Origin of the sequence: Pseudomonas sp. SBT1-2 (genome assembly GCF_028640875.1) — a bacterium.
Lineage (GTDB): Bacteria > Pseudomonadota > Gammaproteobacteria > Pseudomonadales > Pseudomonadaceae > Aquipseudomonas > Aquipseudomonas chlororaphis_I.
In genome coordinates this window covers 1-99960 of record NZ_JAQZAA010000045.1, presented here as the reverse complement: position 1 = coordinate 99960, position 99960 = coordinate 1, and the positions used below count along the sequence as shown (strand labels likewise).

The following is a 99960-nucleotide window of genomic DNA, read 5'->3' as shown; positions in this document are numbered from 1 at the left end:
CGATGGGGTGGCCGGCGCGCTGCAACTCAGCGTCGGAAACTCCTGTGGCCGTCGCTGCGGCAGGCTCAACTGCACGGTGAACTTGAACACCGCGCCCTGCCCCGGCTTGCTGTGCACCCAGATGTCGCCCTGCATCATCTGCACGATTTTCTTCGAGATGGTCAGCCCCAGGCCGCTGCCGCCGTAACGCCGGCTGATGGACAGGTCGGCCTGGACAAAGGCATTGAACAGCCGCGCCTGCTGCTCCTCGCTGATACCCACCCCGGTGTCGGTGACGCTGAAGCACAGCAGCGCCTTGTCGTTCCACTGGCGCACCAGGCACACGCCGATGCACACATGGCCGGCCTCGGTGAACTTGATCGAGTTGTCCACCAGGTTGGTCAGCACCTGGGCCAGGCGCAGCGGATCGCCGACATAGCTGCGCGGCAACATGGCGGGAATGTCCAGGCGCAGTTGCAGCGCCTGTTCTTCCGCGCGCTGGCGCACCAGCAGCAACACATCGTCCACCAGCTCCCGCAGGTCGAAGCAGACCTGCTCCATGCTCAGCTTGCCGGCTTCGATCTTCGACAGGTCGAGCACGCCATTGATCGTACCCACCAGGTTCCTCGCCGCACGGTCGATCTTCTCGATGTAGTCGCGTTGCGCCTGTTCCAGGGGCATGTCCTGCACCAGGTGGGCCATGCCAATGATCGCGTTCAGCGGCGTGCGGATCTCATGGGACATGCTGTCGAGAAATTCCGACTTGGCCTGGGTCGCCAGCTCGGCGTCGCGCCGCGATTGCTGGATCTGCGCTTCCACCGCCTTGCGCTCGCTGATGTCGAAGATCACCCCGTCCAGGTACTGCGGCACCCCGTCCACGACAATGGTCTGGCCCTTGTCGTAGACCCAGCGCACCTCCTGAGTGGCGGTGATGATCCGGTATTCGAGCATGTAGCTGGCGCTGCTCAGGCAGCCTGCGAAAATCTCCAGGTCATCGGGGTGGACCCGGTCGCGATAGCTGTGCCCGGCGAGGAAATGCGCCGCCGGAAAACCGCTCAGGCCCTCGATGGCATCGCTGACGAAGACCATGGTCCGCGCGGCGTCCGGCAGGCTGCGAAACACCACCCCGGGAATGTTGGCGATCATCGACTGCAGCTTGGTCTGGCTGTCGACGATCGATTGCTGCACCTCGACCGCCTGCGTGATGTCCTGCAGCACGCCGGTGACCCGCGTCGGCGCGCCCTGGGCATCGCGCTGCATGACCCGGCCGATGTCCAGCACCCACAACCAGCGCCCGCTTTTGCTGCGCATGCGGTACTCGGCGCGGTACTCCTCGACCTCATTGTCCAGGTGCGCCCTGAGCCTGGCCATGACCGGCTCGTGGTCCTGCGGATGGACCAGGCAGGCCCAGCGGTCCAGGCCATTGCCAAAGGTCTGGTCCAGTTCCTCCTTGCTGTAGCCGAGGATCCGCAGCCAGACATCGTTGTTGATGACGATCCCCAGGCTGACGTTCCAGTCCCACAAGCCCAGCGCCCCGCTTTGCAGGGCCATGTCCAGGCGTCGCTCGCTTTGCTCGATCCGCGCCACGTCGGCCTTGTGCCGCCGGGCATCGGCCAGGCGTCGCAGGCCGCCCCACAGCAACAGCAGGAACACCACGGCGCTCAGGCCCTTGATCAGCAGCACCTGCTCGGCCGGCAGCACCGCATCCAGGTCGCCCAGGGTGACCAGGCTCCAGGGACCGCTGGGGTCGTTCCAGTCGAAGTCGGCCCGGGACAGGCTGTAGCGCCGGCCGTCCAGCTTGACCTGCGGCTGATGGGTATCGAAGGGCAAGCGTTCGGGAACGCCGTGGGCGAACGGGTAGTCGCCGAACTGGCGGCGGATCTCGCCGCTGAAGTCGCGCAGCGACCAGGCGCGGTCGGCCTTGAGCAGAAACTCCGGATTGCTGGCGGCCAGCACCACGCCGCTGGGCGACAGGATCATTTTCAGGTCGTCGCCATACTGCTTGTTCAGGTTGGTATCGAGCATCTTGCCGTCGAAACGCGCCACCAGTACCCCGATCACCTTGTCCTGGCGCGTGCGCGACTCGTAGACCGGGACCGCCATGTAGAACATGCGGGTGCCGGTGGTGACGCTGATCGCACCATAGACGCTGCTGCCGCCGTTGAGCGCCACCTTGAAGTAGGGCCGGAAGGCCACGTTCAGCCCCAGCGGCGCCTGGCCCTGGTGATCATGGGCCGCCACCACCACCCCGTCGCGATTGAGGACAAAGGCATGATTGGCGCCCACCACCATGGACAGCGTCTTCAACGGGATCGCCGCCTGCTCCATCAATTGCGCGGAGGGCTCGCGCTCCAGGATCACCCGTTTCAGCGAGGGGTTGTGGCGCCCCAGGATCGACAGCGCGCCAATGGCAAAACCGTCGGACTTCCACTGCTGCAGATCCGCCGCGTACTCCTGGGTCTGCATCTCGATACTGGCCTGGTAGACGTCCTCGACCTGCAGGCGGTAGTAGTTGCCCAGCGCCACCGCGGCACCGACCGCGATCACCACGCCCAGGGCGTAACAACACCGTCTGTGGCTGTCGAAGAAGTTCGTTAACCTGTGCAACACCTCGCCCCTTTACCTGATGAATCCGTACCTGCCGCCCTGACAAACAGCCTCAACGCGCCGCCAGCCGGCGTGGAAACTCCGGCGGCAGGAAATCGCGGTCGGGATCGTAGTCGGCCTTGAGGTAATCACAAAGCGCCTTGAGGTCCTGGGGCGACAAGGTTCCCACCGACTGCTTGAGCCGCAGGGTGTCGAGAATGTAGTCATAGCGGCTGTCGTTGTACTGGCGCACCGCGTTGTAGAGCTGGCGCTGGGCCTCCAGCACATCGACGATATTGCGGGTGCCGACCTGGAAGCCCAACTGCGAGGCCAGCACCGCGCCCTGGTTGGAAATGATCGACTGGCGCCGCGCCTTGACCTGGTCGACCCCACTGTTGAGGCCGCGATGCAGGTTGCGGGTCTGCTCCACCACCTGGCGCCGCAGGTTGTCGTTGAGGTATTCGCGCTGATTCATCCGCTGGTGGGCCTCGCGCACCTGGGAAGAGGTCTGGCCGCCACTGAACAGCGGAATGTTCAACTGCAGGCCGATGGAGCGCTGCTCGACATTGCCGCCGTAGCCACTGCCGCGGATATCGCTGTTGCCGTACCCCAGGTTGTCGTTGTCGCCGGTCTGGTAACGCAGCACCGCGTCCAGGGTCGGCGCGTGCCCGGCCTTGCGCGCACTGAGGGTCTGCTGCGTCGCGTCCAGGGCTTGCTGGCTGGCCAGCAGGGTCAGGTTCTGCCGCACCGCGGTGTCGACCCAGCGCCGGGCATCGTTGGGTTCCGGCAACACTATCGGCATGTCATGCCGCACGCCCTGGATCGCGGCGTATTGCTGGTGCGTCAGGGTGTCCAGGGCCTCGAAGGCATCGTCGGTGCGCTTCTGCGCGACGATCCGGTTGGCCCGCGCGGTGTCATGCCCGGCCTCGGCCTGGAGCACATCGGTACGGTCCGACAGGCCCAGCTGCAAGCCCTTCTCGGCCAGTTCCAGCTGGCGCTTGAGCGCGGCTTCTTCAGCCTTGGCCGCCGCCAGGGCGTCCTGGGCCTTGAGCAGGCCGAAATAGGCCTGGGCGCTGTCGAGCATCAGTTTCTGTTCGGCCGCCGCCAGCTCCAGCTGGGCCTGCTGGTCCTCGGCTTCGGCGGCCTTGAGGCTGAACCAGCGATCGGCGCGGAAGATCGGCTGGTTCAGCACCGCCTGGTAGCTGGTGCCACTGCGCCGGGTGTCCTGCTTTGGCTGTTGCAGGGAGGTGCTGGTGCCGTTCAGCTCGGCACTGGCCGACAGCGTGGGCAGCAGCCCGGCCCGCGCCTGGGGCACCGCCTCGGCCCGCGCGGCCTGGTCGGCACGGGCCGCCGCCAGCTCGCTGTTGTTCTGCTGGGCATCCAGGTACACCCGCCAGAGGTCGCTGGGCATGGCCTGGCGCGGGTGTTCGGCCGCCTGCGCCAGGGAGGCGACCGGCAACGTGGCAAGCAACAGAGGGACAAGCAACCAGCCGGCAAGGGCTCGCTGCCGCGAAATCATGGGTTTGATCATGGTTTGCTGTTCTACATAAAGAAGTGATTCGGCCGGAGACAGGAGAGGCTTTGCGCCCCTCCTGTGCTTGCTCCTGCGTGGTCAGGTCAGTGAAGGCACCAGCACCGCCTGGGCGGCCTGACGGTTTTGCGGCACCTGTTCACGAGCGCCGCCGGTGTCGGCGAAGGCCGCCATGGCCCCGCTCAACTTGGCCAGGCTGGGCCCCTCGGCCTGCGTCACCGAGGCGATGTCGTTCGCCGTCGGCACGCTCTGGCGCTCGCGCGAGGACAGCTCGAACAAAGCATCCCTGGTCGAGCCCGCCTGGGCAAAACCCTTCACCAGATGATCGACACTGATCACCGATGAGTCGCCTTGCAGCTCGATCTGCAGATGCCGATGCGCCGAGGCCTGGCTACCCAACACCTGGCGCAGCACCAGGGCCGTGCCGGTGCCGGCGTCGGTCAGCAGCACGTTCTCGCCCTGACGGCTGACGAGGATGTTCTTGCCATCGGCCACCGGCAGGATCAGGCGGTCGAGGGCCTGGCCCGGGTCATCGTTGTCGATCACCACCGTGCGGTAGTGCGCCCACATCGCCGGGCTGAAGCGGTAGGTGTCGTTGGCACCGCCGCCATGCAGCACCACGCTGTCGACCCCGGCGATCAACGGCGGCGCCAGTTCGTCCTGACGACCGCCGCCGCCCCCACCCTGCAGCAGCAGCGAGGAGCCGATACGCTCGACATTGCCGTAGTGCCCGAGCTTCTGCGCAGCCCCCTGCTTGACCTTGTACAGCGCCTGCTCCGTCGGGCTGTAGACGTAGGCCGAGCGCTGCGATTCGGCGGCCACCCCGATAAAGCGCAGGTCGCTCGCGGCGGGAATGCCGGTGCTGGCGAACATCTGCCCGCTGGCGACATCGAACCAGCCCTGGCTGTCGGCGCCTTGCAAGGTCAACACGCCTTTGGCTCCCCACTGCCCTGTCACTTTGGCCAGCGCCTGGGGCAGATTACCCAGGTGTTGCTGCTGCCAGCCCTTGTCGACCGCCACCAGCTGCACATCGCCGCTGTTGGTGCGCAGCAGGATTTCGCCCTGCGCCGTCGTCAACCGCAGCCCGGCATCCACCTGGACCGCCGAGCGCAGCTGCACCTGGGGCATCAGCAGCGTGGCGGCGGGCAATTGCGCCGAGGCCTCAAGCACCTCGTCGCCGCCGAACGCGGTCGCCAACGCCTCGGACGTCATCGGTGCCTGGAGGTAGAGCTTGCCGCTCTCGGGCTCGAACAGCCGCGCGCTGGAGCTGGCGCTGTCGAAGCCGAGAAACTGCAGCGGCTTGCCTTGCAACGAGGACGCCGCCACGATCACCTGGCCGTTGTGGTACCACACCGGCAGCGCACTCTTGCCATCGGCGGCCTTGGCCCCGAATACCGCCAGGGTGGCGTTGCTGCCGTTGACACTGGCCAGGTCCTTCCACCAGGTGCCGTGTTTCTTGAGCCAATGCTCGTTGACCGCTTCATAGCTCAGGCGCCCGGTCGCCTCGATCCGCGCGACACGCCCGTCCTCGGTCACGGCCACCAGATGGCCGTTGAGTTCGAGCACATTGGCCAGGGTCGGCGTGGCCAGGCGCAAGGCGCTCGGCTGGCTACCGTCGAGGACTTTCTGCCCCGGCCCTTCCTGGCGGAACAGCACCTTCTCCTTCTGGCTGTAGAAGAAAAACACTTCCTGGCCGGCGGGCTGCGGCATGCTGCCGGCGAACACCAGGTCCGCCGGAATCGGCCAGGCGCTCTGGGGTTTGCCCTGGGCATCCAGCGGCGGCTGCTGGCCCGCCGGGGGTGCCAGGTTCGGCTTGATCACCGTGCCGTCGCTGGTGCGCACCCAGTAGCGGTGCGCCACTTTGGCGTTATCCAGACCAAACACCGTCACCAGCGCCGCGGCGCTCGGCTCCATCATCGGCGCGCCCAGGCTGTACACCGGGGTGGCGCGCTGCGTGGCCTGGCTCTGGTAGCCCTGGAGCAGGGCCTTGAGCGCATCGCCATGCTGGCCGGTGCGTGCCGACAGTTGCAGCAATGCGTCATCGCCGACCACCCCGACCAGTTCCATCCGGTCACCGATGATGCGGAAGTTCAGCTCGGCCTCGCGCTCCTTGAGCTGATAACGACGGGCCAGGTAGACCGCATCGCCCTCTTGCCAGAACCGGCTGATCCGGCCCGCGCTCTGGTTGAACGACGGGGCGAACTGCGCGTCGACCTTGCCGGTGGCGATCTCGACCCGCCATGCCGCGGAATTCTCGGCGTCGACGAAGTAGGCGTGCTCGCCGATGACCGCCCCCAACTGGGCGTTCCTGGCCTGCTCCACCTGGGTGTCGGTGAACAGCATGCGCTCCTTGGCGACGTCGTAGAACGCCCGGCCGACATTGCGCCCCTCGTGGCTGTAGTTATCGACGACCACATACTGACCGTGCAGCTGATGGGCCTTGGCCAGCTCGCTCAGGTGCTGTTCGATACGCTGGCCAGGCAGCTGCCATTTGCTCGCGTCTTCCTCCACCACCCGGGCGCTCATGCCGGCGAAATCGACTTCGCGCACCTCGCCCTTGGCGTTGACCACCAGCACCTGGCCGTTGCTCGCCGGGTCGAGCTTGACCACCACGCCGCCGACCACCAACTGGCCCTTCGACACGCTGATGCTCTCGCTCGCCAGCTGGCTGCTGTCGATGATCCAACGCGACGGCGTGCCTGCCTCGCTGGACAGATCGACCCGGGTGCCTTCATTGAGGCCGACCAGATAGCGCCCGCCCGCACCCTTGATCTGGTAGTTCAGATAGCCGTACAGCTCCTTGGGCAGTTCGGGTATCACCAGTTGCCGGTCGCGCGAATCGAGCAGCACCTCGATCGGGGTGTCGACATACTCCTGGCGAATCCGCCGGATCGTCTCCTCGCTCGGGAAGATGTAGAAGTCGTAGTCGAAGCGCCGGTCTTCCTCGAGCCTGCGGATCACGTCGAAACCGGTGTCATGCCGGGTGGTGGACCCAGGCAGGATCATGTACTCGTAGCTGATGTAGGACTTGGGCGTGCCCGGCAGGATCACCGCCGTGCTGTCGCCATGCTCGAGCGTGCGCGTGGCGTCCTTGTAGCCGATGCCGCTGCGCACCTCGATCGCCTGGCCACGGTCGTGGATCATCCGCGGGAAATCCCCGGCCCAGAAGAAGTAGTTGATCGCCCCGGAACCGGTGGAGCCGTGGTGGGTGCGGTAAATGTACTGGCTGTCGAAACCGATCTGGTTGTTGCGCAGGTCCAGGCGCTTGACCACCGCGCCGGCCAGCGGCACCAGCACTTTCTTGTCCGCGTCGTAGCGGTAGCCGTTGCCTTTGTAGGCCTTGTCGACCGTATCGAAATAGCGTCCGACCGCCTTGGCGTCTTCGGCCACCGCGCCAAAGGCCTGGGCCAGCGCGGTGAAGCCCACCGCCAGGCCGCCGAGGATCACCCCCGCGCCGCCGAGCACCGCGGCCGCCGTCGAGGCACCGAGCAGCCCGGCGCCGACCCCGGCCGCGCCGGTGACGAAGCTGGCCGAATCGAACGCCAGCTGGGTGCCGAACACTGCCTTCTGCACATCGTTCTCGGCATGGGCCAGCTCATAGGCATCCAGGCCGACCATGGCCCCGCCAAACAGCACGCCCGCGCCTTCGTTGACGGTGTGGCCCAGGGTCGAGGCAAAGTCCTTGAGCGAGGTCTCGGCAGCCATGGCTTCGCCGCGCAACGCGGTCTGCACCAGTTCGGTGACCTTGACCACATCCTGCAAAGTGCCATGGCCAATCTGCGCCAGGCCCAGGTAGCTGTGGATCTTCAGCGCGGTGGCCAGGTCCGGCGAGACCGTGCCCTGGGCCGTGTCCTTGCGGTTCTTGTCGGCAAACCACTGGATCAGCGTCTGTACCGCAAAGCCGGCGTTCAGGCCGTCCACCGGCGATGCTTCGCTAACGCCGGCACGGGGCCGTATCTGGCCATGCTCCAGGGTGAAGTGCTCGTTGAACACCCGCATGTGCTCATCGACGAAACGCCGGAACTCGACAAAGGTGCCGTCGTCGGTGGCCAGCCAGCGGGTCTGCTCGGGTTGGTCACGGTTGATGAACTGGACCCGATAGCCGCCCTCCTTCTGCTCCTCGATGTTGGCAATGATCGGTATCCATTGGCTGCCCAACTGATGTTCCCGGGCCAGCCGGGTGCTGGCGACTTCGAAGCGCGCGCCCCACTGCTCGGCGTCGAAGGTGGTCAACGCCGCCCCCAGGCGCAGGTCTTCGCTGACCCGCTGCTGGGCGTCCACCGCCTGCTCCACCTGGCGACGCTGGCCGATGACTCCGGCCAGTTCCTCGGGCCGCGACAGATCGGCCACATTCAACCCGTTGCCCACCGGCACCTCGGCCATCTTGCCGGTGTCGATCTCGATCAGGTTGAAGGCCGGCAGCGACTTGGTGCCGAACGAGCCATAGTGCGCGGCCAGGTTGCGCGTCACCAGGTGCTGTTGCATGGCCTTGGCCAAGCCCTTGGTGGAGTCGAAGGCGAAGATCCCCACGTTCGGGTCATAGAAGTAGTAGCGACGGCCCTCGGCGGTCTGTGTGCTGCCCACCATCATCGAGTGGTTCTGGGTGTTGAGGGCAAACATCGAGGTGCCGGTGCTGGCGGCCAGCCGCGACACCACCTCGGACAACTTGACCTGCCCCAGCTCCCTGGAAGCCTGGACCGCTTCGACATTGGAATGCAGGCGGATCAGGCTGTTCTTGAGCAGCGTCGAGCTGCCCGCCTGAGGGTCGGCGGAGGCCAGGAACAGCTTCTGCACCAGGCTGTTGACGCCCGCCTCGCCGCCACTGGCCAGGGCCACGGCCATCGCCCGGACCAGGGGGTAGCAACGGCCGCCGGAACGGTCGCCCACCAGCGACAGGTAGAAGTCCTGCGGCGCCAGCTGGCCGAAGACACTGCCGGCGTTGTGGAAGTCTTCACTGAACACCGCGGTCTGGCGCAGCACCTTGTCGATGTACTCGGCCTGGGCGGTTTCCGTGATGCGCCCGCTCAGGGCACCCCGCTCACGAGGGCTGAGCGTACCCTCGAGAAACAGCCGCTTCATCTCCAGGGCCGACATCCTGTCGTCCACCCCGGGGATCTTGATCTCGCGAAAATCGCGCAAGCCATCGCTGAACGCCGTGCCGCGCGCGCCGCGCTGATAGGCTTCGGCAATCGCATAACGCTCGCCAACGCTGCTGGCGCGCTCCTCGCCTGCGCCCTGGATCGCCGTATCGTCGGTGCGCACCACCGCGGCGCTGCCCTCCTTGGCCTTGATCTGCTGCCAGAGCCAGGTCTTTTCCACCGAGCCGGCTTCGCGCAACACCGGGTCGTACTGCGCCCGGTAGTAGTCCTGGGTGAGGTTGAGCTGCTTGATCTGCTGGTCGATCAGGCCCTTGTCGCTGGCCCCGCGCCGGTCTTGCTGGAGTTGGTAGCGCTGGTCGGCCAGCTGTTGGATATCGGCATTGACCTTGGCCTGGACCGCTTCGCGCAGCTGGTTCCAACTGGCGATCGCCGGATGCTCGGGAGAAAAGGCGCCCTCGCTGTAGACGCCGTCGGCCACGCCTTCGACCGACACGCCGAACTGGGCCGCGACTTTCTTCAGGTTCTGGTGCACCTGCTCGCGGTAGGCGGCGAACCCGGCCCGGTTGCGTTCCACCACCTGCGGGTCGGCGGTCTGGATCGCCAGGGGCTGGACGCCGTCGCGCAGCTTCGGCCAGACCATCTGGCCTTCGCGCTGGTACTCCTGGCGCTGGAACACCAGCTGCCACTGGCCATCGACGTACTGCATGTAGGCCGCGGCCAGGCCCTCGGCGGTGCCGGCGACCTGATAGTCCTTGTAGTCCACCGCCATCACCACGTTGTCGTACAGCAGCGAGCTGTTGACCCGACCGTCGTGGTAGACCCGGAAGGTGTTGGCATCCAGGCTGGTCACCACCAGCGAGCAGCCCGACAAGGTCCCGGTGAACAGGAAGCTGCCGGCGGCCGCGTGCTTGGGAATGTCCACATAGGCCGGCGCGGCATTGGCCTGGTTCGGGCCGTTGTAGCCGAGGAAATACGCCGGCACGCTGTCGACGCCGCTGCCGGCAATGTCATTGGCGCTGTGCTCGGTGTATTCGAGCTCGTACAGGTTCGGCGCGACCTTGACCAATTGCACGTTGCCCTGGGCCGGCAAGCGTCCCGACTTGACCAGGGCCTCGGCGCTCAGGGTGTGGGTCTTGGCGAACTGCACGGGGTCGGCGGCGAACTGCCGGATGTCGGCGCTGCCCTGGCGCGGTTCGAACCCGGCTCCCAGCGGGGCCAGCCCGGTCTTGAGCTGCTGGTCCTTCGCCGCCTGCCCCAGCAGCGCGGGCAGCGGGCCAACGCTGGTGAAGCGCGGCGGATGGAACTCCTCGGCCGCCGGCACGCCTTGGTTGACGATCGGCAGCACGCGGGCCATCACCCCGTCGTACAGCTCGCCGTGCAACGCCTCCCTGCTGCCTTCGGCACGGTAGCGGTCGAACATCTGCAGCAGGTCCTGGCCGATACTGCCCGGCCCCTGGGGCTCATAACGGGCGGCGACGTACAGGGTCTCGAAGAACGAGTGATAGCCGTTGCGGATCATGAAGGCCGCGTTGGCCATCTGGAACTGCCAGTACTGCTTGACGCTCAGGGCGCCACCGAACAACTCCGGCAAGGCATTGCTGACGGTCTGGGTGGTCCCGGAAATGCCGCCCACGAATGGCGTGTCCAGGTCGTTCATGTAGCGGGTGGCGGCATTGCCCGGGTCGGGACGGAACTGGCTGTAGCTGCGGTACTTGTCGTCGGCGATCAGGAACGAGGTATCGGCCTGGGCCTGCTCCGGGTGGGTATTGAGGATCAGGTAGGGGTCGGGCTGATTCAGCCGGTTGTTGATCATGACCTTGTCGGCGCCACTCTGCGGCGCCAGCGCGGCATGGGCATTGACCGGCACCGCAGCCTTGGAAAAGCTGTCGGCCACCGGGCGCAGGGCATGGAACAGCGCCTGCTTGCGCAGGCTGCGGCCCTGGTCGCTCGACAGCAGCGCCTCGACAGTCGGGCGCAGTTTGCCATCGGCCGGCTCCAGCCCTTCGGGGCCGCGCAACAACAGGGTCAGCAGCTTGCTGTCCAGGGAGCGCTCGACCGCCACCTGGTCGAACACATGCACTTTCGGATTATCCGGATGCTGCGCCGCGTTGGCCGCCGCGACCCGTTGGTTTTCCGCATCGATCGCCTGCACCCGCCATGGCTCGTACAGCGGCGCCAGCAGCAACTTGGCCTGGGCAATGTCGCTTTGCACATAACCGCCTTGCAGGACCTTGGCCAGCGCCTGGTTCTGTACCAGCTTGTCGGCCAGGCCGAACAGCAGCGCGTCGTTGTCGCGGCTCTGCCAGACCGACGCGGCGAAGGCCTGTTCCCACAGCACCTTGTTCAGGTTGTTGCCCTTGATATCGCGCAGGCTGGCGCGGCTGTGTTCCGGCATCAGCACCCCGGCCGGGGTGATGTGGTTGCGCTCGAGCAAGCGGGTCAGTTGCTGCACGAAGGTCGCGCGCTCGCTGCTGCCTTCGAACAGGCGGCTGGCCTTGATGCCACCGTCGCGCAGTTGTTCCAGCTTGTCGAAAAACGCCGCGTTGTATTGATACAGGGCGTCGGTCTGCGCCTTGCTCAGGTGGCTGCTGCTGACCTTGTCGCCGTCGACGGTCATCAGCGCAAACGGCGTCGCAGCGCGGTAATCGCCGCCCTGAGGCATTTCCAGCAGGTACTGGCGCTCGGCAAAGCCCACCGAGCGTTCGAGCTCGTGGATATTGACGAAGACCCCGTCACGGTCGGGGTGGTAGCTGTTCTGGCGAAAACCTTCGAGGCCGATGGTCTGGAAGCTGGCGATGTCGGCGTTCTGGTTGATCAGCTCGCTCAAGGCGCCGGCCAGGGGCACTTCGCGGGTGACGGTGGTGTTGGGCGACTGGCCGGAAACCTGGACGCCGACCTGGTTCGGCACCTTGCGATCAACGCTGGTCAACAGCAGCTTGTGGCCGTTGCCCAGCACCTGGGCCTTGAAGCCTTCGCGCAAGGAGCTTTCCGACACCAGGTGATTGGCGAAGTACTGCTCGACAAAGGACGTCTTGACCAGCACCGAGCGGATCGGCGCGTAGGTCGGCGAGCGGAAGGACGGCGGCTCGTTCTTCAGCCGGTACTGTTGCTGCCAGGCCAGGGAGCGGGCCGCGGTGCCGAAGGAGAAGTTCAGCACCCCGTCGGTGGGCACCACCAGCCTGCCGTTCTCCAGGAAGAAGTCCTTGAAGCGCCCGTCGGTGCTGGCATTGACCAGCGCCACGTTCATGCGGATGTAGCCGGGGCGCTCTTCCATCATCAGCAGGGAAATGTTCACCGGCAGATCGTCGGAGGCCCGGGGCGCCTTGGCCAGCGCGCCGAGGCTCGCGGCTTGCTGCTCGGGCGCGGCCTTGAGCAGGGTGTTGTAGCGGGCGCTGACTTCCTTGTAGGCCTGCAGTTCGGAGAACAGCGTCACGTAGGCCTGGCTGAAGGTGGAGTCGGCCACCTGAATGGTCAGCTGCTGCTCCAGGCGCTTGATCCGCCCCTTGAGCTTGTCCTGCTTGGCCAGGGCATCGGCCTTCAGGCCCTTGATTTCCAGCTGCTTGGCGCCACCGGGGCTGAGCATGCCCAGGGCCTTGTTCCAGGTGCTGTCATAGTGGCTGATCGCCGTCTGCTGGCGGCTGTACAGCAGGATGTCGCGATCCAGTTGCAGCTTGTAGGCGCTGGTCGCCGGGGTGTCGGGGATGGCGTTCATCTGCTGGCGGCGTTGCTGCAGCATCTGCAACTGGTCGCCGACCGAGACCGGGTTGTCCTGCATCTGATAGTGCTGGGCGGCCAGCACGCTCAGGGTGCTCTGCTGCATTTCCAGCAGGCGGTCGCCGACCTGGGCGATGTACTCGGCGCGCTCCTCGGCGCTCATGTTGAACCATTCGGTTTGCCGGCCTGCCGCCTTGACCTGTTGATCGATCAGGGTATTGAGCAGGCGCGTGAAGTCCTTGGACATGGAAGCCATTGCAGTGATCCTTTGTCTGTTTTGAGCGAAGCCCTTCGCGCCGCGAAAGGCTGCCTATCGGGATGAGTCCCCGGGATGAATCTCCGGGGTAGATATCCGGGGTGGGGAGGCATGCCTGGTTCGTGCGTACTCCTGTCAGTGGGTTCAATCCTTCATCTGCAAGGCCCACTGCCGGGCATACAGCCCGTCCAGGGCGAGCAGCTGTTCGTGGGTGCCCTGTTCGAGCACCCGGCCCTGGTCGATGACCAGGATCCGGTCGGCGTGGCGCAGGGTATTGAGCCGGTGGGCCACGCTGATCACCGTGCGGCCCTGGGCGATGCCTTGCAGGTTGGCCATCACCGCCGCTTCCGACTCGTAGTCCAGGGCGCTGGTGGCTTCGTCCAGGAGCAGGATCCCGGGGTTGCTCAGCAGGGCCCGGGCCAGGGCGATGCGCTGGCGCTGGCCGCCGGAAAGCTGGCCGCCGCGCTCGCCGACCTGGGTCTCGTAGCCCTGGGCCAGGGCCTCGATAAAGGTCGCCGCCCCCGCCAGGCTGGCGGCGTGCTGCACCTCGGCATCGCTGGCCTGGGGCCGGCACAGGCGGATGTTCTCGGCCACGCTGCCGGCGAACAGCACGCTTTCCTGCAGCACCACGCTCATGTTGCGGCGCAGGGCCACCGGGTCGGCGATGGCCAGGTCGATGCCGTCCACCAGCACCCGGCCGTGCTGCGGCACATAGAGGCGCTGCAACAGGCGCGTCAGGGTCGACTTGCCGGAACCGGAAGGCCCGGTGATGCCGACGAACTCCCCCGGCTGGATCTCCAGGTCGAGGCTGCGCAGGATCTCCTGGCCGTCCTCCTCATAACGAAAGCGCACGCCCTGGAAACTCACCCCGCCCTGCAGCGCCGGCACCGAGGCCAGGCCGCCGCTGCCGCTTTCGCACTCGGTGTCGAGAATGTCGCCCAGGCGCCGCAGGGAAATCAGGGTGTGCTGGAAGTCCTGCCAGACCTGGGCCAGGCGCAGGATCGGCTCCACCACATGGCCGGCCAGCATGTTGAAGGCCACCAGTTGGCCGGGGCTCAACTGGCCGTCCAGCACCAGCATCACCCCCCACCACAGCAACAGCGCCGCGGTGAGTTTCTGGATCACGCCAATGCCCTGCCCGGCCCAGATGCCGACGATGCGGGTGTGGAACGCCGCGCGCACATAGGCCGCCAGCTGGCGTTGCCACTGCTGCTGGAAGCCGCCTTCGATGGCCCCGGTCTTGATGGTCTCGATGCCGGTCACGGCCTCGGTGAGAAAGGCGGTGTTGGCCGCGTTCAACTCGTATTCGCGCAAGGCCCGGCTGCGCAGCAAGGGCCCCACGCACAGCCAGAACAGGAAGTACAAGGCCAGGGAGCCGACCACCACCCAGGTCAGCAGCGGTGCGTAGGCATACATCACGGCGATGAACAGCCCGCAGAAGGCCAGGTCCAGCACCAGGGTCAGGGCCGAGCCGGTGAGGAACTGGCGGATCTGCTGCATCTCGCCGACCCGGGCGATGATCTCGCCGGTCTGCCGGCCCTGGAAGTAACCCAGCGGCAGCTGGATCAGATGCTGGTACAGGCGCGCGGACAATTCGGCGTTGATCCGGCTCGCCACGTTGCTGAACAGCCAGGAACGCAGCAGGCCGAACAGCGGTTCGAACAGCGCCAGGGCCAGCATGGCGATGCCCAGCACCTGCAGGCTGGACAAGCCGCGGCTGACCAGGACCCGGTCGATGATGTTCTCGAACAGCAGCGGCGTGACCAGCGCCACCAGTTGCAGCATCAGCGACACCAGCAGCACGCTGCGAAACTGCCGCCCGTGCTTGAGGATCGAGGGCAGGAACCAGCCGATGCCAAAACCGCGCGCCTTGGGCTCGACATGCCGCTCGGCGAGCAGCAGCACCTGGCCCTGCCAGAGCGCTGCCAGCTCCTCGCGAGACAAGCTCTGGCACTGCCCCTGCAACGGCCAGAACAGCCGCACCTGGTCGCCATCCACCGCGTCCAGCACCGCCCAGCCCTGGCTGGTTTCCAGCAGCGCCGGCAACGGCAGGTGCTGCAAGCGCTGCACCTGGCTTTGCACCGCCCGCGCCCGCAGGCCGATCCAGCCGGCGCAGCGCCGCAGGTCGAGGCTGTCGGCCAGGCCCTCGACCCGCCCCAGGCGGTGGTTCAGTTGCGCCGCGCTGATGCTCAGGTCGAACCGCCGGGCGGCCCAGGCCAGGGCGTGCAGGCCGGTATCAAGGACAGTCGGCGACTGTTCGGCCGCGGGATTGAAGGCGGTGGTCATGCTCAACGCTCCCGCAACGCTTCGGACTGATACTCGCGAATCGGGCTCAGCAGGTAATTGATCACCCGCCGTTCGCCCGTGCGGATCTCGCCGGTCACGCTCATCCCGGCCTGCAAGGGCATCCACCCCTGCCCCGCGGCGATCGCGGCGCGCTCCAGGCGGATCCGCGTCGGGAACACCAGGCCCAGCTGTTCATCCTTGATGGCGTCGCCGGAGACATGCTCGACCGTGCCGCGCAAGGTGCCGTAGCGGGTGTAGGGAAAGGCGTCGACCTTGATCTCCACCGGCTGGCCGGCCCTGACGAAACCGACGTCCTTGTTCAACACCATGACCTCGGCATCCAGCTCGGCCCCCTCGGGCACGATCACCAGCAGTTGCTGCGCCGGTTGCACCGCGCCGCCCAGGGTATGCACCGCCAGTTGCTGGACCACCCCGTCCACCGGCGCCAGCAGGGTTTGCAGGCGCTGCCGGTCGCGGCCGCGGATCAGTTGCTGTTCAAGCACGGCGACATCCTGGTGGCTGCGGTTGAGCAGGTCGTGCTGCTCGCGCTGGGTCCTGGCCAGGAAGCTGTCGCGCTGCTCCCGGCGGTTCTGCGCCTGGGCCTTGAGCACCTGCAGCTCGGCATGTTGCTGGGCCAGGGAACGCTCGACCTCCAGTTGCTCCTTTTCCTGCTCGAGCAATTCGACCCGGGGCATCAACTGTTCGGCCGCCATCGCCCGCCGCGCATCGAGGCGCCGGCGGACGTTGCTGGCCAGCTTGCCCAGGGCGGCGATCTCGCTGTTGCGGGCCTGCTGGCTGGCCTGGTTGATGGCGATCTCGGCATTGAGGCTGTCGAGGTTGGCGCGGATCTCCTTCCAGGTGCTCGCCAACTGCTCCCGCGCCGCCGCGAGCTGTTCCGCGTCCAGGCCGTCCGGCGCCTGGTAGCTGCCCAGCGGGTCCGGGGTCAGCAGCGCGCGCGCCCGGGCCAACTCCAGGCGCTTGAACGCCAGTTGCGCACGCAACTCGCTCAACTCGGCGTCGATGCCGATCGGGTTCAGCGCCACCAGCACGTCGCCAGCCTTGACCCGCTGCCCGTCACGCACGTGGATGGCCCGCACTTCGCCGGCCTCATGGGCCTGGATCACCTTGGTGTAGCTGGAGACCATCAGGCGCCCGGCCGCGCTGGCGTGAATGTCGAGGAAACCGAGGATCGCCCAGCCCAGGGCCAACAGGATCGACAGGATCAACAGCAGTGCCGTACCCCGGGCCCACGGCGCGGGCGGGCGCTCGACGATCTCCAGGTAACCGGGCTGGAACTCGTATTCGTCGCGGCTGCGTTTGAGCAGCGCCGGCGCCTCGCGCAGCTGCTGCCAGGCGCGTCGCAAGGGGATCAATAAGCCACGCATCATTCGGCCTCCGTGCGCAGCGCCTGTTGCAGCGCCCACAAGCGCGCATAACAGCCGCCGTTGGCCAGCAGTTCATGATGGCTGCCCGACTCGCTGATACGCCCCTGCTCCAGGGCGATGATGCGTTGGCAATGGCGTACCGCGGACAGGCGGTGGGCGATGATGATCACCGTGCGGCCTTCGGCGATGCGCGCCATGTTGTCCTGGATCAGCGCCTGGGATTCGTCGTCCAGGGCGCTGGTGGCCTCGTCGAAAATCAGGATCCGCGGGTCGCCCATCAACGCGCGGGCAATGGCGATGCGTTGCCGCTGGCCACCGGACAGCGAGCTGCCGGCCTCGGCCAGCACCGTGTCGTAGCCCAGCGGCAGGCGCAGGATGAAATCATGGGCGCCGGCCAGGCGCGCCGCGGCGATCACGCTTTCCAGGGAGGCCGTGGGATGGCGCAAGGCGATGTTGTGCCGCACGCTGCGGTTGAACAGGTAGTTTTCCTGCAGCACCACGCCGATCTGGCTGCGCAACCAGGCCGGTTGCAGCTGTTGCAGCGGCATGCCGTCAATCAGGATGCGCCCGGCATCCGGGGTGTAGAGTTTTTGCAGCAGGCGGGTCAGCGTGCTCTTGCCCGACCCCGACGGCCCGACGATGCCCAGGGTCTGGCCGGCGGCGATATGCAGGTCCAGGCCACGCAGCACCAGCTCCAGTTCCGGGCGGTAGCGGAACCTCACCTGCTCGATGCGCACCTCGCCGCGCAAGGCCTGCGCCGGGCGCTGGTCACCCTCGGCCTGCTCCACCGGCAGGTTGAGCATGTCGCCCAGCTTGTCCACCGACACCCGCACCCGGACGAACTGCTGCCAGACCTCGATCAGCTTGGCCAGGGGCTGGCTGACGTGGGACAGCATCATGTTGAAGGCGATCAATTGGCCAATGCTCATCTGCAGGTCGATGACCTTGCTCGCCCCCCAGCAGATCACCGCCACCGCCGTGACTTTCTGCAACAGCGTGACCATCTGGCTGATCGCGCTGCCCAGGGTCTGGCTGGCAAAACCGGCCTCGACCATCTCCGCCGTCTGCGCCTCCCAGCGCCGCTGCATGCGCGGCTCCACCGCCAGGCTCTTGATGGTTTCGCTGCTGCTCACGCTTTCATTGAGAAAGGCCGTGTTGCGCGCGGCGCTGTAGAACTGCCGCTCGATGCGTTTCTCCAGCGGGCCGCTGCTGGCCCAGGCCAGCAGCACATACAGCGGCAGGGTCAGCAGCACCAGCAGCGTCAGCGGCCAGGAGATCCAGGCCATGACCGCGAAAAACACCAGGGTGAAGGCCACATCCACACAGAGGGTCAGCAGGGAGCCGGTGAGGAACTCACGGATGCTGTCCAGTTCCTGCACCCGAGTGATGATCGCGCCTACCTGGCGCTGCTTGAAGTACAGCAGCGGCAGGCCGAGCAGGTGGCGGAACAGCTTGACCCCAAGGCCGATATCGATGCGATTGGCGGTGTGCGCCGAGAGGTATTCGCGCAAGCCCTTGAGCAGCACCTCGAACAGGCCGACCACCACCAGGGTCATCACCAGCACGTCGAGGGTCGACAGCGCCCGGTGCACCATGACCTTGTCCATCACCGCCTGGAAGAACAACGGCGTTGCCAGGGCCAGCACTTGCAGCAGCAACGAGCACAGCAGCACTTCGCCGAGTATCCGCCGGTGGCGCAGCAGCTCCGGAACGAACCAGGACAGATCAAAACGCAGGCCGCCCTGGCGCAGGCGAATCACCTCGCCGCTCCACTCTTCGGCCAACTGCGTGCGATCGAGCACATCCGGGGTATGGGCTGCAGGTCGCTGCACCAGGGCCTGCGCGTCGGACAGCCGGGCCAGCAGGATGAAAGCGCCGCTGCGGTCGCGCCAGACCAGGGGCAGCATCTTCGGGCTCAGCCGGGCCAGCGCCAGACGCTCCAGGCGCAGATCGACGCCGGCGCCCCGGGCGTAGTCCTTGAGCGCCCGGCGCAGGTCGCGCTCGTTTCCCGGGTCGGCGGCCTGTGGCGCCCGCTCCTGGGTCAGTTGCAGCAGCAGGTGGCAACAGGCCAGGGCCGAATGGACGGCAGCCGTGGCGGAGAGCTCCGCCATGGCGGGGCATTCGACAGGGACTGGCTGCGGGGGTATTGCGGGATTGACTGACATAGACCACTCGTTTCAAGACCCTCGCGGCAAGAACAAGGGTGCATGGAGATACGAAACCAGTCTGCGGCAGCTGTCCGGGAATGATAATCAGCCACGGGGTTGAAAGCTTTTAAGCAAAACTTAATCAACCGCAACGCCGCCTTGGGCCCGGGCGGCCGGTCATGTTCCGGGCAAAAAAAAGCCGGACTCGCGTCCGGCTTTCTGTCAGCTCATGGCTCAGGCGGCGTCCGGCCTGTGCATCAGCACCCGGGTCACCCGCCGCTCTTCCACCGTCACCACCTGCAGCGTCCAGTCCTGCCATTGCAGCCGGTCGCCAATCACCGGCAAGCGGTCCAGCAGGCTCATCACCAGCCCGGCCAGGGTCTGGTAGTCCTCGGTGGCTTCGGCGTTGAAGCCGGTGCGCTGGCGAATCTGCGCCAGGTTCAAGGCACCGCTGACCATGAAACCGCCCTGCTCTTCGACAATGTCCGGGCCTTCGATTTCGCTGGCGTCGGGCAGCTCGCCGGCGATGGATTCGAGGATGTCGGTCATGCTCAGCACGCCGACGAAATCGCCGAATTCGTTGATCACGAACGCGATGTGGGTCGAGGCCTTGCGCATCTGTTCCAGGGCGTTGAGGATCGAGAAGCTGTCCAGCAGGTTGATCGCCGTGCGCGCCAGGTGCTCCAGGTTCGGCTCGTTACCGGCCAGGTATTCCTTGAGCAGTTCCTTCTTGTGCACGAAGCCCAGCGGCTCTTCCACCGCGCCGTCGCGAATCAGCGGCAGGCGCGAGTAGGACGAATGCATCAGCTTGTTGCGGATGGCTTCGGCATCGTCGGCCAGGTCGATGTAGTCGACGTCGGCGCGCACGGTCATCAGGCTGCGGATCGGCCGTTCGGCCAGTTGCAGCACGCCACTGATCATCACCCGCTCGCGGCGGTCGAACAGCTCGGCGCTCGGCGCTTGGCCATTGTCCAGCAGGTCGACGATCTCCTCGCCCACCTCCTCCACCGCCAGCTGGCGACCGCCCAGCAGGCGCATCACCGCATGGGCCGTGCGCTCACGCATCGGCCGCAGGCCCTGCATGGATTTCTTGCGACGGGCACGGGCGATCTGGTTGAACAGCTCGATCAGGATCGAGAAGCCGATGGCCGCGTACAGGTAGCCTTTGGGAATGTGGAAACCCAGGCCTTCGGCAGTCAGGGCAAAACCGATCATCATCAAGAAGCCCAGGCACAGCATGATCACCGTCGGATGGGCGTTGACGAAGCGGGTCAGCGGCTTGCTGGCGACAATCATCAAGCCGATGGAAATGATCACCGCGATCATCATCACCGCCAGTTCGTCGACCATGCCCACGGCGGTGATCACCGCGTCCAGGGAGAACACCGCATCGAGCACCACGATCTGCGCCACGATCGGCCAGAACAGCGCGTAAGCGGCGTTGCCGGCGCGCTGGCTGACATGGCCTTCCAGGCGTTCATGCAACTCCATGGTGGCCTTGAACAACAGAAACACACCGCCGAACAGCATGATCAGGTCACGGCCGGAGAAGCTCTTGCCGAACACCTCGAACAGCGGCGCGGTCAGGGTCACCAACCAGGAAATGCTCGCCAGCAGGCCCAGGCGCATGATCAGCGCCAGGGACAGGCCGATGATCCGCGCGCGGTCACGCTGATGGGGCGGCAACTTGTCCGCAAGGATCGCGATAAACACCAGGTTGTCGATACCCAGCACCAGCTCCAGCACGATCAGGGTCAACAGGCCAAGCCAGGCCGTGGGGTCCATTATCCATTCCATAAAAACGACTCTATCTCTCCAGTGAAATCAGACAGCCGGGCACGGCAAGGCAAGGCCACAAGGCCTTGGAACGGCGAACGCAGGCCAGCGCCCAACGGTTGCGACAACCGGCGGCGAGCAGCGCAAAACAGCAGGTTCGGGGTAACGGCTGCGCCTTATGACGGGCGAAAGGCGCCGTAAGGCGGATCGAGCGGGGAAAGAATGAGGCGTCCGGGAACAGGGACGACTGGGAGGCTCCGAGAGGGTGTTCATGCAAGTCCTGTGAAGAAAAACGGACTTGAATCCTACAACCTCAAGGGAGATTTCCTATCGGGAAATCATTTCAAGATCTTATCGGGCACTGCCTGGGCCAGCGTTATCGCGAACCGGCCCACGCCTGCAAAGGCCATCTTTTGCAGGAGCAGGCTGGCCCGTGAAGCGCTCTGGCGACCTCAGCCCTTACGGGTCGCATCGTCCAACGCGAGGATGGTATGGGCATTGGTCACGGTGGTCGCCAGGGTGTTGATCACTCCGGAACGCAAGGCGCCCAGAGTCGCGGCGGCCTTGGTGTTCTCACTGGCGATGGCCACCACATCGGGAATGCGCACCAACTCCTGCACGGTCAGGCCGATCACCCGGCCCTGGATGGCGTTGACCGCCGGCTGGCCATGAATGTCGATGAAGTCGTAGCCCATCATGTCGCCCACGGTTCCGGACAGCCGCGCCTGGGCGATTTCCTGGGGCGAGAACCAGCCCATGCGCACCATGTTGCTGTTCTCGCTCATGTCGCCGATGCCGATCAGCGCGATGTCGGCGCGCCGGGCGCGGTCCAGGGTCGAACGCACGGTGTCGTTGCTGATCAGCACGCTGCGCAGTTCCGGGTTGGCCACCAGCGCCGGGGCGTACAGGGTTTCGCTTTCCGCGCCGAAACGCAGGGCCAGGCGCCGGCAGATATGGTCGGGGTTCATGTACTCGCCAGCGCGCAACGAGCCGCCGATGGCGCAGACGAAGGTGCAGTTGCGGGTCACCGGCAGGAACACGTTGTCGGCCACCGCGCCGACATTGCGGCCCATGCCGACGGCGACGATCATGCCGTCGCTCAGGGTCTTGTTCAGGTAGTTGGCCACCAGGCTGGCCACCGCCGAGCGCTGGGTGTCGGGGTCGCTGTGGTCGACCGCGATCAGCGCCCGGTCCAGCTGGAAGCGCTCCACCAGCGCCTGCTCCAGCTCGTTGTTCATCGCCGGATGCTGCAACACCCGGACCTCGACTATGCCTTCGTCCCGCGCGCGCTTGAGCAGGCGGCTGACCTTGGCCCGGGACAGGTCGAAGCGCTTGGCGATGGCCTCCTGAGTGACGTTCTCAAGGTAATAGAGCATCGCCACCTCGGTCATCAGATCGATGTCGCTGGCTCCGCGCGGGGTACTGTCACTCATGTGGACTGGCTTCCGTATGGGCATCAAAGGCGCATTCTCTCTAGTCGATGCAGGTCGCGTCTACAGCCGGTTCTGCCCCATGGGCAGCGGGCTCCACGGCAGCCGGCGCCTACCGGTGGCCGTCGCGCTCGATGGCGTTGATCCGCTCGACCTTGGCCCCCGAGCGCGCGGACTCGAACTCCGACTCGAGGAACGACTTGACGATGCTCTTGGCCAGCTCGGCCCCCACCACCCGCGCGCCGATGGAGAGAATCTGTGCATCGTTGCTCTTGCGTGCGCGCTCGGCCGAATAGGTGTCGTGGGCCTGGGCCGCGCGGATGCCCGGCACCTTGTTGGCCGAGATGGCCATGCCGATGCCCGTGCCGCAGACCAGCACCCCCAGGCGGTGATGCCCGGCGCCGATGGCCGTGGCCACCGCCAGGGCAATGTCCGGATAGAGCACCGGTTCCAGGGAATGGGTGCCGAAGTCCTCCACCGGATGGCCCAGGGTCTCGATATGGCGCTTGAGCAACTCCTTGAGCTCGAAACCCGCTTCATCACATCCGATGGCCACTGAAAAGGCTGTGTTCATGGCATTTCGCTCCGCTGTCTGGGTGAGAGCAAGACTGATCATATGATCACTATATGAAACTTTGTTCAGCCATTTCTCAGGCATTCACCCCCTGACTGTCAAGCAGGATTTACCTGACAGCCGAGTCAAAGCCCTACACAAAGGGTTACGAATGCACGAGTGACCGCCGATACAGATTTACCGTGAAAGAGATTGACTGATCAGAATTTCATTTGATACACATATGATCACAGCGAAACATGACTCTGCGACCTAATAAGAATTCACAGCACGAGGACACGCCGATGGCCACGCCATTACTGCTCCAGGCTGAACATGTCGCCAAGGCCTATGCCGGGATCCCTGCCCTGCGCGATGGCCGCCTCGCCCTGCGTGCCGGCAGCGTGCATGCCCTGTGCGGCGGCAACGGCGCCGGCAAATCCACCTTCCTCAGCATCCTGATGGGCATCACCCAGCGTGACGCCGGCAGCATTGCGCTCAACGGTCGCCCGGTGCAGTTCAATCGCCCCGGCGAGGCGCTGGCCGCCGGGGTGGCGATGATCACCCAGGAGCTGGAACCGATTCCCTACATGAGCGTCGCCGAGAACATCTGGCTCGGCCGTGAACCGCGCCGCGCCGGCTGCATCGTCGACCGCAAGGCCCTCAACCGGCGCACCCGCGAGCTGCTGGAAAGCCTGGAGTTCGAGGTCGACCCCGACAGCCCCATGCACCGCTTGAGCGTGGCCCAGGTGCAACTGGTGGAAATCGCCAAGGCCTTCAGCCATGACTGCCAGGTGATGATCATGGACGAGCCGACCTCGGCCATCGGCGAGCGCGAAGCCGAGACCCTGTTCAAGGCCATCCGCCGCCTCACCGCCCGCGGCGCCGGGATCGTCTATGTCTCGCACCGCTTGAGCGAGCTGGCGCAGATCGCCGACGACTACAGCATCTTCCGCGACGGCGCCTTCGTCGAAAGCGGGCGCATGGCCGACATCGATCGCGCCCACCTGGTGCGCGGCATCGTCGGCCAGGAACTGCAACGCATCGACCACAAGGTCGGGCGCGAATGCGCGGCGCACAATTGCCTGGAAGTCCAGGGACTGAGCCGCGACGGCGAGTTCCAGGACATCAGCCTGCAACTGCGCCAGGGCGAGATCCTCGGCATCTACGGCTTGATGGGCTCGGGCCGCAGCGAATTCCTCAACTGCCTCTATGGCCTCACCGAACCCGACGCCGGCACGGTCAGCCTGCAAGGCCGGCCGCTGCCGGTCGGCGTACCGGCGGCGACCATTCGCGCCGGCCTGTCGCTGGTCACCGAAGACCGCAAGGACAGCGGCCTGGTGCTCAGTAGCAGCATCCTGTCCAACATTGCCCTGTCGGCCTACCGGCAGCTGTCGAGCTGGTCGCTGATCAACGCCCGCAAGGAACAGGCGCTGGCCCGGGACATGGTCAAGCGCCTGCAGATCAAGATCTCCTCCCTGGATCTGCCGGTGGCCTCCATGAGCGGCGGCAACCAGCAGAAGGTGGTGCTCGCCAAGTGCCTGTCGACCCAGCCGGTGTGCCTGCTGTGCGACGAACCGACCCGAGGCATCGACGAAGGCGCCAAGCAGGAGATCTACCACCTGCTGGACGAGTTCGTGCGGGCTGGCGGCGCGGCCATAGTGGTCTCGTCCGAAGCCCCGGAACTGCTCCACCTGAGCGATCGCATCGCGGTGTTCAAGGGTGGCCGCCTGGTCACCATCAGCACCGATACCGCTCTTTCCCAGGAAGCCCTGCTGAGTCTCGCCTCATGAACGCCAAGACCCTTGTCCCCCCTGCCGCCACACCCGCCGCCACCGCCTCCACCGCCGTCGGCCCGGCACCCCGCAGCCGCCTGCGCCTGGCCCTCGACCGCTTCGGCCTGCCGCTGGTTTTCATCCTGCTGTGCGTGGTCATGGCCTTTGCCAGCGAGTACTTCATGACCTGGCGCAACTGGATGGACATCCTGCGCCAGACCTCGATCAACGGCATTCTCGCGGTGGGCATGACCTACGTGATCCTGACCAAGGGCATCGACCTCTCGGTGGGTTCGATCCTCGCCTTCGCCGGCCTGTGCAGCGCCCTGGTGGCCACCCAGGGCTATGGGTTGCTGGCCGCGGTCAGCGCCGGGATGTTCGCCGGGGCGATGCTCGGGGTGGTCAACGGCTTCATGGTCGCCAACCTGTCGATCCCGCCCTTTGTCGCCACCCTCGGCATGCTCAGCATCGCCCGTGGCATGACCTTCATTCTCAATGACGGCAGCCCGGTCACCGACCTGCCGGACAACTACCTGGCCCTGGGCATCGGCAAGATCGGCCCGGTGGGCGTGCCGGTCGTGATCTTCGCCGTGGTCGCGCTGATCTTCTGGATGGTCCTGCGCTACACCACCTACGGCCGCTACGTGTACGCGGTGGGCGGCAACGAAAAGAGCGCCCGCACCTCAGGGATCGGCGTACGCAAGGTGATGTTCTCGGTGTACGTGGTCTCGGGCCTGCTGGCGGGCCTGGCCGGCGTGGTGCTCTCGGCCCGCACCACCTCCGCCCTGCCCCAGGCCGGCACTTCCTATGAACTGGACGCCATCGCCGCGGTGGTGATCGGCGGTACCAGCCTCTCCGGCGGCACCGGCAGCATTGTCGGCACCCTGTTCGGCGCGTTGTTGATCGGTGTGATCAACAACGGCCTGAACCTGCTCGGGGTGTCTTCCTATTACCAGCAAGTCGCCAAGGGTTTGATCATCGTGTTCGCGGTGCTCATCGATGTCTGGCGCAAGAAGAAACGTTGACTCCCCCCGTCCTTTCCATGGCACGACTACAACAATAACGGAGCTCCCCATGAAGCTTTCCTCCACCCCCTTTGGCACCTCCCTGTTCGCCCTGGCCACGGCCTCCCTGCTCGCCAGCGGCATGGCCCTGGCCGAGGGCAAGCCCTACAAGATCGGCGCCGCGGTCTACGGCCTCAAGGGCCAGTTCATGCAGAACTGGGTACGCGAGTTGAAGCAGCATCCGGCGGTCAAGGACGGCACGGTGCAGATCACCGTGTTCGACGGCAACTACGACGCGCTGACCCAGAACAACCAGATCGAAACCATGGTCACCCAGCGCTACGACGCGATCATCTTCGTGCCGATCGACACCAAGGCCGGCGTCGGCGCCGTGGCCCGCGCCCAGGAAAACGACATTCCGGTGATCGCCTCCAATACCAAGGTCGCCAGCGCCAGCGTGCCCTATGTCGGCAACGATGACGTCGAGGGCGGCCGCCTGCAGGCCCAGGCCATGGTCGACAAGCTCCAGGGCAAGGGCAACGTGGTGATCATCCAGGGCCCGATCGGCCAGTCGGCACAGATCGACCGCGAGAAAGGCGAGATGGAAGTGCTGAAGAAGAACCCCGGGATCAAGGTCATCGAAATGAAGACCGCCAACTGGTCGCGCGCCGAGGCCCTGTCGCTGACCGAGGACTGGCTCAATGCCCACCCCAACGGCGGCATCTCCGGGATCATCGCGCAAAACGACGACATGGCCCTCGGCGCCCTGCAGGCCGTGAAGTCCCGCGGCCTGTCGCCGAGCGACGTGCCGGTGACCTCCATCGACGGCATGCCGGATGCGATCCAGGCGGCGAAAAAAGGCGAAGTCACCACCTTCCTGCAAGACGCCCAGGCCCAGTCCCAGGGCGCCCTGGACGTGGCCCTGCGCACCCTGGCCGGCAAGGACTACAAGCCGCAGTCGGTGATCTGGGAGCGTTATGCCCAGGACGTGAAATGGGAAGACGGCACCGACAAGCTGTACATCCTGCCGTGGGTGCCGGTAACCAATAGCAATGCCGACAGCCTGTACCAGCAGGTCGCCGGCAGCAAATAACCCCCTCTGTAGGAGCGAGGCTTGCCCGCGATAGCGTCCTTGCAATCGACGCATGCGTGGCTATGAGTCCGCCATCGCGGGCAAGCCTCGCTCCTACGAGACAGCGGTATTTTCAGCCATTCGTTTGCCATACAGGAGTCAACATCATGTCCGGATTCTGGGATCAGGCCTTCGACCTCAGCGGTCGCTGCGCGGTGATCACCGGTGGCGCCGCCGGGATCGGCCTGGCCTGCGCCACGCTGCTGGTGGAGCGCGGCGCCAAGGTAGCGCTGCTGGATCGCGACCCGGAGGTCGTCGAGATCGCCGCCCGCCTCGGCGCCGGGCACCTGGGGCTGGCCCTCGACCTGCGCCAGCTGGACCAGGTGCAGCATGCCGTGGACCGGGTCGCCGAGTACTTCGGGCGCCTGGATTTCCTGGTCAACAGCGCCGGCGTCGCCCTGCTGGACAAGGCCCTGGAAGTCAACGAAAACGCCTGGGACACCACCCTGGATATCAACCTCAAGGCCAGCTTTTTCGTTGCCCAGGCCTGCGCCCGGCACATGCTCGAACGAGGCAGCGGACGCATCGTCAACCTCGCCTCCCAGGCCGCCGTCATCGGCCTGGACCGGCACGTGGCCTATTGCGCGAGCAAGGCCGCGGTGGTGGGCATGACCAAGGTCCTGGCCATGGAATGGGCCGCCCACGGCATCAACGTCAACGCCGTCTCGCCGACCATAGTCGAGACCGCCCTGGGCAAGAAGGCCTGGGCCGGCGAACTGGGCGAGCGGGCCAAATCGCAGATCCCGGTCGGCCGTTTCGCCCAGCCCGAGGAAATCGCCGGGCTGGTGCTGTACCTGCTCAGCGACGCCGCGCAGATGATCACCGGAGAGAACGTGGTGATCGATGGCGGCTACAGCATCCAGTAATCGAGCGTTACTCCCATTCATGCAGTGAGGCCCGTCGCCATGTCCACCTTGTCCGCCGAACACCTGTCACCCGAGATTCCCAGCACCATGCAGGCCGTGGTCTGCCACGGCCCCGAAGACTACCGCCTGGAACAGGTGCCGGTGCCGACACCCGGCCCGGACGAAATCCTGACCAAGGTCGAGCTGTGCGGCATCTGCATGGGCGACATCAAGACCTACCGTGGCGCCCCCTCCTTCTGGGGCGACGCCGAGCAGCCGCGCTACGTCAAGCCGCCGATGATCCCCGGCCATGAGTTCGTCTGCCGCGTGGTGGCCCTGGGGCCGGGCGCGGAAAAACGCGGGGTGCAGGTCGGCGACCGGGTGATCTCCGAACAGATAGTGCCATGCTGGGGCTGCCGCTTCTGCAACCACGGCCAGTACTGGATGTGCCAGAAGCACGACCTGTACGGTTTCCAGAACAATGTCCAGGGCGCCATGGCGCAGTACATGATCTTCACCAGGGAAGGCATCGTGCACAAAGTGCCGGATGAGATTCCGCCGGACGAAGCCATCCTCATCGAACCCCTGGCCTGCTCGCTGCACGCCGCCGAGCGCGCCGACGTCGGTTTCGACGACATAGTGGTAGTGGCCGGCGCCGGCACCCTGGGGCTGGGCATCATCGGCGCGGTGCGGATGCGCAACCCCAAGCGCCTGATCGTCCTCGACATGAAGCCCGAGCGCGCCGAGCTGGCCCTGCGCCTGGGTGCCGATGAAGTCTGGAACCCGGCCCAGGAGAACGTGCTGGAAAAGATACGCGCGATCACCGACGGCTATGGTTGCGACATCTATATCGAAGCCACCGGCCACCACAAGGCTGTCAACCAGGGCCTGGCGATGCTGCGCAAGCTCGGGCGTTTCGTCGAGTTCAGCGTGTTCAACGACGAAGCCACGGTGGACTGGTCGATCATTGGCGACCGCAAGGAACTGGACGTGCTCGGTTCGCACCTGGGGCCCTACATGTACCCACGGGCCATCGACTTTATCGGCAAGCGCAAGATCGACATGCGCGACGTGGTCACCCACACCTTTGCCCTGGCCGACTTCAAGCAGGCCTTCGCGGTGATGGAGCGCGGCGACCGATCATTGAAGGTGGTGCTCAAGCCCTGAGGCCCCACTGCCTTCCAACCGGTTCGCCGACAAGCCCGCACCCGCGGACTCTCCCACTCCCTCCACGGGAGGCGAGCTTGCCGGCGATTCACTGCACAGCCGTGCAGCTAACAGGAACAAGGAAACCGCGTCATGAATCGAGTGATCAACGATCCGGACCAGGTGGTCGAGGACATGCTGCAAGGCATCCTCCTGGCCCACCCCGAACTGGCCCAATACGAGGCCAACCCACGGGTCATCCGCAAGCGCCGCCTCTCTCCGATCGGCCAGGTGGGCATCGTCACTGGCGGCGGCTCCGGCCATGAGCCGGCCTTTCTCGGCTATGTCGGCCCTGGCCTGGTGGACGCCGTGGCGGTCGGCGAAATCTTCTCCTCGCCCACCGCCAAGAGCTTCTTCGACGCCTTCCGCGCCGCCGACCAGGGCGCGGGCGTGGCCTGCCTGTACGGCAACTACGCCGGCGACAACATGAACGTCAAGCTGGCGATGAAGATGGCCGCCAGCAAGGACATGCGGATCCGCACCGTGGTGGCCAACGACGACGTGGCCTCCGCGCCCCGTGAAGAGATCGGCAAACGCCGCGGCGTGGCGGGCGAGATCTTCATGTGGAAAGTCGGCGGCGCGGCGGCCGCCAAAGGTTATGACCTGGACGGGGTGATCGGCGTCGCGCAAAAGGCCGTCGACCAGTGCCGTTCCATCGGGGTCGGTCTCACGCCCTGCACCATTGCCGCGGTGGGCAAGCCGAACTTCCAGATCGCCGACGGCATGATGGAACTGGGCATCGGCCACCATGGCGAACCTGGCATCCAGGTTGTACCGGTCGAGTCCGCCGCCGCCATGGCCGAGCGCATGCTCGCGCCGATCCTCGCCGATCGCGACTTCAGCCGCGACGACAGCGTGGTGGTGCTGGTCTCCGGCCTCGGCGCCACGCCGGTGATGGAGCTGTATATCTTCTACGCCGAAGTCGAGCGCAAACTCAGGGCCAGGGGCCTGAAGATCCATCGTTGCTATGTCGGCAATTACTTCACCTCCCTGGAAATGATGGGCGTGACCCTGACCCTGCTGGGCCTGGACGCCGAACTGAAAACCCTGATCGACCACCCCTGCCGCTCCATCGGCATGACCCAGGCGGAGTGAACCATGAGCCAGCATTTTTCCAGCCTCGACGGCAGCGCCATCGTCAACGACCTGGTGACGGTGATAGTCGCCAACCGTGAATACCTCAGCGAAGTGGATGGCGCCATCGGCGATGGCGACCACGGCATCAACATGGCCAAGGGTTTCGCCCACTGCGGCCGGGCCATCGCCGGCCGCCAGCTGGACCTGGCCGGCGCCCTCGACGAATTGACCCTGAGCCTGATGGAAGGCATCGGCGGCTCCATGGGCCCGCTTTACGGCAGCCTGTTTATCGGCATGGCCGACGAAGTGCGTGGCAGCCAGCAGATTGATGCTGCCCGCTTCGCCCGGCTATTGCGCGGCGGACTGACCTCATTGCAGGACATCACCGACGCCGGAGTAGGCGACAAGTGCCTGATGGATACGCTGATTCCCGCCGTGGAGGCATTCGAACAGGCCGAGGCCGGCGGCGCCTCGTTCAAGGAGGCCCTGCAGCGGATGAAAAGCGCGGCCTCCCAAGGCCGGGATTCGACCCGCGACCTGGTGGCGAAGATCGGCCGCGCCAGTCGCCTGGGCGAACGCTCGCTGGGGGTACTGGATGCCGGCGCCGTGTCCTGCTGCCTGATCCTCACGCAACTGGCGGACTCGATAGAGACGCGCCTGATCTGAAGCCCTGCGCGAGCAGGCTCGCTCCTGCAAAAGCGAGCCTGCCCGGGCACTCAATAGCGTCCGGGCAAAAGCCCGAGCTCCACCAGCTTGATATCGGTGTCACCCACTACCTGCACATGCTGGACGTTCTTCTCGTCCATGATGCCGGGACAGGAAACGACGATGGTTCCCCGGGATGGGATGGGACGCAGTTCAGCGACCTCCGGAAAGTCCGCCGCCGACAGCGGGTGCGGACAATAGCCGATCCAGCCGATGGTCTGCCGGTCCTGGAACACCCGCTGCTTGCGAAAATATTCGTTGGGGGCGACCACGCCCCAGGAAATTTCCGGCCAGAGACCGACCGCCGTGTTCATTAATTCGACAATGCCCTGCCGAGGATCCTGCAGGCAACGGACCAATGTCCCGGCTTCGGAAAACTCGATACCCGCGGGCAACGAGCCGCCGCTTCGTGCGTGATAGGTGATCGAAAGCCCGCCCTTGAGTGGATCGGATATCCCGTTCCACAGCACAAAACTCATGTCGTTGACGTCGAAGTCCGAGTCTTTCCAGGAGGCTATTTCCCGCCGCAGACTGTTCGGGTCGAGGAGCACATTGTGCGTCAGGCCATCATCCTTGCCTTCGGCGCATAAGAACCAGTTCTTGAGGATCGGGTCGATCTCGCCTATCGCCTTGAGAAAGGCCAGGCTCCTGTCGATTTGTTCCTGCTCGGTGACCTGGGCAATCTTCTGCTTATCGAAGCTCAGCTTGAAATTGAAACGTTTGAACGTATCCATGAGCACTCCATCCGGTCTCAGGCCATTAAGTCTGGGTTTTGCTTGTAGAACTCTTCCAGCTCCTTTTCCTCCTGGCGACGCACTTTCTGGTACTCCTCATGCTCCTTGGTGCCGGGCATCGGGTTCCAATAAGCCTTCAGGTTGGTGAGCCCACCCTCCTCGTATTTCTCGGAGCAATACTCGTAAACCACCCGCTGAAGAAAATGCCACTCGAGCATCACCGGCGGGCTGGGCTTGGCCTTGTCTGCCTGCTTGAACGCCTTCACGATCAGGTCCTTCTCAACGTTCTTGGCAGCCTTCGGATACTTGAAACCGAGGAAGATGAAGAATTCGTAGTTGGCCTTGGCTTCTTGCAAGGTACAGCGGTTTTTCACAAAACCATCCCAATCGGTACCACTCCACAGCCACTCCCAGGGAAACGGGAAGTTGGTCACCCACTGCTGGTAGCGGCTCGACAGGTCGCTCATGCTGTGCCCCTTGCCATTGACGGGAATGTACATATGCCCGTCTTCGGGAGGGCATTTCACGCAGTCCTTCTTCTGCCGTTTGCAGTCCCGTTCGGCCTCCTGGGTCCGGTCCCGGGTCCTGGCCGGCGCATCCGTCTTGGGCAAGGCCTCGGGCTTGGGCAACGGCATCGGTTGCGGCATGGGCCTTGGGGGCGGTAGCGGCCGGGGCACCACTTCCGGCGGTGGCGGTGGCACCGGCGACGGCCGGGGCGGCGGCATCGGTAACCGGGTCGGCGCGGGCATGGGTATATCGAAGGGCAGCCTCGGCCCGGTGCGAGGCAACGGCATACGCAACCCGCCGCTGATGGGAGGCGCCAGTTGGGCGACGGATCCGGAAATAAAACTGGTCATTCAGGCATCCCTGTCTTGAGTGCGGCCCGCCAGGCCCGTTGCCCCTGGACGAAATCCATGACGCTTTCATAATCGTGAAAACGCTGCTCCGGGGTGTCGTTTACCGGCCTTTTCATCCACCGGATAAATCCGGGTGTTTCTTCGAAACCGGGAAATTGCAGGCCAAAGCGCATGAAGCTCTCAACCGTATCAGGCTCTTCGATTTGCAGGGCCCAGGCTTTTTCCCGGTAGTCCTTGAGGTACTGGATGGTCTGCCACTGCCCTTTCTGCTCAAGCCACTGAGGATTGTACTGGCGTATCTCGAGCATGATCTTCTCGATCACCTCATTTTGCCGAACCTGTTCCAGCGCTTTCAGCTGGTCTGCCGTCAACTCAAGCATGGCGAGCCTCCTGCCCGACCCGATAGTACGTCTGGTACGCCAGCACCAGTGGCTGCCAGATCTGCCAGCGATCGAGCGGCAACATCAGGGCCATTCGCTGCTCACTGTCCAGGACAGCCTCCAGGCCACGCCGGACGATCGGGTTGTAATAACGAAACAGCGCCCTCCGGCCATCCGGCAGGCGGGTGAACAAATGGGATTTGAGGTGGTTGCTCAATGCCTCGAAAGAGCGCTCGCTCCACAGCCACGAAACCAGCGGCGACTTCTGGTCCCGCTCGATCAGCCAGTCGAGCAGTTGCGTGGCCTCTGCGCTATCCCCTACGAACTCCACCAGTGCCGGCCCGCCACGGCTGATTTCGTCCAGTTCGGTAGCGGCCAGCAACCACTCGACGCGGATCGCCGCCCCGGCCGCGTCCAGGCGATTCTCCAGGGTCATGTAACGGGCGCCATCCACCAGCACATAGAGCCGGGTTTCAGGATGCTGTTCCAGGCAATGACGGATATGGGTGCGAAATTGCAGAACATTCGGATCAGGTCGGCGTCCATTGCCTGAAGCACTCATGGTCAGTTCCCCAGGCTCTGCAGCGGGACAAAGGTTTCATTGCGCTGTGCCGCCGCCAACAGGCACGGCAGGCAAAGCCCGGGAATCTTGACCACTGAAGCGACCGCAGCAGCGCTGACCTGCTGCCCGATGATCACGCTTCCCGATCCGCTCACCACCACATTCCCGTGGTTGCCCGTCGTCCCCAGGGTCGCGACCGGCAATCCATTGATCAGCACATTGGCAACCACGCCACTGACCAGGGCACTGCCACAGGCCGTGGTGTCCGTCATCCGCGCTGCACTGAGCCCATCGAACAATACGTCAGGCGAACCCGAGACAATCGGGTTGCTGGCGTGCCCGGGCAATGGGCAAGCGGTCATATCCGTGACACGGGCCGCAGGTTTTCCACTCATTGGCAATCTCCTTCATCCGTTAGGTATTGCATGTTGTCCCTACGCCATCGATCTGGAAGAGGCCAAAGCGCCAACAGGCATCCTCCACATCGAATAATGCAAGCTGGCTGGCCATCGAACCGGGAGCCTTGACGGGGGGCGACATCTGAAGCGCATCAGCAACAATCCGCTCCATGGCGGCTGGCGCCCAGTCATCCAGTTCGTTGAGCTGCCGGTTGTAGTCCGGTACGCCAACACTTTTATAGGCATTCAGCAGGTACTCGGGTAATTCCGTATCCGACCATTGCAGGTAGTAACCCTGGTCATCCAGGAAGGGCCGGGTCCAGGCAGTCAGCCCGACCGGAATCATTTCCTGTTGATCGGTGCTGAGGAGGCAGTCGCCCTGAGCCGCGAAACCCAGGCAGATATTGAGTTTCAGCCAGCCATCGGCGTGGCTGAGAAGCTGGGTAGGATCGAACAGCCGAAGTGGCACCACACGATAGTGGCGCAGATGGGAAGAACGCAGGTAGATCTCCGCATCCAACCGGGAAATGAACACTCGAACGATGGGTGCATCAGGGTCGCCGACACAGTTTATCTGCACCGGATCCAGGGCAAGATGATCGTGAATGCCTGTGACGGTGACCAAGCCATAAAGACGAATTGAGGATCTCAGTCCTTGAAATCGAACCATCCTGCTTCCTCCAAGCAGCGCGATCTGTCGGTCGCTCCATTGAGTCCGCCACTCTAGCAACGATGAATTGCGCAAGAAGTTGCGCAGTTGCGCTCAAAGCCTTGTGCCCACGGGCCCCGACGAATTCTTTACAAAAAATTTCAAGAGCATTGGCCTCTGACCTGCTCGATATACCGCGCCACCGCGGGCGCCTTTTCGAAGCGGCGGTGGATCAGCGACAGCCAGGACGACGCCGCGCTGCCCTGGATCGGCCGGTACAACACATTGGGCAACCCCACGTGCCCGACCACCGACTCCGGCACCACGGCCACGCCCTGACCCAGGGAGACCAGGGCCAGCACCGCCACCAGGCCGCCGGGCTGCGGCCCCAGTTTCGGCGCATAGCCGCCCTCGGCCGCGACCTGCAAGGTGCCGCTGATCTGCTCCGGAAGCACGAAAGTCTCGTTGTGCAGATGGGCCGGGGCGATCTCCGGCAAGCGTCCCAGCCAGGACTCGGCGGGCAGCGCCAGGACAAAACCTTCGGCATCCAGGCGGACCGCCTCGACCCCTTCGGGCAGGGTCATGGGCGAGCGGATGTAGCCGATGTCGAAGCGTCCCTCGGCCACCAGGGCCGGCAACGCCGCCATCGGGCTTTCGCGCACGCTCAGGCTGACGTCCGGGCAGTCCTGGCTGAAGCGCTGCACCTGTTTTTGCAACAGCCCCGAATACACCGCCGAGGCCACGTAGCCCAACTCGATATGGCCGATCTCGCCGCGCCCGGCGCGCTGGGCGTTACGTTGCGCAAACTCGAACTGGCGCACCGTGGCTTCGGCCTCGCGCACCAGGGCGGCGCCAGCCTCGGTCAGGCTGACCTCGCGCTGCTGGCGCACGAACAAACGGGCGCCCAGGGCCTGCTCCATGTCCTGGATCTGCCGGCTCAGGGTCGGCGGCGCGATGCCCAGCTGTTCGGCGGCGCGGGTGAAATTGCGTTGCCGGGCCACCGCCAGGAAATAGCGGAAATGACGGATTTCCATAAGTGCGTTAGCTCAAAGGTAATGAAGTGCTCCAGCGCGCCTAACAGAGCGGGCGAAAGCCCGGGATAAGCTGGCTGGACCTTTACAGTAGAGAGCCTAAGCCATGCACGTCAAACCTCTGTTTCTGGCCCTGATCACTTGCTGCAGCGTGCCCGCGACTTTCGCCGCCGAGAAAAACGCCGACGTTGCCCAGAAGGCAATCCTCAATTTCGCCACCGCCCAGCAACTGCTCAACGCCGCCCAGGAAACCGCCACGGCCAAGGGCTGGCCCTGCGCCGTGGCAATCGTCGACGACGGCGGCTGGCCGATCCTCAGCGCGCGCATGGACGGGGCGCCGGTGGTGGCCGGCATCGAGCTGGCCCAGGGCAAGGCGCGGACTTCGGCATTGTTCAAGCGCCCTTCCGGCGACCTGGAAAACGCCATCAACGGCGGGCGCCAGGCGGCCATCACTTCGGGCCTGCTGATGATGAAAGGCGCGCAGCCGATCCGCGTCGACGGCCAGGTGATCGGCGCCATCGGCATCAGCGCCGACACCCCGGCCCACGACGATGAAATCGCCCAGGCCGCCCTCGCCGCGCTGGATCAACGGGTGCAGCCATGAGGCCAGCCAGCCCGCGCCTGACCCTGCTTACCGCGTCCGGGGTGTGTTCGCTAATCGTGCTCGACACCAACATAGTCGCGGTGACCCTTCCGAGCATCGCCCGCGACCTGGGGGCCAACTTCGCCGATATCGAGTGGGTGGTCAGCGCCTACATGCTGGCCTTCGCCGCCCTGCTGCTGCCGGCCGGCAGCCTGGCCGACCGCTTCGGGCGCAAGCGCACCCTGCTCTGTGGCCTCGGGCTGTTCATCCTCGCCTCGCTCGGCTGTGGCGCCGCGCCCAACGTGCTGTTGCTCGACATCGCCCGGGCGATCAAGGGCGTCGGCGCGGCGCTGCTGCTGACCTCGGCCCTGGCCACCATCGGCCACACCTTCCATGACGAGGTCGAACGGGCCAAGGCCTGGGCGTTCTGGGGGGCCTGCATGGGCGTGGCGATGACCGCCGCGCCAACCGTTGGCGGCCTGATCACCGAGTCCATCGGCTGGCGCTGGATTTTCTACCTCAACCTGCCGGTGGGCGGGCTGCTGGTGCTGATGGTGTGGCGCGCGATACCGGAGTCCCGCGATACCCAGGCCGCGCGCCTCGATCCCTGGGGCAGCCTGGCCTTCAGCGCCAGCCTGCTGTGCCTGATCTGGGGCCTGATCGAAGCCAATCGCATCGGCTGGAACCACCCGCTGACCTACACCCGGCTGTTGGCCGGCGTGGCGCTGCTCGGATTGTTCGTGCTGATCGAACGGGTGCAGCGCCGGCCCATGGTCGACCTGCAGCTGTTCCGCCATCCGCGCTTTATCGGTGCCCTGCTGGGGATGTTCGCCTACGCCGGCTGCGCCCAGGTGATGATGACCCTGCTGCCCTTCTACCTGCAGAACGGCCTGGGCTTCTCGGCCATCGCCTCGGGGCTGGGCATGCTGCCATTTGCCCTGACCATGCTGATCTGTCCGCGCATCGGCGTGCGCCTGGCGACGCGTTATGCCCCGGCGACCCTGATGGCCGCCGGCCTGACCCTGGTCGGCTGCGGCAACCTGCTCGCGGCCTGGGCCGTGCAGGCTGGCGGCTACCTGAACTTTGCCCTGGCCATCGCGGTGACCGGCGCCGGTGCCGGCCTGCTCAATGGCGACACGCAGAAAAACATCATGGCCTGTGTGCCCCGCGACCGCGCCGGCATGGCCTCGGGCCTGAGCACCACCATGCGCTTCAGCGCCATCATGCTGGCCATCGGCGTGTTCGGCGCCCTGCTCGGCAGCCATACCCAGCAACGCCTGCACGTCAGCCTGGGCAAGAGCGCCACGCCATGGCTCGACCAGGCCCAGGCCATCGCCTCACGGGTGGTGGCCGGCGACATGCCCGCGGCCCTGGCACTGCTGCCCGACTCCGCGAAAGGGCTGGTAGAGCCACTGGCCCGCCAGGCCTTCGTCGACGGCTTCGGCGTAGTGCTCTGGGTCGCCGGGCTCCTGGCGCTGCTCGCGGCGGTAACGGTCGGTACGTTGATGCGCAACCCCATCCCGCAGCCGCGGCCGTTGACGCTGAGCGTGGAGTGAAATCAGGTGGGACTCGTCATATGGCCACTGAAATCGTTCGGTGGCCATGACCAGGCCCCATAACCATCGTCCGCCTGCAAATGCATCGCCTGAGTCGCGGGCGGGCGCGCAAACTTCAAGTACGCCCCTGGCAGGTGTTGCTGCTCGACCAGTTGAACAGCAGCGGGCGCACGCGCCAGTACCGACAGGAAATGGCCTGGTAATAGCCGATGCAAGGGCGCAAGCGAGGGGACGCTCTCGAGTGAAAGGACGGGGCACCCGAGCAAACGCATCCGTCCGTCGGCTGGTAATGCTCAATTCGCGCAGCGGATCGCAAAAAACCAGCAGCGCAGCCAGCAAAAAAATACGCCGCTGCTAGGATTCTTGGCGGACCTCCCCCCTAATAATAAGGAGTAACACATGAGAGTCGTCCCCCTTGCCCTGGCTTGCGCCCTCACCCTCGGACTCGCCGGTTGCAACTCCATTGCCGGCAAGACCAATACCCTGAGCGATGAACAGATCAAATCCCAGACCAGCGGCGCCCTGGGTTATGCGCCCTCGGACGTCAGCATCGTCAGCCGTCGCACCGAAGGCACCAACACCTACGTGGCCTTGAAAACCAACGACAACAAGGAGTTCAACTGCATCATCAACGGCGGCAACCTGCTCACACTGGGCATGACCAACCCGCCTTCCTGCGCCAGGAAAGGCGAAGCCATCCGTTCCGCTCCTTTCGGCGGCTGAAGCGCTGATCCGGGGGCAGTCGTCGACCGGCTCATGGCCGGACTGCCCTCACCCCCATCACACCCCATCGATATGCCGGTACTGCGCATCCAGTTGCTGCGCCAGCTCGCGAGCGCGGCCGAGGCGGATCGGCCCGCGTTCGATATCGATCAACAGGGTTGGGCAACCGAGGTGCGCCAAGGGCGGCAGGGTCTTGAGCCGGCCGTCGGTGAGCAACAGTACCCGCTGCTGTTCGGCCGGATAGCGCTTCTGCCGCGAAACCAGCCATTGCCCCGCCTCGGCCAAGGCCGCCAGCAACGGTGTGCCGCCGCCCGCGCCCAGCCCGTCGAGCCAGTCGCGCAAATCCTTCGAGGCCTTCAGCCCCTGCACCTGCCAGTTCGGCGCGCGGCCGCTGGCGGTCAGCAAGGCCAGGCGTGCGCGCTGTCGGTAGGCATCGTCGAACAGCTGGGCCAGCAGGCCCTTGGCATCGCTCAGCGCCTGGTGGCGGCGGGTCGAGGCCGATGCATCGACGATTACCAGCCACAGTTCATGGGGCGAACGGCCGCGCAGGTGCCACAACAGGTCGTCGCGCTGGCGGGGCCGGCCGTTGAGCAAGGTGCCTGGCCAGTTGATCGAACCCTGGACGGCCGCCCGCGCGCGGCCTTGCCTGCCCTGGTCCAACCGCCCGGCGCGGGGTTTGGCATTCGTCCCCGCGTCGGACCGGGGGCGAATGCCTAGGGCTTTTTTGGCCAGCTCGGCACTTCACGGCGAGCGCCGGTGGCCAGCGCCTGGGCCGGCAGCTCGCCCCATTGGCCCTGGCCCTCGGCGGGGCTGGATTGGGCCGGGGCTGGTGCTTGAGAGGGCTGCGGCTGATGGGCCGCGCTCGGCGGGTTGTCACGACGGCGGTGGCGCAGGGCGAATTCGGCCACCGCGTCTATGTCCTGCTCCTCGATGGCCCGGGCACCGCGCCAGGCCGCATGGGCGCGGGCGGCACGCAGCCAGACCAGGTCCGCGCGCAGGCCGTCGACGCCCGCGGCGAAACAGCGTTCGGTGATCCGCTCCAGCGCCTGATCGTCCAGGGCAATCTCCGCCAGCAACCCCCGCGCCTGCTGGCAGCGCTGGCGCAGGGCCTCCTGCTCGGCAGCCCACTGCTGGCAGAAGCCCTGGGGATCACTGTCGAAATCCAGCCGCCGGCGAATGATCTGGCCCCGTTCAATGGGCAGCGTCTGGCCGCTCAGGGCCACATTCAGGCCAAAGCGGTCCAGCAGTTGTGGACGCAGTTCGCCCTCTTCCGGGTTCATGGTGCCGATCAGCACGAACCTGGCCGAATGCCGGTGGGAAATACCGTCGCGCTCGATCAGGTTGGTGCCGCTGGCGGCCACGTCCAGCAGCAGGTCCACCAGATGGTCCGGCAGCAGGTTCACCTCGTCGACATAGAGCACCCCGCCATCGGCCTTTGCCAGCACCCCCGGGGAAAACTGCGCCCGGCCTTCGCCCAGGGCCGCGTCCAGGTCCAGGGTGCCGACCAGGCGTTCCTCGGTCGCGCCCAGGGGCAAGGTGACGAACTGCCCGCTCGCCAGCAGGTCCGCCAGGCCGCGGGCCAGGGTCGACTTGGCCATGCCCCGCGGCCCCTCGATCAACACCCCGCCGATTTTCGGGTCGATGGCCGTCAGGCACAGCGCCAGTTTCAGGTCATCGGCGCCGACCACGGCGGACAGCGGGAAATGTGGGGTATCGCTCATGTCGGTTCTCGGTTGGGTCGAGTCGGGTGTCGTTGGCCAGATCGTTATCGCGAGCAAGCTCGCTCCTACAGGTAATCACGCTTCTGTAGGAGCGAGGCTTGCCCGCGATCGAGGACGCAGTCCTCGGGCACGTCAGCCATCTTCTTCTATATCCAGCAGCAGGTTTTCCAGGGCCTCGCGGTACTCACCGGGCTCCTGCCACATCCCGCGCTGCTGGGCCTCGAGCAGGCGCTCGGTCATATCGCGTAACGCATGGGGGTTGTGCTGCTGGATGAATTCGCGGGTCGCCGGGTCCAGCAGATAGGCGTCGGCCAGCAAGGCGTACTGGTGATCGTCGATCAACTGGGTGGTGGCGTCGAAGGCGAACAGATTATCCAGGGTGGCGGCCATTTCAAAGGCACCCTTGTAGCCGTGGCGCTTCACCCCTGCGATCCATTTCGGGTTGGCCGCGCGGGAGCGGATCACCCGATTCAGCTCTTCCTTGAGGCTGCGGATTTTCGGCAGGTCCGGCTGGCTGTGGTCGCCATGGTAGCTGGCGGCCTTTTCGCCACTGAGGCTTTCCACGGCGGCGAGCATGCCGCCCTGGAACTGGTAGTAGTCGTTGGAATCCAGCAGATCGTGTTCGCGATTGTCCTGGTTCTGCAGCACCGCCTGCACCTGGCTCAGGCGCTGGGCAAACTGGCCACGGGCCGCGGTGCCTTCATCGGCGCCGCCATAGGCGTAGCCGCCCCAGTTCAGGTAGACCTCGGCCAGGTCCTCGCGGCTCTGCCACAGGCGACCGTCGATAGCCCCCTGCACGCCCGCGCCATAGGCCCCGGGCTTGGCGCCGAAGATCCGCCAGCCGGCCTGGCGCTGCGCGGCCTCGGCATCCAGGCCGGACTGCAGCAGCGCTTCGCGCTCGGCGCGGACCTTGGCCGCCAGCGGGTTGAGGTCGTCCGGCTCGTCCAGCGCGGCCACCGCCTGCACGGCGGCGTCGAACAGGCGGATCAGGTTGGCGAAGGCATCGCGGAAGAACCCGGACACCCGCAGGGTCACGTCCACCCGCGGGCGGTCCAGCAGACTCAGCGGCAGGATCTCGAAGTCATCGACCCGCTGGCTGCCGGTGGCCCACACCGGACGCACGCCCATCAGCGCCATGGCCTGGGCGATATCGTCGCCGCCGGTGCGCATGGTCGCCGTGCCCCACACCGACAGGCCGAGCTGGCGCAGGTGGTCGCCATGGTCCTGCAAGTGCCGTTCGAGGATCAGGTTGGCCGACTGGAAACCGATGCGCCAGGCGGTGGTGGTCGGCAGGTTACGCACGTCCACCGAATAGAAATTGCGCCCGGTGGGCAGCACGTCCAGGCGTCCGCGACTCGGTGCGCCGCTGGGCCCGGCCGGTACGAAACGCCCGCCCAGGGCATCCAGCAAGCCGCGCATTTCCGCCGGGCCGCAGGCATCCAGGCGCGGCGCCACCACCTCGCGCAGGCTGTCGATGATCGCCTTGACCTCGCTCCAGCCGGGCTCGTTCAGTTGCTCGACTTCGTCCGACAACGCGGCTTCGATCAACTGCCCGGCGAACAGCTCCAGGCGTTCGCGGGTATCGCCGGCAGTGCGCCACAGCTGCTCGCTGATATCCTGCAAGACCTGTGGCCGGCGACCGCTCCAGGGTTCGGCCAGGGCGCAATCCAGTGGATCGAACCCCAGCTCGAAGGCCTTGGCCAGGGCCCGCAACAGGCTCGACTGCGCGCCCCGGCCATCGCCACGAGGAATGCGCAGCAAGGCCAGCAAGGTGTCGATGCGCAGGCGGCCCACCGGCGATTCGCCGAACACATGCAGGCCGTCGCGGATCTGCGATTCCTTCAGGTCGCACAGGTAGGTATCCAGCCGTGGCAGCCAGAGCGCGGCGTCAGCCTCGCTATCGAGCGGCCCGTCCAGTTGCAGTTCGCGGTCGATCCGGGTCACCCGCACCAGCTTGAGAATGTCCTTCTGCAACTCGCGGGCGCGGCGCGGATCGAGCAGTTGCGCTTCGTAGTACTCGTCGGCCAGCAGTTCCAGGTCGCGCAGCGGGCCGTAGGTTTCGGCGCGGGTCAGCGGCGGCATCAGGTGATCGATGATCACCGCCTGGGTCCGGCGCTTGGCCTGGGCACCCTCGCCCGGGTCGTTGACGATAAACGGATAGATATTCGGCAGCGGCCCCAGCAGCACATCCGGCCAGCAGCTTTCGGACAGGCCGACGCCCTTGCCCGGCAGCCATTCCAGGTTGCCGTGCTTGCCGACATGGATCAGCCCGTGGGCGCCGTAGGTCTGGCGCAGCCAGAAGTAGAACGCCAGGTACGCGTGGGGCGGCACCAGGTCCGGGTCGTGATAGACCGCGCTCGGGTCGACCTGATAGCCACGTGCCGGCTGGATGCCGACGAAGGTCAGGCCAAAACGCAGGCCGGCGATCATCAGCCGCCCGCTGCGGAACATCGGATCATTTTGTGGCCCGCCCCAGCGTTCGAGCACCGCCAGGCGATTGGCTTCGGGCAGCACGTTAAACATGGCCTGGTACTCGTCCAGCGCCAGGCTTTGCTGGCACGGACGCAGGTCGAGGCTGTCCAGGTCGTTGCTGACCCCGCCGAGCAATTGCTGGATCAGCGCCGTACCGCTGTCCGGCAACTCGGCCGGCAGTGGGTAACCCTCGGCTTGCAGGGCACGCAGGATATTCAGCGCCGCCGCCGGCGTGTCCAGGCCCACGCCGTTGCCGATGCGGCCGTCGCGGGTCGGGTAGTTGGCAAGAATCAGCGCGATGCGTTTTTCGCCATTGGGCAGCCGGGCCAGATCGACCCAACGCCGCGCCAGTTCGGCGACAAAATCCATGCGCTCGGGGGCCGAGCGGTAGCAGACCACATCCGACTGGCTGCGCTCGCTGCGCCAGGCCAGGTCCTTGAAGCTGATGGGGCGGCTGATGATGCGCCCGTCCAGTTCCGGCAAGGCAATGTGCATCGCCAGGTCCCGCGGGCCCAGGCCCTGCTCGCTGGCGCGCCAGCCGGGCTCGTTGTCCTGGGCGCAGATGGCCTGGATCACCGGGATATTGCGGCGGAACGGCCGCAGGTGCGGCGCCTCCGGGCTGGACTGGGCAAAACCGGTGGTGTTGAGAATCACCGCCGCCTGCACCTCATCCAGCAGCTCCTCGACCACCGTCAGGCAACCGGGTTCTTTCAGGCTGGCCAGGGCGATCGGCAGCGGGTTCAGGCCGGCCGCCTGCAAGCGCCGGCAGAACTCATCGATAAAGGCGGTGTTGGCCGCCTGCAAATGCGAACGGTAGAACAGCAGCGCCGCCACCGGCTGGCCGGCCCGCCAGTCGGCTTGCCAGTCGCTGAGGGCAGCGCTGCTTCTGTTCGGGTGGTAGATCGCCGTGCGCGGCAGGGTCTGCGGCTCGGACCAAGGGTAATCGCGCCCCAGCCAGCCACTGGCCAGGCAGCGGTACAGGTTCAGCGCATTGCCCATGCCGCCCTGGCGCAGGAAGTGCCAGAGGCGCTCGCGGTCGGCGGCGGGCACCGTGCTCAGGTCGCTCAGCTCCGGGTCCGGGCGATCGTCGCCCGGCACCAGGATCAGCTGCACGCCGCGTTGCGCCAGCTGCACCAGTTGCTCGATGCCATAACGCCAATAGGCGATGCCACCGTGCAGGGAAATCAGGATCACCTTGGCGTGGCGCAGCACCTGGTCGACATACAGGTCGACCGAGGCATGGTTCTGCACCTGCATCGGGTTGGCCAGGCGAAAGCTCGGGTAGTCGTCCGGCAGCTGCTGCGCCGCTTCGGCCAGCAGCGCCAGGCTGGAGTCGCCGCTGCACAGGATCACCAGCTCGGCGGGGGTTTGTCCCAGGTCGGCAATATTGTCATCCGACACGAAACCGCCGGGCTGGGTCCTGAGCAGGTGCATGGCTTACACGCTGAGCGCGGCGCGCAATTGCGCTTCGAGCAGGGTCGCGTCCAGTTCCTGGCCGATCAGCACCAGGCGCGTGGTGCGGGCTTCATTGGCGCCCCACTGGCGGTCGAAGTGCTTGTCGAAGCGCGTGCCCACACCCTGGATCAACAGGCGCATCGGCTTGTTGGGGATCGCCGCGAAACCCTTGACCCGCAGGATGCCGTGCTGCACCACCAGTTGGGTCAGGGCGTCCAGCAGCAGGCTTTCGTCGGCCTGTGGCAGCTCGATGGAGATGGAATCGAAGGCGTCGTGATCGTGGTCGTCATGCTCTCCCTCAACAGCAGCGTCACCGTTATGGTGGTGATCGTGGTGGCTGTGGCGGCCGTCGATGTGTTCTTCCGAACCCTTGCCCAGGCCCAGCAGCACGTCCAGCGGCAGGCGACCGCTGCTGGCTTCGATGACTTTCACCGCCGGCGGCAGTTCCTCGGCGACTTCCAGGCGCACCTTGGCCAGGTCTTCCGGGCTGATCAGGTCGGCCTTGTTGAGGATCACCAGGTCGGCGCTGGACAGTTGGTCGGCGAACAGCTCGTGCAGCGGCGACTCGTGGTCGAGGTTTGGGTCGAGCTTGCGCTGGGCGTCCACCTGGTCCGGGAAGGCAGCGAAGGTGCCGGCGGCCACGGCCGGGCTGTCGACCACGGTGATCACTGCGTCGACGGTGCAGGCGCTGCGGATTTCCGGCCACTGGAAAGCCTGGACCAAAGGTTTGGGCAGGGCCAGGCCGGAGGTTTCGATGAGGATATGGTCGAGGTCGCCGCGACGGGCCACCAACTCGCGCATCACCGGGAAGAACTCTTCCTGCACGGTGCAGCACAGGCAGCCGTTGGCCAGCTCGTAGACGCGGCCGCTGGCCTCTTCCTCGGTACAACCGATGGCGCACTGCTTGAGGATCTCGCCGTCAATGCCCAGCTCGCCGAACTCGTTGACGATCACCGCGATGCGGCGGCCCTGGGCGTTGTCCAGCATATGCCGCAGCAAAGTGGTTTTGCCCGAGCCGAGGAAGCCGGTAACGATGGTGACGGGAAGTTTGGCCAGTGTTTTCATCGGATGCCCTTTGGCAAGGTGGCGGGCATACGGGACGAGAACCGCGCAGGCAGGTGCACGGAAGAGTTCGCCACCGGATCACCCCGCCCGGTTGTAGTGAGAATCGAGTCCGAGGCAGGTCTCCTGGCTGGCGGTGCGCCGGTCGTTGGACTGGCGAACGATGCGCCTTCCCGCCGCCTGGCAGTGGCCTTGCATCGTTCATCACCGGTTACAGTTGCGGGGGCAGCCGCGGCTTGGACCGCGTTCCCTTCTTAGGTTCTGTACGACAAGTGGCTGCGCTCGGCCATGCTGCGTTAAAAACAGGCTCGGAATGCTCATGTAGGCCCCTACACTCCGCTTCCTCGCCTGTTTTTGCCTTGCCTGACCTTCGCTCGCCGACTTTTCGTACAGAACCTAGCTTCGGCAGACGCCGAAGAACCTCGAAAGCGCAAGGCTACGCAGAGCTTGGGGGGCGGTCAATGTTCATGCGGCGCGAAGACAGGCCAATCGCGATCGAAAACGAGAACCCTTGCCAATTGACGCCCCTCCCTCGCCCATGCTCTCCTACACAACTTGTTACGGGTGCCCTTCACAGGGTGAAACGGGAAACCGGTGCGTCACAGGCCAACAGCCTTGATCAGTCCGGTGCTGCCCCCGCAACGGTAAGCGAGCGAAGAATCAGATCCACTGTGCCAGCAGTCCGGCATGGGAAGGCGATTCTTGCAGGTGTGGCGCAAGCCCAGCCCCTCGCGAGCCCGGAGACCGGCCCGCTACACAGTCATAACAAACCCGCGGTGGGCGGGCGCTGTTAATTCCCCGCGAGCCCGCCTCGCGGGGTTTTGCTGCGCTCGATTCACCCGCTGACACACCAGAGGGAAGCGCCATGTCGATCATCAGCAGCACCAGCCATTCCAGCAGCAGCACCGCCACCCTGAGCCAACGCCTGGTCGCCGCCATCGGCGCCTCGATCCTCGGTGCGTGCCTTGTGTATTTCGCCGGTTTCTCCCATATCGAAGCGGTGCACAACGCCGCCCACGATACCCGTCACAGCGCCGCCTTCCCTTGCCACTGAGACCTGCCGAGATGATCAAGCGTATCGCGCAAACCGCGGGTTTCACCGGGTTGCTGGCGGCCCTGTTGCTGACCCTGCTGCAAAGCTTCTGGGTCGCGCCGCTGATCCTGGAGGCGGAAACCTACGAGAAGGCCCCGGCCGCCCAGCACGAAGACGTGCATGAACACGCCGCCGGCACCGCCGCCCACAGCCATGACGCCGAAGCCTGGGAGCCGGAGGACGGCTGGCAGCGCGTGCTGTCCACCACTGGCGGCAACCTAGTGGTCGCAGTGGGCTTCGCCCTGATGCTCGCCGGCCTCTACACCCTGCGTGCGCCGAACCGTACTTCCCAGGGCCTGCTCTGGGGCCTGGCCGGTTACGCGACCTTCTGCCTGGCGCCGACCCTCGGCCTGCCGCCCGAACTGCCGGGCACCGCCGCCGCGGACCTGGGGCAACGGCAGATCTGGTGGGTCGGCACCGCCGCCTCCACCGCGGTCGGCATTGCCCTGGTCGTCTTCGCGCGCCACTGGTTGCTGAAAGTGCTGGGCGTGGCCATCCTCGCCGTGCCGCACCTCATCGGCGCGCCACAGCCGGAAGTGCATTCGATGCTCGCGCCGCAAGCACTGGAAGCGCAGTTCAAGATCGCTTCGCAACTGACCAACGCCGCGTTCTGGCTGGCCCTGGGCCTGATCAGCGCCTGGCTGTTCCGCCGCAAGAGCGACGATCAGTACTCGGCATGACGGCTGCCAGCACAGCGCCGACCCTGGTGGTCGGCCTGGGCTGCCAGCGGGGCTGCCCGGTGGAGACCTTGCGCGCCCTGCTCGACCAGACCCTGAGCGCCCACCGTATCGACCTCGGGCAGATCAAGGCGCTGGCCAGCATCGACCTGAAACGCGAGGAACCCGGGCTGCTAGCCCTGGCCGCGCAACTGGGCCTGCCCCTGACCTGTTTCAGCAGCCGCCAGCTGACGCCTTATGCGCCGCAACTCAGCCATCGTTCAGAGATCGCCTACGAGCACACCGGCTGCTACGGCGTCGCCGAAAGCGCCGCCCTGGCCCTGGCCGAACAGCTGGCCCGAGGCCCGGCAAAGCTGCTGGTCCCGCGGCAGAAATATGCCCAGGCGACCCTCGCCTTGGCCTGCTCCGGGTAAATCTTCGATAATCCCCGCCGCTGATCATGAGCAATCTTCATCTGTGAGGTTGCCTCGCCCCTTTTTTCACAGGAGAACGCCATGACCGTCTTTTTTATCGGCGCAGGTCCCGGCGACCCGGAACTGATCACCGTCAAGGGCCAACGGCTGATCCACAGCTGCCCGGTCATCATCTATGCCGGCTCCCTGGTGCCCGAAGCCGTGCTCCAGGGTCATAGTGCCGAACAGCTGGTCAACAGCGCCGAATTGCATCTGGAACAGATCATCGAATTGATCAAGGACGCCCATGCCAAAGGCCAGGACGTGGCCCGGGTGCATTCCGGCGACCCGAGCCTGTACGGCGCCATCGGCGAACAGATTCGCTGCCTGCGCGAGCTGGGCATCCCCTTCGAAATCATCCCCGGCGTGACCGCCACCGCGGCCTGCGCGGCCTTGCTGGGGGCCGAACTGACCCTGCCGGACGTCGCCCAGAGCGTGATCCTGACCCGTTATGCCGACAAGACCTCGATGCCCGCCGGTGAGTCATTCGCCAGCCTGGCCGCCCACGGCACCACCATGGCAGTACACCTGGGGGTCAACCATCTGCAGAAAATCGTCGCCGAGCTGCTGCCCCATTACGGCGCCGACTGCCCGATTGCCGTGGTACACCGGGCGACCTGGCCGGATCAGGACTGGGTGCTGGGCACGCTGGCGGACATTGCCGAAAAGGTCCAGGCCAAGGGGTTTCGGCGCACGGCGCTGATCCTGGTGGGCCGGGTGCTGGCCACGGACAGTTTCAGCGAGTCGTCGCTGTATCGCGCGGGGCATGCGCATTTGTATCGGCCTTGAGGCCTTATCGCGAGCAAGCTCGCTCCTACAAAAGCATGCGCATTCCTCTGTAGGAGCGAAGCTTGCCCGCGATCCAGGCGCCGCGGAGCAACTGGGGCCACATACATCCGGGCATAAAAAAACGGCGCTCACGGGGCGCCGTTTTTTTGTTCGCAGCGAACGCCTTAGTAGTAGGCGTTTTCTTTCTGCGTGTGGTCGGTGACGTCACGTACACCCTTGAGCTCGGGAATGCGCTCGAGCAGGGTGCGCTCGATGCCTTCCTTCAAGGTCACGTCGGCCTGGCCGCAGCCTTGGCAACCACCACCGAACTGCAGCACGGCGATGCCGTCCTCGACCACATCGATCAGGCTGACCTGGCCGCCGTGGCTGGCCAGCCCCGGGTTGATCTCGGTTTGCAGGTAGTAGTTGATGCGCTCGTTGATCGGGCTGTCGGCGTTGACCATCGGTACCTTGGCGTTGGGCGCCTTGATGGTCAGCTGGCCGCCCATGCGGTCGGTGGCGTAGTCGACGACCGCGTCATCGAGGAAACCTTCGCTGAAGGCGTCGATGTAGGCGGTGAAGCTCTTCAGCCCCAGGGCTTTGTCTTCGGGTTTTTCTTCACCCGGCTTGCAATAGGCGATGCAGGTCTCGGCGTACTGAGTCCCTGGCTGGGTGATAAAGATGCGGATGCCAATGCCCGGGGTGTTCTGCTTGGAGAGCAGATCAGCCAGATAATCGTGGGCGGCGTCGGTAATGGTAATAGCGGTCATGGAAATTCCTCGCAGGCGTGGGCGCAGTTTACGCCAATCGGCGTGCCGGACAAAGTCCTAGTATTTTTGTCGGGATAGACCTTGGTCGATAGGCCCGCGCTGCGTGGTCAACGCAACGCCTGGGATTTTTTTGCAAGGCTCTTGCGGGATGGGCCGGGCCGGAACCTGAGGGCTCCGGCCCGGAATTTCAAGGGTTTGGCGCCGTCAGAGGTTCTCGTAGCGGTTCATGTCCAGTACGCCCGCCTCTTTCGGATCGGTTTCCAGGATGTATTGGGTCTGGTCATGGAAGTACTGCCAGAACTGCGGATGGCTGCGACGGATCCCCCAGCGCTCGACGATTTTCTCGAAACGATGGGCGTCCTTGGCGTTTTCCATCTCGGCGACGAACGCCGGCACTTGCTCGGCAGGAATATTGAACATGAAGTTCGGGTAGCTGCTGAGCACGCCCGGGTAGATGGTCAGGGTGTCCAGGCCCGGCTGGTAGCGCAGCGACTCGCCCAGCAGGAACGCCACGTTACTGTGGGCACGGTTGCGCAGCATGCTGTAGAACACCCGCTTGCCGCTCGGCGCCTGGATGCGCAGCATGGTGGCCTCCGGCAACAGGTCGATGACCCGCATGCCGGCCGCCGGCCGCGAAACCAGGCCGCTGAGGGCCTGTTCGGCATTCTGCAGCGCCGGGTCGATGTTCGGCCGGGAGCAGTAGGCGCCGTCGCAGCGGTTGATCGGATCGGGCCGCGCATTGAGGTCGCCGTAACGACTCAGCAACTGATTGGCGAAGTCGCGTTTCGGGTCCTTCTCGTCCAGGACCAGGGCACTGGCCTTGTCGTCGTCGATGGACTCGTAGTCCAGCCACATCTTGAATTTGCCGCTGTTCTGGTACCAATCGTCGAGGAAGTCCTCGCGGGTGCCGGCGGGCATCAGGCGCAGGAAGTTCTGCTCGGCGCCGTTGCGGATCAGGTCGAAGTACAGCCGGGTCTGCGCCTGGTGCGAGACATTGCCGAACACGTCGAAGTTGACCGCCAGCTGGTAGTAGGTGCGCTCCAGCAGCGGGTAGTCGAACAGCCACATGGTCTGCGGCACCTCGCCGATCAGGCCCTTGGTCACCGAGGCGCTGTCGAAGTGACGGAAGATGCTCAGCAGCGCGTTGTCGTTGCCCGCCCACAGGGTCGACCAGCTCGGCGCCGGGGCATTGGCGTAGGAGTCGCGGCGCAGGATCTCGTATTCGTTGCGTTTGTCGCGATAGGCCAGCCACAGGCTCAGCACGCTGCCGACGTCATCGTTCTGCCCAGGCATGGCCAGCAGCGGCGTGGCCTGGCCGCGGTAGGCCGGGTCGGTGATGTAGAGGTCGTGTTCCGGGGCCTGGAACAGCGCCCAGAAGTTGTCGCGGATCACATCGGTGGCGATCTGCCCGCGGCACACCGGGCCGCGGATAAAGGTGCGCACGAAGTACTCGGCGTTATCCAGCATGAACTGGTAGCGGGCCTTGGCCGGAATCGCCTCGAAGGTCTCGAACGGGTTGGCGCGGCGGCCCGGGCCATAACCCGGCAGCGCGCTGACCTGATAATCGCCGCTGTAGAACAGGGTCTTGACCCGCGCCATCTTCGCCGCGCTCAGCGGGTAGGTGATGTGGGTCTTGTGCACGATCACCCCTTGCACCGGCCACAGGCGGTAATACACCTGGGTGCCCGGGTCGTCGTTGGGTCGGCGGGTGTTGATCAGGTCGATCGGCTGGCCACTCGGCGTGCGCGAGCGCACCCACTGGAAGAAATGCCCCGGCTCGCCGCCCTCGAAATAGATGTGGGCGAGGAACCAGTGCTCGAACAGCCAGCGGGCCACCAGGCTTTCCCGGGCGCCCGGGGCATTGAGCAGGTTTTCCCACTGCAGCACCTGCATCGCTTCCTTGGCGCTCGGCGCCAGGCCCTGTTCGTCGATCGGCGCCCCGGAGGCCAGCCAGCGTTGCAGGGTCTGGTATTGCTGATCGGTCAGACCGGTCACCGCCAGCGGCATGCCTTCGCGCGGATGGGCCTTGGCATAACCATCGAATTCGGCCGGTTGCGCGCACATGTTCTCGCGGTTCAGGCCCAGGACAATGTCCTCCGGCAGCTTGGCGTTGGGTTGCAACGGCGTCTTGTGGCCCAGCTCGAGCATGCGCGCCATCAGCGCCGCCTGGCTGCCCTGGGCATCGAGCACCGAGTAGAAGCCCATACCCTGCCAGGCGTGCTTGCCGGAAGCGTCATAGAACAAGCGGGTCGGCGTCTGTGCCTTGCTGCGTTCGCCGTCGTACACCGGGATCTTCGAGGCGCCGCGGGCCGCGCCCTCGCCGCTGCCCAGGTTGAGCTGGCAGGCCGAGTCGTAGCAGGCATGGCAGGCCACGCATTTCTCGGTGAAGATCGGCTGGATATCGCGGGTGTAGGAGATCGCTGGCGCGGGACCCTGGGCGCTGGCGAACGAACTTAAAAGCAGCAGCACACTGCCGATGACAACGCGGTAAGACATATCCCTGGTCCAATCCATAAGAAAATCCGGCGATTCTACCGGGCCAGCACCGCCACCAACATGAGCGATATTCATGCAAAACCGCCGCATGCTCTAAAAGCGCACAGGTTTGCTATGATCCTCGCCCTTCGTAATGGCCCTTCCAGGTAGTCTTTCATGTCCGATCGCAGCACGCGCCTCCAAGCCCTTCAGCAAGCCCTCAAAGAGCGCATCCTGATTCTCGACGGCGGCATGGGCACCATGATCCAGAGCTACAAGCTCGAGGAGCAGGACTACCGTGGCAAACGCTTCGCCGACTGGCCGAGCGACGTCAAGGGCAACAACGACCTGCTGGTGCTGACCCGTCCGGACGTGATCGGCGGCATCGAGAAGGCCTATCTGGATGCCGGTGCCGACATCCTCGAAACCAACACCTTCAACGCCACGCAGATTTCCATGGCCGACTACGGCATGGAAGCGCTGGTCTACGAGCTCAACGTCGAAGGCGCGCGCCTGGCACGCAAGGTCGCCGATGCCAAGACCCTGGAAACCCCGGACAAGCCGCGCTTCGTCGCCGGCGTCCTGGGCCCGACCAGCCGCACCTGCTCGCTGTCGCCGGACGTCAACAACCCCGGCTACCGCAACGTCACCTTCGACGAACTGGTGGAGAACTATACCGAGGCCACCAAGGGCCTGATCGAGGGCGGCGCCGACCTGATCCTGATCGAGACCATCTTCGACACTCTCAACGCCAAGGCGGCGATCTTCGCCGTGCAGGGCGTGTTCGAAGAGCTGGGCCTGGAACTGCCGATCATGATCTCCGGCACCATCACCGACGCCTCGGGCCGCACCCTGTCCGGGCAGACCACCGAAGCCTTCTGGAACTCGGTGGCCCACGCCAAGCCGATCTCGGTGGGCCTGAACTGCGCCCTCGGCGCCAGCGAACTGCGCCCCTACCTGGAAGAGCTGTCGAACAAGGCCAGCACCCACGTCTCCGCGCACCCCAACGCCGGCCTGCCCAACGAATTCGGCGAATACGACGAACTGCCGGCGCAAACCGCCAAGGTCATCGAAGAGTTCGCCCAGAGCGGCTTCCTGAACATCGTCGGCGGCTGCTGCGGCACCACCCCGGGGCACATCGAGGCCATCGCCAAGGCCGTCGCCGGCTATGCGCCGCGGCAGATCCCGGACATCCCCAAGGCCTGCCGCCTGTCGGGCCTGGAGCCGTTCACCATCGACCGCCAGTCGTTGTTCGTCAACGTCGGCGAGCGGACCAACATCACCGGTTCCGCCAAGTTCGCCCGCCTGATCCGTGAAGAGAACTACACCGAGGCCCTGGAAGTCGCCCTGCAGCAGGTCGAAGCCGGCGCCCAGGTGATCGACATCAACATGGACGAAGGCATGCTGGACTCGAAGAAGGCCATGGTGACCTTCCTCAACCTGATCGCCGGCGAGCCGGACATCTCGCGCGTGCCGATCATGATCGACTCCTCCAAGTGGGAAGTGATCGAAGCCGGCCTCAAGTGCATCCAGGGCAAGGGCATCGTCAACTCCATCAGCATGAAGGAAGGCGTCGAGCAGTTCATTCATCACGCCAAGCTGTGCAAGCGCTACGGCGCCGCCGTGGTGGTGATGGCCTTCGACGAAGCCGGCCAGGCCGACACCGAGGCGCGCAAGAAGGAAATCTGCAAACGCTCCTACGACATCCTGGTCAACGACGTCGGCTTCCCGCCGGAAGACATCATCTTCGACCCGAACATCTTCGCCGTGGCCACCGGCATCGAGGAACACAACAACTACGCGGTGGACTTCATCCACGCCTGCGCCTACATCCGCGACGAGCTGCCCTATGCGCTGAGTTCCGGTGGGGTGTCCAACGTGTCGTTCTCCTTCCGCGGCAACAACCCGGTGCGCGAGGCGATCCACTCGGTGTTCCTGCTGTATGCGATCCGCAACGGCCTGACCATGGGCATCGTCAACGCCGGCCAGCTGGAGATCTACGACCAGATCCCGCAGGAGTTGCGCGACGCCGTGGAGGACGTGATCCTCAACCGCACCCCGGAAGGCACCGACGCCCTCCTCGCCATAGCCGACAAATACAAGGGCGACGGCAGCGTCAAGGAAGCCGAGACCGAAGAGTGGCGCAACTGGGACGTCAACAAGCGCCTGGAGCACGCACTGGTCAAGGGCATCACCACGCACATTGTCGAAGACACCGAGGAGTCGCGGCTGTCCTTCGCCCGCCCGATCGAAGTGATCGAAGGCCCGCTGATGGCCGGCATGAACATCGTCGGCGACCTGTTCGGCGCCGGCAAAATGTTCCTGCCCCAGGTGGTGAAGTCCGCCCGGGTGATGAAGCAGGCGGTGGCCCACCTGATTCCCTTTATCGAGCTGGAAAAAGGCGACAAGCCGCAAGCCAAGGGCAAGATCCTCATGGCCACGGTCAAGGGCGACGTGCACGACATCGGCAAGAACATCGTCGGCGTGGTCCTGGGCTGTAACGGCTACGACATCGTCGACCTCGGCGTGATGGTGCCGGCGGAGAAGATCCTGCAGGTGGCCAAGGAACAGAAGTGCGACATCATCGGCCTGTCCGGCCTGATCACCCCGTCGCTGGACGAGATGGTCCACGTCGCCCGGGAAATGCAGCGCCAGGACTTCCACCTGCCGCTGATGATCGGTGGCGCCACCACCTCCAAGGCGCACACGGCGGTGAAGATCGAGCCCAAGTACAGCAATGACGCGGTGGTCTACGTCACCGACGCCTCGCGCGCCGTGGGCGTGGCCACCCAACTGCTGTCCAAGGAACTCAAGGCCGGTTTCGTCGAACGCACCCGCGAAGAGTACGTGGAAGTCCGCGAGCGCACCGCCAATCGCAGCGCCCGCACCGAGCGCCTGAGCTACCCGGCGGCCGTGGCCAAGAAGCCGCAGTTCGACTGGAGCAGCTACCAGCCGACCGTGCCGACCTTCACCGGCGCCAAGGTGTTGGACAATATCGACCTGCGGGTCCTGGCCGAATACATCGACTGGACGCCGTTCTTCATCTCCTGGGACCTGGCCGGCAAGTTCCCGCGCATCCTCCAGGACGAAGTGGTGGGTGAAGCCGCCACCGCGCTGTACAAGGACGCCCGGGAAATGCTCGACAAGCTGATCGACGAGAAGCTGATCAGCGCCCGCGCGGTGTTCGGCTTCTGGCCGGCCAACCAGGTGCAGGACGACGACCTGGAAGTCTATGGCGACGACGGCCAGCCCTTGGCCAGGCTGCACCACCTGCGCCAGCAGACCATCAAGACCGACGGCAAGCCGAACTTCTCCCTGGCCGACTTCGTCGCGCCCAAGGACAGCGGCGTGACCGACTACGTCGGTGGTTTCATCACCACCGCCGGCATCGGCGCCGAAGAAGTGGCCAAGGCCTATCAGGACAAGGGCGACGACTACAACTCGATCATGGTCAAGGCCCTGGCCGACCGTCTGGCCGAGGCCTGCGCCGAGTGGCTGCACCAGCAAGTGCGTAAAGACTACTGGGGCTACGCCAAGGACGAGCAACTGGACAACGAGGCGCTGATCAAGGAGCAGTACAGCGGCATCCGCCCTGCCCCGGGTTATCCGGCCTGCCCGGACCATACCGAGAAGAGCACCCTGTTCGCCCTGCTCGACCCCGAGGCATCCGAAGGCAAGGCCGGGCGCAGCGGCGTTTTCCTCACCGAACACTTCGCCATGTTCCCGGCGGCGGCGGTCAGCGGCTGGTACTTCGCCCATCCGCAGGCGCAGTACTTCGCCGTGGGCAAGATCGACAAGGACCAGGTCAACAGCTACAGCGCGCGCAAAGGCCAGGACCTGGCCGTGACCGAGCGCTGGCTGGCGCCGAACCTGGGCTACGACAACTAACAGCTACGCGCCCCCACTGTAGGAGCGAGCTTGCTCGCGATGAACGCCAACGATAACGCGGTGAATCTGAAGAATCGCGTTGTCTTGACGTTTTGATCGCGAGCAAGCTCGCTCCTACAGGGTGTATGGGCAGGAGCTACGCGAAAATTGTCTATGCTTTCCCTACACTCACTTGTGTCGAGGGATTTATGGACGACCCCATCAACAACAAGCCGCCGACCCTTTGGCAGATGCTGCAAAGCGTCGCCGCTGCCGCCTTTGGCGTACAGAGCGGCAAGAACCGCAAGCGCGACTTTACCCACGGCAAGCCCAGCCATTTCGTGATCCTGGGCATTCTGTTCACTGCGGTGTTTGCCTTGACCCTGTTCGGTATCGTCAAGCTGGTCGTGCACCTGGCGGGGCTTTGAACGCCTGTCAGTGCAACAACAGATTCAGCGAGAAGGGATAACGGTAGCCGGCCGGCTTGCCCTCGGCCGACAACCCGCGAAAGTCCACACCGTATTGCTGCGAACCCTGTAGATCCAGCAAGCGCTGCGCCTGGACCTTGTCCAATAGCTGGAACACATCAAGCTGCCAGCTCGGGCCACCATAGGCCGCAGGGTTCAGCCCGCGGGCATCATCGTTGAGCACCACCATCGCCCAGCCCCCCAGGGTGAAATGCCCGGCGATCAGCGCCGTCAGGCGTCCGTCGATCAACGCCTGCAAGGCCTGCGGCGAGCTGTTCAGGGCACTGAACAGCACCTCCTTGCCCGGTCGCCGCCCCTGCTGTTCCAGCGCCTCCATCGCCCCCAGGGCCATCTCGTCGTTGGCCGACCAGATCAATTGCGTCTGCGGATAGCGCTTGAGCAACTGCTGGGCCTGCTCAAAGGCGCGCTGGCGATTCCACTCGCCATACACCAGTTGCCGTAGCCGCACCTCGGGATGCTCGGCCAGCGCTCGTTGCAGGCCCTGCTCACGGGATTGCGCCACCGGGGTGTTCTTCACTCCCGAGAACGCCAGCAGGTCGATGTACTGCCCTGGGGCTAACGGACCGTGACGACGGATCAGCTCCTTGAGCATCAGGTAGCCAGCTTCCTCGTCGTTGGCGATCATGCTGCCGATCCAGTCGGGATAACGACTCTGGCGATCGCCCAGCAAGCGTTGCTGATCGCTGGTCAGCGCGTTATTGACGACGAACAGCTTCACCCCGCTGCCCTGGGACAAGCGCAGGATCTCCGGTGCGACATATTGCTCGTTGACCACCACCAGGTAATCCGGCCGGTCCGGGCCCTGCAGGGCTTCCCGGGCCTGGCGGATGGTGGTTTGCGAATCGCGCTGCGAATAACGCACGCGCAGATCCAGGCCGAGGTCGTTGGCCGCGGCCTGCATGAACTGTGAATAACCGACCCAGAAGGTTTCAGTGGAATGGCCCGGGTTCAAAAACACCACCGAGGTGGCATGGGCCATGGCCCAGAACGCTGGACTCAGTACAAGCAGCACCAGCAGCAGACACTTATCAAACGCCTTGAACATTGCGACCAGAGTCCCGGAATATTGCCCCGCAGTATAACTGGCAAAATACTGGCCAATGTCGGCAAATCGTCATTTCCCACAGACAATTCGGACTCTGTTCGTCGCTCGACCGCAACTATTGATGACTGACCCAGAACACCGCCGTTCCCACGACCAGAATGATCAGAAAGAGAATGGCCCAAGCATCGACAGCGCTGTCGCTTTTCCTTGCCTTGGTTGGATTGCTCATAGCATCGCCTCTTGTCGGTTTTATCGGTGACTGCACAAAGACTCGAGCACAGTTAAGTCGAGGATTGCCCTCACCACAAATGTGGGTTTGAGCCGGCCGGATACCGTTAGTCGTTTTGGTTCTTTGCATATACTCAAACATCACTTTTGCGCATAACTGCAAACTGGTATCTTCGCCCGGCTCCGTTGGGAGTGCGCGGCCGTGCGCGCAGAATTTCTTGGGTGACATCCGCCTCTGCGTCACCTGATAAGCCTGAGAACAGGATCTATATGTACGTATACGACGAGTACGATCAGCGGATCATCGAGGACCGCGTCAAGCAGTTCCGTGATCAGACCCGGCGCTATCTGGCAGGCGAGCTGAGCGAAGAAGAATTCCGCCCTCTGCGCCTGCAGAATGGCCTCTATATCCAACGTTTTGCCCCGATGCTGCGGGTGGCGGTGCCTTATGGCCAGCTGACTTCGCGCCAAGCACGGATGATGGCCAGGATCGCTCGCGACTACGACAAGGGCTACGCCCACATCAGTACCCGGCAGAACGTGCAGTTCAACTGGCCGGCGCTGGAAGACATCCCGGACATCCTGGCTGAGCTGGCGACCGTGCAGATGCACGCCATCCAGACCAGCGGCAACTGCCTGCGCAACGTCACCACCGACCAGTTCGCCGGCGTCGCCGCCGATGAGCTGATCGACCCGCGCCCCTGGTGTGAAATCGTCCGTCAGTGGACCACCTTCCACCCTGAGTTCGCCTACCTGCCGCGCAAGTTCAAGATCGCCATCAACGGTTCGACCTCGGACCGCGCGGCCATCGAAGTCCACGACATCGGCCTGGAGCCGGTGCACAACGCCGCTGGCGAGCTGGGCTTCCGGGTCCTGGTCGGTGGCGGCCTGGGCCGGACCCCGGTGGTTGGCGCCTTCATCAACGAGTTCCTGCCGTGGCAGGACCTGTTGAGCTACCTCGACGCCATCCTGCGGGTCTACAACCGCTACGGCCGGCGCGACAACAAGTACAAGGCGCGGATCAAGATCCTGGTCAAGGCCCTGACCCCAGAGGTGTTCGCCGAGAAAGTCGAAGCGGAAATGACCTTCCTGCGCGGCGGCCAGACCACCCTGACCGAAGCCGAAGTGCATCGGGTGGCCAAGCACTTCGTCGATCCGGACTACAAGGCACTGGTCAACCAGGACGCCGAACTGGCCGAGCTCGACAAACAATATCCAGGCTTCGCCCGCTGGCGCACGCGCAACACCCTGGCCCACAAGAAGCCGGGTTATGTCGCCGTGACCCTGTCGCTGAAACCCACCGGCGTAGCCCCGGGCGACGTCACCGACAAGCAGCTGGACGGCATCGCCGACCTGGCCGACCGCTACAGCTTCGGCCAGCTGCGCACCTCCCACGAGCAGAACGTGATTCTCGCCGACGTCGAGCAGAGCCAGCTGTTCACCCTGTGGGGCGAGCTGCGCGAGCAAGGTTTCGCCACGCCGAACATCGGCCTGCTGACCGACATCATCTGCTGCCCGGGCGGTGATTTCTGCTCCCTGGCCAACGCCAAGTCGATCCCGATCGCCGAATCCATCCAGCGCCGTTTCGACGACCTGGACTACCTGTTCGACATCGGCGAGCTGGACCTGAACATTTCCGGCTGCATGAACGCCTGCGGCCACCACCACGTGGGCCACATCGGCATCCTCGGCGTGGACAAGAAAGGTGAAGAGTTCTATCAGGTTTCCCTCGGTGGCAGCGCCAGCCGCGACGCCAGCCTGGGCAAGATCCTCGGCCCGTCCTTCGCCCAGGACGACATGCCCGACGTGATCTCGAAGCTGATCGACGTGTACGTGGAACAACGTACCGAAGACGAGCGCTTCATCGACACCTACCAACGTATCGGCATCGACCTCTTCAAGGAGCGCGTCTATGCAGCGAATAATTAAGAACAACGAGGTCATCGACGAAACCTGGCACCTGCTGCCCAAGGACGCGACCCTCGACGGCATTTCCAACTGCGACGACCTGATCGTGCCGCTGGCCCTGTGGCGCGAGCACGCTCATGCCCTCAAGGCCCGCGACGGCGGCCTGGGCGTGTGGCTGGACAGCGATGAAGAAGCCGAAGAGATCGGCGATGACGTGCAGCACTTCCAGGTCATCGCCCTGAACTTCCCGGCCTTCACCGACGGCCGCAACTACTCCAACGCCCGCCTGCTGCGTGACCGTTACGGCTTCAAGGGCGAGCTGCGGGCAATCGGCGACATCTTGCGCGACCAGCTGTTCTACCTGCGCCGCTGCGGGTTCGACGCCTACGCCCTGCGCGCCGACAAGGATCCGTACGAAGCCCTGGAAAGCCTCAAGGACTTCTCCGTGACCTACCAGGCCGCCACCGACGAACCGCTACCGCTGTTCCGTCGCCGCTAAACGCCGCGCCAACAAAAAGCCCTGGACCGGGAAACCGGTTCAGGGCTTTTTTGTGTCTGCCATCTTTAACGCGCTGCCCGCCCCTGTAGGAGCGAGCTTGCTCGCGATAAACCTCAAGACAACACGAACTCCAGAGAAACGTGGTGCTGCAACCTCCATCGCGAGCAAGCTCGCTCCTACAGGAGGCCGCAACGGCCTTACCAGAAACGCTGCTGGGTCAGGCGGCTCCACCAGGTCAGCAGCACACGGTCGATAGAACCGCTGGCCGCCAGCCCGACCCGCTCCTGCAGGCTCTTGCGCTCGGCGTAATGCAGGTGGAACAGCTCGGCGCTCTTGGCGCGTTCGGCCAGGTATTCGTCACTGGTCTTCAGCTCGTCGACCAGCTTTTTCTCCTGCGCCGCGACACCCAGCCAAACTTCACCGGTGGCCACCTCGTCGATGACCAGTTGCGGCCGATAACGGGAAACGAAGTTCTTGAACAACTGATGGGTGACGTCCAGGTCTTCCTGGAATTTCTCCCGGCCCTTTTCGGTGTTTTCGCCAAACACGGTCAGGGTGCGTTTGTATTCGCCGGCGGTCAGCACTTCAAAGTCAATGTCGTGCTTTTTCAGCAGGCGGTTGACGTTCGGCAGCTGCGCCACCACGCCAATCGAGCCGAGGATGGCGAACGGCGCGCTGATGATCTTCTCGCCGATACACGCCATCATGTAGCCGCCGCTGGCCGCGACCTTGTCGATGCACACCGTCAGCGGCACGCCGGCCTGGCGAATCCGCGCCAGTTGCGATGAAGCCAGCCCGTAGCTGTGCACCATGCCACCGGCGCTTTCCAGGCGCAGCACCACTTCGTCCTTGGGCGTGGCCAGGCTCAGCAGCGCGGTGATTTCGTGGCGCAGCCCCTCGGTGGCCGAAGCCTTGATGTCGCCGCTGAAATCCAGCACGAACACCCGCGGCTTTTCCTCGTGCTGCTTCTTGTGTTTTTTCTCGGCCTTGGCCTCGGACTTGCGCAGCGCCTTGAGCTGGTCCTTGTCGAGCAGGCTCTGCTCCAGACGCTCGCGCAGGCCTTTGTAGAAATCGTTGAGCTTGCTCACATGCAACTGCCCGGCGCCCTTGCGCCGGCCTTTGCTGCGCAGCGAGGCAGCGGTGATCAGCACCACCAGGATGGCGATGACCAGGGTGACGGTTTTGGCCAGGAAACTGGCGTACTCGGAGAGAAACTCCACAGGGACTCCTTAAAGACGTGCATCACTGCCAACACGTGGCGGAATGGCTCCAGCATACCGGCGCAGCCAGGCGTCGGCCAGTCGCGAAACCTCCTGTTACCGTGCTCTAACGGGCATTTCAAACAAGCGTATGTTTTTTCATTGACAGCTCACCGGCATCCTCATAACCTCGCAAAACTTTCAACGTACCGGGATGACGCGGACGTGGGCAGCATCTATCTGATTCGACATGGCCAGGCCTCCTTCGGTGCGGACGACTACGACGTCCTCTCGACCACGGGTGTGCGCCAGGCCGAAGTGCTCGGTCAACATCTGGTCGAACTGGGGGTGAACTTCGACCGCTGCCTGGCTGGCGACCTGCGCCGCCAGCAACACACCGCCAACTCCACCCTGCAACAGTTCAGCGCCGCGGGCCTGCCCACGCCGATCCTGGAAACCGATTCGGCGTTCAACGAATTCGATGCCGACGCGGTGATCCGCGCCTTGCTGCCCGCCATGTTGTCCGAGGAGCCCGACGCCCTGGACATCCTGCGCAACGCCGCGCAGAACCGCGCCGAATTCCAAAGAATCTTCGCCCTGATCATCGACCGCTGGCTGGCCGGCACCTACGATCCACCGGGGCTGGAAAGCTGGCTGGGATTCGTCGAGCGGGTGCAGGCCGGCCTGCAGCGGATTCTGGAACAGGCCGACAACACCCAGAAAATCGCCGTGTTCACCTCCGGCGGCACCATCACTGCCCTGCTCCACCTGATTACCCGGATGCCTGCCGCCCAGGCCTTCGAACTGAATTGGCAAATCGTCAATACCTCGCTCAACCTGCTGAAGTTTCGCGGTCGCGAGGTCGCCCTGGCTTCCTTCAACAGCCATGCCCACCTGCAGCTGCTGAAGGCCCCGGAACTCATCACTTTCCGCTGAGTCCGGATCACTGTGACCCTTGCTGTAACAACCCATAAAAGGATCGAACCATGACCTCCGTAGCCGACGCCGTACAAGCCATGAAAGCCAAGTTCAACCCAGCTGCCGCTGCCGGCCTGGACCTGGTTTTCGGTTTCCGCATCGATGACACCAAGAACTTCTCGCTGATCGTCAAAGACAGCACCTGCGAGCTCAAGGAAGGCGAGAACCCGGACGCCCAGGTCACGCTGGTAATGGACGGCGAAACCCTGCAAGGCATCGTCAGCGGCGAAACCGACGGCATGCAGGCCTTCATGGGCGGAAAGCTGCGCGCCGAAGGCGACATGATGCTGGCGATGAAGCTCAGCGAACTGTTCCCGGCCTAAGCCAGCGCTTCCCCAGGGAAGCCCTTGTTTGCCCACGAATCCCGCCTTCTGGCGGGATTCGTCGTTTCAGCAGTACCGCTCCAGCACATCGAAGATGTGCAACAGGCCTGAATCCATTTGGAAGCAATTAAAAATCTACCAAAACTAACTAACGAATATATGTAATCCGGCGCCTCGCCGCGCCGCACGACGCACTTGATTGATCTCGGTCAGCAGTCCCCCCAAAGCTCCTCTCTACTCTGGCGCCTCCATCGGCCAGGGACGGCTTTCGGAACGGCCGGCCCCGCTTCACCTTCAAGGAAGAGTCGTTATGCAATCGCTGAAGATCATTCTGCTGTCCACCGCCTTCAACGGTCTCACCCAGCGCGCCTGGCTGGACCTGCGCCAGTCCGGCCATCGCCCCAGCGTGGTGCTGTTCACCCATGAAGACGAAGTCTGCCAGCAGATCGAACAGGCCGATGCCGACCTGGTGATCTGCCCCTTCCTCAAGGACCGGGTGCCCGAGCAACTGTGGCGCCACCCGACGCGTCCGGTGATCATCATTCACCCGGGTATCGTCGGCGACCGCGGCGCCAGCGCCCTGGACTGGGCCATCAGCAACAACCTCGAGCGCTGGGGCGTCACCGCCCTGCAGGCGGTGGAAGAAATGGACGCCGGGCCGGTCTGGTCCACCTGGGAATTCAAGATGCCGGCGCAGGTGCGCAAGTCCGAGCTGTACAACGGGCCGGTGGCCGACGCGGCGATCTACTGCATCCGCGATGTGGTGGAAAAATTCGGCAGCGACTTCGTCCCGGTACCCCTGGACTACAGCAAGCCGCAAGTGCGCGGCCGCCTGCAACCGAACATGAAACAGGACGACCGCAGCTTCAGCTGGCACGACAGCGCCATCTTCATCAAGCGTTGCATCGACGCCGCCGACGGCCAGCCCGGAGTCCTGGCCAGCCTCGCCGGCGGGCAGTACTACCTGTATGACGCGCACCTGGATAGCCGCAGCGGCATCCCCGGCGAACTGCTGGCGGTGCACGACGATGCGGTGCTGGTGGCCTGCGGCGACCGTAGCCTGTGGATCGGCTCCCTCAAGCGCAAAGCCCGGCCGGGCACCGAACACTTCAAGCTGCCGGCCCGCCATGTGCTGGCCGGCCAACTGGATGGCGTGCCTCATCTGGACTGGTCGGTCGCCAGCGAACCGTTCAGCGACGAGGCCTACCAGCCGATCCGCTACCGCGAGTCGGGCCACGTCGGCGAGCTGACCTTCGAGTTCTACAACGGCGCCATGAGCACCGAGCACTGCCAGCGCCTGGTCAGCGCGCTGCAATGGGCCAAGGCCCGGGACACCAAAGTGCTGCTGTTCAAGGGCGGGCGTGGCGCGTTCTGCAACGGCGTGCACCTCAACGTGATCCAGGCCGCGCCGGTGCCGGGGCTGGAGGCCTGGAACAACATCCAGGCCATCGACGACGTCTGCAAGGAGCTGCTCAGCGCCCGCCAACTGGTGGTCAGCGGCCTGACCGGCAATGCCGGGGCCGGCGGCCTGATGCTGGCACTGGCGGCCGATGTGGTGCTGGCCCGGGCCAATACCGTCTACAACCCGCACTACAAGAGCATGGGCCTGTACGGCTCGGAGTACTGGACCTACAGCCTGCCCCGCGCCGTCGGCCACGCCATGGCCCACAAGCTCACCGAGGAATGCCTGCCGATCAGCGCCTTCCAGGCCCTGCAGATGGGCATGGTCCAGGAAGTCGGCCCGCGCTGCCCCGACGAATTCGGCCTGTGGCTGCTGCAACGGGCCAACGCCGTACTGACCGAGCCGAAGTACCAGGCCCTGCGCGAGCGCAAGGCCAATGCCGACCCGCAACTGATGCAGCACTGCCGCAACGCCGAGCTGGAACAGATGCACCTGGACATGGTGCAGAACCGCCACGGCTTCGCCGAGAAATGCGCCGGTTTCGTCTACAAGCGCAAGACCTGCTGCACCCCGCAGCGGTTGATCGAGGATTGGGCCGTGCCGCAACCGGATACCTTGAGTGCCTGATCGGCTGATCGTGGTCGCCGCTGGCGCAGCCTGCGATCGGGCGCGCAGCGGCCGTAAAACAGTCACCACGATGTTGCACAAGAACAGGCTGCCGTAACCCAGGCAGCGCCCCCTCCCCCGTTGCCGCTAAGGCTGCAACAACAACGCCACCAGCGCCGTCCAGCCGGTCTGGTGGCTGGCTCCCAGGCCGCGGCCGGTGTCGCCGTGGAAGTACTCATGGAACAGCAGCAGGTCCCAGTCCCGGGGATCGGCCTGCAACTGCGCGTAGGCGCACATCGACGGGCGGCGCCCGTCCTCGTCGCGCAGGAACAGGCGGCTCAGGCGCTGGCTCAGGCTGTCGGCGACTTCCTCCAGGGACGCCAGGTAGCCGGAGCCGCTGGGGTATTCCACCGAGAAGTTGTCGGCGTAGTAGCGATGAAACTCGCGCAGCGATTCGATCAGCATGTAGTTGATCGGCATCCACAGCGGCCCGCGCCAGTTGGAGTTGCCGCCGTACAGCCGTGAGTCGGAATCGGCCGGCGCATAACGGGCGCACAGTTGGTGACCGTCGACCTGCAGGGCGAAGGGTTGTTCGGCGAAGTTTCTGGACAGTGAGCGAATGCCGAAGTCACAGAGAAACTCGGCCTCGTCGAGCATGCGCTTGAGCAGGTCCTTGGTGCGCTCGCCGCGCAACAGCGCGAGCAACAGGCGATTGCCCTGCCCCGGTTCGTTCCAGCGCGATACCAGGCGGGCCAGGTCCGGCCGATGGTGCATGAACCCCAGCAAGCGCTCGCGCAGCCCCGGCAGGCATTCGTGTTCATGCTGTTCCAGCACCTGCACGGCGAACAGCGGCATCAGGCCGACGATGGAGCGCAGGCGCAGCGGTTCGTTGCCGCCGTCGGGACGATGCAGCACGTCGTAGAAGAACCGGTCCTGATCGTCCCACAGCCCTGCGTCGCCGTCGTCCAGCCGGTTGATGGCCCCGGCGATGTACAGGAAGTGCTCGAAGAACTTCACCGCGATATCCACGTACACCGGGTTGCGCCTGGCCAGTTCCAGGGCGATGCGCATCAGGTCCAGGGCATAGGCCGCGACCCAGGCGGTGCCGTCGGCCTGGTCCAGGGTGTAGCCCGGCGGCAAGGGCGCCGAGCGGTCGAACAGGCCGATATTGTCGAGGCCGAGGAAACCGCCCTGGAACAGGTTGCGCCCTTCGGCATCCTTGCGGTTGACCCACCAGGAGAAGTTCAGCAACAGCTTGTGGAAGACCCGTTCGAGAAAATCCATGTCGCCCTGGCCGGTCAGGGCTTTTTCCCGCTGGTACACCCGCCAGCTGGCCCAGGCGTGCACCGGCGGGTTGGCGTCGTCGAAGCGCCATTCGTAGGCCGGCAACTGCCCATTGGGGTGCATGAAGCGGTCCTTGACCAGCAGCAACAGTTGGTGCTTGGCGAACCCCGGATCGATCAAGGCCAGGGCCACCGCCTGGAAACCCAGGTCCCAGGAGGCATACCAGGGGTATTCCCAGGTGTCGGGCATGGCCACGATGTCGAAGTTCGCCAGGTGCCGCCAATGGCTGTTGCGCAAATGGGCGTGGGATGCCGGTGGCGGGGGCTGGCCGGGGTCGCCGTCGAGCCAGCGGTTGACGTCGAAATCGTAGAGTTGCTTGGACCACAGCAGCCCGGCCAGGGCCTGGCGCTGGACATTGCGCGCGTCGGCATCGGCGATGCCCTGTTGCAGCGCGGCGTAGAACTCGTCGGCCTCGGCCCGCCGCTGTTCGAACAGGGTTCGGGCGCTGACCTGGGCCGAACCGGCCGGGGCGAAACGCAGGTACAGGCTTTTGCTCTCCAGCCCGGCCAGCTCCAGGGTGAAGTGGGCGGCAGCACGGGTTCCGCTGTCGCGGGCAATGGCGGTGCTGGCGCCTCCCAGCAGGTAGTCGTTGATCCCGTCCTTGAACGGGCCGGGCGTGGCGAGGCCATCGAGCTTCGGGAAGTTGGTTTCGTTGTTGCAGAACAGCCACTCGCAAGGCTCCGGCCCCCAGGCCGTGACCTGCATCGGCGAACAGCGCGGATGCCGGGCCAGCAGTTGTTCGCCCAGCAGGCGCAGGCTCGGTTTGCGCGAATCACCGCCCCAGCTCCAGGTGTTGCGCGCCCAGACCTGGGGCAAGACCCGCAGGCGCGCCGGCTGATGAAAACGGTTGTGCACGGTGACCCGCATGAAGATGTCGTCGACTGCGTGCTTGGCGTATTCCACCGTCACGTCGAAGTAGCGATCGTCCTCGAACACCCCGGTGTCGAGGATCTCGTACTCGGTGTCGTCCAGGCCGCGCCGGGCGTTCTCCCGCAGCAGGTCTTCATAGGGAAAGGCCACCTGCGGGTATTTGTAGAGCATGCGCATATAGGCATGGCTGGGCACGCCATCGAGGTAGAAATACAGTTCCTTGACGTCTTCACCGTGATTGCCTTCGGCGTTGTTCAGGCCGAACAGGCGCTCCTTGAGAATGCTGTCGCGCTCGTTCCACAGGGCCAGCCCCAGGCACCAGTGCTGGGCCTTGTCGGAGAACCCCGCCAGCCCGTCCTCACCCCAGCGGTAGGCCCGGCTGCGGGCATGGTCGTGGGGCAAGTAGGCCCAGGCATCGCCATCGGCGCTGTAGTCCTCGCGCACCGTGCCCCATTGCCGCTCGCTCAGGTACGGCCCCCACTCGCGCCAGGGTTCGCCCGCCGGGCCATTGAGGCGCTGGCCTTCGATCGTTTCGAGGATGCTTGCCGCCGCTGCTGCCGTCATGGGGGTGTCCGTGAGCCATGGAGGTGAAAGCCAGTGTAGGGGCTGGCGACGCCGGCGGCCCATGGCAAATGTTTCATGGTGCGAGGCGCCAACCGCGACCCGTTGCCGCACAAGGCCCGTGATAGAGCCTTCGGCTTAAATTTCCGGGGAGGCGTTCGTTATACTCGGCAACCCTTTTGTGCAAACGCGGTACCCATGATGTCCAGCGACAACACTCTCCTGGCGAGCCTTGTGCTCTGTGTATTGGCCCTGCCGGTACAGGCCGAAGGCCTGGACCTGAGCTACCCGGCGCCCGCCCTGACAGAGGCAACGGCCACCCCGGCGGCGGAGCCGGAACCCAGCAAGTTCCAGTTCAAGGCGCCGATCACCCTGGAACACACCTGCAGCGGCCCCCAGTGCAATTACGAGACCGATCCGAGCCAGCGCCATGAGCCGGAAACAGTGAACCGATGGTCGGTCGGGTTCAACTGAGCCGCCCTGCTTTCAGCGGCGCCTTTCAGGACCTCATCGCCAGCAAGCTGGCTCCTACATAAAGCGGGTCCGGCCCCCCCAGCAAACACTGCCAGACCTGTAGGAGCCAGCTTGCTGGCGATCCGGGCACTGCGCTATATCGGGCCGACCCATCGCGCCGGCAGAAGCTTGGCTAGGCTATAACCATGCCCCGCGAATGCCTGGGAGGTCCGATGAACCGCACGATCCTGAGCCCTCTGAGCCTGGCCCTGGCCCTGTTGGCCGGCTGCGCCAGCCCGCCCGAAGTCATCGACAAGGAACCGGCGGCCATCGCCGAAGGCGTGCTGGCCTTCCGGGACATCTGCCTGAAATCCGCGCCCTCCTTCGCCGGGGCCGACAACGCGGCCAAGGGCTATGGCATCGCCAGGCTGGACGATGCCGGCTATGCGCGGATGGGACTGAGGCCGGACCACAGCCTTGGGGTCCAGGTACAGAAAGGCAAGCAATGCGCGGTGACCACGCCGTCGCAACGGGACAAGACCCTGACCGCGCAATTTCTCAAGCTGGCCGAGCAGTTCTCCAGCACCCCGGTGGCGCAGCACCTGCCGGCGCAAATCACCCTCGATAAGCAGACCTTCCTGCTGATGCACGACCGGCGCGGCGGCGAGGCTTATGTGATGTTGAAACAACCCTGAAGCGCAGCGCCTTCATTCAGGCGGCGAAAGGTGCGCGTAACACACCGGCGAGCTCCCCTCGCCCTGCCGGTCCAGTTCGTCCTCCAGCCACTCGGCCAGCACCCGGGCATTGTTATGCACTTCATCATGGGCCGAGTACACCAGGGTCAGGTGGCCCTTTTGCGCGCGTTCCAGCAACGCCCACCAATGCTCGGGGCGGGCCGTCAGTTCCTGGCGGTAACGGCTGCGGAAGCTGGCGAAATCCAGCTCGCCGGACTTGAAGGCACGGCGCAATCCGGTGGACGGCGCCAGGTCTTTCAACCACTCGTCCAGCGGCAACTGCTCCTTGCGACAGTTACGCGGCCACAGCCGATCCACCAGCACCCGATACCCGTCGTCGGGGCTCGCCGGTTCGTAGGCGCGTTTGCACAGAATCATGGGTTCTTCCCCTCTATGACTGCATGACCTGCCATCAGCTTAGTGGCTGGACAAGGCCTGGCACAGGACGAAGACCAGTGCCTCGCCACCACTCCCCCGGGGTCTGATTACGACCCTCCCGCATCGAAAACGACACCTCGTTCCCTGGATGATTGACGCACCGCGCCGAGCCCTATTAAGTACTATTTATCCGCATTAATACGATAAATCGAAAACATGCTCAAACGACCTGTTCGCCGCAAACGCCAGAAGCTTTCCGACGTGATTGTCGAGTCGGTCAAACGCTCCATCGTGATCAACGCCCTGCGTCCCGGCGACCGCTTGCCGACCGAGCGCGAGTTGATGGAAAGCTTCCAGTGCTCCAAGGGTTCGGCCCGCGAAGCGCTCAAGGCGCTGGAGGTCGAAGGGCTGGTCAACACCCGCACCGGCCCCAGCGGCGGCGCCTACCTGAACCAGGCCGGCACCGAGCCGGCGAGCCGCGCCCTGCGCAATTACCTGCACTTCCAGCAGATGGACGGCGAGCAGGTGTACCAGCTGCGCAAGGTCATCGAGGTGGAACTGGCGGTGTCGGTGATCGGCCGTCTCAGCGCCGACGACTTCGAGGCGCTGCAGGCCAACATCGACTTCTGCAGCGCCCCGGAAGACAGCGAGGCCGGCCAGCGCGAACAGCGCATCGCCGAGCTGGAATTCCACAACCTGCTGGGCCGCGCCTGCCCCAATCCGCTGCTGAGTTTCATGGCGCAGTTCCTCAACGACCTGCTGCGCGACCTGGTGGTGCTGAAGAAGGCCTACAAGCCCAAGCGCAAGCAGTTCGACGCCGCCAACCTCGATTACCACAAGCGCCTGTTGCTGGCCTTCAAAGCCGAGGACGAAGCCGCAGTGCGCCAGCTGATGCACGAACACATGTGCGACGCCGAACACCATATGAGCGCCCTCGAGGGCGAGGTCACCCAACACTTCCTGCTGGAGTTCGATCACCACCACTGATAACCGCCGCACCCGCCACACGCCGCTTCGCCAATAACAAAGCCTGAACACAGGCTGCTGCGCCGTTTTGCCATTGCCACTCCTGCCAATAACTAAACCAGGGAGTTACCCCATGCAGCGTCGTACGTTGTTGAAAGCCAGTCTGACCGTTGCCGGAGCCCTCAGCCTTCCGCTGGGGGTGCGCAACGCCTTTGCCGCCGAACCCTTTACCTTCTACGGGCTCAAGTCGATGTCCGGCGCCTTCGCCAGCTACGGCAAGTTCGCCGACATGGGCTCGCGCCTGGCGGTGGAACAGTACCCGACCCTGCTCGGCCGCCCGCTGAACTACAAGGTGATCGACACCGAAGGCAACGCCGGCAAGGCGGTGCGCAAGGTCCAGGAGGCGATTGCCCAGGACGGCGCGCGATTCTTCCAGGGCTGCACCCTGTCGTCTTCGGCGCTGGCGGTGGCCAAGGAAGTGGGCAAGGTCAACGGCGTGTTCATGACCCCGGTGGGCGCCGACGAAGTCACCGGCAAGGACTGCAATGCCTCGACCTTTCGCTGGTCGGTGCCGACCTACGGCGCCATTCGCGAAACCATGGTGCCGCTGATCAAGCGCCTGCCCGAGGCCAAGCGCTGGTACACCATCACCCCGCAATACGTATTCGGCGAAGCGCTGCTGGCCGGCGCCAGACAGGTGTGCGCCGAGCATGGCATCGAGCACGTCGGCAACAGCTATCACTCGTTGCAGGAACAGGAGTTCTCCGGCTACCTGACCAACGCCATCGCCGCCCAGCCCGACGTGCTGGTGCTGCTCAACTTCGGCAGCCAGTCCTCCAACGCCCTGCGCCAGGCGGTGAACTTCGGCATCAAGGAACGCATGAAAGTGCTGCTGGTGTGGTCCGCCGGGCTCGACCAGTTCCAGGAGCTGGGCAGCGACGTGCTCGAAGGCGTCTACCTCGGCGCGCAGTACTGGCACCAGGTCGACACCCCGCTCAACCGCGAGCTGGTCAAGCTGACCCAGGCCAAGTACGGCATCAACCCTACCTACCCGCTGGCCGCCGACTACATCGGCACCAAGATCATGCTCGACACCATAGTCGCCACCGGCAGTTTCGACGGCGCGACCGTAGCCAAGGCCATGCAAGGCCTGACGTACCAGGGGCCGACCGGCGAGGAAAGCATCCGCGCCGGCGACCACCAGGTGATCAAGGATTACTACCTGCTGCAGGGCAAGGCCACGGCCAGCATGCGCGACAAGGACGACCTGGCCGAAGTGCTCAGTTCCGGGCGCTCGTTCCCGGATGCCGGCGCCACCGGCTGCAACCTGGCCTGACCCCGACCGACCTTTCCATCGCTGGCTAGAGGCAGCGGGCCGCCCGACGACGACAGTCGCCGGCCCCCTGTCGAGGGTACCCGCATGCTCAATCTTTACCTGTTCCAGATCCTCAACGGCCTCGGCCTGGGGATGATCTACTTCCTGATCGCGGTGGGCCTGACGATCATTTTCGGCCTGCTGAACTTCGTCAATTTCGCCCACGGCGCGTTCTTCCTGCTCGGGGCCTACATCTGCTACACCGCCGTCAGCCTCACCGGCAGCTTCTGGCTGGCGCTGCTGGTCGCGCCGCTGGTGGTCGCGGCCCTGGCCTGGGCCATCGAGCGATTGCTGATCCAGCGCATCTACCACCTGCCCCACACCTTCCAGATCCTGGTGACCCTGGGCATCGCACTGATCATCCAGGAAGCCAGCGTGCTGATCTGGGGGCCCGTCGGCAAAAGCGTCGCGGTGCCGGAACTGCTGCGCGGCGTGCTGATCGTCGGCGACTTCGTCTACCCCTACTACCGCCTGTTCCTCATTGGCTTCTCGGCACTGGTGGGGCTGGCGCTGTGGCTGCTGCTGGAGCGCACGCGCTTCGGCGCCCTGGTGCGCGCCGGCAGCGAAAGCACCGAGACCGTGTCGCTGCTGGGCACCAACATCTTCCGCCTGTTCTCCATGACCTTCGCCCTCGGCGTGGCCCTGGCCGGGATCGCCGGGGTGCTGTTCGCCCCGTTGCGTGGCGCCCAGCCCTTTGTCGGCCCGGAAATCCTCGGGGTCGCCTTCGTGGTGGTGGTGATCGGCGGCATGGGTTCGTTCAGCGGCGCCCTGGTAGGCGGCCTGCTGGTGGGGGTGGTGCAGAGCCTGATGACCACCCTCTGGCCGCAAGGCGCCAGCCTGATGATCTACGGCGCCATGGCGGCGGTGATTCTGGTCCGTCCCTACGGCCTGTTCGGGAGAGCATGAACATGAGCGAGAAAAATCCCCTGCCGTTCGCCAAGACCCAGTCGCGCGCCCTGCCGTGGCTAGTGGTCGCGGTACTGATCGGCCTGCCGCTGGTGTTGCCATCGGCGACCCTGGCCAGCGAGATCCTGATCTTCGCCCTCGCGGCGCTGGCCTGTAACCTGCTGCTGGGCTACACCGGCCTGCTGTCGTTCGGCCAGGGCATCTTCTTCGGCGCCGGGGCCTACTGCGCCGCGCTGCTGATGATCCACCTGCAACTGGGGCTGTTCAGCGCCCTGTTCGGCGCGGCCCTGGTGGGCGCGCTGCTGGCGTTGCTGGTGGGCGCCCTGGCGATCCGGCGCACCGGCATCTACTTCGTGATGCTGACGCTGGCCTTCAGCCAGATGGCCTACTTCATCGCCTACACCCTGAGCGACTGGACCGGCGGCGACAACGGCCTGCTCAGCGTGCCGCGCCCGGAGATCCGCATCGGCGACACGGTGCTGCTGTCGCTGAGCGACGCGCGCTACTTCTACGCCTTTGTCGCGGTGCTGTTCCTGCTGATCTTCATCGGCGCCCGGCGGGTGATCGCCTCGCCGTTCGGCAGCACGCTGATGGCGATCCGCGAGAACGAAACCCGCGCCGCCGCCATCGGCTACGACACCCGGCACTTCAAGATCCTGGTGTTCATGCTGTCCGGCGCGGTCACCGGGATCGCCGGGGCGCTGTACGCCATGCTCCTGCATTTCGTGCCGCTGTCGAGCATCGACCTGGCGATGTCGGAAAACATCCTGATCATGACCATAGTCGGCGGCACCGGCTCGCTGTTCGGCTCCCTGCTGGGCGCCGGTTCCATCGTGCTGCTCGGCGAGTTCCTCTCCGAACTCTGGCCACGCTGGCTGATGCTGCTGGGAATCATCCTGATCCTGGTGGTGATCTTCATGCGTGGTGGTTTGTGGGGCGGCTTGTCGAGCCTGTTCGAACGCATCCTGAAGTCACGCAAGGCGGCCCTGCCGACCGAGGAGAAACTGTCATGAACAGCCCCGCGCAGTACCTGCTGCAAACCCAGGACCTGGAGCTGGCCTACGGCGCCTTCCACGCGGTCAACGGCGTCAACCTGAAGGTCGAGGCCGGCACCATCCACACCATCATCGGCCCCAACGGCGCTGGCAAGACCAGCCTGTTCCATTGCCTGACCGGCGAACGCCAGGCCACCGCCGGGGCGATCCTGTTCAACGGCAAGAACATCATCAAGAAGCCGGCCCACGGCCGGGTCGGCCTGGGCATGGCCCGTTCGTTCCAGTTGACCAGCCTGTTCCAGAACCTCAGCGTGCGGGAAAACCTGCGCCTGGCCGCCCAGGGTCGCGATGGCCTGGCGGCGCTGAACTTCTGGCGCCACCTCGACAGCCGCCGCGAACACCTGGAGATGGCCGACCAGGTGCTCGAACGCCTGCAACTGACGGCACGCGCCGACACCCTCGCCGGCGAGCTGTCCCACGGCCAGCAGCGGGTGCTGGAAGTCGGCATGTCGATCTGCTCCAGGCCGAAACTGCTGATGCTCGACGAGCCGACCTCCGGCATGGGCATCGACGACATCCCGATCATGACCCAGCTGATCAGCGACCTCGGCCGCGACCACACGGTGCTGCTGATCGAGCACAACATGAGCATCGTCATGTCCATCAGCCAACGCATCACCGTCATGAGCCACGGCCAGATCCTGGTCGAAGGCACGCCAGAATTCGTCCGCGCCGACGAGCGCGTGCGCAGCGCCTACCTGGGAGAAGCCGCCTGATGCTGACCGTCGAGAATATCCATTCCTACTACGACAAGAGCCACGTCCTCGAAGGCGTCTCGCTGCAGGTCAACGCCGGCGAACTGGTGACCCTGCTGGGGCGCAACGGCGCGGGCAAGACCACCACCCTGCGCAGCATCCTCGGGATCATCTGCCCGCGCCAGGGACAGATCCGCTTCAACGGCCAGGAGCTGGTGGGCAAGAAGATCTTCGAGATCGCCCGCCAGGGCCTGGCGCTGGTGCCGGAACACCGCGGCATCTTCCGTTTGCTCAGCGTCGAGGAGAACCTGCGCATCGCCCAGCGCAAGAGCAGCCGCTGGCAGCTGGAGGATGTCTACGGCATGTTCCCGCGCCTCAAGGAGCGGCGCAAAAACGCCGGCCATGCGCTGTCCGGCGGCGAGCAGCAGATGCTCGCCATCGCCCGCGCCCTGCTCAACGATCCCAGGCTGCTGATCCTCGACGAACCCACCGAGGGCCTCGCCCCGGTGATTGTCGACGAGCTGGTGAAGATCCTGCGCAAGATCAAGGACGACGGCCTGCCGGTGCTGCTGGTGGAACAGAACCTGATGGTCTGCGACAAGCTCGCCGACCGCCATTACGTCCTCGAACAGGGTCGCGTGGTCTACCAAGGCAGCGCCGCTGACTTCCGTGCCGACCCGAGCATCAAGAACCGCTACCTGGCCCTGAGCGCCTGAGGGGAGAGCTGAAATGAACAGTCCGATTGTGTCCGTACCCCTGTTGCAAGACAGCGCCCCGCTGGTCAACCGCGAACGCCTCTGGCAATCGCTGATGGACCTCGCTCAACTGGGCGCCACCGCCAAGGGCGGCGTATGCCGCCTGGCCCTGACCGACCTCGACCGCCAGGCCCGCGACCTGTTCGTGCACTGGTGCGAAGAGGCCGGTTGCAGCGTCAGCATCGACGGCATCGGCAATATCTTCGCCCGCCGCGCCGGGCGTAACCCGCAACTGCCGCCGGTGATGACCGGCAGCCATATCGACACCCAGCCCACCGGCGGCAAGTTCGACGGCTGCTACGGGGTGATGGCCGGCCTGGAGGTGATCCGCACCCTCAACGACCTCGGCCTGCAGACCGAGGCGCCGATCGAGGTGGTGGTCTGGACCAACGAAGAAGGTTCACGCTTCCCACCGTGCATGATGGGCTCGGGGGTGTTCGCCGGTAAGTTCGACCTCGACGACACCCTGCGCAAACAGGACGAACAGGGGCTGTCGGTGGGCAGCGAGTTGCAGCGCATCGGTTATGCCGGCTCGCGGGCGGTGCTCGGCCATCCGGTGGGCGCGTATTTCGAGGCGCACATCGAACAGGGCCCGGTGCTGGAGGACCGCCAGACCACCATTGGCGTGGTCATGGGCTGCCTCGGCCAGAAGTGGTTCGACCTGACCCTGACCGGGGTCGAGGCCCATGCCGGGCCGACACCGATGCACCTGCGCAAGGATGCCCTGGTGGGCGCCGCCCAGGTGATCAGCGCGGTCAACCGCATCGCCCATGAACAACAGCCCCACGCCTGCGGCACCGTCGGCTGCCTGAGCCTGCACCCGGGCTCGCGCAACGTGATTCCCGGCCAGGTGCAAATGACCCTCGACCTGCGCCACCTGCATGCCGACCAGCTGCAGGCCATGGTCGACGAGGTGCGCCAGGTGATCGAAGACACCTGCCAGCAGCACGGCCTGGGCTTCGAGCTGACCGCCACCGCCGACTTCCCGCCGCTGGACTTCGACCCCGCCTGCGTCGCCGCGGTGCGCCAGGGCGCCGAACAGCTGGGCCTGAGCCATATGGACATCGTCAGCGGCGCCGGGCACGACGCGATCTTCGTCGCCGAGCTGGGCCCGGCGGGGATGATCTTCGTGCCCTGCGAAGGCGGCATCAGCCACAACGAAATCGAAAACGCCGCGCCCCAGGACCTGGCCGACGGTTGCGCGGTGTTGCTGCGGGCCATGGTCAACGCGGCGCAACAAACAGGAGCAGCGGCATGACCCGACACAGCGAAATTGCCGAGATGAGCGGCGTCGAACTGCTCGCCCATTACCGCGACAAACGCCTGTCGCCGGTGGAAGTGACCGAGGACGCCCTGGCGCGCATCGAGCGCTTCAACCCGCAGGTCAACGCCTATTGCCATGTCGACCCGCAAGGCGCGCTGGACGCGGCAAAGGCCTCCGAGCAGCGCTGGCTCAAGGGCCGACCCTGCGGCGCGCTGGACGGCGTGCCGGCCTCGATCAAGGACCTGACCCTGACCCGTGGCATGCCCACGCGCAAGGGTTCGAAAACCACTTCCGCCAGCGGCCCCTGGGATGTCGATGCGCCCTTCCCGGCCTTTATGCGCAACGCCGGCGCGGTGCTGCTGGGCAAGACCACCACCCCGGAATTCGGCTGGAAAGGCGTGACCGACAACCCGCTGTACGGCATCACCCGCAACCCCTGGGACACCCGCACCACCGCCGGCGGTTCCTCCGGTGGCGCGGCCGCCGCGGCGTCGCTGAACCTCGGCGTGCTGCACCAGGGTAGCGATGCCGGTGGTTCGATCCGCATTCCCTGCGCCTTCACCGGCACCTTCGGGATCAAGCCGACCTTCGGCTACGTGCCGCAGTGGCCGGCCAGCGCCATGACCCTTCTCTCGCACCTGGGACCGATGACCCGCACCGTCGACGATGCGGTATTGATGCTGCAAACCGTCGCCCGGCCGGATGCCCGCGACGGCCTGGTCGGCGCCCCGCGCAGCACGCCCTGGCTGCCGGAGAGCACTGACCTAAAAGGCCTGCGCATCGCCTACAGCCCTGACTTCGGTTACGTGAAGGTGCAGCCACAGGTGGCGCGGGTGGTGGCCCGGGCGGTGGAACGCCTGGCGCAACTGGGTGCCCATGTCGAGCAGGTCGACCCCGGGTTCAGCGACCCGCTGGAACTGTTCAATACCCTGTGGTTCGCCGGCGCCGCGCGCTTGGCCGGGCAACTGAGCCAGGAGCAACGCCAGCAGCTCGACCCGGGCCTGCTGCGCATTGCCCGGCAAGGCGAAGACATCAGCCTCCACCAGTACACCCTGGCCCTGGAAGCCCGCGCGGCGCTGGTGGCGCACATGGCCGAGTTCCACAGTCGCTACGACCTGCTGGTCTCGCCCATGCTACCGCTCACCGCCTTCGCCGCCGGGCACAACGTGCCACCGGGTTCCGGCCTGGACGAATGGATGGAGTGGACGCCCTTCAGCTACCCCTTCAACCTGACCCAGCAGCCGGCCGCGTCGGTGCCATGTGGCTTCGCCGAGGACGGCTTGCCAGTAGGCCTGCATGTGGTGGGCGCACGGTTTGCCGATGATCAGGTGCTGCGCCTGTGCCGGGCTTATGAGCAGGCGTTCCCGAGCCCGCACCCGCAGGCACCGCTGATCAAGGACTGACAATGCTTATGGGGGGCATCGCTATCGATGCCCTTTTGGCTACCACTCGATGCCCTGGAGCCGCCGCCGAACCTTGAAGGCTCGACAGCGGCCAGGGGATCAAGGGCTTACTTCGCCGCCCGCACCTGGGCGATCAACTGGTCCGCCACCGCGAACAGGCCCTTGGCGCCGTCGCTGGTCATGCCAAAGCGGTACTTGCCGTCCACCACCAGCGAGGGTACGCCGGTGGCCTGGTAGGCCGCGGTGCGTTTTTTCGCGTCCATCACCTTGGCCTGCACGGCGAAGGAATTGTAGGTGGCGAGGAACTTCGCGGGGTCAATGCCCTGCCCTTTGAGCAGTTCGGCCATGGCCTCGGGGGTTTTCAGGCGGTTGCCGCGGTGGATCGCCTCGAATACCGCATGATGCACTTCGGGCTTGGCGTCCAGGGTCGCCAGGGTCAGGTACAGCTGGCCGTAGACATCCCAGATCCCGCCGAACATGGCCGGCAGCTTGACGAAGTTCACGTCTTCGGGAAGCTGGGCCGCCCAGGGGTTGATCGAGGCTTCGAGGTTGTAGCAGTGGCCGCAGCCGTAGGAAAACAGTTCCACCACTTCGATCTTGCCGGGCACGACCTGCGGCACGGCATCCTTGAGTTCCACGTACTGGCTGGCATCCACCGCTGCCATGGCGGTCTGCCCGGCCAAGCCAAAGAGGCAGCTGGCTGCCAGGGCAATGTTCAGAATCGAGTGACGCATGCAATCTCCAATGGGTTGGCGCCTCTGAGTCAGCACGGCTGCTCATCAAGCGGGCCCCAAAGGATACAGACGACATCCGCGATGCCAATCAGACCCGTCTTAATCTTTTGTTGGTTTTTTGTCATCAATGCCCGGACAGCTCCGGCTGCCCCGCGAACCGGGCGGCCAGCGCGATGATCTCCTCGCGCAGCCAGCGATGCCCCGGAACCCGCTCCTGCTGGCGATGCCAGATCAGGCTGACCTGCACCGGCGGCGCCACCAGCGGCAGCTCGGCGATGCGGATCGGCATCAGCGCGCAGAAGTGCTCCGCCAGGCGCCGCGGCACCGTGCCCAGCAAGTCCGACTGGGCGACGATCAACGGGATGCTCAGGTAATGCGGGACGAACAGCTGCACATGGCGCTGGACCTTGGCCGAGCCGAGGACGATCTCCAGCGGCGAGCCGCGCCCGCCCCGATCCGGAATCGCCACGTGCTGGCTCTGCTCATAGGCCTTGAGGCTCAGTTGCGGCTCGAAGGCCGGGTGGTCGATACGGCCGATCACCACCAGCTGTTCTTCCAGCAGCGGCTGGTAGCAGAGGTCAGGATCGTCGAAGTACAGGTAGTCCACCGCCAGGTCGAGCATCCCGGTGGTCAGCCAGGCTGGCAGGGAGTCGGCGGCGTCGCTGCGCACCGCCAGGCGGACCTTGGGCGCAGCGCTTTGCAAGCGGCGTGACAGCGCCGGCAACAGGCGCGCCTGGGCGTAGTCGTTCATCGACAAGCTAAAGGTCTGGTCGGACGCCGCCGGGTCGAACTCGCTGCTCGGGTCCAGGCCTTCCTGCAACAGGCGCAGGGCCTGGCGCACCGAACCGTGCAGCACATGGGCCCGGGGTGTGGGCTGCATGCCCCGGGCGGTGCGGATGAACAGCGGCTCGTCGAGCTGGCTGCGCAGGCGCGCCAGGGCATTGCTCACGGCCGGCTGGCTGAGGTTCAGGCGCACCGCCGCGCGGGACAGGTTCTGCTCCTGCATCAGCGCGTCGAACACCAAGAGCAGGTTGAGATCCAGGTGCCGCAAGTTCAGCTTCATGAATAATGCCCATTCCGAATATCCATTAGCTGGATAATTCGAGCAGGACTAATCTTCTGTCAATAAGAACAACAAAACCCACAGGAGAACGGCCTTGAGGCAAACCACCCTGGCATTTCGCGAGCGTTACCGCGCCGCGGTTCATCCGCGCTACAACCCGTGGCTGCACGGCGGTTTCGTGCTGGCCTACGGCATGGCGTGCATCGCCCTGCTGTGGAGCACCCTGCACCAGGTGCAGCCGCTGGAGTGGCTGGCGGTGCCGGTGGCGCTGCTGTTCTTCAACCTGTGCATCTATGTCGTGCACCGCTGGCTGGGCCACCACAAGCAGGCCTTCGCGCGGATGTTCTATGCCCGCCACAGCGGCGACCATCACAGCTTCTTCGTGCCCGGGTACATGACCTACGACGGCCCCCGGGACTGGCGGGTGATCCTGTTCCCGGCCTGGCTGATAGTGGTCCACAGCCTGCTGTTCGCCCTGCCGCTGTGGTGGCTGCTGCAGTTGTGGAATGCCAATGTCGCGGCGCTGTTCGCCAGCTGCACCCTGATCGGCTACCTGGCCTACGAGGTGTTCCATGCCTGCGAACACCTGCCGGCCGGGCATCCGCTGGCGCGGCTGCCGTGGATCCGCCAGATGCGCCGCCTGCATGAGCTGCATCACCGCCGCGAGCTGATGCAGGAGCGCAACTTCAACATTGTCCTGCCGCTGATGGATTACCTGTTCGGCACCCTGTACTGGGAGCCGGAACCCGCTAACTCTTCTCTATCGACAAGGTCCTCGTCCATGACCCACATGCAGCATCAGATCGATATTCCGCGCAATCCGGTGGCCCTGCTCGACTACGCCAGCGCCTCCAGCCGCTGGCCGGAGTGGCACCCGTCTTCGCTGAAGGTCCAGGGGCCGGCCGGGGCCCTGCCTGCCGGCGCGCGCTTCGAGGAAGACATCCACGCCGGCGGGCGCAGCGGGCACCTGAGCTGGCGGGTCGACGAGTACCTGCCGGGGCTTCGCTGGCGTGCCACGGCCCAGGGCGATCATGGCCTGCATCTGGTGGTGACCTACGAGTGCCAGCCGCTGGACGCCCACCACACGCGGTTTATCCGCACCCTGGAATACCGCTTCGACGGCCTGCTGATGCGCCTGGGCAATCGCCTGTTATTCAGAAGGCGGATAGAACGGGAGTCCGCCGACTCCCTGCTAGCCTTATGCGAAATGGCGCAACGGGCAATTCCCCTGGGCGCCGGCGTCGCACCGCAGCGTGTGACCTGACCCCATCACCCAGGAGCCGCCATCGATGAAGCCAGTCGCACCCCGTCGGATCAAAATTCGCCATCTGCTGCTGGTCGTGGTCATCGCCATCGGCGCCTTTCTGTTGCTGATGCCGACCAAGGTCCAGCCACTGGCCTGGACCCCGCCGCCGGCGCCTTCGCTGAAGAGCGGCCTGTACGCCGAGAACCAGAAGCTCAAGGGCCTGCAGGCGGTGGGCGCGCTGGATATCGACGGGCCGGAAGCCCTGCTGCTGGAGAACGGCTCGCTGATCAGCGGCCTGCATGATGGGCGGGTGATCCGCACCGCCCTGGACGGCAGCGCCCTGCAGGTACTGGCTAATACTGGCGGGCGTCCCCTGGGCCTGGCCCGCCACCCGGATGGCCGGCTGATCATCGCCGACGCGGTCAAGGGCCTGCTGGCGCTGGACGCCAAGGGCCAGTTGAGCACCCTCACTACTTCCGCCAATGGCCTGTCCTTCGGCTTTACCGACGACGTGGCGGTGGACGCCGCCGGGCGTTATGCCTACTTCAGCGACGCCACCAGCCGCTGGGGCTACGGCCAGGACGGCGAGGCAGTGATCGAGCACGGCGGCGACGGGCGCCTGCTGCGCTACGACTTCCAGAGTGGCCAGACCGAACAGTTGCTGGATGGCCTGGAATTCGCCAACGGTATCGCCCTCGGGCCCCAGGAGTCCTATGTGCTGGTCAACGAAACCGGCGCCTACCGGATCAGCCGCTACTGGCTCAGCGGTGCCAAGGCCGGCACCCGCGACCTGTTCATCGACAACCTGCCGGGGCTGCCGGACAACCTCAGTTTCAACGGCCAGGGGCGTTTCTGGGTGGCGCTCTACGCCCCGCGCAACGTCCTGCTCGACGGCACCGCGCCCTATCCGCGGGTGCGCAAGATGATCGTGCGCGCCATGAGCCTGCTGCCCAAACCGGTGGAAAAACGCGGCTTCGTCCTCGGCCTGGATACCCAGGGCCAGGTCATCGCCAACCTGCAGGACGCCAGCGCCGGCAACTACGCGCCCATCACCACGGTGCGCGAATACGGCGACGCCCTGTACTTCGGCTCGCTCAAGGCCACGCACATGGCGCGCCTGCCGCTGAGCGTCGCCCTGGCGAAGGCGCCCTGATGTGGTAGCGGCCTGGGCCCGACCAGATCGGGTCCTGAGCCACAGCCCGGACACCGGCCTGGCCGCCAATCGAATCTGATCTAAGCTGTCCCGCGCGGCGTCGTCACAGGCGCCCACCAAGGAAAGACAAACAATCGAATCCGATTGATGCCCATCACATTGAGAGTGGACCCACCCATGAAAATCAAAATCCTCCTGGCTTCCCTGCTGCTCACTTCATCCCTGTCGGCGCTGGCCGCATGCCCGGTGTTCGGACCGTCCGAGGATCCCTGCGCAGGCCCGGTATTCGGCCCGAGCACCTGCGAGTGCCCTTGAGGCAGGCAGGCGCTGAAACAGGCGCGCCCACTCCTGGGCGCGTCTCGCCAAGCGTGAAGGTCGATACAGGGGAGTGAATGGGCAAACAGCGGAAAGAGCAGCCAATGCTCTGGATTGCGTAGGACCTGGCGAGACGCCCGAAACCTCGGGACATCTCGCTCAGGACAGGGTCGGGGTCAGAAGCGGGCAGTCAGCTTCTCGGAGATCTCATCCTTGATCAGCAGCCGCTTTTCCTTGAGCCGTTTCAACTCCTCATCAGCGGCCGCCGCGGCCTCCGCTTTGAGCACCTGATCATCAATGCTGGAGTATTTATCGAACAAGGCATTCAGGTGCGGGTCACTGGCCCGACGCTGTTGAATGTCTTCTTTGCTGTAGCTCAGGTCCTGGTACAGGTCATGGGGCACCGGCATGAAACACCTCCGTTTGTTGATCGGTAGCAAGCGCACTTACAGGCGCTTGCCAGTTACCAGAATGACCTCGACCACCGCTGTCTGTCGACCGCCAATCGGACCACAGCAATGACCGTTCGTCGCCTTCAGCGGCATTTCCCGTGACCCACCGCCCGCCTCGCAATCCGCCATGACCGAAGCCCCGCTGAGGGTGCCGCGATTCATCCCAGCGCCTGGGCCAGAAACGGCGCGGTGCGGCTCTTGCGGTGCCTGGCCACCTGCTGCGGGGTACCGCTGACTACCACTTTGCCGCCCTGGTCGCCGGCGCCCGGGCCGATATCGATCACCCAGTCAGCCTGGGCCACCACGCGCATTTCGTGCTCGACCACCACCACGCTGTGACCGGCCCGCACCAGGTTGTCCAGTTGCTCCAGCAGGCGATCGACATCCCGCGGATGCAAGCCGGTGGTCGGTTCGTCCAGCACATACAGGGTTGCACCGCGGGGGTTGCGCTGCAGTTCGGTGGCCAGCTTGATCCGCTGCGCTTCGCCGCCGGACAGCTCGGTGGCCGGCTGGCCAAGGCGCAGATAACCCAGGCCGATATCGCGCAAGACCTCCAGGGAACGGCGGATGCCCGCTTGCTCGGCGAACACCTCGACCGCCTCCTGCACCGTCAGTTGCAGGACCTGGGCGATGTTCAGGCCCTGCCACTGGATAGCCAGGGTCTGCGGGTTGTAGCGCGCGCCGTGGCAGGTCGGGCACGGCGCATAGACGCTGGGCATGAACAGCAGCTCGACGCTGACAAAACCTTCGCCTTCGCAGGCCGGGCAGCGGCCCTTGGCGACGTTGAAGGAGAACTGCCCGGCGTCGTAACCCAGTGCCCGCGCCTCGGGGGTGGCGGCGAACAGCTTGCGCACGTGGTCGAACAGCCCGGTGTAGGTCGCCAGGTTCGAGCGCGGGGTGCGGCCGATGGGTTTCTGGTCCACCTGCACCAGGCGCTTGATCCGTTCCAGCCCGGCGGTGACTTCGCCGCTGCTGGCCTGCGGGGCGTCGTCTTCCAGGTTCAGCTCTTCCGGCTCTTCGTTACCCTGCGGCCGCCCGAGGTGCGCGCCCACCAGCTCCAGCAACGCCTGGCTGACCAGGCTCGACTTGCCGGAACCCGACACCCCGGTCACCGCGGTGAAGCAGCCGAGGGGGAATTCGGCGCTCAGGTCCTTCAGGTTGTTGCGGCTGATGCCCTCCAGGCGCAACCAGCCCTGGGCCTCGCGCGCGGTGCGGCGGGCCGGCGCCTGCTCGGCGAACAGGTAGGCGCGGGTCTGCGACTGCGCGACCTCGGCCAGCCCCGCTGGCGGGCCGCTGTACAGCACCTGGCCGCCCTGCTCGCCCGCCGCCGGGCCGACATCGATCAGCCAGTCGGCGCGGCGCATGGTCTGCAGGTCGTGCTCGACCACGAACAGCGAATTGCCCGAAGCCTTGAGCTGCTGCAAAGCCTCGAACAGCGCCTCGGCGTCCGCCGGGTGCAGGCCCGCCGAAGGCTCGTCGAGCACGTAGATCACCCCGAACAGTTGCGAACCCAGCTGGGTCGCCAGGCGCAGACGCTGCAACTCGCCGGACGACAGGGTCGGCGTGCTGCGCTCCAAGGCCAGGTACCCCAGGCCCAGGCCGGTCAGGGTGCTGACCCGCTCCAGCAGGTCCTGGGCGATGCGTTGCGCGGCCAGGCGTTTTTCCAGGGACAGGTTCGGCGTATGCCGCACATCCGGCCCCCCGACATGCCCCGGCGCGCCCTGGGCGATCCGTTGTTGACGCGCGGCCTGGGTCTGCTCGTGGCTCCAGACCTCGCCGGCCTCCTCGGCCTGTTCCAGGTAAGCCTGGGCGGCCACCGGCTTGAGCACCTCGGCCAGTTGCAGCAGGGGCATCTGCGACAGCTCGCCGATGTCGAGGCCGGCGAAGGTCACCGACAGCGCCTCGCGCTTCAGGCGCTTGCCCTCGCACAGCGGGCACGGGCTGCCGAGCATGAACTGCGACACGCGCTTTTTCATCAGCGCGCTTTGCGAATGGGTGAAGGTGTGCAGCACGTAGCGCCGGGCCCCGCTGAAGGTGCCCATGTAGCTCGGCTCCTGTTTGCGCTTGAGGGCCTCGCGGGTCTGCTCCGGGGTCAGCCCGGCGTACACCGGCACGGTCGGGGTTTCTTCGGTGAACAGGATCCAGTCGCGCTGCTCTTTAGGCAGGTCGCGCCAGGGGATATCGACGTCGTAGCCCAGGGTCACAAGGATGTCGCGCTGGTTCTGCCCCTGCCAGGCCAGCGGCCAGGAGGCCACCGCGCGCTGGCGGATGGTCAGCGAAGGGTCCGGCACCATCGACGCCTCGCTGACCTCGTAGACCCGGCCCAGGCCATGGCAGTTGGGACAGGCGCCCTGCGGGGTGTTGGGCGAGAAGTCTTCGGCGTAGAGCATCGGCTGCCCCGGCGGGTAGCTGCCGGCCCGGGAATAGAGCATGCGGATCAGGCTGGACAAGGTGGTGACGCTGCCCACCGAAGAGCGGGTGCTCGGCGTGCCGCGTTGCTGTTGCAGGGCCACCGCCGGCGGCAGGCCTTCGATGGCATCGACATCCGGCACCCCGACCTGATCGATCAGGCGCCGGGCGTAAGGCGCCACCGATTCGAAATAGCGGCGCTGGGCCTCGGCGTACAGGGTCGAGAACGCCAGGGACGATTTGCCGGAGCCGGAAACCCCGGTGAACACCACCAGCGCATCGCGGGGAATATCCACGTCGACGTTGCGCAGGTTGTGTTCGCGGGCGCCGCGCACCCTGACAAAACCCGAGCTGTGCGCTGGCAAGGAAGACAAAACCTGGGGCGAAGGCATGTTGCGCGCTGAAGTCATGGGCCAGCCTTGTATCGGAGGTGTCGGGACGAGATTTCAAGTCAGAGAGCCCCTCGGCGCCAGCACCGGCGACAGGCAGCCACCCGACCGAGTTGCAGGGTGCATGGGCTCGGAGTTTTGAGCAACCGTGGATCTCGAAGGTTCAGCGGACTTTTTGCTTGAGAGGCTTACAGTCTCACGCCTCCAGCACCGACCTGACCATGGCGGTCAGGGCGTCCGGGCTGTAGGGCTTGCTCAGCAGGTGGGTGTCCGGGCTGAGCTGGTGATTGCAGGAAATGATGTCGCGGGTATGCCCCGAGGTGAACAGCACCGCCACGGCCGGCGACTGGGTCTTGGCCCAGAGCGCCAGGTCGGTGCTTTTGATCAGGCCGGGCATCACCACATCGGTGAAGATCAACTCGACATGGACGCCGTTCAGCAACAGTTGCATGGCCGCATCGCCATTGGCCGCCACCAGCACCTTGTAGCCGGCGTGCTCCAGCAGCTCGACCGCCGCCGCGCGGACGTCCTCGTTATCCTCCACCACCAGGATGGTTTCCTGGCCATGGCAAGGCCGCTGCCCACGCCGGGGCGCCGCGCCCGGTTCCTGCTCGGTACTGCGGACAAAATACATGCGCACCGTGGTGCCCTGCCCCGGCGTGCTGAGCATCTCGATATGGCCGCCGCTCTGCTTGACGAAACCGAACACCATGCTCAGCCCCAGCCCGGTGCCCAGGCCATCGCGCTTGGTGGTGAAGAACGGCTCGAACGCCTGCTTGAGCACCTCGGGCGGCATGCCATCGCCGGTATCGGCCACCGACAGGCACAGGTAGTCGCCGGCGGTGATGCCCTTGCCGGCACAGAAATCGCTGTCGAGCACCACATTTTCGCCACGGATGCCGATGGTGCCCTCGCCCTTCATGGCATCGCGGGCGTTGATCGCCAGGTTGAGCAAGGCATTTTCCAGCTGGCCGCGATCGACCTTGATGCACCAGGGGTTCGCAGGCAACTGCACGTCGATATCGATGGTCTCGCCGAGGGCCCGTTGCAGCAGCTCACCCAGGCTGTCGGGGATTCGGCACGGATTGTAGACCTCGGGCGACAGCGGCTGGCGCCGGGCGAACGCGAGCAGTTGCGCGGACAGCTTGGCGCCGCGCTCGACCGCGGTAATGGCCGCGCCGACCCGGCGCTGCACATTGGCATTGTCCGGCTCATGGCGCGCCAGCAGGTGCAGGTTGCCGGCGATCACTTGCAGCAGGTTGTTGAAGTCGTGGGCCACGCCACCGGTCATGCCGCCAATGGCCTCGAGCTTCTGCGACTGGCGCAGCTGCTCCTCGGCCGAGACCCGCGCGTTGACCTCCTCGGCCACCCGCTGCTCGAGATTGCGCGTCAGTTGCAGCAGCGACTCTTCGGCCATCTTGCGTTCGTGGATATCGATCAGCACGCCGGGAAAGCGCAGGGCCTGTCCCGCGGCGTCGAACTCGCAACGGCCGCAGCCCATGACCCACAGGTAACTGCCGTCCGCCCGGCGGATGCGGTATTCGGCGTTGTAGGGCACGCCCTTTTGCACGCTGTAGGCCGCCTGTTCCTTGATCCGCGCCAGGTCCTCGGGGTGCACCCGGCTGTCGGCGACCGCCATCGACAGGTCGTCCAGCGGCTGCTCCAGCGGGTAGGAAAAGGTCCGGGCAAAACGCTCGTCGCCCGACAACCGGTCGGCCTTGATGTCCCAGACAAAGGACCCCAGCAGCGCCCCGGCATTGAGCGCCAGTTGCACCCGCTCGTTTTCCGCGCGGTAGGCGCTCTCGACTTCCTGGCGGCGTTGCTCGGACAGTACATGGGCAGTGGTCTCGACCACGATCGCCATGACCCCGGCCGGCGCCTGGTCGTCACCGGCCACCGGACTGTAGTAGAGGTCCATCCAGACATGTTCCGGCTGGCCGTTGCGCAGCAGCACCAGCTCCTTGTTGCGGTACGACAGGGTCCCGCCCGCCAGGCAGGTGTCCAGCACATGGCGGTTGAAATCCGCCACCTCCGGCCAGCCCTGCTCCACCTGGCAGCCGAGCAGGTACGGATGCCGGCCACCGGCGAATTCGGCGTAGGCATCGTTGTAGATCATGTAGCCCGAACGGCCCCAGAGCATGACCAGCGGCACCGGCGAGGCCAGCAGCAGTTGCACCGCGCTGCACAGGCTCGATGACCAGCGGTCCAGCGCCCCCAGCTCGGTGACAGACCAGTCGAACGCCTGGATGCGTGCGGCCATCTCGCCTTTCCAGCCCTGGCAACCATGAGGATCTGATAAGAACGGCATGACGAACTCTACGAAAAACATGACAAGCATGGGTTTTCAAGAGGTTGCGACGCGGCAGCCTCCAGAGCCTTTGAGCACCGTGCGTGCGGATGGTTTCACTATTTTCAGCCCCAGGGCCGAATCACCGCTGCCGCTGGTCGGTCGCCCTGCCCGCGAGTGCACCCAGCACGCGCCGGACAGGATTGAACAAACAGCATAGGCGTTGGCGCAAGGTCCAGGCGGACGCTCGCAAACGTCGCCTGGCACAGGGCGGATTGCCCGCCCTGCGGACCTCAGTCGGTGCCGTATTTCGGCGAGCGTGGACCGTACAACAGGCCCGCGTGTTGCCCGGCCGACAGCAGGCGCTGGCTGGTGATGCCGGCGATCGGGTGACCGGCATCGGTGGAGGTGTTGATGATCTGCTTCACCGCGGCGGTGATCAGCATGCCCACCAGGCCACCGCCGTTGTTATTGTTGCCCTCTTCGCTGGAGGCCCGGGCAGTGCCGGTCCACAACGTGGTGCCGGTCTTCAGGTCGACCAGGGTGGCACTGGCGGTGACCACGGTGGCGCTGCTGATCAGCATGTAGCTGGTTCCGTATTCCTTGACGGTGATATACAGCCCGGCATCGGCGCCGAAGATCTCGTTGAGCTTGGCCGGCGACAGGCCATGGATATCCGCCGGGTTGGTCAGGCCGTTGTGGCGGAAAGTTTCGTCCACCACCGCGATCGGCATCACGTAATAACCGGCTTCGGCCAGGGGGAAGGTCACCTGGGACAGCATGCTGTAGGTGGCCTTGACGTCCGGCGACTCGTTGAGCGGCGGCAGCACCAGGATCGACTTCGGCCGGGCCTGCTTGTAGGCCGAGTAGTCCACGGTCTTGGGCGTGGCGCAGCCCACCAGCAGGCTGACGGCCAACAGGCCCATCAGGTTGCGCAAGGTGCAGAGGTTCATTGGCCGGCTCCCTTCTTGGCGTTTTTCAGCAGAAAGTCCATGTACGGCGCGGACTCGGGGAACAGCGCCTTCTCGGTATTGAACTGCTGCACCATCTGGTCGTCCTTGCCCAGGCCCGCATAGAGCATGCCCAGATGCGCGTGGTAACCCGGCGGCACCGCCTTGCCGGTGGACTTGATCTTCTGCAGGTCGCGCTCCAGCGCTTCGACCTGGGCCTCCTTGGCCTCCTCGCCCTTGAAGTACTCGTAGGTCTGGGCCTGGTAGGTTTCCCACTGGTAAAGCGTCTTCGGCCCGCTGCAACCGGCCAGCAATACGCTGCCCAGCAACATGGCGGCCATCAGCGGCCGGGCCATCTTGGTGTTGAACATGCTCTTCTCCCTGTCAGCGGTATTGATCAGCGGCCGGGTTTCCAGGCACCGGCGTCAATCGCCTCGACCATGCGGTTGACGGCCTCGCGCATGGCCAGGTCGAGGACCTTGCCGTTGAGGGTCGAGTCGTAGGAAGCGGTGCCGCCGAAGCCGATCACCTCGCGGTTGGACAGGGCATACTCGCCGGCGCCCTGGGTCGAATACACCACTTCGGAAGTGCTGATGTTGACGATGTTCAACGCCACCTTGGCGTAGGCCACCTGGGTCTTGCCGCGGCCGAGAATGCCGAACAGCTGGTGGTCGCCGGTTTCCTTGCGGCCGAACTCGGTGACATCGCCGGTCACCACGAAGTCCGCGCCCTTGAGCTTCTGCGCCTGGCCCTTGATTGCCGCTTCCTGCTGGATCTCGCCCATGTTGTCGCGATCCAGCACGTTGAAGCGGTTGGTCTGCTGCAGGTGGGTAATCAGGATGGTCTTGGCCTGGCCGCCGAGGCGGTCGACGCCGTCGGAGAAGATCCCGCGCATGTAGCTGGAGCGGTTATCGAACTTGCCTACCGCCATCGGTACCCGAGCACCGGTCCACACCTGATTGGCGCTCTGGACCTTCTCCACCGGCAACGCCCGGGAGCTTTCCGTGGCACAACCGCTCATGCCCGCCAGTACGGCCAACGCTACGCCCGACATCACCAACTTCGAGATCAGTCTCACTCTGGGTTCCTTTTGAGTATTCATAAAAAGTGCCTGCGCCCTGCCACAGCCTTGCGAAACACGGCTTCTGCGGGTTCGGAAATAGCAGTCAGGGCATGCTGAAACGTGACGCAGGAGGCGTCGGCGACGGCGATTATGCCAAAGTGCCATCATTGCGAAAAGAAATAAAAATCCTGCCGTCAGTCGATTGACTGCCGGACGCTCCAGGCTTGCCCGCGATGGCTGCGACGCCGGTCGCAGCCTGCGGCAGCGTGACCGGCTCAGCGGAAATCGCGGCTGCGGATGGTGATGCCGCTCAGCAGGTCGCTGAGGTCGCTCAGGCGGCCGGCGATCAGGTGGCGGACCTCGCCTTCGGTTTCCAGGGTGCCGTCGACCTTGAGCAACTGCGCGCCGACCAGGACCTTGCGCTGGCGTTCGGCCAGGTCGCGCCAGACCACCACGTTGACGTTGCCGAACTCGTCTTCCAGGGTGACGAAGGTCACGCCGCTGGCGGTGCCCGGCCGCTGGCGTCCGGTGACCAGCCCGGCGATGCTCACCGGACGCCCGTGCTCGACCTCCAGCAGCTCGCGGGAACTGCGGCAGCGCCGGGCCTTGAGCTCGTCCCGCAGCAAGGCCAGCGGATGGGGCCCGAGGGTGGTGCCGACGCTCAGGTAATCGGCCTGCAGATCTTCGCCGACCGTCGGTCGCGGCAAGGCCACGGGCGTTTCCTCCTGGCGCGGCAGGCCGGCGAACAGGCCGAGCTGTTGCTGCACCCCCGCCACTTCCCAGCGCGCCCGATGCCGGTGCCCGGCCAGCCCACGCAGGGCGCCGGCATCGGCCAGCAGTTCCTGGGCGCGGCTGTCCAGGCGCGCCCGTTGCCCGAGGTCGGCGATATCGACAAAGGGCGCGTACTGGCGTGCTGCCTCGATGCGCCGCGCGTCGTCTTCGCGAAAGCCCTTGATCATCCGCAGCCCCAGGCGCAACGCCGGCTGCGCGCCGGCCAGCGGTTCCAGGCTGCAATCCCAGGCGCTGGCGCGCACGTCCACCGGACGAATCGCCAGATGGTGCCGGCGCGCGTCCTGGAGGATCTGGTCGGGGCTGTAGAAGCCCATGGGCCAGCTGTTGATCAGGGCACAGGCGAAGGCCGCCGGCTCATGGCACTTGAGCCAGCAGCTGGCATAGGTCAGCAAGGCGAAACTGGCGGCGTGGGACTCGGGAAAACCGTAGCTGCCGAAGCCCTTGATCTGCTCGAAGATCTGCGCGGCGAATTCGTCGCTGTAGCCATTGGCGCGCATGCCGTCGCGCAGGCGCAGGCGGTGGGGCTCCAGGCCGCCGTGGCGTTTCCAGGCGGCCATGGAGCGGCGCAACTGGTCGGCCTCGCCGGGGGTGTAGTCGGCGGCGACAATGGCGATCTGCATCACCTGCTCCTGGAACAGCGGCACGCCCAGGGTCCGCTGCAGCACCTCTTTCAGTTCCTCGGAGGGATAGGTCACCTCCTCCTTCTTGTCCCGCCGACGCAAGTACGGATGCACCATCCCGCCCTGGATCGGCCCCGGCCGGACAATGGCCACCTCGATCACCAGGTCGTAGAAATCCTTTGGCTTGAGCCGGGGCAGCATCGACATCTGCGCCCGCGACTCGATCTGGAACACGCCGATGGTGTCGGCGCGGCCGATCATTTCGTAGGTGGCCGGGTCCTCGGCGGGGATGCTGGCCAGGCTTAGCCGCTGGTCCCGATAGCCATGGATCAGGTCGAAACAGCGGCGAATCGCACTGAGCATGCCCAGCGCCAGCACATCCACCTTGAGCAGCCCGACCGCGTCCAGGTCGTCCTTGTCCCACTGGATGATGGTGCGCTCGGCCATGGCCGCGTTTTCCACCGGCACCAGGGTGTCCAGCGGCTGTTCGGAAATCACGAAGCCACCGGGGTGCTGGGACAGGTGCCGGGGAAAGCCGATCAGTTGCCCGGTCAGGCTCAGGACCCGGCGCAGCACCGGGCTGTCCGGGTCGAAACCGGCCTCCAGCAGGCGCTCGACGGCCGGCGGCGTATCGCTCCAATGCCCGCAGCAATCGGCCAGGGCGTTGACCTGGTCCGGCGGCAGGCCCAGGGCCTTGGCCACATCGCGCACCGCGCCGGCGCCATGGTAGGTGCTGACCACCGCGGTCAGCGCGGCGCGATGGCGGCCGTAACGCTGGAACACGTACTGCAGGACTTCTTCGCGGCGCTCGTGCTCGAAGTCCACGTCGATATCCGGTGGCTCGTTGCGCTCGCGGGAGAGAAAACGCTCGAACAACAGGGTCGAGCGGTCCGGGTCGATCTCGGTGATGCCCAGGGCGAAACACACCACCGAGTTGGCCGCCGAGCCCCGGCCCTGGCAGAGGATCGACTGGCCGCGGGCAAAACTGACGATGTCGTGCACCGTGAGGAAATAGCTCTCGTAACCCAGCTCGGCGATCAGTTCCAGCTCAGCGTCGATCTGCTTGAGCACCTTGGGCTTGGCGCCCCCGGGCCAGCGCTTGACGATGCCGCGCTCGGTCAGCTCGCGCAGCCAGCTGGTGGGCGTCTGCCCTTGCGGTACCAGCTCCCGGGGGTACTGGTAATGCAGTTGCCCGAGGTCGAAATGGCAGCGCTCGGCGATCTTCAGCGACTCTTCCAGCAGGGCCGGCGGATAAAGGCTGCGCAACGCCTCGAGACTGCGCAAATGCCGCTCGCCATTGGGGTGCAGGCGCTGGCCGGCCTCGGCCACCCGCACGTGATGGCGGATCGCGGTCATGGTGTCCTGCAAGGCCCGGCGCCCGCGCACATGCATATGCACATCGCCGCAGGCCACGGCGGCAATGCCCAGCTCCCGAGACAGCGTCAGCAATTCACCCAGGCGCCGCTGGTCGTCCTGGCCGCAATGCAGCTCCACGGCCAGCCACAGCCGGTCGGCGAACACCTGCTGCAACCAGCGCCCCGCTTCTTGCTGTTCACCCTGTGGTTGAGCGTCCGCCAGCCACAGGGCCAGCAGCCCCGGCAAGGGCTGCTCGAAGTCTTCCCGCAACAGCTGGTACTGGCCCTTCTGCGCCCGGCGTCGGGCGCGGGTAATCAGCCGGCACAGGCCCTGGTAGCCCTCCAGGTTCTCCGCCAGCAGCACCAGCCTGGGGCCGTCGTCGAGGCGCATTTCGCTGCCGACGATCAGCGGCAGGTTGCAGTCCTTCGAGGCCTGCCAGGCCCGGACGATGCCGGCCAGGCTGCACTCGTCGGTAATCGCCAGGGCCTGGTAGCCCTGGGCCGCCGCCCGCTCGAACAGCTCGCGGGCACTGGAGGCACCGCGCTGGAAACTGAAGTTCGACAGGCAGTGCAGTTCGGCGTAGCCCTTCATGCGAACCAGCCCTGCAACAGCAAGGGCCCCGCCTCGCCCACCGGGCGATAGGCCCAGCCCTGCTGGCCGCCGCGGGTTTCGATCAGGTAATAGTCACGGCGCACGTCGCCGCCGTCCCACCAGCCGGACTCGATGCGCTCCGGCCCCATGAGGATCCGCGCCGCCCCCTCCGGCAGCACCTGCGGCTCGCGCAACAGCCAGCCCGGGCGCCGCGGTCCGGGCAGCAGCGGGCAGGCCTGGCTGTCGCCGACCGGTTGCCAGCTGCATTCGGGACGGTGGTCAGCGTGGAAACGCAAGCCATGCACCGCCTCGTCTCCCAGGCGGGCGCGCAGGCGTTCGCGCAACTGCTCCCAGGGCAGGGATTGCTGCGGGCGCTCGTCGAACAGCTCGCGGTGCTGCGGCACGAAGCGCGGCAAATCCTCGGCCACCAGGCGCACGCCACGCACCGGCGCGGGCACCTGGACCTGCTCCAGGCGCCCGCGCGCCAGTTCGAACAGCATCGCCGGCTCGCGTTCGGCACTGAGCAGGCCGACCTTGATCAGGCTGTCGGGCAGCTCGACATGCTCCAGGTGCAGGTCGAAGCGCTGCACCCCGCTGTCACGGCCACAGAGAAACGCCGCCAGATCGCTGGTCAAGCGGCGCAGGGGAAACAGCAGAGCCTGGTGGGACAGCACGTCGAAATTCAATTCGATGCGCAGATCGAAACGGTCTGGCGGCTGATAGAACGCCAACGCCAGGGAACGCTCGCCCAACAGAGTATCCAGGTGCTTGAGCAGGCCCGCGTCGAAACGTCGGGCCAGGGTGTCCCGGGGCAGCTCGCGCACCTGGGCGAAGGTGCGCAGGCCCATGCGCGACAGGGCCGTGGCCGCGCCCGGCAGCAAGCCAAGACGCTCCACGGGCATGCGCCCCAGGGCCTGGCGCAATTGCTCCAGGTCGGTCACCGCCAGCCCGTCGTAGGCATTGGCCAGCACCCGGGCCGCCGCCGGATTCGGCGCGCTGACGATGCGGTGGCGAAAACCCAGCGCGTTCAGCTCCTGGCGCAGGCGCGCCTCCAGCTGTGGCCAGGGGCCGAACAGGCCCAGGCTCGACTCGATCTCGAACACCAGGGTGCGCGGATAATGAAGGCTGACCTGGGAACTGAAACGGTAGGCCCAGGCCGCGAGAAACTGCTGCCAATGGGCGATTTCGTCGGCGTCGTATTCGGCGCTGGCGAAGTTCTTGCTCAGGGCCTGGGCGGCGGTCAACGACTGCCCGGGCCGCAACCCCAGCTCGCGGGCGGCGGCATTCACCGCCTGGATCACCCGGCGCTGCGGCGTCCCGCTGAGCAGCGCCAACGCGGCGTCCGGCTCGGGGCGCTGGCGCAGTGCCGCGTCCAGCGCCAATTGCGGGAACAGAATACAGACCCAGCGCATGGCAACCTCAGTGCCCCGGGGCGAAGGCGATCGGCGCCGCATGGGCCAGGCCGCCGCGGCACTTGAGTATCCGCAGCTGCGCCGGCCGGGCCTCCACGGCAAGGCGCAGGGCCGCCGGCGAGGGGTTGATGGCTTCCTTGAGGGGACGGTAGGCAAAGGCCAGGGTCTGGCCGGTTTCGGCCGCCACCTGCAACCGCCGCAAGGCGCGGTCGTCGGCCTGTTGCGGCCAGCACAGCACAGCCCCGCAACTGCCCGAGCGCAGGCACTGCTCGGCGGCCCACAGGGCGTCCCGTTCGCCGGCCTGGATCACCGCCAGCTGGCGCAGGTCGACCCCGGCGTTCTGCCAGGCCTGGGGGTACGGCACATGGGGCGGCGCCACCAGCACGATGCGCTCGCCGGCGGCCGAGAGCCGGGCCAGGGTCGGCCACAGCAGTTGCAGCTCGCCGACGCCCTGGGCGGCGATAAGGATTTCCGTCAGCGCCGCTTCAGGCCAGCCGCCGCTGGGCAAGGCCGCGTCCAGCATGGCGTGGCCGGTGGGCTGCGGGCTGGCGGCGGGCGCCGTCGGGCGGCCCTTCCACACCCGGCCGGCATTGAACAGCGTCTCCAGTGCCACGACGGCGCCCATCAGCCTTGCCTCACCAGGCCACAGAACACCCCTTCGATGGCCAGGTCCCGGTCTTCGCCGATCAGGATCGGGGCATAGGCCGGGTTGCGCGGCAGCAGGCGCACGCCATCGGCCAGGCGTTCGAAACGCTTGATGGTGACTTCGCCATCCAGCCGCGCCACCACGATCTGGCCGTTGCGCACCTCGCTGTCGCGGCGCACCGCCACCAGGTCGCCGTCGAGGATGCCGTCCTCGATCATCGAGTCGCCCTGGACCCGCAGCAGGTAATCGGGGGTACGGGAAAACAGCGCCGGGTCGAGCAGCAAGCGGTTGTGCACCTCGGCATCGGCGCCGATCGGCAGGCCGGCGGCGACCCGGCCGAGCACCGGGATCTCCAGCCACTCGGGGCGCGGCGGCTGGTTGAGCAGGCGGATGCCTCGGGCCTGATGGGGGTTGACCTCGATGAAGCCGGCCTCGGTCAGGGCCACGACATGCTTGCGCGCCACGCTGCGCGAGGCGAAGCTGAAGGCCTCGCTGATTTCAGCGAGGCTCGGGGGCTGGCCATGTTCGGCGATGCGCTCGCGGATAAAGGTCAGGATGGCACTGCGGCGGGGAGATAAAGTAGTCATGGAGTACATTTGTACTCCTCCCGGGTTTTCCTGACAAGAACCGCCAGTCAGCCCAGGCCACGGCTCGCCAGGAACGCGCTGATGTAATCGATGAACGCCAGCACCTTGGCCGTGGCCCGCCGGTGGCTGGGGTAGACCGCGAGGATGTGCGGCCCGAAGCAGTCCGGGTCGATGGCGTAGTCGGCCATCACCCGCACCAGGCGACCGTCGGCCAGGTAAGGCGCGGCGCTCCACAACGGGGTGTGCAACAGCCCGCGCCCGGCCAGGGCATTGGCCAGCAACAGGTCGTAATTGTCGCTGCGCAGCCGCGGCGCCCGGGGTTGCGGCAGGCTCAGGCGCTGCCCGTCCCGTTCGACCCACCAGAACTCGCGGCTGAGCAAGGGATGGCGATAGAGCAGCCATTCGTGTTCATCCAGGGTCTGCGGCGTCACCGCCACGCCCTTGCGCGCCAGGTAGGCCGGGCTGGCGCACAAGGCCAGGCAATTGCTGCCGACCACCCGCGCAATCAGCCCCGGCAGGTCGTCATGGCCTTCGCGCAGGGCCAGGTCGTAGCCGCTTTCCAGCAGGTTGACGAACTCGTCGCACAGGTCCACCTGCAGGTCGATCTGCGGATACTGCTCGAGGAAACCGCCACACACCTGGTCGAGAAAGGCCTGCCCATAGGCCAGCGGCGCGGTGATCTTCAGGTTGCCGCGCAGGCCATGCTGCAACTGCTCGATTTCCTCGCCGGCCTCCTCCAGCCGCTGCAGGACCTGGCGCGCGGTTTCCAGGTAGAGCCGCCCCACTTCCGTCAGCAGGATCCGTCGGGTGCTGCGCTCGAACAGACGCGCGCCCAGCTCGACTTCCAGGTGATTGACCGCCTTGGTCAGGGCCGAGGGGGTCTTGCCCAATTGCTCGGCGGCGCGGCTGAAACTGCCGAGCTGCGCGGTGACCACGAACATCTTTAATGCACCCAACTTGTCCATGCTTTTTCCATTCAGGCAAAAACGTTTTTCGTCAGCGAGGCGTTCTGTCGGCTCTGGCAAGCCACTAATCTGGCCATCAGACGCAATAACAAGGAAATACTCAATGAAAAGGTTCATCCCGAATCTGCTGACGATTGCAGTGAGTTTTGCCTCAATGGAAGCCATGGCCGCCACCGACCTGGTGCTGTTCAACGGCCAGGTGTTCACCGCCGATCGCGCCCAGCCCAAGGTCCAGGCCCTGGCGGTGGCCGACGGCAAGGTGCTGCAAGTGGGCAGCGACGCGCAGATCAAGGCCCTGATCGAAACCGGCACCCGGGTCATCGATCTGGGCGGCAAGACCCTGATGCCCGGCCTGATCGACAGCCATTCCCACGCGATCTTCGGCGGCCTGGAAATGACCTCGGCCAATATGCAGGACCAGGTGGTCAGCCTCGACGAACTGGAGCGGAAACTGCGCGCCTGGCGCGACGACGGCAAGGCCCGGCATGGTGATGTCCTCAGCATCGCCGGCATGAGCTCGGCCTACTGGGCCCAGGCCGAAGCCCTGGGCCAGCGCTTCAACGCCGGCGAGTGGGCCAGGGTGCCCGTGGTGTTCACCGGCAGCGATCACCATACCGCCTGGGCCAATGACGCAATGCTGGAGCGCGCCGGCATCGACGCCGCCCTGCTCAAGAGCCTGCCAGAGGCCGAGCGCGACACCATAGGCCAGCTCGCCGACGGCCGCCCCAATGGCTTCCTGGTGGACGCCGGCTGGGACCGGGTCGCGGCGAAAATGCCGGTGCCCAGCAACGCCGCCCTGCTCAACGCGGCGCAATCGGCGGTGCGCTACAACAACAGCCTGGGCATCACCGCCTGGATGGACCCGGCGGCCAACGCCGCCCCCGGCGAGGCGGTGTTCGCCCTCAAGCCCACGGCCCAGACGGTTGGTGTGCTGCCGGCCTACAAGGCGCTCGCCGAAAGCGGCGGCATGAGCGCCCATGTCGCCGCGCTGCTGGTGGCCAACCCGAAAAGCCGCCCTGCCGACCTCGACGTGCTGGAGCAGGTGCGCCAGCAATTCCAGGGCATCCCCAACCTGACCCTGCCCGGCGTCAAGATTTTCGCCGACGGGGTGATCGAGTACCCGGCCCAGAGCGCGGCGATGATCGATCCCTACAGCAACTCGCGCAAACAGGGCGAACTGCTGATCGATCCCGAGCATTTCGGCGAACTGGTCAGCGCCATCGACCAGCGCGGCTGGCGGGTGCACATCCACGCCATCGGCGACCGCGCGGTGCGCGAATCCCTCAATGGCATTGCCCAGGCGCGCCAGGACCGCCAGAGCGGCATCGCCCACTCCATCACCCACCTGCAGATGGTCAACCCGAAGGAGTTCACTCGCTTCAAGCCGTTGGGGGTCATCGCCTCGATGCAACTGCTGTGGGCCTCGGCCGACGACTACACCCTGGACATGATCAAGCCGTATGTCAGCGCCCTGGCCTTCCGTTACCAGTACCCGGCGCACTCGCTGCTCAAGCAGGGCGCGACCCTCGCCGGGGCCAGCGACTGGCCGGTGTCCTCGCCCAACCCGTGGAACGCCATCGCCCAGGCCATCACCCGCAAGGGGCCGCTGGGGGTGCTCAACGCCGACGAGCGCCTGGACCGCGAGACCATGTTCTACGCCTACACCCTCAACGCCGCCCGCGCCATCGGCCTGGAGCAACGGATCGGCTCGCTGAGCGCCGGCAAACAGGCCGACTTCATCGTGCTGGACCGCGACGTGTTCCGTGTCGACGAAAAGGCCCTGCATGAAACCCAGGTGCTGCAGACCTGGTTCGCCGGCCGCGAAGTCTACGCCCGGCCTCTCTAGCCCGATCCCCCCAGATCGATCCCTCTAGAAAAACAGCTCCACTGCCCGCCCCCGCGTCCTTGCACACGTGGGGCCGGCGCAGCCTTGCCTGAAATCCGCCCCTAACAATCACAACAACACGGGACGCCCCTATGAAGACCCTCAGCCTGTTCGCCATCGGCGCCTTGAGCCTGCTGCCCCTGGGCAGCCAGGCCCTGCCCCTGAACGATGACTTTGCCGTGGAACTGGAACTGACCCTGGCCAGCGACTACCGCACCCGCGGCATTTCCCAGACCCAGAACGACCCCGCCGCACAGGCCGCCGCGACCCTGCTGCACAGCAGCGGCCTGTACCTGGGTGCGTGGACCTCCAACGTCGATTTCGGCGGCGGCCTGAAGACCCGCCAGGAAGTCGACTACTACGCCGGCTGGCTGTGGCAGGCCAGCGACGCGATCAGCCTCGACCTGGGCTACCTCAAGTACAGCTACCCCAGGGAAGGGCAATTCAACCAGAGCGAGGTCTACGGGATTTTCAGTGCCTATGGGGTCAGCCTGGCCGCCTATTACTCCAGCGACGCCGCGGGCATCGACAGCCAGCAAAACACCCTGTATCGCTACGTGGGCTACGAGACCGAGCTGCCCCTGGGCCTGGGGCTGAAGCTGCGTTACGGCGAGATGGACTTCAAGGACCCACGGTTGATCTCGGCCTCGGGCCAGGGCGAGGATACCTACCACGAATGGGAGGCCAGATCGACCCGCGAGGTGGCAGGCGTGGTGCTGGGCCTGAGCTATATCGATACCGACCTGTCGAAAAGCCAGTGCACCAGCAACTACGGGTTCAGCGACCTGTGTGGCGCGACCTGGGTCGCCAGTGCCAGGAAGACTTTCTGAATCCGGCGGGCGCGGCTCGACGTGATTCGGGTAACGGCCCGCGCCCTTTCGACATTTTTTTGACCAATGACCCTCTACAGTCAGCAGTGCCACTGCTGGTGCCTGTATCTCTACCCGGAGGAACGAACTGAAATGGTCTTGGGCAAAGGACTGCGATTCGCGTCAATCACATCGACCCGCCTGGTACTGCTGTTTTCCCTGGCCCTGGTGGCGCTCTACAACTTTGCCACCTGGCGCGCGCTGGGCCACCTGATCAGCCTGCAGGGCCTGCACAAGCTGGCATTCTTCGCCTCCTTCGGGCTGTTCCTGTGGGCCGCCATCACCCTGCTGCTGACCCTGGTGTCCTTCCGCTGGACCCTGAAACCGGCACTGAGCCTGGTGGCCCTGACCTCGGCCGCCGCCGCGTATTTCATGAACCAGTACGGCATCACCATCGACACGGTGATGGTGCAGAACGTGTTCGAGACCAACCCGGGCGAAGCCGCCGCGCTGTTCAACCTCAAGCTGCTGGGCTATCTGCTGGTGCTGGGCGCGTTGCCGGTGGTGCTGATCTGGCGCACCCCGGTGCGCTACCGGCCGTTCTTTCGCGGCCTGCTGAACAAGCTATTGGTGATTGCCGCCTGCGTGCTGGTGATCGCGGTCTCGGTCGGCACCTTTTATTCCACCTACGCGCCGATCTTTCGCGAAGAAGACAAGCTGACCCACTTCATCAACCCGACCAACTACCTCTACGCCCTCGGCAAATACGCCAAGCAGAGCCTGGGGATCAAGCAACACCTGGTGATCCAGCCAATCGGCCAGGACGCGGCGATGAGCGCCCAGGCCAGCGCCCGGGAGAAGAAGTCGCTGATGATCCTGGTGGTCGGCGAAACCGCCCGCGCCGACCACTTCTCCCTCAACGGCTACGCCCGCGACACCAACCCGGAGCTGGCCAGGCTGGACATCCTCAACTTCACCCAGGTGCATTCCTGCGGCACCTCGACCGCGGTCTCGGTGCCGTGCATGTTCTCGATGTTTCCCCGCGAGGACTACAGCGACAAGAAGGGCAAGACCTACGAAGGCCTGCTGGATGTGCTGCAACGGGCCGGCGTGCAGGTGCTGTGGCTGGACAACAACAGCGACTGCAAGGGCACCTGCCTGCGGGTGCCGAACCGCGACATTCCCAAGACCCAGCCGAGCCCCTTCTGCGACGGCAAGAACTGCCTGGACGAGGCCCTGCTGGTGGACCTGCAGCAGTACATCGATGGCCTCGGCGACAACGCGATCATCGTCCTGCACGCCGACGGCAGCCATGGCCCGGAGTACTACGACCGCTATCCGAAGAACCTGGAGCGCTTCACCCCGATCTGCCACACCAACCAGCTGGGCAGTTGCAGCAGCGAGGAACTGGTGAACGTCTATGACAACACCATCCTCTACACCGACCACTTCCTGGCCCGGGTCATCGAGCTGCTCAAGCACAACCAGGAACGCTTCGACACCTCGATGCTGTACGTCTCCGACCATGGCGAGTCCCTCGGCGAAAACGGCCTGTACCTGCACGCCGCGCCCTACGCCCTGGCGCCGCAGGCGCAGACCCATGTGCCGATGCTGATGTGGTTCGGCCAGCAGGCCCTGGCCGACCTGGGCATCCAGCGCGACTGCCTGCAAGGCAAGCGCGGCGAGCCGGACCTGAGCCACGACAACCTGTTCCACTCGGTGCTCGGGCTGTTCGAGGTCAAGACCAGCCTGTACCAGCCGCGGCTGGACATCTTCCATTCCTGCCGGCCGAACATGACCGCGGCGCACTAGCGCCGCCGGTACAGCCTCGCCTCTGTAGGAGCGAGCGGGCGGCGATCCGACTTGCCCGCGATGGGAACGACGCGGTTTGCCTGGCGCATCGCGTCATCGTTCATCGCACGCAAGCTGTGCTCCTACATGAAGAAGGTCGCGCACGATCCGTAGGAGCGAGGCTTGCCCGCGAAGGCCGCGACGCGGAATTTCTGATCCACCGCGTCATCGTTCATCGC

77 protein-coding genes and 2 riboswitches are annotated in these 99960 nt (G+C 65.4%); of the genes, 38 read left to right on the top strand and 39 right to left on the bottom strand.

The annotated features are described in order from the left end of the window. The 9 genes from PVZ78_RS04615 to rpiB form a co-directional block, all read right to left on the bottom strand. Positions 1-2526: PAS domain-containing protein (locus tag PVZ78_RS04615; protein ID WP_273828290.1), on the bottom strand; the 2526-nt coding region annotated here is incomplete at its 3' end. A 112-nt stretch (positions 2527-2638) separates the two neighbouring features. Further along, positions 2639-4096 (bottom strand): TolC family outer membrane protein, encoded by a 1458-nt coding sequence (locus PVZ78_RS04610; protein ID WP_273828284.1) that lies wholly within the window; start codon positions 4094-4096, stop codon positions 2639-2641. 81 nt (positions 4097-4177) lie between these two features. Next, on the bottom strand, positions 4178-13165 hold the full coding sequence (locus PVZ78_RS04605) for a TcdA/TcdB pore-forming domain-containing protein (protein ID WP_273828283.1): 8988 nt from the start codon (positions 13163-13165) through the stop codon (positions 4178-4180). A gap of 144 nt (positions 13166-13309) precedes the next feature. Then, positions 13310-15451, bottom strand: coding sequence for a type I secretion system permease/ATPase (locus PVZ78_RS04600; RefSeq protein ID WP_210477586.1), 2142 nt, complete (start codon positions 15449-15451; stop codon positions 13310-13312). A gap of 2 nt (positions 15452-15453) precedes the next feature. Next, on the bottom strand, positions 15454-16839 hold the full coding sequence (locus PVZ78_RS04595; RefSeq protein WP_016705329.1) for an HlyD family type I secretion periplasmic adaptor subunit: 1386 nt from the start codon (positions 16837-16839) through the stop codon (positions 15454-15456). Continuing rightward, complete coding sequence (locus PVZ78_RS04590) at positions 16836-18947, bottom strand: type I secretion system permease/ATPase (RefSeq protein WP_273828282.1); 2112 nt, start codon at positions 18945-18947, stop codon at positions 16836-16838. Before PVZ78_RS04590 ends, PVZ78_RS04595 begins: the two co-directional genes overlap by 4 nt. Before the next feature lie 270 nt (positions 18948-19217). Beyond that, the gene (locus PVZ78_RS04585) at positions 19218-20780 is read right to left on the bottom strand and encodes a TerC family protein (RefSeq protein ID WP_273828281.1); all 1563 of its coding nucleotides are present in this window, start codon (positions 20778-20780) and stop codon (positions 19218-19220) included. Between the two features lie 431 nt (positions 20781-21211). Continuing rightward, positions 21212-22192 carry a sugar-binding transcriptional regulator gene (locus PVZ78_RS04580; RefSeq protein ID WP_016705332.1) on the bottom strand — a complete coding sequence of 327 codons (981 nt, stop codon included), beginning with the start codon at positions 22190-22192 and terminating at the stop codon, positions 21212-21214. 109 nt (positions 22193-22301) lie between these two features. Further along, entirely contained in the window at positions 22302-22763 is a 462-nt protein-coding gene (gene rpiB, locus PVZ78_RS04575; RefSeq protein ID WP_016705333.1) for a ribose 5-phosphate isomerase B, read from the bottom strand. Positions 22764-23047: 284 nt separating this feature from the next. Between rpiB and PVZ78_RS04570 the strand changes: the two genes are divergently transcribed. From PVZ78_RS04570 to dhaL, 7 genes are all read left to right on the top strand, one after another. Further along, entirely contained in the window at positions 23048-24535 is a 1488-nt protein-coding gene (locus PVZ78_RS04570; RefSeq protein WP_110176241.1) for a sugar ABC transporter ATP-binding protein, read from the top strand. Next, a complete protein-coding gene (locus PVZ78_RS04565; RefSeq protein WP_273828280.1) occupies positions 24532-25542 on the top strand; it encodes an ABC transporter permease in 1011 nt (336 codons plus the stop codon). The genes PVZ78_RS04570 and PVZ78_RS04565 overlap by 4 nt, the downstream gene beginning before the upstream one ends. 49 nt (positions 25543-25591) lie before the next feature. After that, on the top strand, positions 25592-26614 hold the full coding sequence (locus tag PVZ78_RS04560) for a substrate-binding domain-containing protein (RefSeq protein ID WP_273828279.1): 1023 nt from the start codon (positions 25592-25594) through the stop codon (positions 26612-26614). 146 nt (positions 26615-26760) lie between these two features. After that, entirely contained in the window at positions 26761-27519 is a 759-nt protein-coding gene (locus PVZ78_RS04555; protein ID WP_110175595.1) for an SDR family oxidoreductase, read from the top strand. A 39-nt stretch (positions 27520-27558) separates the two neighbouring features. Further along, positions 27559-28665, top strand: coding sequence for an erythritol/L-threitol dehydrogenase (locus PVZ78_RS04550; protein ID WP_016705338.1), 1107 nt, complete (start codon positions 27559-27561; stop codon positions 28663-28665). 132 nt (positions 28666-28797) lie between these two features. Next, positions 28798-29799, top strand: a complete 1002-nt coding sequence (locus PVZ78_RS04545) for a dihydroxyacetone kinase subunit DhaK (protein ID WP_101282776.1) — start codon at positions 28798-28800, stop codon at positions 29797-29799. A gap of 3 nt (positions 29800-29802) precedes the next feature. Further along, positions 29803-30447 (top strand): dihydroxyacetone kinase subunit DhaL, encoded by a 645-nt coding sequence (dhaL, locus tag PVZ78_RS04540; protein ID WP_038633491.1) that lies wholly within the window; start codon positions 29803-29805, stop codon positions 30445-30447. 50 nt (positions 30448-30497) lie between these two features. Here the strand turns inward: dhaL and PVZ78_RS04535 are convergent, their stop codons facing one another. The 7 genes from PVZ78_RS04535 to PVZ78_RS04505 form a co-directional block, all read right to left on the bottom strand. After that, positions 30498-31220, bottom strand: coding sequence for an Imm52 family immunity protein (locus PVZ78_RS04535; RefSeq protein ID WP_038633494.1), 723 nt, complete (start codon positions 31218-31220; stop codon positions 30498-30500). Between the two features lie 17 nt (positions 31221-31237). Further along, positions 31238-32077 carry a Tox-REase-5 domain-containing protein gene (locus tag PVZ78_RS04530; protein WP_269147507.1) on the bottom strand — a complete coding sequence of 280 codons (840 nt, stop codon included), beginning with the start codon at positions 32075-32077 and terminating at the stop codon, positions 31238-31240. Then, positions 32074-32457: a hypothetical protein gene (locus tag PVZ78_RS04525; RefSeq protein ID WP_096374730.1), complete on the bottom strand. Its 384-nt coding sequence runs from the start codon at positions 32455-32457 to the stop codon at positions 32074-32076. Before PVZ78_RS04525 ends, PVZ78_RS04530 begins: the two co-directional genes overlap by 4 nt. Further along, entirely contained in the window at positions 32450-33019 is a 570-nt protein-coding gene (locus PVZ78_RS04520; RefSeq protein WP_273828278.1) for a DUF4123 domain-containing protein, read from the bottom strand. Before PVZ78_RS04520 ends, PVZ78_RS04525 begins: the two co-directional genes overlap by 8 nt. Before the next feature lie 2 nt (positions 33020-33021). Then, positions 33022-33414 (bottom strand): PAAR domain-containing protein, encoded by a 393-nt coding sequence (locus tag PVZ78_RS04515; protein WP_273828277.1) that lies wholly within the window; start codon positions 33412-33414, stop codon positions 33022-33024. 19 nt (positions 33415-33433) lie between these two features. Further along, the gene (locus PVZ78_RS04510; protein WP_273828276.1) at positions 33434-34087 is read right to left on the bottom strand and encodes a hypothetical protein; all 654 of its coding nucleotides are present in this window, start codon (positions 34085-34087) and stop codon (positions 33434-33436) included. A gap of 140 nt (positions 34088-34227) precedes the next feature. Beyond that, the gene (locus PVZ78_RS04505; protein WP_273828275.1) at positions 34228-35100 is read right to left on the bottom strand and encodes a LysR family transcriptional regulator; all 873 of its coding nucleotides are present in this window, start codon (positions 35098-35100) and stop codon (positions 34228-34230) included. A 103-nt stretch (positions 35101-35203) separates the two neighbouring features. Here PVZ78_RS04505 and PVZ78_RS04500 point away from each other — a divergent pair, with 103 nt between their 5' ends. From PVZ78_RS04500 to PVZ78_RS04485, 4 genes are all read left to right on the top strand, one after another. Continuing rightward, positions 35204-35701: a GlcG/HbpS family heme-binding protein gene (locus PVZ78_RS04500; protein ID WP_009049655.1), complete on the top strand. Its 498-nt coding sequence runs from the start codon at positions 35204-35206 to the stop codon at positions 35699-35701. Further along, entirely contained in the window at positions 35698-37236 is a 1539-nt protein-coding gene (locus PVZ78_RS04495) for an MFS transporter (RefSeq protein WP_273828274.1), read from the top strand. The genes PVZ78_RS04500 and PVZ78_RS04495 overlap by 4 nt, the downstream gene beginning before the upstream one ends. Before the next feature lie 80 nt (positions 37237-37316). After that, positions 37317-37439: a hypothetical protein gene (locus PVZ78_RS04490; protein ID WP_016705350.1), complete on the top strand. Its 123-nt coding sequence runs from the start codon at positions 37317-37319 to the stop codon at positions 37437-37439. Positions 37440-37635: 196 nt separating this feature from the next. Further along, positions 37636-37959 (top strand): hypothetical protein, encoded by a 324-nt coding sequence (locus tag PVZ78_RS04485; protein ID WP_009044456.1) that lies wholly within the window; start codon positions 37636-37638, stop codon positions 37957-37959. Positions 37960-38016: 57 nt separating this feature from the next. On the opposite strand, the gene PVZ78_RS04480 is transcribed toward PVZ78_RS04485, so the two are convergent. The 4 genes from PVZ78_RS04480 to cobW form a co-directional block, all read right to left on the bottom strand. Beyond that, positions 38017-38619 carry a vWA domain-containing protein gene (locus tag PVZ78_RS04480; protein ID WP_177411711.1) on the bottom strand — a complete coding sequence of 201 codons (603 nt, stop codon included), beginning with the start codon at positions 38617-38619 and terminating at the stop codon, positions 38017-38019. Positions 38620-38672: 53 nt separating this feature from the next. Next, positions 38673-39680, bottom strand: coding sequence for an ATP-binding protein (locus PVZ78_RS04475; protein ID WP_009049658.1), 1008 nt, complete (start codon positions 39678-39680; stop codon positions 38673-38675). A 132-nt stretch (positions 39681-39812) separates the two neighbouring features. Next, positions 39813-43586, bottom strand: coding sequence for a cobaltochelatase subunit CobN (gene cobN / locus PVZ78_RS04470; RefSeq protein WP_273828273.1), 3774 nt, complete (start codon positions 43584-43586; stop codon positions 39813-39815). A gap of 3 nt (positions 43587-43589) precedes the next feature. Next, entirely contained in the window at positions 43590-44672 is a 1083-nt protein-coding gene (gene cobW / locus PVZ78_RS04465) for a cobalamin biosynthesis protein CobW (RefSeq protein WP_009049660.1), read from the bottom strand. A gap of 96 nt (positions 44673-44768) precedes the next feature. Then, positions 44769-44969, bottom strand: a riboswitch (cobalamin riboswitch). Positions 44970-45214: 245 nt separating this feature from the next. Next, a riboswitch (cobalamin riboswitch) is annotated at positions 45215-45436 on the top strand. Between the two features lie 98 nt (positions 45437-45534). On the opposite strand from cobW, the gene PVZ78_RS04460 reads away from it, so the two are divergent. The 4 genes from PVZ78_RS04460 (at position 45535) to cobM (ending at position 47680) form a co-directional block, all read left to right on the top strand. Further along, on the top strand, positions 45535-45723 hold the full coding sequence (locus PVZ78_RS04460; RefSeq protein ID WP_007921866.1) for a CbtB domain-containing protein: 189 nt from the start codon (positions 45535-45537) through the stop codon (positions 45721-45723). An 11-nt stretch (positions 45724-45734) separates the two neighbouring features. Next, positions 45735-46442 carry a CbtA family protein gene (locus PVZ78_RS04455; RefSeq protein ID WP_028682873.1) on the top strand — a complete coding sequence of 236 codons (708 nt, stop codon included), beginning with the start codon at positions 45735-45737 and terminating at the stop codon, positions 46440-46442. Then, complete coding sequence (locus tag PVZ78_RS04450) at positions 46439-46852, top strand: cobalamin biosynthesis protein (protein ID WP_273828272.1); 414 nt, start codon at positions 46439-46441, stop codon at positions 46850-46852. The genes PVZ78_RS04455 and PVZ78_RS04450 overlap by 4 nt, the downstream gene beginning before the upstream one ends. 81 nt (positions 46853-46933) lie before the next feature. Then, positions 46934-47680 carry a precorrin-4 C(11)-methyltransferase gene (gene cobM / locus PVZ78_RS04445; RefSeq protein ID WP_016705356.1) on the top strand — a complete coding sequence of 249 codons (747 nt, stop codon included), beginning with the start codon at positions 46934-46936 and terminating at the stop codon, positions 47678-47680. A gap of 164 nt (positions 47681-47844) precedes the next feature. Here the strand turns inward: cobM and nfuA are convergent, their stop codons facing one another. After that, positions 47845-48429 (bottom strand): Fe-S biogenesis protein NfuA, encoded by a 585-nt coding sequence (gene nfuA / locus PVZ78_RS04440; protein ID WP_009049665.1) that lies wholly within the window; start codon positions 48427-48429, stop codon positions 47845-47847. Positions 48430-48633: 204 nt separating this feature from the next. Further along, a complete protein-coding gene (locus PVZ78_RS04435; protein WP_009049666.1) occupies positions 48634-50925 on the bottom strand; it encodes a fatty acid cis/trans isomerase in 2292 nt (763 codons plus the stop codon). A 156-nt stretch (positions 50926-51081) separates the two neighbouring features. Here PVZ78_RS04435 and metH point away from each other — a divergent pair, with 156 nt between their 5' ends. Together metH and PVZ78_RS04425 are read left to right on the top strand one after the other, a co-directional pair. After that, positions 51082-54792 (top strand): methionine synthase, encoded by a 3711-nt coding sequence (gene metH, locus PVZ78_RS04430; RefSeq protein WP_009049667.1) that lies wholly within the window; start codon positions 51082-51084, stop codon positions 54790-54792. A gap of 188 nt (positions 54793-54980) precedes the next feature. Further along, positions 54981-55199: a DUF2970 domain-containing protein gene (locus tag PVZ78_RS04425; RefSeq protein WP_009049668.1), complete on the top strand. Its 219-nt coding sequence runs from the start codon at positions 54981-54983 to the stop codon at positions 55197-55199. 7 nt (positions 55200-55206) lie between these two features. Here PVZ78_RS04425 and PVZ78_RS04420 read toward each other — a convergent pair whose 3' ends face one another. Then, positions 55207-56304, bottom strand: coding sequence for an ABC transporter substrate-binding protein (locus PVZ78_RS04420; RefSeq protein WP_009049669.1), 1098 nt, complete (start codon positions 56302-56304; stop codon positions 55207-55209). Between the two features lie 498 nt (positions 56305-56802). On the opposite strand from PVZ78_RS04420, the gene PVZ78_RS04415 reads away from it, so the two are divergent. Further along, positions 56803-58461 carry a nitrite/sulfite reductase gene (locus tag PVZ78_RS04415; protein WP_009049670.1) on the top strand — a complete coding sequence of 553 codons (1659 nt, stop codon included), beginning with the start codon at positions 56803-56805 and terminating at the stop codon, positions 58459-58461. Beyond that, the gene (locus PVZ78_RS04410; RefSeq protein WP_009049671.1) at positions 58445-58939 is read left to right on the top strand and encodes a DUF934 domain-containing protein; all 495 of its coding nucleotides are present in this window, start codon (positions 58445-58447) and stop codon (positions 58937-58939) included. The genes PVZ78_RS04415 and PVZ78_RS04410 overlap by 17 nt, the downstream gene beginning before the upstream one ends. 197 nt (positions 58940-59136) lie before the next feature. Here the strand turns inward: PVZ78_RS04410 and sohB are convergent, their stop codons facing one another. After that, the gene (gene sohB, locus PVZ78_RS04405) at positions 59137-60159 is read right to left on the bottom strand and encodes a protease SohB (RefSeq protein WP_016705360.1); all 1023 of its coding nucleotides are present in this window, start codon (positions 60157-60159) and stop codon (positions 59137-59139) included. Positions 60160-60363: 204 nt separating this feature from the next. Between sohB and PVZ78_RS04400 the strand changes: the two genes are divergently transcribed. From PVZ78_RS04400 to PVZ78_RS04390, 3 genes are all read left to right on the top strand, one after another. After that, a complete protein-coding gene (locus PVZ78_RS04400; protein WP_016705361.1) occupies positions 60364-61074 on the top strand; it encodes a histidine phosphatase family protein in 711 nt (236 codons plus the stop codon). A 50-nt stretch (positions 61075-61124) separates the two neighbouring features. Next, positions 61125-61439 (top strand): SCP2 sterol-binding domain-containing protein, encoded by a 315-nt coding sequence (locus tag PVZ78_RS04395; protein WP_007921837.1) that lies wholly within the window; start codon positions 61125-61127, stop codon positions 61437-61439. 310 nt (positions 61440-61749) lie between these two features. Next, positions 61750-63468: a hydrogenase maturation protein gene (locus PVZ78_RS04390; protein WP_273828271.1), complete on the top strand. Its 1719-nt coding sequence runs from the start codon at positions 61750-61752 to the stop codon at positions 63466-63468. A gap of 126 nt (positions 63469-63594) precedes the next feature. On the opposite strand, the gene PVZ78_RS04385 is transcribed toward PVZ78_RS04390, so the two are convergent. Beyond that, complete coding sequence (locus tag PVZ78_RS04385; protein WP_273828270.1) at positions 63595-66225, bottom strand: MGH1-like glycoside hydrolase domain-containing protein; 2631 nt, start codon at positions 66223-66225, stop codon at positions 63595-63597. A gap of 198 nt (positions 66226-66423) precedes the next feature. Here PVZ78_RS04385 and PVZ78_RS04380 point away from each other — a divergent pair, with 198 nt between their 5' ends. Next, a complete protein-coding gene (locus tag PVZ78_RS04380) occupies positions 66424-66696 on the top strand; it encodes a hypothetical protein (protein ID WP_236643470.1) in 273 nt (90 codons plus the stop codon). A gap of 212 nt (positions 66697-66908) precedes the next feature. After that, on the top strand, positions 66909-67370 hold the full coding sequence (locus tag PVZ78_RS04375) for a hypothetical protein (protein ID WP_124314073.1): 462 nt from the start codon (positions 66909-66911) through the stop codon (positions 67368-67370). Between the two features lie 12 nt (positions 67371-67382). Here PVZ78_RS04375 and PVZ78_RS04370 read toward each other — a convergent pair whose 3' ends face one another. Further along, positions 67383-67787 carry a DUF488 domain-containing protein gene (locus tag PVZ78_RS04370; RefSeq protein WP_101282788.1) on the bottom strand — a complete coding sequence of 135 codons (405 nt, stop codon included), beginning with the start codon at positions 67785-67787 and terminating at the stop codon, positions 67383-67385. A 216-nt stretch (positions 67788-68003) separates the two neighbouring features. Between PVZ78_RS04370 and PVZ78_RS04365 the strand changes: the two genes are divergently transcribed. The 8 genes from PVZ78_RS04365 to PVZ78_RS04330 all read left to right on the top strand — a co-directional run bounded on the left by PVZ78_RS04365 (position 68004) and on the right by PVZ78_RS04330 (position 76206). Continuing rightward, on the top strand, positions 68004-68774 hold the full coding sequence (locus PVZ78_RS04365; protein WP_009049687.1) for a FadR/GntR family transcriptional regulator: 771 nt from the start codon (positions 68004-68006) through the stop codon (positions 68772-68774). 112 nt (positions 68775-68886) lie between these two features. Beyond that, positions 68887-70089 carry an ABC transporter substrate-binding protein gene (locus PVZ78_RS04360; RefSeq protein WP_025804506.1) on the top strand — a complete coding sequence of 401 codons (1203 nt, stop codon included), beginning with the start codon at positions 68887-68889 and terminating at the stop codon, positions 70087-70089. Between the two features lie 84 nt (positions 70090-70173). Then, positions 70174-71034, top strand: a complete 861-nt coding sequence (locus PVZ78_RS04355) for a branched-chain amino acid ABC transporter permease (protein ID WP_101282789.1) — start codon at positions 70174-70176, stop codon at positions 71032-71034. 2 nt (positions 71035-71036) lie between these two features. After that, positions 71037-72047 (top strand): branched-chain amino acid ABC transporter permease, encoded by a 1011-nt coding sequence (locus tag PVZ78_RS04350; protein ID WP_009049689.1) that lies wholly within the window; start codon positions 71037-71039, stop codon positions 72045-72047. After that, on the top strand, positions 72044-72805 hold the full coding sequence (locus PVZ78_RS04345; protein ID WP_009049690.1) for an ABC transporter ATP-binding protein: 762 nt from the start codon (positions 72044-72046) through the stop codon (positions 72803-72805). Before PVZ78_RS04350 ends, PVZ78_RS04345 begins: the two co-directional genes overlap by 4 nt. Further along, a complete protein-coding gene (locus PVZ78_RS04340) occupies positions 72805-73500 on the top strand; it encodes an ABC transporter ATP-binding protein (protein ID WP_009049691.1) in 696 nt (231 codons plus the stop codon). Before PVZ78_RS04345 ends, PVZ78_RS04340 begins: the two co-directional genes overlap by 1 nt. Positions 73501-73513: 13 nt before the next feature. Further along, the gene (locus tag PVZ78_RS04335; RefSeq protein ID WP_124301842.1) at positions 73514-74797 is read left to right on the top strand and encodes a Zn-dependent hydrolase; all 1284 of its coding nucleotides are present in this window, start codon (positions 73514-73516) and stop codon (positions 74795-74797) included. Then, a complete protein-coding gene (locus PVZ78_RS04330; RefSeq protein ID WP_210532574.1) occupies positions 74794-76206 on the top strand; it encodes an amidase in 1413 nt (470 codons plus the stop codon). Before PVZ78_RS04335 ends, PVZ78_RS04330 begins: the two co-directional genes overlap by 4 nt. A gap of 107 nt (positions 76207-76313) precedes the next feature. On the opposite strand, the gene PVZ78_RS04325 is transcribed toward PVZ78_RS04330, so the two are convergent. Together PVZ78_RS04325 and bsrA are read right to left on the bottom strand one after the other, a co-directional pair. Next, complete coding sequence (locus PVZ78_RS04325; RefSeq protein ID WP_041986140.1) at positions 76314-76940, bottom strand: thiol:disulfide interchange protein DsbA/DsbL; 627 nt, start codon at positions 76938-76940, stop codon at positions 76314-76316. A gap of 124 nt (positions 76941-77064) precedes the next feature. Beyond that, positions 77065-78003 carry a LysR family transcriptional regulator BsrA gene (gene bsrA, locus PVZ78_RS04320; protein WP_016705373.1) on the bottom strand — a complete coding sequence of 313 codons (939 nt, stop codon included), beginning with the start codon at positions 78001-78003 and terminating at the stop codon, positions 77065-77067. A 94-nt stretch (positions 78004-78097) separates the two neighbouring features. Between bsrA and PVZ78_RS04315 the strand changes: the two genes are divergently transcribed. The 3 genes from PVZ78_RS04315 (at position 78098) to PVZ78_RS04305 (ending at position 80717) form a co-directional block, all read left to right on the top strand. Beyond that, on the top strand, positions 78098-79267 hold the full coding sequence (locus PVZ78_RS04315; RefSeq protein ID WP_041986145.1) for an SRPBCC family protein: 1170 nt from the start codon (positions 78098-78100) through the stop codon (positions 79265-79267). 25 nt (positions 79268-79292) lie between these two features. Beyond that, entirely contained in the window at positions 79293-80402 is a 1110-nt protein-coding gene (locus PVZ78_RS04310; RefSeq protein WP_273828269.1) for an SMP-30/gluconolactonase/LRE family protein, read from the top strand. A 177-nt stretch (positions 80403-80579) separates the two neighbouring features. Further along, complete coding sequence (locus PVZ78_RS04305; RefSeq protein ID WP_007932359.1) at positions 80580-80717, top strand: PA0050 family protein; 138 nt, start codon at positions 80580-80582, stop codon at positions 80715-80717. Between the two features lie 176 nt (positions 80718-80893). Here PVZ78_RS04305 and PVZ78_RS04300 read toward each other — a convergent pair whose 3' ends face one another. The 11 genes from PVZ78_RS04300 to PVZ78_RS04250 form a co-directional block, all read right to left on the bottom strand. Then, positions 80894-81127 carry a DUF465 domain-containing protein gene (locus PVZ78_RS04300; protein WP_007932361.1) on the bottom strand — a complete coding sequence of 78 codons (234 nt, stop codon included), beginning with the start codon at positions 81125-81127 and terminating at the stop codon, positions 80894-80896. Between the two features lie 200 nt (positions 81128-81327). Further along, the gene (locus PVZ78_RS04295; RefSeq protein ID WP_009049698.1) at positions 81328-83988 is read right to left on the bottom strand and encodes an excinuclease ABC subunit UvrA; all 2661 of its coding nucleotides are present in this window, start codon (positions 83986-83988) and stop codon (positions 81328-81330) included. A 175-nt stretch (positions 83989-84163) separates the two neighbouring features. Further along, complete coding sequence (locus PVZ78_RS04290; RefSeq protein WP_124345104.1) at positions 84164-86275, bottom strand: hybrid sensor histidine kinase/response regulator; 2112 nt, start codon at positions 86273-86275, stop codon at positions 84164-84166. Positions 86276-86547: 272 nt separating this feature from the next. Continuing rightward, positions 86548-87207 carry a DUF799 domain-containing protein gene (locus tag PVZ78_RS04285; RefSeq protein ID WP_016705380.1) on the bottom strand — a complete coding sequence of 220 codons (660 nt, stop codon included), beginning with the start codon at positions 87205-87207 and terminating at the stop codon, positions 86548-86550. Then, a complete protein-coding gene (locus tag PVZ78_RS04280; RefSeq protein WP_009049701.1) occupies positions 87204-87575 on the bottom strand; it encodes a DUF4810 domain-containing protein in 372 nt (123 codons plus the stop codon). The genes PVZ78_RS04285 and PVZ78_RS04280 overlap by 4 nt, the downstream gene beginning before the upstream one ends. Positions 87576-87601: 26 nt before the next feature. Further along, positions 87602-88258, bottom strand: a complete 657-nt coding sequence (locus PVZ78_RS04275; protein WP_232539790.1) for a CsgG/HfaB family protein — start codon at positions 88256-88258, stop codon at positions 87602-87604. Positions 88259-88542: 284 nt separating this feature from the next. Continuing rightward, positions 88543-91626, bottom strand: coding sequence for an error-prone DNA polymerase (locus PVZ78_RS04270; protein WP_273828268.1), 3084 nt, complete (start codon positions 91624-91626; stop codon positions 88543-88545). Beyond that, a complete protein-coding gene (locus PVZ78_RS04265) occupies positions 91623-93038 on the bottom strand; it encodes a Y-family DNA polymerase (protein WP_273828267.1) in 1416 nt (471 codons plus the stop codon). The genes PVZ78_RS04270 and PVZ78_RS04265 overlap by 4 nt, the downstream gene beginning before the upstream one ends. Before the next feature lie 7 nt (positions 93039-93045). After that, positions 93046-93663, bottom strand: a complete 618-nt coding sequence (gene imuA / locus PVZ78_RS04260) for a translesion DNA synthesis-associated protein ImuA (RefSeq protein ID WP_028682850.1) — start codon at positions 93661-93663, stop codon at positions 93046-93048. After that, positions 93663-94280: a transcriptional repressor LexA gene (lexA, locus tag PVZ78_RS04255; protein ID WP_273828266.1), complete on the bottom strand. Its 618-nt coding sequence runs from the start codon at positions 94278-94280 to the stop codon at positions 93663-93665. Before lexA ends, imuA begins: the two co-directional genes overlap by 1 nt. Before the next feature lie 38 nt (positions 94281-94318). After that, entirely contained in the window at positions 94319-95236 is a 918-nt protein-coding gene (locus PVZ78_RS04250) for a LysR family transcriptional regulator (RefSeq protein WP_025804523.1), read from the bottom strand. A 103-nt stretch (positions 95237-95339) separates the two neighbouring features. Here PVZ78_RS04250 and PVZ78_RS04245 point away from each other — a divergent pair, with 103 nt between their 5' ends. From PVZ78_RS04245 to PVZ78_RS04235, 3 genes are all read left to right on the top strand, one after another. Beyond that, positions 95340-97082 carry an amidohydrolase gene (locus PVZ78_RS04245; RefSeq protein WP_273828265.1) on the top strand — a complete coding sequence of 581 codons (1743 nt, stop codon included), beginning with the start codon at positions 95340-95342 and terminating at the stop codon, positions 97080-97082. Positions 97083-97213: 131 nt separating this feature from the next. Further along, complete coding sequence (locus tag PVZ78_RS04240) at positions 97214-97951, top strand: TorF family putative porin (protein WP_273828264.1); 738 nt, start codon at positions 97214-97216, stop codon at positions 97949-97951. Positions 97952-98083: 132 nt separating this feature from the next. Further along, complete coding sequence (locus PVZ78_RS04235) at positions 98084-99742, top strand: phosphoethanolamine transferase (RefSeq protein ID WP_038633556.1); 1659 nt, start codon at positions 98084-98086, stop codon at positions 99740-99742. Positions 99743-99960: the final 218 nt, after the last annotated feature.

Excerpts from the sequence above, each read along its gene's own strand:
- PVZ78_RS04610 (WP_273828284.1), bottom strand. The coding sequence starts at position 4,096 with ATGATCAAACCCATGATTTCGCGGCAGCGAGCCCTTGCCGGCTGGTTG.
- PVZ78_RS04605 (WP_273828283.1), bottom strand. The coding sequence starts at position 13,165 with ATGGCTTCCATGTCCAAGGACTTCACGCGCCTGCTCAATACCCTGATC.
- PVZ78_RS04600 (WP_210477586.1), bottom strand. The coding sequence starts at position 15,451 with ATGACCACCGCCTTCAATCCCGCGGCCGAACAGTCGCCGACTGTCCTT.
- PVZ78_RS04595 (WP_016705329.1), bottom strand. The coding sequence starts at position 16,839 with ATGATGCGTGGCTTATTGATCCCCTTGCGACGCGCCTGGCAGCAGCTG.
- PVZ78_RS04590 (WP_273828282.1), bottom strand. The coding sequence starts at position 18,947 with ATGGCGGAGCTCTCCGCCACGGCTGCCGTCCATTCGGCCCTGGCCTGT.
- PVZ78_RS04585 (WP_273828281.1), bottom strand. The coding sequence starts at position 20,780 with ATGGAATGGATAATGGACCCCACGGCCTGGCTTGGCCTGTTGACCCTG.
- PVZ78_RS04580 (WP_016705332.1), bottom strand. The coding sequence starts at position 22,192 with ATGAGTGACAGTACCCCGCGCGGAGCCAGCGACATCGATCTGATGACC.
- rpiB (WP_016705333.1), bottom strand. The coding sequence starts at position 22,763 with ATGAACACAGCCTTTTCAGTGGCCATCGGATGTGATGAAGCGGGTTTC.
- PVZ78_RS04570 (WP_110176241.1), top strand. The coding sequence starts at position 23,048 with ATGGCCACGCCATTACTGCTCCAGGCTGAACATGTCGCCAAGGCCTAT.
- PVZ78_RS04565 (WP_273828280.1), top strand. The coding sequence starts at position 24,532 with ATGAACGCCAAGACCCTTGTCCCCCCTGCCGCCACACCCGCCGCCACC.
- PVZ78_RS04560 (WP_273828279.1), top strand. The coding sequence starts at position 25,592 with ATGAAGCTTTCCTCCACCCCCTTTGGCACCTCCCTGTTCGCCCTGGCC.
- PVZ78_RS04555 (WP_110175595.1), top strand. The coding sequence starts at position 26,761 with ATGTCCGGATTCTGGGATCAGGCCTTCGACCTCAGCGGTCGCTGCGCG.
- PVZ78_RS04550 (WP_016705338.1), top strand. The coding sequence starts at position 27,559 with ATGTCCACCTTGTCCGCCGAACACCTGTCACCCGAGATTCCCAGCACC.
- PVZ78_RS04545 (WP_101282776.1), top strand. The coding sequence starts at position 28,798 with ATGAATCGAGTGATCAACGATCCGGACCAGGTGGTCGAGGACATGCTG.
- dhaL (WP_038633491.1), top strand. The coding sequence starts at position 29,803 with ATGAGCCAGCATTTTTCCAGCCTCGACGGCAGCGCCATCGTCAACGAC.
- PVZ78_RS04535 (WP_038633494.1), bottom strand. The coding sequence starts at position 31,220 with ATGGATACGTTCAAACGTTTCAATTTCAAGCTGAGCTTCGATAAGCAG.
- PVZ78_RS04530 (WP_269147507.1), bottom strand. The coding sequence starts at position 32,077 with ATGACCAGTTTTATTTCCGGATCCGTCGCCCAACTGGCGCCTCCCATC.
- PVZ78_RS04525 (WP_096374730.1), bottom strand. The coding sequence starts at position 32,457 with ATGCTTGAGTTGACGGCAGACCAGCTGAAAGCGCTGGAACAGGTTCGG.
- PVZ78_RS04520 (WP_273828278.1), bottom strand. The coding sequence starts at position 33,019 with ATGAGTGCTTCAGGCAATGGACGCCGACCTGATCCGAATGTTCTGCAA.
- PVZ78_RS04515 (WP_273828277.1), bottom strand. The coding sequence starts at position 33,414 with ATGAGTGGAAAACCTGCGGCCCGTGTCACGGATATGACCGCTTGCCCA.
- PVZ78_RS04510 (WP_273828276.1), bottom strand. The coding sequence starts at position 34,087 with ATGGTTCGATTTCAAGGACTGAGATCCTCAATTCGTCTTTATGGCTTG.
- PVZ78_RS04505 (WP_273828275.1), bottom strand. The coding sequence starts at position 35,100 with ATGGAAATCCGTCATTTCCGCTATTTCCTGGCGGTGGCCCGGCAACGC.
- PVZ78_RS04500 (WP_009049655.1), top strand. The coding sequence starts at position 35,204 with ATGCACGTCAAACCTCTGTTTCTGGCCCTGATCACTTGCTGCAGCGTG.
- PVZ78_RS04495 (WP_273828274.1), top strand. The coding sequence starts at position 35,698 with ATGAGGCCAGCCAGCCCGCGCCTGACCCTGCTTACCGCGTCCGGGGTG.
- PVZ78_RS04490 (WP_016705350.1), top strand. The coding sequence starts at position 37,317 with ATGCATCGCCTGAGTCGCGGGCGGGCGCGCAAACTTCAAGTACGCCCC.
- PVZ78_RS04485 (WP_009044456.1), top strand. The coding sequence starts at position 37,636 with ATGAGAGTCGTCCCCCTTGCCCTGGCTTGCGCCCTCACCCTCGGACTC.
- PVZ78_RS04475 (WP_009049658.1), bottom strand. The coding sequence starts at position 39,680 with ATGAGCGATACCCCACATTTCCCGCTGTCCGCCGTGGTCGGCGCCGAT.
- cobN (WP_273828273.1), bottom strand. The coding sequence starts at position 43,586 with ATGCACCTGCTCAGGACCCAGCCCGGCGGTTTCGTGTCGGATGACAAT.
- cobW (WP_009049660.1), bottom strand. The coding sequence starts at position 44,672 with ATGAAAACACTGGCCAAACTTCCCGTCACCATCGTTACCGGCTTCCTC.
- PVZ78_RS04460 (WP_007921866.1), top strand. The coding sequence starts at position 45,535 with ATGTCGATCATCAGCAGCACCAGCCATTCCAGCAGCAGCACCGCCACC.
- PVZ78_RS04455 (WP_028682873.1), top strand. The coding sequence starts at position 45,735 with ATGATCAAGCGTATCGCGCAAACCGCGGGTTTCACCGGGTTGCTGGCG.
- PVZ78_RS04450 (WP_273828272.1), top strand. The coding sequence starts at position 46,439 with ATGACGGCTGCCAGCACAGCGCCGACCCTGGTGGTCGGCCTGGGCTGC.
- cobM (WP_016705356.1), top strand. The coding sequence starts at position 46,934 with ATGACCGTCTTTTTTATCGGCGCAGGTCCCGGCGACCCGGAACTGATC.
- nfuA (WP_009049665.1), bottom strand. The coding sequence starts at position 48,429 with ATGACCGCTATTACCATTACCGACGCCGCCCACGATTATCTGGCTGAT.
- PVZ78_RS04435 (WP_009049666.1), bottom strand. The coding sequence starts at position 50,925 with ATGTCTTACCGCGTTGTCATCGGCAGTGTGCTGCTGCTTTTAAGTTCG.
- metH (WP_009049667.1), top strand. The coding sequence starts at position 51,082 with ATGTCCGATCGCAGCACGCGCCTCCAAGCCCTTCAGCAAGCCCTCAAA.
- PVZ78_RS04425 (WP_009049668.1), top strand. The coding sequence starts at position 54,981 with ATGGACGACCCCATCAACAACAAGCCGCCGACCCTTTGGCAGATGCTG.
- PVZ78_RS04420 (WP_009049669.1), bottom strand. The coding sequence starts at position 56,304 with ATGTTCAAGGCGTTTGATAAGTGTCTGCTGCTGGTGCTGCTTGTACTG.
- PVZ78_RS04415 (WP_009049670.1), top strand. The coding sequence starts at position 56,803 with ATGTACGTATACGACGAGTACGATCAGCGGATCATCGAGGACCGCGTC.
- PVZ78_RS04410 (WP_009049671.1), top strand. The coding sequence starts at position 58,445 with ATGCAGCGAATAATTAAGAACAACGAGGTCATCGACGAAACCTGGCAC.
- PVZ78_RS04395 (WP_007921837.1), top strand. The coding sequence starts at position 61,125 with ATGACCTCCGTAGCCGACGCCGTACAAGCCATGAAAGCCAAGTTCAAC.
- PVZ78_RS04390 (WP_273828271.1), top strand. The coding sequence starts at position 61,750 with ATGCAATCGCTGAAGATCATTCTGCTGTCCACCGCCTTCAACGGTCTC.
- PVZ78_RS04385 (WP_273828270.1), bottom strand. The coding sequence starts at position 66,225 with ATGACGGCAGCAGCGGCGGCAAGCATCCTCGAAACGATCGAAGGCCAG.
- PVZ78_RS04380 (WP_236643470.1), top strand. The coding sequence starts at position 66,424 with ATGTCCAGCGACAACACTCTCCTGGCGAGCCTTGTGCTCTGTGTATTG.
- PVZ78_RS04375 (WP_124314073.1), top strand. The coding sequence starts at position 66,909 with ATGAACCGCACGATCCTGAGCCCTCTGAGCCTGGCCCTGGCCCTGTTG.
- PVZ78_RS04370 (WP_101282788.1), bottom strand. The coding sequence starts at position 67,787 with ATGATTCTGTGCAAACGCGCCTACGAACCGGCGAGCCCCGACGACGGG.
- PVZ78_RS04365 (WP_009049687.1), top strand. The coding sequence starts at position 68,004 with ATGCTCAAACGACCTGTTCGCCGCAAACGCCAGAAGCTTTCCGACGTG.
- PVZ78_RS04360 (WP_025804506.1), top strand. The coding sequence starts at position 68,887 with ATGCAGCGTCGTACGTTGTTGAAAGCCAGTCTGACCGTTGCCGGAGCC.
- PVZ78_RS04355 (WP_101282789.1), top strand. The coding sequence starts at position 70,174 with ATGCTCAATCTTTACCTGTTCCAGATCCTCAACGGCCTCGGCCTGGGG.
- PVZ78_RS04350 (WP_009049689.1), top strand. The coding sequence starts at position 71,037 with ATGAGCGAGAAAAATCCCCTGCCGTTCGCCAAGACCCAGTCGCGCGCC.
- PVZ78_RS04345 (WP_009049690.1), top strand. The coding sequence starts at position 72,044 with ATGAACAGCCCCGCGCAGTACCTGCTGCAAACCCAGGACCTGGAGCTG.
- PVZ78_RS04340 (WP_009049691.1), top strand. The coding sequence starts at position 72,805 with ATGCTGACCGTCGAGAATATCCATTCCTACTACGACAAGAGCCACGTC.
- PVZ78_RS04335 (WP_124301842.1), top strand. The coding sequence starts at position 73,514 with ATGAACAGTCCGATTGTGTCCGTACCCCTGTTGCAAGACAGCGCCCCG.
- PVZ78_RS04330 (WP_210532574.1), top strand. The coding sequence starts at position 74,794 with ATGACCCGACACAGCGAAATTGCCGAGATGAGCGGCGTCGAACTGCTC.
- PVZ78_RS04325 (WP_041986140.1), bottom strand. The coding sequence starts at position 76,940 with ATGCGTCACTCGATTCTGAACATTGCCCTGGCAGCCAGCTGCCTCTTT.
- bsrA (WP_016705373.1), bottom strand. The coding sequence starts at position 78,003 with ATGAAGCTGAACTTGCGGCACCTGGATCTCAACCTGCTCTTGGTGTTC.
- PVZ78_RS04310 (WP_273828269.1), top strand. The coding sequence starts at position 79,293 with ATGAAGCCAGTCGCACCCCGTCGGATCAAAATTCGCCATCTGCTGCTG.
- PVZ78_RS04305 (WP_007932359.1), top strand. The coding sequence starts at position 80,580 with ATGAAAATCAAAATCCTCCTGGCTTCCCTGCTGCTCACTTCATCCCTG.
- PVZ78_RS04300 (WP_007932361.1), bottom strand. The coding sequence starts at position 81,127 with ATGCCGGTGCCCCATGACCTGTACCAGGACCTGAGCTACAGCAAAGAA.
- PVZ78_RS04295 (WP_009049698.1), bottom strand. The coding sequence starts at position 83,988 with ATGACTTCAGCGCGCAACATGCCTTCGCCCCAGGTTTTGTCTTCCTTG.
- PVZ78_RS04290 (WP_124345104.1), bottom strand. The coding sequence starts at position 86,275 with ATGCCGTTCTTATCAGATCCTCATGGTTGCCAGGGCTGGAAAGGCGAG.
- PVZ78_RS04285 (WP_016705380.1), bottom strand. The coding sequence starts at position 87,207 with ATGAACCTCTGCACCTTGCGCAACCTGATGGGCCTGTTGGCCGTCAGC.
- PVZ78_RS04280 (WP_009049701.1), bottom strand. The coding sequence starts at position 87,575 with ATGTTCAACACCAAGATGGCCCGGCCGCTGATGGCCGCCATGTTGCTG.
- PVZ78_RS04275 (WP_232539790.1), bottom strand. The coding sequence starts at position 88,258 with ATGTCGGGCGTAGCGTTGGCCGTACTGGCGGGCATGAGCGGTTGTGCC.
- PVZ78_RS04270 (WP_273828268.1), bottom strand. The coding sequence starts at position 91,626 with ATGAAGGGCTACGCCGAACTGCACTGCCTGTCGAACTTCAGTTTCCAG.
- PVZ78_RS04265 (WP_273828267.1), bottom strand. The coding sequence starts at position 93,038 with ATGCGCTGGGTCTGTATTCTGTTCCCGCAATTGGCGCTGGACGCGGCA.
- imuA (WP_028682850.1), bottom strand. The coding sequence starts at position 93,663 with ATGGGCGCCGTCGTGGCACTGGAGACGCTGTTCAATGCCGGCCGGGTG.
- lexA (WP_273828266.1), bottom strand. The coding sequence starts at position 94,280 with ATGTACTCCATGACTACTTTATCTCCCCGCCGCAGTGCCATCCTGACC.
- PVZ78_RS04250 (WP_025804523.1), bottom strand. The coding sequence starts at position 95,236 with ATGGACAAGTTGGGTGCATTAAAGATGTTCGTGGTCACCGCGCAGCTC.
- PVZ78_RS04245 (WP_273828265.1), top strand. The coding sequence starts at position 95,340 with ATGAAAAGGTTCATCCCGAATCTGCTGACGATTGCAGTGAGTTTTGCC.
- PVZ78_RS04240 (WP_273828264.1), top strand. The coding sequence starts at position 97,214 with ATGAAGACCCTCAGCCTGTTCGCCATCGGCGCCTTGAGCCTGCTGCCC.
- PVZ78_RS04235 (WP_038633556.1), top strand. The coding sequence starts at position 98,084 with ATGGTCTTGGGCAAAGGACTGCGATTCGCGTCAATCACATCGACCCGC.